Source organism: Streptomyces sp. NK08204, from assembly GCF_020400585.1.
Taxonomy (GTDB): domain Bacteria; phylum Actinomycetota; class Actinomycetes; order Streptomycetales; family Streptomycetaceae; genus Streptomyces.
Genome location: NZ_JAINVF010000004.1, coordinates 170,623 through 284,924 on the forward strand (window position 1 = coordinate 170,623; position 114,302 = coordinate 284,924).

Here is a 114,302-nt window from a genome sequence, read left to right on the forward strand (position 1 = left end):
CAGTGTCCGTAGCCCGTCGCGAGCGCCTCCAGGGCGGCCAGGACCTCGGTGTCGGAGTGCTCCGCCAGTCCCAGCATGGACAGAGCCGAGCTGTCGATCTCCGGATTGGAGTCCGTGAGCAGCACCTCGACAGTGGGCACGAACTCGCTCCGCACCTCGGGTACAGCGGCGTCCTGGGTATCGCTCACGCCGATCGGTGCCGGCGTCCAGTCCCACTCGGCCGCGCAGCCGTGACCGACGGCGAAGGTAGGGGCGTGGCGGTGCAGGAGTCGACTGGTCGCGACCTCGGGGTCATGGGCGTCAGCCGGGGCCGGACGTTCGACGAACGCGGTGGAGCCGTCGGCCGCTCGGACGGTGAGACCGCACTGGAACAGGGAGAACGCGTCCTGCAGTTCGTGTTCGTCGACCTGGTGGGTGTTGACCAGGGTGACCGTGACCGTGACCGTCCCCGTGGTCGGGGCGCGGTGACGGACGTTGACGCGCAGCGCGACACCGGGTCCGAGGTCGACCTTCATGTCCGGGGCGGGCGTGGTCACGTCGATCGTGGTGTCCGCAAGTGCGAGTTCCTTGCGCCGCCACCGCTCCCGCTGGTCAGAGGTGGTGCGGGCCTCGGCGCGGCGGGCCGGGATCAGGTTGCCCTCCGCGTCGGTGGGCTCGTAGACGGCGGCACGTGCCGAGACGACGATCGCCTTGCCGCCCGGGGCGACGGCGAAGGTGAGACCCATCGAGGAGGGACGTCGGGACCCCGCGGCGCCCACCTCCTGAGCGGTGCCGGATTCCTCGACGTTGTCGCGGGTACGCTGCGGGGCGTCGTCCAGACCCTCGTGCTCGGCGGCGTCGTCGCGAAGCCGTTGCTCGGCGGCCGTGTTCTTCGGCCGTGGGTAGAGGACGCCGGTCAGGTAGCGGTCGATCGGTGCGTCCTGGGTGAGGACCTCGTCCCGGTCCTCCGGCGCTGCTCCCGGAGCGGGGCCGAGCAGCTCGCGGCGGAGTCCCGCCAGGAGTTCCTCGTCCCGGACCCGATAGTGCTCGGAGTGTCGGCCTGCCACCCGCGTCATGCGCGCTGCTCCTCGTCGTTGTCAGCCCGTCGATATCTTCCGATGCCGGTGATCCTCGGGACGATCCACACCCCGCGGTCGCCGAGGCCGGCGTTGGCCCCGGCGGCAGTGCTGCCCGACACGGTCTCCAGGGTGTCGATCCGTAGGCCGTGGATCTCGTCGGGCCACCAGGGCTCCCACGTCCGGTTCACCTTCTGCACCTGGAACAGCTCTTCGCGGAACCGCTCCGACGCCTCGCCGATCACCCGCCCGTCGTGCACGAGCTCGTACGGAGGGCTCCCGTGTTCGCTCATCGGCACGCCGTGCCGCCTGCGCAGCACCACCTCATGGCCGGGACGCACCCGCTCCAGGAGGTACGTCTGGGCCGCCAGGGCGTCGGTCTCGTGGCACGGCGGGTTGTCGCGGCACACGTCGCCCGCCTCGGCGACGACACCGAACCGGTCGTACGACCGCCATCCGCCGACATACCTGCGACCGCTCCTCCTGACTCCCGCTCTCTTGAGGATCGGCAGGTCGGGCGAGGGCACGTGGTAGAGGTCCTGCCGGGCGCGGGTCATCGCCACGTACAGGGCGCGGGCTTCCGCGGGCAGGTCCAGCTCCTCCTTGTACTGCTTGTGCAGTTCGGCGGCGGACGGCGGAGTCAGGACGATCACCCGGTCGAACTCCAGGCCCTTGGCCCGGTGCACGGTGGAGACGACGATCCGGGCGGTCTCCGGGTCGGCGGCCTCGTCGGGAAACCTGCCTTCGGCGACGGAGCGCCGCAGGCGTTCGACATCGAGCACGTTGCGCGCGGCGCCGCGCGCGGTCCGGCGCAGCGCCGTCCACAGGGCCGTCGTGTTCGGCTCGTACGACAGAGGGATCTCCGCGAGCAGGGAGCGGAAGCGGTCCTCCGTGAGGCCGGTGGCCTCGGTCCGGCGCAACAGTTCGGCGACCCAGTAAGGGACCGGGCGCTCTTCGAGGGGGCGCTTGAGCCGGTGCTCGACGCCGTGCTCGTGGAGCAGGCCGGAGACCACCAGGGCCTGCCGGTTGTCCCGGGTGAGGATCGCGCAGGTGTCGGAGAGCGTCCGCAGCCCGTCCAGGGAGAGCTGATCGGTGAGGTCGCCCAGGCCGTTCGCCGGGTCGAGGAGCAGGTCGCGCAGCTCCTCGTAGAGCGCCCCGGCATCGTCCGCGCCGGTGGTTCGCTGGAGCCGGGGACCGTGCGCCAGCGCGATCCGGGCCTCGGGCGTGGCCGCCCGGAAATTCTGAGTGAGGTGCAGTTCCACCAGGTCGTCCGGGTAGGAACAGCGCAACCAGTCGAAGAACCGGCCGGTCTCGTCGGCGCGTTCGGTCGGGTCCTCGATCTGGAACCCGTAGACGGACTGAGCGGCGTCGCCGACGACGGTGAAGCCACAGGTGTCCTGATACCGGTCGAGCAGCGTCTCCACCAGCTCACGGCGGGCGCCCAGCAGGTCCTGGACCTCGTCGATCACGACATGAGCGGGCGGGACGGCGTCGCCCGCCTCCAGCGCGCCCTTCTCGATCGCCCCGGCGGCGGCGGTGATCCGTTCGTCGAAGCAGGCCGCGCTCCACTCGCCGTCCGGGTCGGCCTGACGGAGCACCCCGTACGCCCAGGCGTCGAAGGTCTGGGCGCGCACTCGGCGGGCCCGGTCGCCGTGCCGGGCGATCCGCTCACGCAGTTCCCGGGCCGCGGCCCGGGAAAAGGTGAGGACCAGGATCTCGGCGGCCTCCAGGGCTTCGTCGGGGTCCTCGTGACCGCACAGGGCGTCGAGCCGGCGCACCAAGGTGTGCGTCTTCCCCGCCCCGGCGCCCGCGGTGACCAGCACGCGGGCGTCCCAGGGCTGCTCGACCACGGCCCGCTGCTCGTCGGTGAGCGGCGGACTGTCCAGGTAGGCGTCGGTCACTTACGGCTCCAGAGGTGCTCGAACTGGGTGAAGGCGAGCTGGGTGTCGAAGTTGGCGATGTTGTCGCTGACGTTGAGGATCAGGCAGGTGTCCTTGCCGCCGTTCTTGGGTCCGCGCAGGCCACGACCGATCATCTGCTGGTAGACGTTGGTGCTGTAGACCGGACGCGCAACCACCACGACGCGGGTCGCGGGTGCGTCGAACCCCTGAGTCAGAACACCGTAGTTGGTGAGGACCCGAATCCGCTCCGCACGGAAGTCCTCGATCCGCCGGCGCCGATCCTGGGCGCTGGTGGTGGAGTCCACGGCGGCGGACGGGATCCCGCGGTCGTTCAGCATGGCCGCCAGGTACTTGGCGTGATCGACGGAGGTGGCGAAGAGCAGGGTCGGCCAATCCTCCGGCAGAGCGGCCACCTCGTCGACGATACGGCGACTGCGCGCGTGGTCGTCGGCGAGGCGCTGTTCGGCGGCGCGAGAGAGCATCGCCATCCGGTCGGCCTGCGCCTTCTCCTCGCGGGTCAGCTCGATCCGGCCGCCTTCCAGCGTGCGGTGCTGGACCTGTGCGAGCATCCCCCACTCCTGGAGATCGCGGTAGGGGTCACCGGAAGGGAAGACGCCTTCGTCGAGCCGCCGGTTGCCGAAGCGGTTGACCAGCCGACGGGTCTCCTCCTCGTTGGTGTTGCGGAACGGGGTGGCGGTCAGACCCAGCAGGTGTCGCCTGGTCTCGTACTGGGTCAGACCCAGCTGTCCCAGGATCTCGGTGTAGCGCTTGGAGACGGCGGTGTGCGCCTCGTCCACGATCACCAGGGACGCCTGCCGCAGCCAGCTGTAGCCGTCGGCGTCCAGGCAGTGTTCCAGCTTGGCGTCCGTCGCGACGACCAGATGCGGGTGGTCCACCACGTCACCCACCTCGTTGCTGCCCCACAGCCGGCTGATGGTCAGCGGTCGCTCCGCACCCACCTTGCTCCACACGAACTTCCAGCTCTGCACGGCCTGCTCGCACAGCTCCTCGGTCTGCGCGATCCACAGCAGAGGACCTTCCAGGTGGCCCGCCTGCTTGACCCAGCGGATCACGGCTTCCGCGGTGACGCGGGTCTTGCCCGCGCCGGTGGGCAAGGACAGCATGGCTCGTTGAGGCGCGAACCGATCGAGCATGCCGGTGATGTTCCGGACCAGATCCTCCTGGTAGTCGTGGAGCCGCGGGAAGTCGCGCGGGCCGTCCACGGTCTCGAAGGCGGGCGGGGAGGGCGTCCTGGAGCCGGCGAAGGCCACGGGGAGCCTCAGATCCGACACGAAGGCGACGGCGGCCGAGGAACCTCCGTAGCCGACCGGCGCGTTGGGGAACCTGGCCTGGATGTCCCGAGCGTGCTGCTGGAGAACGCCGTCACCGTGCGCGTTGAAGGCCATCTGCGCGATCCTGTGCCCGGACGGCTCCGCGCCGTCGGTCTCCTGCAGTTCGGCGTCCATCAGTCCTTCGGGCAGCCCGGACCGCAGCGCTTCGGCGCCGATCAACAGCTCGATCTTGGTGACGACGTCCTCGGCGTCGCGCACGGCCCGGAGTGCCGCCCTGGTCGCGCTGTCGCGAGCCATGCGTTCCTGCTGCTCCAGCACCGCCCGGCAGCCGGCCGCGCCGAGCTTGAGCTCCAACTCCCGGTCGATCAGCCGCAGCATCGCCTCCGGATCCAGAGGCACGCGCACCTTGACCGTCCCGCCCTGGCGCACGGCGTCCAGGGGGCGCGGCTTCGTGCCGTTCGGGGTGCGGGTCACCTCTTCGAGCTCGGTGCACCGCTGCACCGTGTTGTTCCGGTTGCCGCTGTTCAGCCGCTGGCGCAGCGCGGGGTACAGCTCGACCAGGGGCACCGGGTCGCCGTCCGGGACCTCGCGGGTCTCCCGGCTGATGACGTCGGCGTAGCGCAGCATGCCCCACTTCTCGACCATCAGCTCGGCGTCCGCCGGGGTCGCCACCAACAGGGCGGGAAGCTGTTCCGCGCGCAAGGCCCGATACTCGGCGGAACCCACCGCGATGGTGATCTCGTCGTCGGGACGGGCGCCCCAGACGTCACCGATCCGGCAACGGGTCAGGGAGTCCTCGGGGAAGTCCGCACCGAACCGGGTCAGCATCACGTAGGTGGCGCCCACGAACGCGTCGTCCTCACTCCGTGACACCTCGGCCAGCAGGGCGTCCCAACGGTCCGCAGGCACCTCGTCGACCGTGGTGGGCAGCCGCAGCTTCCGGGCCTTCTCGGGCGAGATGTCGGCGACCGGCAGCACGTCGCGGTACGCCGCCAGCTGTGGTCCGACGGCTTCCCTCAACGGCTTGATCCCCTGGGAGGTGGCGACGGTCCCGTACTTTCTGAGCATCCAGCGGATCGGCGAGATCACGGCCTGCCGGGTGCTGGACTGCGCGCCGATCTGACGGGTCCAGTTGTCCACCACGGCGTCGTCGGGAAGCGCCTTCAGAAAGGCGGCGCGGGACTCCTCCGACAGGGAGCGGAACAGGTGCAGGGGGCCGCCGATCGCGGAGCCCTCCACCTTCATCCGGTTGAGGGAGGGGGGGTTGTGTGCACCGCGCTCGGCCAGCGCACGCAGATAGGCGGCGTGAACGGCCTCCCGGTACTCCTCGAACCAGGCCTCGCCCTCCGGCCGCACCGACGACGAGGGCCGCTCGCGCAGGCCGATCTCGGGGAAGAAGGAGAGGTCGTCGGAGTGGAACTTCTTGTCGACGGCGATGCTCGGGTCACGGTCGGCGTCGACCACCGCCCCGGGCAGCATGCAGTCACGTACGGGACGGAACCTCCCGTCGGCCGTGCGGACACGCAGCGTCTCGCCCGGACTGGGCACGCGCTCGAGCACCTTGTGTGCCAGTCGACGCCCGCCGGCCTGGCGGAACAGTTCCCAGAACCGCTCCCACTCGGCGTTGCCATAGCTGTCGAAGCCCTGGTCGAGGACGCTGATGAACCGGCCCTCCGCGTCCGCCTCCCGGATACCGAGGACGTTGAGAGCGTGCGCCAAGGACGAGTCGCGGGCGAGGTCGCCGGCCACGTACACCAGGGATTCGCGCAGCCCTCCCTCGTCGGCGCGGCGGAACACCCGACCGGGCACGGGGGCGACAAGACCGTGTTCCTCGGTGAGCACGATCCGGGCCCGGCGGGCCTCCTCGGCGTACGGGGAGTGGATCTCCACCATGTCCGCGAGGATGCGGATCGCCGTCGCGGAGGCCTCGGCTGTGCCGCACGCGACGAGTGCCTCCAGCCACTCGCGGACACCGGTCCGCTCGTGCCCGGCCGCCGCGAGGATGTGCTCGACCTTGCCGGACCGCAGGGAGTCGGCCTCGACGCCGGGGTGCAGCCAGTCGGTGGGGCGCCCGGGGCACTCGTGCCACATGCGCAGCCAGCCGGCGAGGCGTTTCTGGTCCTTGTCGAACCGAGGGTGCACCCGCAGTTCAGTCGGCACGCGCAGCACCCCTTCCTGGTCAGGGAGCGACGGACGGACCGCGGCCCGCGCCCAGATCTCACGGGTCAGGAACTCGTCCGCCCAGCTGATCGCCTCCTTCACACGGCCGGGCAGCAGAGGGAGGTAGGCGGCGGGGTCCTCGGTGGGGGCGAGGTCGGGAAGAGAGTCGACCACGAGGGCTGCCGACGCCCTGATCATCTCCTGGTTGAACGGCGAGGAGTCGAGCAGGTTCTGCCGGTCCTCATTGGTCTTCCAGGCCCCGTTGAGGATGCCGCTCAGCGACATCTCGTACTTGGTAGGGAAGAAGGACCAGAACGTGCCGCGGCCACGGGTCCGCCGATTGACGTACAGGCCGCTCTCCGGGTCCTTCTCCAGGGCGGGAACACCCCAGGAGAGGTCGAGCGCGACCCGGTCGTGGAGTTCGCCGGCGTCGGCCCGGGCCGCCGGACCGGGGGTGTGGTCGGTGGTGAACACGCGCCAGTGGATGGTGGCGGTGGCCTTCCCTGTCCTTTCCTCGGTCACGGTGTGCAGGTCGCCGACCTGACGTGTGGTCAGGAGTCGGCGAGCCACGGGGCGGGGACGACGGTCCTCCAGGACGACCTTCGCGACATGCGGCGAGAAGAGCTGGAAGCCCACGGGGAACTCGTCGCGGGGCTCGCCGTGGTCCTTGGCGCGACTTCCGTGCATGTCCCGGCCCAGCCGGTCGTCCGCCTTCGGGAGCAGGGGGAGGCGTACGACGGTGGTCGCCCAGGTCAGCAGCTCGTTCAGGACGGGATCGGCGGCACGCTCGGCCTGCATGTCGAGTGGGCGGGCCATGCGCAGCACAGGGGCGTCGAACTGCGGGCCGTATCGCTCGACCACACCGGGCACGGACTTGATCTGGTCGTACGACCAGTCACGGTCGAACCCGAAACTCCCGGTGCGACTGAAGAACTCGGGGGTGTCTGTCACCACCAGGACCGATTTCACACCGACACCGAACCTCCCGATCTGACCACCGCGCTTCTTCGACATACTCATTCGAAGAATCGTCTCCGCGCCCTCCGGGGTGACCGGGTTTCCTTCGTTGGCGCAGTACAGATGAGTTTCCGTGAGTATGGCGTGAATTTTTCCGCCCGGCTCGTCGGCGATTTCGTCGGCCGCGTTCTGGACGAGCTCGAAAAGTTGGCGATCACCATATCCACCCTGGGTGATACGGCGTTCTCCGTTGGCGTGTTCGGCCACGAGACCAGGGTCCACCGCGTAAGTCTGCAGAACCCGGGAAGACTGCTCGAGGACGGTTTCGATGACCGGCGAGGGGGAAGTCGACACTGCTCCTGCATTCCTGGGATGTCGAGGGCGGGACGAGAGTGAGTGACGGGCCGGCTGCCGGCTTCGTGTAGCCGGCCCGTGTGTGTGAACGGTGCACTCTGGGTGTGCGTGCATGCTCCGACGGCCCGGGTGGCACATGGGCATCAGCCCTGCTCCGGGGAGGCCTCGAACCCTCGGTGGGCTGAGGTCGGGCCGTCAAGGGGTGCCGTCGGGCAGCTCCTGAGCTTTCTTGGCGAAATCAGGGAAATCGTGGACGAAATTGGCTTCGGAGAGGCCGAACCACCGAATGATCTCCAGTGTCTCAGCTCTGCTCTTGGCTATCCGAATATGCGTCTCAAACGCGCTTAAATCTCGCTCCGAGACCAAGTGGTCGCTGTAGTCCTCTTCGCCCATCGAGTAGTCCCACCCCGCAATGTAGATTTATCGAGTCGCACGGGGCGGTTTTGGGTGTACGTCCCCCCGCGATCAGGCAGCTTTCTCTGTGAGACGCTTTCCCGTTGATACGCTAGCGGGTCGAAGTCCCGAGCTGCCAGGGTTTTGCTGATTGTTTCTGGATTTGCGTGTGGGTGTTTCTCACCCTGATGCCGAGTGACGGACGCACTTCTGCCCCGGCCGCCGACCTTCCCGATTTCGGGTCCTGTGAGCGAGGCGGCACTTCCGCCACCGTGGACGCTATCGACTGCCCCGCAGGCGTGCAACCCCGAACTCCCTTTCGTAGCCGGTGAGTTGACCATCCCCGCTGTAGGGCCCGGCGTAATCGGCGCCAACGAGTGCAACTCGGGCATTTGGGCGACTGAGTTGATCAGGCTCAGGTGATCAGATGTGGTCAACTCTTGTTTGACAGTGCTCGGTTCGTCAAATTAGCCTCTTGGTCTGCCGCGTGCGCCCGGCGCGGGGCTCCGAGGGGAAGAGCAGGTGGCGTGTGGAGACAGGTGAGGAGTTCGGGCCCTGGCTGGCCCGACAGCTCAAGCTCGCGGGGAAGACGCAGGCCGAGCTGGCCGATGAGCTGAATTTGACGCGAGCGGCCGTCTCCGCGTGGATCACCGGAAGGTCGACCCCCCGTCCGACCGTGATGGCGGACATCGCCAAGGCGCTCGGCACGGACGTCGGCACAGTGCACACCCGCACCACCGACACGCAGGCCGGCCTGCCGATCACCTGGTACCACCGCCCCGGCTACCCCGACGGCGGTCGTGAGCTGGGCAATGCCGCGGCTTTCGCCTTCGACGCGGACGTGCAGGTGCTCGCTAGGGAGACCTGCCAGAACAGTCTCGACGAACGACTCACGGAGAACGGACGGCCTGTCAGGGTCCGCTACACCCTGCACGAGCTGACCGGGGAGACGCTCGACGCCTTCCGTGAAGCGATCCTCTGGAACGACCTCTTCCCCCACTACTCAGCCGTCTCGGAGGGTGCAGGAAACCAAAAGGTCGGTCGCGTCGTGGACGCCGGTGTGCGCGACATGTACGAGAAGGGCCGTCTGGTCCTGCTGCGGGTCGACGACTACAACGCATCCGGCCTCATCGGCGACGACTATGCGGACGGGAAGTTCGCTGCTGTCGTCAGGCGCCAACTGGAGAGTCTCAAGTCGACTCATGGCGCCGGCGGCTCCTACGGCTTGGGCAAGGCGACCCTGTGGGCCACGAGCGCCCTGGGGCTCGTGCTCATCAACTCCACTCTGTCCGTGCCTCATGAGGGGCGGACAGAGCGACGGCTCATCGGCCGGCTCGAGCTGCCCTGGCGGGAGGTGGACGGCCGACAGTACGCGGGTCCCGCCTGGTTCGGGCGCCCCGACCCGGACTCGCCCGGTGCCCAGGTCGCTCGCTCCTGGTGGGCGGACGAGGAGACCGTGGCCCGTCTGCACCTGACCCGGGAGAACGACGAGCCCGGCACCTCCTTCCTCGTTGTCGGGGCGCACGACGTCGCCAGCCTCGACGAGAAGAGGTCGGACGTCGATGAGGAGGCGATCGACGAGGACGGCGACGAGGACACACGCGACATCAGCCGGATGCACCGCCGTCTGGTCCAGGCACTGGGACGTGACTTCTGGGCCGCGATGATCGGTGGCGGCGGCAGGCCACCCCTGTTGGAGGTGTCCGTCCGTTCCCTGCGAAACGGCGACGTGGTCGTTCCGGAGGAGCAGGTGGACCCGTCCGACATGCAACCGTCCCGAAGCCGTGCCCTGCGTGCACACTTCGAGGGTGCCACCGTCGATCGGCTCACCGAGGCCGGGCAGGTGGCGGCGCGCAGCGTTCCATTGAAACTGCCGCTGTCCGGAGGCACTCGGGGCACCCTGGGCACGCACCAAGCGGTCCTGTTGATCACCGATGCCGAGGACAAGGACGGTGCCAAGAACCAGGTGCACTCGCTGCGTGGCAACCGGATGACGATCAAGAACACGACTGTGCCGAACCTGCCGCTCGGGACCAATCCCTTCCAGGCCGTCCTCCTGGCGGGTGAGGCTGCCGGGGAGTCGGCCCCCTTCGCGACGGAAGCGGAGGAATTCCTGCGTGCGGCGGAGCCGCCCGAGCACGACCGCTGGGGGCAGACGGAGGAGCTGACCCTGCGGTGGTCACCCTCCGCCTACCGGCGGATCAACTCGTTGACGAGCGAGGTGAACAAGGCGGTCAAGGAGCTCGTCGCACGACCGAAGCGCAGCGAGCGCGCGGGCGGGGAGGCGCTGCGCAAGGCGCTCACCGTCAAGACGAAGCCCAAGGCCAAGGCGCCCTCCGGACCGGTGGTTCCCGTGCTGGACGGGCTCGACGCAACTGTCGGTGAGGGCGGGGAGTGGCGGATTGTTGCCGAAGTGAGCATTCCGCGCGGGGACGAGATCACCCCGATGACGCCGGTTGCCCAGCTGGACGTGCGATCGGGAGGCCGTCCGCGGCTCGACTGGGCAGAGCTCGTGGCTGTCGAAGGCTGTGAAGTGGAGGACGGCGTGCTGCGGTTCACGCCCGGTGCCCGCCGGGCGAAGTTCCGCGGATCGACCGATGCCACCAGCCACCCGGTCAGGACCACGCTCACCCGCCTGGTCGTCGAACTCCGCGCGGGCAAGGGGGAGTGACGCGTGAAGATCTACCCGTACAAGCGGCTCAACCGGCCGGTCACGCTCAGGGTGACCGCGGTCTCGCTCAGGCTTTCCGACGGCACCCGCGACCAGTTGGAGACCTCCGCGTACTCGACTCAGCAGCAGGCCGTCGCGCTCGGCACCGCGGGCCACGCCGATTGGGTGACCGCCACCGTCGGACTGTCCGCGACCCTGCCGCCCGGCGCGAACGCACCGGACGCGGCCTGGTCCGATCTAGAGGTTCTGGCCGTGCTGACGGACGGTGAGACGAACATCCGCACCTCGGTGCGGCTCGGACAGGACAAGGAGGACGGCCGGGACTGGTCCGGCTCCCTGGAGGTGCACCGGGACGATCACTTGGGGCGCGCCGCTCTTGCCGTGTGCGCCGTCGCGACCGTGGACGGGGTACGAGGCCGGGCCATCGCGGAGACCGATCGGAGCTGGGTCATCGACACGGTCTCCGAAGAACCGGTTCGCGGCCTGCAACTGGACGTCCAGAAAGCCTCGTTCAGCAGAAGCTCCCGGGAGTGGCTGCACGCGTACGCCGATGCCCCCTGGATCGTGGACACCTCGGCCCGGCTCCCCACCGTGTTCGTGAACACCGATGTCGAGGGGGTCATGGACCTGCTGGACAGCAGTGGATCCGGCGTGGAGAGCAAGGTGCGTGACCTCCTGGTCGCCCAGATGGCCACCGACGTCTGGACCGCGGTGTTCCACGCTGCCATCGGCGATCTGGAGGTTGAACCCGGTGGAGGCCCCGTCTTCCCGACCGACTGGAAGGGTGAGGTGCTGCGGGAGATGCTCCCCGACGTGGTTCCCGGTGTGCATGTCGAGGATGCCTTGCGAGAGGTCCACCGCCGGCGCACCGGCGACTCGGGTTGGGTGGAACTGCAGACCCGCATCCACTACGCGGCAGTCCGCCGTGCGGACGCCATGAAGGCGCTCGCCTACGCCGTCCGCAGCCTGGAACAGATGAACCGTGGGAGTGACGCGTGATCACCAAGCCGAACCACGTACCGGAGCGCTTGGCGCTGCTCACCGCCTCGGCCGTCGACCCGTTCCTCACCGAGGAACTGCTCAAGGGTGAACAGGTGCACGGTGGCATCGACCTCGCCAAGGTCGCCGAGCCGCTCCCCGAGGACGACGCCCGGTGGTCGGTCGAGCCGATCCGGGATCTGGTGGAAGACGCCATGTTCGAGTTCCGGGAGGACCGTACCCGAGCCGACGCGTGGCTCGCCCCGCGGCTCCATGCCACGCTGCGCCTGACGCGGCGAGAGGCGACCGACAAGCGATTGTGGAACCACCTGGCCCTCGCTGTGGCCCCCGACTACGTCGCATGGCGTCACCTGTCGGAGCCGACGGCGAAGAGGCCGGAGAGGCGCATCGCCCCGGAGCGCTTCCGGGGTGCTGCCGACCGTCAGTGCTTCTCCCGCCTGTGGTGGGCGGCTGAACTCTTCCGGAACGGGCCGGACTATGAACCGGCCGAGGTCGCCTGCGGAAACCAGGACCTCATTCACACCGTTCTCCGCCTGGAGCTGATCGACCACCGACCCACCGCCCAGGCCATGGTTCGCCTGCTGAAGAGCGGCCGGGTCACCACCGGGCGGGAGATCACCGGCCTGAGCGCCGCGATCAACGCGGCCGGCGCGACGCTCCTCTACGACGCCCTCGCACCGGACGAACCCCGAGACCCCGCTCCGCTGCGCGACTGGATCACGGAGGCAGCATCGGCGCCACCGGTCGCGCGGCGTGAACTGCCGAAGGGGCCGGACGAGGCCCCCGTCCCGGAGGAATCCGTGGCCGCGCTCACCGAGTACTTCGCGGAGCTGTTCGAGACTGCGCCGGTCAGGGGCCGTGCCGGCGCGGACCTTACTTGACCGACACCTTCTTGCGCGGGCGCGAGGAGCGTGGAGGCACCTGGTCCTTGGGGTGCGGACATCTGTCAGTGCACGTGTCCGCGGCCCCACAGCCGTGGCTTCGCAGCTTGGCCCGCTGCTCGTCTGTGGCCGCCGGCCATGGCTTGCGCAGCACCTTCGTGTCGGGTACGGGAAGACCGAGCGCGGCGCTCAGCAGATGCATACCGAACGCGGGCGGTACGGCGTTGCCCACCTGCTGGGCCTGTGCCGTGCCGGACCACGGATAGTCCGGCGGGAAGCTCTGCAGCATCCCCGCCTCGTTCATGCTGAACCGCGCACCCTCGTGGACGATGTTCTCATCGAGGTGTTCGAAGACCACGAAGCGGGAGATGCGCCCCGTGACGGTGGCAGCGGGCTGCTGGTCGGTCCGCACCCCGCGTCGCCCTGGGTTCCCGGAGCTGCCGTAGTTCGAGCGGACCAGGAAGGGAGTGGTCCGTCCGGGATGTGTACCCACGCGGTCGCGGAGCACGTCCCCCATCGATCTCCACGACGGCAGGTCCCGATCCGTCTTTCCCTGGCGTTCTTCGGCCTCCGGTGCGGGCTTCTCGTCCAGGGTCGGCTGATGGACCCGACCCTCGGCCGGGGCATTCCTGCGGTTCCATCCCTTCGGCTCGTAGGCACGGTGGGTCGCCTCAGGAAGTTCGGGCTTACCGAGTCCCCTACGCCGAGCGATCAGCACCGCACGGGATCGCGTCTGCGGCACCCCGTACGTCTCGGTGGCGAGAACATCGACGACGACGTCGTACTTGGTGCGGTCGCGATCGGGCAGCCCCGTCTCCATCAGCACCTTGGCGTAATGGTCCCAGACCGGGGCAACCGTGGGCACCTGCTCCAGGACGATGACGTCGTACGGGCGGTTCGCCCGGTTCGGGCTCCTGGTTGCCTGGATGGCGTAGCGAAGAGGCTCGAGAACCAGGGCGGTGCGCTGGTCGTTGCTGAACTTCTTCAGATCCTCGTCGATCTCCTCGTCGGAGTCGCCCGCGATCAGTCGATCGATGTACCACTCGACCTTCTTCAGGGCCTCACGGCCCGCGCCGTGTCCGGCCACCGAGTAGGTCTGGCACGGAGGCCCACCGGCAAGCACGTTGATCTCCGGTGGCAGCGACTCGAAGGCGTCCCGGCGAACCGCGCTCACATCGGCGTGGAGGGTCTCCAGCCCCGCCGCGTACCGGGTCAGACAGGCGCTCCTGTCCCACTCGATGCCGAGGCTCGGAATGTCGAGCGCGTGCCCGGCGACGTCCAGTCCTCCGGGGCCCGCGAAGAGATCCAGGACAAATGGTCTGTCGACGATGGACTGGTGGGGCGCCGCGCTGGTCATGAGGGTGAAGTCTAGCCGGCCGGGGTGATCGCTCAACCAACGCTGAGCGCTTGGGCGACGGCTCGTCCCAGAGCCTTCCCGACAGGGGGCGGGGTCGCGTGCCCGACCTGGCGGTACCGGGCGGTCTTGAGCCCGGCGATCTGCCAGGTCGCGGGAAAGCCTTGCAGCAGCGCCGCCTGCTCGACCGTGAGCTTCACCATATTGTCCCTGCCGAGCTCCGGATCCCAGACGAAGTCCGGACCGGGGACTCGGTCACCCACGGTGTGCGCGTTCACGCCCATCGTGGCCCACTTCTTCTTGGCTCTGGTGGGGCCCAGGTCGGCGCCGCCCCGGTTCTTCGACCCTCCCACCAGTGTCGGAGCAGGCTGATCGGCTTGGGCGGCCCAGCGGGCGGCGTCCGCCCAACCATGTGCGGCCATGGACGGCCCCAATGCGGCACCGACCGTCATCGGTTCACGTGTCGTCGGTACCGGCGGCCGGAACGCCCCGGCCCACTGTCGCCGGAGAGCCACCAGGACGCCGTGCTTCCGGCTCTGCGGTACGCCGAAGTCGACGGCGTTCATGACGAACCAGCTGAACGCGTACCCCAAGTGATCCAGTTCGGCACGGACGAAGTCACGGAACCGTCGATGGACGTCCGAGTGGACGAGCTCGGGGACGTTCTCGATGAGGACCGCCCGCGGTCTGATCGCGTGCACGAGATAGACGGCCGCTTCCAGCAGCCGTTCTTCCAGACCGGTGTCCACGCGTCGGGCAGTCGCGCTCGACCTCACTCGCGGCAGGCCCGCCGCGAGGAGGTCCACGTCGTGACTCACGGGGTGCTCGGCCGGATCGAAGTCCAGCAGGTCGGTGTGCAGCACGTTCCACTGCGGTCGGTTGGTCCGTAGGGTCGTGACGGCGAGCTCGTCGTCATCCAGCAGCAGGCGGGGCTCGAATCCCGCTTGCTCCAGTCCGAGGGCGAGGCCGCCCGCTCCGGAGCACACATCGACGAAGGTCAGATCCCCCACTGCTTCCCCCTCCGCGTGCGTTCCGCCAGACGCTGCTCCACAGCGGCTCTGACCCGTACAGTCACTTCCTCGGGGGCCTCATGCTCCCAGAACCGCAACACCGTCCACCCCTGCGCGGTCAGGTGCTCAGTCGTCTCCCGATCGCGGGCCATGTTCCGGGCGAGCTTCTGGCGCCACCACTCGGCGTTGGCTTTCGGCTGCGTGGCGTGTTCGGGGCACCCGTGCCAGAAGCACCCGTCGATCAGGACGGCGACCTTGGCCCGGGTGAACGCCACGTCGATTCTTCGTCGCGCCATGCCCGGCACCGGGTACTCCACGCGATAGCGCAGGCCGGCCGCGTGCAGCATGCGTCGTACGGCCAGCTCGGCGTTCGTGTCCTTGCTGGCCTGACGGGACATGCGCGCTGAGACGCCGGGCGAGGAGGGCCTCACGTTGTCCAATGGTGTCGCGCCTTCAGGATTCTGCGTGGTCGCGGTCGATGACGATCGCATCCTGCCGGCCCGAGTCGATCGCCCGGAACCGGACCAGCGGGCGACCGGTTCCCACGGACGACTCCGGTGCGACGAAGGAGAAGGCCATGACGACGTCACCCGGGGCCACCGTCCCGTCGGGGGCGAGGGCGGGCTCGGACTCGACCACCGGGTAGAGCAGCAGTGCCCCTCGGCGCGGGTGCGCGAGATGCTCCACCGACGCGTTCCCGGCCGTCTCGACTGCGCCCGCGATGCGCAGGACGGCGGCGCGGTGCTTGGGTTCACTGAGTGCGCCGAAGAGCGAGCCGCGTCGACGGGTACGGCGGGCCAGGGTGAGGGGGCCGTTCCCCAGGATGCGGGCTTCCACGCGCTTGGCCGAGGTCTGCATCGGCGTGATCACGATCCAGTCGTCGATCGTTGCCGGCTGCCGCCCCGCTTCCAGCAGGAACTCCAAGTGCGGCGAGAACTGGCTCGGAATCGACCACCGCAGGTCGCACAGCACGCCGGTCAGCGTCTCGTGCGAGACCGTGCCCACGCGCGCCTCGTACATGGGGCCGTCCCCGACCGACAGGCCCACAGGGTCCTGACCCAGCGCCGCGAGCACCGGCTCCCAGCACTCGGTGTTGTGAGCCAGCCAGTCCGGGTCGTCCGGGTAGGCCGTCGGCTCCACCCATGTGCCGGGCGACCTCACCTCCACCAACTCCGCGTTGAACATCTTGTTCCGAGCCGACGGCTTCACCCACGGCAGATGTTGGGCCACCAACGGCGGGATCTGGGCCGGGGTCACCTGGGGGTGGCCGTCCACCAAGGGGGCGTAGCGGGCCAGTTCGGCCCGGAACAGTTCCTCGTCGCGGCAGATGGCTTCGAAGGCCTCGTACAGATCGACTGTCTTCGCGGCCCGTCCCTTGCCGAGCTGCTCCTCGCGGCCGATGTACAGCCGCACCAGGTCCCGGTACCCGGGGCGGAAGCCGAACCAGCGGCCCATCTGCATCAGGGTGTCGGCCTGCTGCGTCGTACGGCGGTAGTACGAGATCGTCAGCCCCTCCACGGTGAACCCGCGGGACAGCTTGGTGCCGCCCACGAGGATCTTCCAGACGTTCGGGGTGCGGTCGAAGTCCAGGTCGGGCTGGGCGTAGTCGCGCTCGCTCTCGCCGTTGACGACCATGACGGGACTGCCGCCCTGATTGATCAGTCGGCGGGCCATGGAGACGTACGGCTTGAGGTCCGCGTAGGTCGCGGGAGTCGCCAGGAAGCCGTCCGAGTGAGGGTGGAAGTCCTTGTCGAAGAGCGCTGCCAGGCGCGTGTGGCCTTCCGGGCCCGTGTATGCGGCGTTGCGCCACATGGTCTCGATGCGCTCGGCGAGGGCCGCATGTTCGGCCATGCGGACCGATTCGTGCACGAGCATCGTGTGGTGCCGGAACGGGCCGGAAGGTACTCCGTGCTCGGCGCGGTAGAGCTTCAGCGCGCCCGTGAGGACGAAGGCGTCCAGGGCCTCCTGGAGACGGTTGCCCGTGGAGTCGTAGATGCCTCGGACATGCTTCTTCTCGGCCTCGCCTTCGGTGCCGTCGACGGTGTCCAGGTCATGGAAGTCCTGAACGCCCATGTAGCCGATGGGACGGGGGAGGGAGATCAGGAAGTCGCGCGGGAAGAGATCCTCTTCGTCACCCGGGTCGATGAACACGTTGGCGAACGGAGTCGCGGTGTAGCCGACGTACTGCGCGCGGGGGAGCAGTTTGAGGAGGGCGCTGATCTGGCCGTTGATCGCGGTGCGGGTCACCGTGCCGGCCTCCCACTTCTTCGGGTCCGTGGTGTTCACCGAGGCCTGGTCCGACTCGTCGTCGATGATCAGGGCCGGTATCTCGCCGAGGATCGGGCCGATCTTCTTGAGGTCCTTGACCAGCTTCTCCAGCACCGACTTGTTCTTCTTCACGACCATGACGCGGGCGCGAGCGGCATGCAGGTTCGCCGGGTCGTGCAGGGGCCGGGTGCGGTCCGGTTTCTCGAACTCCAGGGCGCTGATGCCGCGCTCCAGTGCCATGTAGTCACGGTCGCGGGAGGTCAGACGCTCGATGTCGAAGGCTCCGAGCAGGGAGGGCCGGGCACCGAACGAGACGAACTTCGCGGGCCAGTCCTCGTCGTCCTGGTAGTCGATGCCGACCAGGGCGTCCGGGTCGTTCGGGTCGGCCGCGCCCAGGATGTTCTCCTGGCCGATCAACTCCATGTCGAGCCGACGCTGGGTCTGGCCGCGCAGCAGGTTGAGGGTGCCGCCCAGAACGATGACCAGGCGGTAGCCCGCGTCGATGGCCTTGGCGGTGACGCCGGTGAAGTTGGCGGTCTTGCCGGACTGCACGTAGCCGACGACGAGACCGCGTGCGCCGTAGGGGTCGTCACGGGTGGGGTCGGCAAGCCGCTCCACGACCGCGTGGGCGGCCTCATCCAGACTGGAGACCGCCGCGTCGCTCCAGCCCTTGCGGCGCAGCAACCGCTCGTACGAAGTCCAGTAGAAGGAGCGGTTCGCCGCCTGCTCACGGGTGTACCAGGGCTGGAACTCGCGGCTGATCGTGACGGGCCCGGCTTCCTCGTGGACCGGGACGGCCGCGTCGAGCGCCTTGCGCAGGTCCGGACCGAAGGCGAGCTTGTCGTAGACCTCGGCGCGGCGCTCGGGGGTGCGCGGCGCGGTGGCCGACCAGGTGGGCGACTGTTCGAAGTCCCACGCCGTGAGCTTGCGGCGCCAGAGGGCGAGCAACTCGTCGCCGGGGTGCGCCGCCAGGATCCGCCCATGGAAGTGGGTCAGGTCCGTGTCCGCCGGTTCGTCTGCGTCGGAGAGCATGGAGGCGAGCTTCGCGAAGTGCTTGGGGCCACGCCGGCTCATCGCGTCGAGGACCTCGCCGTGAAGGGCGGGGAGGTGATCCGGAGTAGGTGAGTTCTCGGCGGTCACGGCGGCTGGGTGGCCTCTCTGGGGGTCGGGAAGAAATGTCGAAAGGAGGGGACTAACCATCGGAACGGGCGAGTTCGGCTCGTACCGCGGTGACGAGCACGCTGTTCCACAAGGCGACCTTGTCGGTCTGGTTCGCCCAGACACGCTCCTTCTGGAAGATCTCGTTGAGCATCAGATAAAGAAGGCTCTTCAGGACAGGGGCGTCGTTGGAGCCCCCGCGCCGGCCGCCGTTGAAGGCATGTCGGTAGTCCTTGTTGAGGACGACCAGACGTTCCTTGTGGTCGATCGTGAACAGCAGATCGGCGGAGTCGACGCCAGCCGGGACGTCGAGCCTGGCCCAGGTGAAGGTGATGGGGTCATCGCCCTCCAGCTGTGGCAGTTCGTCCCGTAGCGTCCGCTTCAGCTTCGGGTCGATGCCCTTGCCGGGCGGGATGACGGCCATGCGCTTGACCTCGGTACGCCGCTTGGCGGCTTCACGGTAGGTCGCCTCGGCCTCGCGGACGTACTCGGTGAACGTGTGGCCGTCGGCGGGGGCTGCCGCCTTCTCCAGTCCTCGGGCGAACGCGGGCGTGACCTGGACGCCGTCCTTCTTGACGGTCAGGGCGAACACGTCGTTGGGCGCGGTCGGCAGGTCCACGGCGATCCGGGCGAGGGCGAGGTGGCCCTCGGGGCTGCGGGTGTCGTTCCACCCGCCCGCCTGGACGAGCCGATCGTTGCGGTAGATGTAGAAGCCCTGCCGGTCGGCGAGCGGGCCGATGCCTCTGAAGGCGACCAGTGGAGATTTGGGCGGCCATATGTGTGCGGTGAGCATGACGTCGCCGACGCCCTCAACAGGCGCGGCATAGGTACGGGGATAACCGGGGCGGCCAGGGACCCGATAGCCGAACGGGTCGATGTGCTCCACGCCCCGGTGATCCAGTTCTTCTCGGGTGTGGACGTCCTCGACGACGATGTCGACATGGAAGTCGCCGCGGGCGAGGAAGCGGTGTAGGTAGAGACCGAGGTGGGTCTCCAGCCGCTCGATCGCGTCGTCGAGGTAGCGATCGGTCTGGCCGGCGGTGATGGTCTCGAACGCGCGGACCTGGTCCCAGCGCACGATCGTTCCGTGCCAGCCGATGATCCCGTCGTAGCGGTCGACCAGACTCTGGCAGTACGTCGCGTCGACGATGTCGCAGGTGAAGTCGGCCTGCGCGCGGGCGGTGAGCCAGCGGCGGCCGGCCGACGGGCTGCGCTTGGTCCGGCTGATCACTGTGAGCGAGTCGGCGTGCGAGAGGGAGGCGGCCTTGAGTCCGGCGCCGAAGTGCCCGAGGGCGCCGTCGGCGTACTCCTCACGTCCGCCGACGGTCATCGCGGTGTCCAGGCCCGCCTCGTCCATGCCCTGGCCGTCGTCGATGACGAGCAGGCCGACGAGGCGGTCCTGTCCACCGTGCTCACCGGTGTCCCGCAAGAAGCTCACCACGACGTTGCGAGCCCCTGCGTCGATCGAGTTGTCGATCAGGTCGGCGATGGCCGCCTCGAAGCCGTAGCCCTGGTGGGCGAGGGATTCGAACGACCTGGCCGCCGGGGGCAGCCGCTTGCTTCCGCTGGTGGGCACGTCGAACTGCCAGTCCGAGGACTGCTGGTGGAGCGGCATACAGGTATTCCCTCGCAGGCCGGGACATGTCCGGGCTGCGTGGGCGGGCATGCCAGTTGAGCGCTGATCAGGTGTGACGTTAGCGCGAGTGGAATGTGAAGGAGTAGTGGGAGCGGAACAAATGGGCTCGGTCTTCCCGGACGCGTTCCAGGGGCGTGGGCAGCATGGCGCCGTCGGACTCAAGCTCGCGGCAGCCCATGGCACTCCTGGTACTGCCGGTCCGACCCGCACCAGCACCCCGCCCCCCGCTGCGGCGGCCAGGCCACCGCCCGTCCGCGCGCCGCCAGTGTCGTCGCGTACTGCGGCAGCAGGGCCAGGTCTTCCGGGGACGTGCTCTCCGAGGCGGCGAAGGCCTCGTACGACGGGACCGTGCCCGTGACGATTCCGAGGTTCGTGGTGCCGGAGGAGGCCAGTTCGCGGAGGGAGGACTCTATGGCCGACAGGTGCTCGGTGTGGGAGGGGTACTCCGAGGCGAGGGCCGGGTACGCCGCCAGGAGTTCGGTGAGTTCGGGGGCCGGCCAGTGGAGGACGGCCACCGGGAAGGGGCGGGAGAGGGCCTCTCGGTAGGCGCCCAGTTCGGCGCGGAGGCGGGAGATCTCCGCCTGGAGTTCCGCCGGGTTGTCCGAGCCCAGGGACCACACGCGTTTGGGGTCGTGGAGTTCGTCCAGGGACACCGAAGACGTGTGGAGGGTGTCCGCCAGCGTGTCCCAGTCGTCGTGCGGCAGGCCCAGCATGCGGCGGACGCGGTGGCGGCCGTAGAGGACGGGGTGGGTGGAGGAGGGGGGTTCCGTGGGGTCAGACAGCAGCAGGGTTGCCGCCTGGGTGAAGGTTTCCGCCGCCGCTTCCAGTTCGTCGTGGGACTCCAGCGCCTCCGCGATGATCACCCAGGGGGCCGGGTCACGGGGCGCCGATGTGCGCAGGCCCTCGATGATCGCCCTCGCCTCCGCCTCGTGGTCGTACTCCCAGAGGTTCGAGGCCTTCAGGGCCCGTACGAGAGAGGGGTTCTCCAGGGTGTCCGGGGTGGACAGCAGGCGGTCGTAGAGCGCGGTCGCTGCGGGGCGGTCGCCGGAGAGTTCCAGGTGGGCCGCGGCGCGCAGGAGCAGGGCCTCGGCGTCCTCCGGATACAGGGCGGCGGTTCGCTCCAGGCGTGCTGCTTCGGCGGTGTGGTCGACGTTCTCGGCAGGCGTGTCGGGGCGCATGGGGGACACCGTACTGCCGAGGGGTGCCGGGGGGAGGGGCGTGTCCCCCTGTTGTGGGTGTTCAGGGGGATGTGCGTTCACGCCGTTACGCCGTCCGGCACCGGTGAGTTGGCGGGGTCGGGTCTGTCGTGCGCGGCGGCTTCGGTGGAGGTGCGGGGGCGGCCGGATGCGGGCTCCGGCGGGCGTGCCGGTGGTCCGGCACCGGGGCCGGCGTCGGCGTGCCCGGTGCGGGCGGGTGCTGGTCGGCGGGGGTGAGGTGTCCGTCGCCGTCGGGGTCGTCCGCCCTGGCCGTCTGCACGCCGGAGTTCACCTCCCGGGGCCGGAGGGTGGGGGTGGGGGTGGGGTTGGGGGAAGTTAGTCTCGGTGTGTTCCGGTGAGCGGGCAGCACGAGGAGGTGCGGACGTGGCCGACGAGCCCTTCGACGCGACCGGCGACGACGACCTGGGCGAACCGCCCTGGACCGTCGCCGTCTGCCCGGTCACGCCCGAACTCGCCGCGCAGCTCGCCGACATGGTGCAGGTGGACTGGACGGACCCCGACGCCGGCGAGCGGGCGATGGCCGCCGCCGGGTGGGAGTCCACCGGTGAGTATCTCGGCGACCTCGACCAGAAGGCCCATACGCCCGCAGGGCACCTGGTGTACGGCGACGACTGTCTCGCCATGCCGTTCGCGTACGAGTACTACGTGCATCCGGACGGGGCCGTCGCGGAGGACTTCTGGAGCGTGCTGCCCGGCTGGCACGGGATCGTCGATCCGCCCGCCGGGTCGTTCGGGGGCCAAGTCGACGCCGTGGTGGAGACGTTCACCGCGCTGCTCGGTCCGCCCGATCACGACGTGACCCATGCGCGGCGGCCGGAGCTGGACCACGAGTGGCGGTACCGGGCCTGGCGGCGGGGTGACAACGTCCTGGTCGTCGCGCCGGGGCTCGACGGGTTCTCGTACTCCCAGTTCGAGCACGCCTTCGTGCAGATCCGGTCGCTGCCGGCGACCACGCAGTTTCCCGCGCCCGAGGAGCTGCCCGACTTCTTCTGGTGAGTGGCGGTCCCACCGGTACCCCCCGGGTCCGCCGGTTCAGCCCCGCTCCCGCAGCACCAGCACACTGACCGCCGCCACGGCCGCCAGCCCCGCCGACACCACCATGGCGATGTCCGAGCCCCTCGCCAGGCCTCCGCCCGTCGACGTGGCGATGGCGATCGTCAGGGCCACCCCGGCGCACGAGCCGATGTAACGGAAGGTCTGCTGCGCTCCCGAGCCCATGGCCGCACGTTCCGCCGGTACCGACTCCACGGCGAGCAGCGGCAGGGCGGCGTTGAGCAGGCCGCTGCCGGTCCCGGCGACCACCAGGCCCGGCAGCAGCCGTGGCCAGGAGCCGGAGTCCGGGGCGCCGAGCATGGTGAGGACGCCGGCCGCGTGCAGCAGGAAGCCGAGGGCCAGTTGGCGGCGCGGCGGCACCCGGCCCGCCAGGCGCTTGGCCTGGAGGGCGACCGTGAAGGACACGCCCGACCAGAGCAGGAACAGCCAGGCCGTGTCCATCGCCGACAGTCCGAGGGTCTGCTGGAGCAGCGCGGGCAGGAAGCTGAAGAGGCCGATCACCGCCAGGCCCGTGAACAGGCCGCCCGCCGACGAGGCCAGGAAGCGGGGGTGGCGGAGCAGGGCCAGGTCGATCATCGGAACGCGGGTGTGGTGCTCCACCGCGGCGAACACGCCCACCAGGATCACCGCCGCCAGCAGCAACAGCCCCACCGGTGCCCGCAGCCAGCCGTCCCGGCCCAGGGTCAGGGCCGCGACCAGGGACACCAGTGCCAGGCCGAACGTCACGGCGCCTGCCAGGTCGGGACGGCCGCCGCGCGGTGCGCGGGATTCCGCCAGGGGCCGTACGGCCAGGGCCGTCAGCAGCAGCGCCGCCGCACCCAGGATGCCGTAGGCCAGCCGCCAGTTCGGCAGCGCCCCGGACACCAGCGGGCCGACCGCGATGCCGCCGCTCACGAACGCGCCCCAGACGCCGGTCGCGTGCAGCCGGCCGCGCGGGGTCGGGAACGCCGTCACCAGCAGGCCCAGGCTGCTCGCCAGGATCGCCGCGCTCGCCGCGCCCTGTGCGATGCGGGCCAAGGTGAACTGCCAGGTGGACGTGGTGAGGGCGCCGAGTCCCGTCGTCAGGCCGAGGGCCAGCGTCCCGGCGAGGAAGACGCGGCGGCGGCCATAGTCGTCGGCGAGGCTGCCGGCCACCAGGAGGAGGGCGGCCAGGCCGAGCGGCGAGCCGTTCAGGAGCCAGGCCTGGGCGGAGAGCGGGGTGTGCAGGGCAGCCGCCGTGGCCGGGAGTGTGACCATCGGGGCGGTGTACGTCATGAGGGCTACGGCGGTTGCCGCGCTGGTCAGGGCCAGGGTCAGGGCCGGGGTGGCCCGGGGGTGCGGGGGTGTGGCTCCGGGGGGTGCGGTCACGGCCGGACCGTCGATGGTTCTTTCATTGAACCTAGGCATGCGCCGCACCGTAACACCTTCAGTTCGGTCAATGAACCAACGACCGGAAAATGGCTACAGTGGACCGCATGGCACTGGGCAAGGACTACGTGACGCAGGAGTGCTCGATCGCCCGCGCGCTGGAGGTGGTCGGTGAGCGCTGGACGCTCCTCGTCGTGCGCGACGCGATCTACGGCGTCCGGCGCTACAACGACTTCCTCGTTCACCTCGGCATCCCGCGCGCCGTGCTCTCGGCCCGCCTGCGCACCCTCACCGAGACGGGGATCCTCCACAAGCGCCGCTACCAACAGGCGCCGCCCCGCGACGAGTACGTCGTCACCGAGCGCGGTGTCGCGCTGTGGCCCGCGCTGCGCGCCCTCGGCCTGTGGGGGCGCGAGCAGTTGGGGGGTGCCCCGCTGCGGTCCTTCCGGCACGCCGACTGCGGCACCGAGATCGGGGCGTACGGCGAGTGTCCCGCCTGCGGAACCGTCGTACCCGTCCGGGACGTGGTCATGGTGCCGGGGCCGGGGCTCGATCCCGCGCCGGCGGATCCGGTCAGCCGTGCGCTGCTGAGGCCCAAGCGGCTGCTGGAGCCGCTGGAGCCGCTGGAGCCGCCGGAGCTGCCGGAGCTGCCGGAGCTGCCGGAGCCGCCGGAACCGCTGGAGACCGCGTCCGCCCAGCCCGCGTAGCACCCAGCGCGCGGAGCGCCTCGCCTGTCGAATCGCGCCTCGACCGGGCGTGGTTACGGTCCAGTACATGAACACGGTCTTGCGGAGTGGACAGCAGGACTGGAGGATCGTCCAGTCCTGCGATGGCCGCACCCATCGGTCGGGCGCCCGCGATCGAGGGAGATGGTGACCATGAAGCTGCTGCGAGTCGGTACGGCGGGCGCGGAGCGGCCCGCGCTGCTCGATGCCGAGGGAATCCTGCGCGACCTGTCGGGCGTCGTGGACGACATCGACGGCACGCTGCTCGCCGACGACGTCACGCTCGCCCGGATCCGCGCGGCGGCCGAGTCCGGCCGGCTGCCCGCGCTGGACGCCACCGGGCTGCGCATCGGGCCGCCGCTCGGGCGGATCGGCAAGATCGTGTGCATCGGGCTCAACTACCACGACCACGCCCGCGAGATCGGGGCGGAGCCGCCCGCCGAACCGGTCGTCTTCCTCAAGGCACCGGACACGGTCGTCGGGCCGAACGACACCGTGCTGGTGCCGCGCGGGTCCGCCAAGACCGACTGGGAGGTCGAGCTGGCCGTCGTCATCGGGCGTACGGCCCGCTACCTGGAGTCGGCCGAGGAGGCACTCGCGCACATCGCGGGGTACGCCCTCGCGCACGACGTGTCCGAGCGGGAGTTCCAGATCGAGCGGGGCGGGACCTGGGACAAAGGGAAGAACTGCGAGACGTTCAACCCGCTGGGGCCGTGGCTGGTCACCAAGGACGAGGTGGCCGACCCGCAGAAGCTGCCGATGAAGCTGTGGGTCAACGGCGAGCTGAAGCAGGACGGCAGCACGGCGGAGCAGATCTTCCCGGTGGCGGACGTCGTGCGGTACGTCAGCCGGTTCATGACGCTGTACCCCGGCGACGTCATCAACACGGGGACGCCGGCGGGGGTGGCGATGGGGCAGCCCGAGCCGAAGCCGTACCTGAAGGCCGGCGATGTCGTCGAGCTGGAGATCGACGGGCTCGGACGTCAGCGGCAGGAGTTGAAGAGCGCCTAGGCCAAGGCCTCCGCCAGCCTGCGCCACGTCTGCCGCGGCAGGTGCTCACGCGGGCCGCCGTGCACCACCTGGATCGCCACGTGGTCCGCGCCCGCCTCGTGGAACTCGGTGATCCGGTCCCGGATGCGGTCCTCCTCGCCCCAGGCGTACATCGTGTCGATCAGGCGGTCGCTGCCACCGTCGGCCAGGTCGGCCTCGGTGAAGCCGAGCCGCTGGAAGCTGTTGGTGTAGTTGGGGAGCTGGAGGTAGATCGCGAAGTGCTCGCGGGCCAGGGCGCGGGCGCGCGACGGGTCGGTCTCCGCCACGACGGCGAACTCCGGTGCCAGCAGCGGTCCTTCGCCCAGGATCTTGCGGGCCTCGGCCGTGTGCTCCGGGGTGACGAGATAGGGGATCGTGCCTGCCGCCCGGTCCCGCGACAGCTCCAGGTTCTTCGGGCCGAGGGCCGCGAGGACCCGGCGCCCGGCCGGGACACCGGCCGCGTCCAGCGCGTCCAGGTAGGCGACCAGCGCGGAGTACGGGCGGCGGTACTGGTCCGCGAGCTTGGCGTGGCTCACACCGAGGCCGAGGACGAAGCGGCCGGGGTGGGCCGACTCCAGCTCGGCGTACGCAGCCGCGCTCGCGTCGGCCTCGTGCTGCCAGATGCTCTGGATGCTCGTGCCGACGGCGAGCCGGGACGTGGCCTCCAGGAGCGGGGCGGCATGCCAGGGGGCGGGGCTGCTGCCCAGCCAGGCGGCCCCGTAGCCGAGTTCTTCCAGTTCCGCGGCGGCCTCGGCGATGGCACCGCGCCGGTCCGGGGCCTCCGAGCGGAGCCCCACGCTCCACACGCCGTACCGGCCGAGCCGGTCCTTGAGGTCCTCGACGTCCTTGACGGTGCGCGCGCTGTCCGTGTCCAGGGGCTCGGTCATCAGGTTCTTCCCTCCGGGTGGGCGTTCGTGCCGTGATCGTCGGGCACATCCGTCCCCAACCGGAGGGAGCCCCACGGTAATCCCGAATTGCTGGATCTCGGCACCCAGTTGGGTCAGCCGAGCTGATCGCCGAGGAACTGTTCCAGTGCCTCCACCACGAAGCGGTGGTCCTGGAGCTGGGGGAGGCCCGACACCGTCACCGCTCCGATGACGCCGACGTTCTCGACGTTGATCGGGAACGAGCCGCCGTGGGCCGCGTACACGTCGGGGTCGAGGCGGGAGGAGTCCTCGAACGTGGTGCCCTTGGCGCGGAAGCGGGCGCCGACCAGGTAGGAGGAGGCGCCGTAGCGTTCCGTTACCCGGCGTTTGCGGTCGATCCACGCGTCGTTGTCGGGGGTCGAGCCGGGCAGGGCCGCGTGGAAGAGCTGCTGGCCGGCGCGGTGGATGTCGACGGCGAGCGGGGCCTGGCGCTCCCGGGCCATGTCCACCAACAGCGAGCCGAGGGCCCACGCGTCGTCACAGGTGAACCGGCGGAAGACCAGGCGGCGTTCCTGGGACTCCAGTTCTTCGATTCTGGGGGTGAGTTCGGGGGCGGTCCGGGGAGTGATCTGCGGGTGGTGCATCAGAGGGTCACCGTCACCTTGTCGCGGGCGGACCGGCGGGCCGCCTCCAGTACGTCGAGGGCCGAGGCGGCCTCCAGCGCGGTCACCGGGTTGGGGCCGGCGCCGGTGAGGGCCTTCGCCACGGCTGTGTAGTAGGCGGGGTAGTCGCCCGGCACGGTCGGTACGGGGGTGCCGCCGCCGGTCAGCGGGGACTCGCCGGCGCCCAGCCGGCCCCACAGGGTCTCGGGCTCGGCGCCCCAGGCCGGGCCCGGCCGCAGTCCTTCCCGCAGCGCCGCTTCCTGTGGGTCCAGGCCGTACTTCACGTAGCCCGCCCGTGAGCCCAGCACCCGGAAACGCGGGCCGAGTTGGGGAGCCGTCGCGGAGACGTAGAGGTGGGAGCGGACGCCGCCGGCGTGGGTGAGCGCGATGAAGGTGTCGTCGTCCGTCTCGGCGCCGGGACGGCGCAGGTCGGTCTCGGCGTAGACCTCGGTGGCCGGGCCGAACAGGACCAGGGCCTGGTCGACGAGGTGGCTGCCGAGGTCGTAGAGCAGGCCTCCGACCTCCGCCGGGTCGCCGGACTCGCGCCAGCCGCCCTTGGGCTGGGGGCGCCAGCGCTCGAAGCGGGACTCGAAGCGCCGGACGTCGCCCAGGGCGCCGTCCGCCAGCAGCTTGCGCAGGGTCAGGAAGTCGTTGTCCCAACGGCGGTTCTGGAAGACCGACAGGAGCAGGCCGCGCTCGTCGGCGAGGGCGGCCAGTTCCCGCGCCTCGGCCGCCGTACCCGCCACCGGCTTGTCCACGACCACCGGCAGACCCGCCTTGAGGGCGGCGGTGGCGAGCGGTACGTGTGTCCTGTTCGGGGAGGCGATGACGATCAGGTCCAGCTCGTCGGCACGGTCGAACAGCTCGTCGGGGGTGCCGGTGAGGCGGACGTCCGGGAACTCCGCGCCGGCCTGTTCCTGCCGCCCGGGGTTCGAGGTGACCACCGTGTCCAGGGCGAGGCCCTCGGTGGCGGCGATCAGCGGGGCGTGGAACACCGAGCCTGCGAGGCCGTAGCCGATCAGCCCGACGCGGAGGGGAGGGACCGGGGGAGTAGCAGTCATGGCTCCCACTTTGGCAACGCTGTTGCCAAAGTGCAAGCGGGGCGGAGAATGGGTGGGGTGAGCGGCGTGAGCGGAGTGAACAGGACGAAGGGCGGCGGCGGGCCCGTGGGCGCGAAGCCGGTGGGGGCGAAGCCCGTGGGGGCGAATCTGCTCGCGGTGCGCAGTCACAACACCGCGCTGGTGCTGGACCTGCTGCGGTCGGCCGGAGCGGAGGGCATCAGCCGGCTGGAGCTGGCCGATCGGACCGGGCTGACCCCGCAGGCCGTCAGCAAGATCACCGCGCGGCTGCGGGAGGAGGGTTTCGCGGCGGAGGCCGGGCGCCGGGCGTCCACCGGGGGCAAGCCGCGCACCGTACTGCGGCTCGTACCGGAGGCGGGGCATGCGGTGGGGACCCATCTGGACCGGGACGAGCTGCGGGCCGTGCTGGTGGATCTCGACGGGACCGTGGTGGACGAGCGGCGCCGGGCGGTGGACCTGGGGGCCGGGGCGGAGGCCGTGCTGGGGGTTGTCGTGACGGAGGTGGCCGGGCTGGTGGGGGACGTGCTCGCAGGCGTCGCGCCGGAGGGCGGCCCCGGGCTCGCGGGCGTGGCGTCGGAGGACGGCCCCGGGCTCGCGGGCGTGGCGCCGGGCGGTGGCCCGGGGCCCGGGAAGGCCGGGTCACTGCTCGGAGTCGGGGTGGCCCTGCCGGGCCCGCTCGATCACACCCGCGGTGTGCTGCACCGGGTGACCGGGTTCCCGGACTGGGAGGGGTTCCCGATGCGGGACGCGCTGGCGGAGCGGTTGGGGGTGCCGGTCGTGGTCGACAAGGACACGAACGCGGCGGCGCTCGGGCTGTCCGTGGCGGGCGAGGGGGCCGGGGGCGGGTCGTTCGCGTACCTGCACCTCGGTACGGGGCTGGGGGCCGGGCTCGTCATCGGCGGCAGCGTGCACCGGGGGGCGCGGACCGGGGCGGGAGAGTTCGGCCACCAGGTGATCCAGCTGGACGGTCCCCTGTGCGAGTGCGGGGACCAGGGGTGTGTGGAGGTGCTGTGCCTGGAGGCCGTACGACGCGGGGACATGGGTGAGGCGGCCCGGGTGCTGGGAGTGGCGGCCGGGAATCTTGCGGGGCTGCTGGACATCGATGCGGTGTTGCTCGGGGGGCGGACGGTGGGGGCGGCGCCGGAGGTGTTCGTCTCGGGGGTGGCAGAGGTGCTTGCCGCGCGGGCACGCAGGGAGGGGGCCCTGGGAGAGGCGGTGCCGGTGAGGGTGGTGCCGAGGGGGGAGCGGGTGGTCGCCGAGGGGGCCGCGCAGTTGCTCCTGGCGCCGCTGTTCGGGCGGGCCGGTGGCTGAGCACAGGGGGTGAGGAGGCAAGGGCGTACGGCCCCGGCGATCCTCGAGGACCCGGACCACCCCGGTGCCGCGGAGGTCCATGCCCGCATCGCCGGACTCCGGGGCGGCCGGTAGGCGCCGGGCGGGTCCGCTGATCGGGCGGACTTCTCCCAGCCCGCCGGAGTGGCGGCCCCGGGCCCCGGCGCCCTCCCGGCATGGTTATGTGTTCATGCGACTGTCCACACCTCTGTGCCTGTGCTCCCTGTGCCTCGTCACAGCCGCCGTCCTCGTGTCCGTCCCGGCACGGGCCGCCGCTCGCGCGGGCGCCGCGGCCCCCTCCTGCGCCCATGCCGGTGACCACGCCTTTCCGCTGGCCACACGGATCCGCGGCGGGCCCGACTCCTATACGGCGGGCGGCGGCTACGGCACCTGGTACATCGACCTCACCAACACCACCGACCGGACCTGCACCGACATCCACCCGGTCGTCGTCCTCACCGACGCCAGACGGGTCCTGCGGCCGGGGCAGCCCCGGCTGGACTTCTACGACGGCTCCCGTCCCCGGCCGGTGACGTTCGCCGGCACGGACGAGCAGGAACTGGTCGGGGTGCTCGGCGGGGACGGGTTCCGCGGGTTCATCGTGCCGCCCGGCAAGACCATCAGCGTCAAGGTCAGGCTCGCCCTCACCGCGGACGCCGTGGCGGACAAGGTGACCGCCAACGCCGCCGTCGTACAGCGCCGGGGCCAGGACGGGGACTGGGTCGGGGAGTCCAACGACTACCGGTTCGACGTCGGGCCGCGGCAGACCGACCAGCAGGGCCGGCAGGACCAGCAGAACCAACAGGGTCAAGCGGACCAGCAGAACCAGCAGGGTCGACCGGACCAGCAGAGCCAGCAAGGTCGGAAGAACCAGCAGGGTCAAGCGGACCAGCAGAGCCAGCGGGACCAGCAGAACCAGCAGGGTCAACCGGACCAGCAGAGCCAGCAAGGTCGGAAGAACCAGCAGGGCCAGCAGAACCAGGACCAGCAGAGCCAGCAGAAGCAGAACCAGGAGACCCAACCGGGCCGGCAGAACCAACAGGACCAGCAGGACCAGCAGGACCAGGGCGGCCAGGACGGGGGCGGCCAGGACGGGGGCGGTGGCGACGCCTCCGGTGAACCCAGGTCCCCAGACGGAACTGTCGGCCCCGATGCCACTCCACCCTTCGCCGAGGAGGCCGAGGAACGGGCACGGGAGCTGGCGAGCACCGGGCTCCAGCGGGCGCACTGGCTGCTCGCGGCCGGCACCGCCCTGCTCGCCGCGGGTGGCGGCGCGTTCCTGTTCACCCGGCGACGCCGCTGAGGCACCATCGCCGCGGATACGGCCGGCGCCGCGGATACGGCCGGCGCCGCGGATACGGCCGGCATTGCGGGTACGGCCGGCATTGCGGGTACGGCCGGCGGCAACCGGTATCAAGGGGTGATCGACGGGGGTACGGATCACCCAGGTCTGACTAGGCTGGGCGCGTCGGTACGCCGTGGTTCCGGCGCCCCCAGCTTTCTCGACCGTACGTACGCAGGAGACGCAAAGACATGGCAGAGCGCAAGCCCATCGAGTCGTGGCTCACCGACATGGACGGCGTTTTGATCCACGAGGGGGTTCCGATCCCGGGCGCCGACGCCTTCCTCAAGAAGCTGCGCGAGTCGGGGCGGCCGTTCCTGGTGCTCACCAACAACTCCATGTACACCGCCCGTGACCTGCACGCCCGGCTGCGGCGGATGGGCCTGGAGGTGCCGGTGGAGAACATCTGGACCTCGGCCCTCGCCACCGCCCAGTTCATGAACGACCAGCGGCCCGGCGGAACCGCGTACGTCATCGGCGAGGCGGGTCTGACCACCGCCCTGCACGACATCGGCTACATACTCACCGACCAGGACCCCGACTTCGTGATCCTCGGCGAGACCCGCACCTACTCCTTCGAGGCCATGACGAAGGCCGTGCGTCTGATCAACGGCGGCGCCCGGTTCATCGCCACCAACCCCGACAACGTCGGCCCCTCGACCGAGGGCGCCCTGCCGGCCACCGGTTCCGTCGCCGCCCTGATCACCGCCGCGACCGGCAAGAAGCCGTACTTCGTCGGCAAGCCCAACCCGCTGATGATGCGCGCCGGGCTCAACGCGATCGGCGCCCACTCGGAGACCTCCGCGATGATCGGCGACCGTATGGACACCGACGTACTCGCGGGCCTGGAGGCCGGCATGCGGACCTTCCTGGTGCTCAGTGGCGTCACCCAGCCCGACGAGGTCGACCTGTACCCCTTCCGCCCCTCGAAGATCGTGGACTCCATCGCGGATCTGGTCGAGCTGGTCTGAGCAGGTCTTTCAAACCCTTTCCCACCCGTACGGAGCAATTGCGCGCCTCCTTGGGATGCGGAGGCGCGCCGTCCGGGGGAACCTCCCACTGTCTGGAGGTTCACGATGGGCTCACTACGCCTCACTTTCTGCACAGGACTCCTGGCCGCCACCGTCCTCTCCCCGGCGGCGTACGCCGCCGACGACGACGGCCACGGACTCTCCGTGACCCCGAAGTCCCCGTTCCCCGGCTCCGACGTGTCCCTTCGGGTGCGCGGCTGCACGGGGCCACAGGGCACCGCCGTCTCGGGCGCGTTCGTCTCCGACGCGCGGCTGAGCGGCAGACAGGGCACCCTGTCCGGGGAGACCCGCGTCCGCTCCTCGATCAGGCCCGGGTCCTACGACGTGAAGGTCGACTGCGTCGACTACACGGTCACCCGCAGGATCACCGTGGTGGACAGGGACCCCGGGCCCTCCGGTCACTCGGACCACGCCGACCACCGTGAGACCACCTGGGACAGCTCCGGGTACGCGGGCCGGTCCGATCAGCCGGGCCGACCCGATCAGGCCGACCCCTTCGGCCGGTCCGACCAGCCGGGCCGACCCGATCAGCCGGGCCGGTCCGATCAGCCGGGCCGACCCGATCAGGCCGACCCCTTCGGCCGCTCCGACCAGTCCGGCGGGCCCGCCACGCCCGTCGCCCCGGTCGACGCGGGCGGTGGCGGCACCGCGGCCTCCGCCTCCGCGGACAACCGGGACGCCCGCGCCGCGGGGCCCGGCACCGTGCAGACGGTGACCGGCCTGGTGCTCGCCGGGATCGCAGCGGTCGCCGTCGGGCTGCGCGCCCGCCGCAGCCGGGGCCCGCGCTGAGGACGGGCGCCATGTCCGACGACGCCGCCCGCTCCTCCGGCACCGGGCGCATGATCACCGGCCTGGCCTGGGCGGTACTGCTGCTCGGGCTGTGGCTGTGGGGCCGCGGCCTCACCGACGTACGGCCGGGCCCGGGCAGCCCCACCACCGGTGACATCGCCGCGGTGGGCCGCCCGGACGGGCCCGACACGCTCCCGCCCGCCGCCAAGCCGCTGGCGGGAGCGGTGCCGCAGCGCGTCGACATCCCCGAGCTGGGTCTACAGGCCCCGGTGGTCGCCCGCGGCCTCGACGCCCTCGGGGGCGTCGACCCGCCGCCCTTCGACCAGCCGGGCGTCGTCGGCTGGTACCGCGGCGGCACCCAGCCCGGCGCGCCGGGCACCGCGCTGCTGGTCGGGCACGTCGACACCCAGACCCGGCCCGCCGTCTTCTACAAGCTCAGCACCCTCAAGCCCGGCGAGACGGTCCGGGTGTTCCGCGCGGACGGCAAGGTCGCCGCGTTCACCATCGACGACGTCAGCGTCCTGGCCCGCGACCGCTTCGACGCCCAGCGCGCCTACGGCCCCCGCAAGCAGGGCCGCGCCGAACTCCGCCTGATCACCTGCGGCGGCGCCTTCGACCGCGCCCGCCACAGCTACACCGCGAACGTGGTGGTCTCGGCGTACCTCACCGGCACCGGCCCCTGACCGCCCCGAGCCGGGCGCGGACATGGCCGAAGTGGTCCCTTATGGCCGTCTCCGCCCGCAGGGAGTCGCCGGAGCGGACCGCGTCCAGGATCTCCCGGTGCTGCCGGCAGGTGATCCGCGGGTCCTGCGGCATGTCGACGAGGTCCCGCTGGACCCGGTGGAACGCGTCCCAGAACGCCTCCAGCACCTCGCTCAGCAGGACGTTGTCCAGACCCCGGTAGAGGGCGGCGTGGAAGGCGCGGTCGGTCTCGGCCAGGTCCGCGCCCTCGGCGGCCTGCCGCTCCATGCGGCCGACCAGAGCCTCCAGCTCGTCGAGGTCGTCCTCCGGCAGCCGCCCGGCCAGCCGTGACACCAGCCCGGTCTCGACGGCCTCGCGCAGCTCCAGCAACTGCAGCAGGGAGTCCTCGCCGCGGTAGTGGCCGGCGACGGTCCGGAAGGCCAGCCCCTCGATCATCGGCGCGAACGACATCGAGCCCACGTACGTGCCGAAGCCGTGCCGGATCTCCACGATCCCCATCGCCTGGAGCGCCTTCAGCGCCTCGCGCACCGAGTTCCGGCTCGCCCCGAGGAACTCCATCAGCTCCGGCTCGGTCGGCAGCGGGGCACCCGAGGGCAGCCGCCGATCGACGATCAGCTTCTTGATCCGCTCCTGAAGGTCCCGGGCCGCCATGGCGAGAGGTTACCGGCCGTCCGGCACGGGGACCCCGGCCGTCCGGCAGAGGGTTCTTTCCGGGAGAGGGTTCTTTCGGACATGCGGAAGGCCCCCCGCGTGTGCGAGGGGCCTTCCGGTCGGTGCGCCGCCAGGGACTCGAACCCCGGACCCGCTGATTAAGAGTCAGCTGCTCTAACCAACTGAGCTAGCGGCGCCTGCTGACAAGAGAACTCTACCCGACCTCGAGGGGTGCTCCTGACCACCTGTGGGTGGCGCGGGCGTCGCCGGGGGGTGCCGTCCATCGTTCGGACGGTCAACATGCGCGCCCGGAAGACAGTTGGGAAACTGATCAACGTGCACACTCGTGGACAGAATCACCCCGAATGTGAGGCAGATCGCATGGCCGCTCCGGTGTTCGAGGAGGTCGACCCCGCGAGCGACTGCGACTGCCCCGGCTGTGTCCGGTGGCGGCGGATCGGCCCCCGCCTCCTGACCGGCCGTTTCGGCGGGCATCACCCGGCGGCCCGCGGGGTGCTGGCCGTGGCCGCCGTCGCGTCCGCCGCCCTCGGCGTGGCTGCCCCGGCCGCCGCCCTCACCGCCCCGCACCCTCCGCCCGCGCCGCACCGTCCCGGCGTCCCCCCGGACGACGGCGAGCCCGGCACCCCGCAGGGGACCAAGGCCCCGCTGCACGGCCCGGCGGGCCGCCCGGCGAAGCCCGCCACTGTCCGGTTCCCGGCCACCACCAGGGCCGACATCATCAAGCGGGCCAAGGTCTGGGTGGCCGCGCGGGTGCCGTACAGCGCGGACGCCTACTGGTCCGACGGCTACCGGCAGGACTGCTCGGGCTTCGTCTCCATGGCGTGGGGACTGCCGGGCAACGAATGGACGGGCACGCTCGGGCAATTCGGGGACCGGATCGCCAAGGGGGATCTCCGGCCCGGCGACATCCTCCTCCGTCACAACCCGGACGACCCCCGGCACGGCTCCCACGTGGTGGTCTTCGGCGGCTGGACGGACCACACGCACACCTCCTACACGGCCTACGAGCAGACACCCCCGCGCACCCGCCGCCAGGCCACCCCGTACCCGTACTGGAGCCACGCCGACACGTACGTCCCCTACCGGTACAAGGGTGTGATCCCCGCCGCCGCCGGCGCGCAGCCGGCCGGGCAGAGGACGGACCCGGCGCCCTTCCCGGGGGCCGGGCACTTCGGCCCGGGAGCGGACAACACGTACGTCACCCTGCTCGGGCAGATGCTGGTGGCCCGGGGCGGCGGCTCCTACTACCGCAAGGGCCCGGGTTCGCGCTGGGGCGAGGCGGACCGGCGGGCCACCCAGGCCTTCCAGCTGGCCCAGGGCTGGAGCGGCGCGAGCGCCGACGGGCTGCCCGGCCCGCGCACCTGGATCCTGCTCGCCACCGGGAAGGGCAGGGACATCGCGTCCGGCGCGGCCGGGCCGCCGAGGCCCCCCGCCTCGCACGGTGTGCCCGGTTATCCGGGCCGGAACCGGTTCCGGCCGGGTGCGGAGAACCCGTATGTCACCCAGCTGGGGAAGCGGCTGGTGCAGAAAGGATTCGGCAGGTTCTACGACACCCGGCCGGGCCCCCGCTGGAGCGAGGCCGACCGGCGTGCCGTGGAGGCCTTCCAGCGCAGCCAGGGCTGGCGGGGCGGCGCCGCGGACGGCTACCCGGGCCCGGAGACCTGGCGGCGCCTGTTCGCCTGATCCGCCCGCCGGTTTCCGGCTCCCCGACTCTCCCGTCCGTGACGCATCCGGCGCGGAGGCTGGAGGCACGCATGAGTACGACCACGCCACCCACACCCGAGTCCGGGGGACGTCCGGAGGGCGGGGCGGGCGCCGCCACCCGTCCGGCCCGGCTGATCCGGAACGAGTCGACCACCGAGATCCCGGTGCACCTGCTCTTCCGCGACGACCCCCAGCCGGTGCCGCTGGAGCCCGCCGTGGTGGGCCGCCGTCGGGGCACCGGCGAGCAGCCGCGGCTGCGGCGCCCGCAGGCGGCGCGCGGCCGGGTGCTGCCGCAGGTGGACCCGGAACTGGCCGAGCGCCCGGCGCGGGTGCTGCCGGGGGCGGCCGGGATGGCCGCCGGGGTGTGCGGCCTGACCGGCTGCCTGGCCACCTCGTGGTGGGCGGGGCTGCTGCCGCCGTTCGCGGTGGAGGCGCTGCGCCTGCCGGCGCACACGGGTACGGGGCTCGGCCCGGTGCAGTGGGCGGCGTACGCTGGGACCGGGGCGCTCGGCGTTCTCGGCTTCGGCGGGCTGGCCCGGGGAGTGACGGGGCGGGCCTGGGTGCTCAACCTGTTCGGCCGCTACCGGGGGACGGTCCGGCGCACCGGGCTGCTCTGGGTGAATCCGCTGCTGCTGCGCCGCCGGGTCGATGTGCGGCTGCGGCACTGGCGCAGTGGGGTGATGCCGACGGCGGACGGCAACGGGGTGGCGCTGCGGGTGGTCGTCCTGGTGGTGTGGCGGGTGCGGGACACCGCGCGGGCGGTGCTCGGTATCGAGGACCACGAGATGTTTCTGCGCGAGTGTGTGGAGGCGGCGCTGGCCCGGGTGCCGGTGGAGCCGCCGGGCGGGGCGCGCGGCGGTGCGGAGGCGGCCGGCGAGGCGCTGACCCGGCTGGTGGCGGCGGAGACCGCGCCGGTGGGCCTGGAGGTGTTCTCGGTGCAGCCGGTCCAGGTGGAGTACGCGCCGGAGGTCGCGGCGGCGATGCACCGGCGCCGGATCGCCGCGCTGGACGCCCAGCAGCGGGCCAGCACGCTCAGCTCGGTGGTGGACTCCGTGGAGGACACGGTGACCCGGCTGACCATGCGTGGTCTGGTCGAACTGGACGACCACGAGCGCAAGGTGCTGGTGCGGGACCTGACGGTGGCGTTCTGCTCGGGGCGCGGGGAGACGGGGTGACGCGGACGCGGACCGGGGCCCGTCGCTGCCGCGCGCTCGTGCCTCCGTTCTCGTGAATGATCCGCGCCCTGCCGCCTGTGACGATTACGCAGAGCTATCTTTCAGGCGCGGAAGGTATCCGCGCTCGGGAGAGGGAGTCACATGCGTTCTTCCCGTCAGACCAGGCGGCGCACGGTCGCGGCGGTCGTCGCCACCGCGGGTGCGCTTGTCGCGATGGCCGCTGTGCCGGCGGCAGCCGCATCGCGAGCAGGCAACGTCGCCGTCCAGACCTTCGCCGGCAAGTGTCTGGACGTCGACGGTGCCAGTCCGTCCAACGACACACCCATCATCCAGTACCGGTGCAACGGCCGTTCCAACCAGCGGTTCACCTTCCAGAGCATCGGCGACGGAGAGGTGCAGATCGAGACCTTCGCCGACAAGTGCCTGGACGTCAGGTCCGGGAGCCACGAGGACGGGGCGGGCGTCATCCAGTACGCGTGCAACGGCCAGGCCAACCAGCGCTTCATCGTCCAGCCCCTCGGTGATGGCGAGGTGCTGTTCCTGACCTCCGCGGGCAAGTGCCTCGACGTGGCCGGAGAGAGCCCCGCCGACGGCGCGCGCATCATCCAGAACACGTGCACCGGGCTGTTCAGTCAGCGGTTCTCCATCGGCTGACCGCTGTCGGGAAGCCGTGGCCCGCGCAGGGGCGGGCCACCTCCGCGCCGCCTCGCGGTCCGTCGGGCGGCGCGGGTGGCCCTCGCCTGCGTGATTGGTATGGACATGCTCAACTCGCGCCCATAGTCTGACACTTGGTCTAGACCTACTCTCTGCACAGCTCACTGAACTCCCCACGTTCTCCAGGAGCGGCAGCATGCGCACAAAGACCAAGTTGTCCGCAGCCGTGTTGGGTGTGGTGACCGCCGGAGCCTTCGCGCTCTCCACCGGCGGCGCCAGCGGGCACGGCTACACTGACCTTCCCGTCAGCAGGCAGAAGCTCTGCCAGAACGGCACCGTGACCGACTGCGGCGACATCCAGTGGGAGCCGCAGAGCGTCGAGGGCCCCAAGGGCTTCCCGGCCGCCGGACCCGCCGACGGCCAGATATGCAACGGCGGCGTGAGCAGGTTCTCCCAGCTCAGCTCGCCCACCACCCCCTCCGGCGCGCCCTGGCCCACCACCAAGGTGACCGGCGGTCAGTCGTACACGTTCCGCTGGCAGTTCACCGCCATGCACGCCACGACCGACTTCACGTACTACGTCACCGAGCAGGGCTGGGACCAGGACCACGCCCTGTCTCGCTCGGACCTCGACCTCACCCCGTTCCTGACGGTGCCGTACAACGGCCAGCGCCCGCCACAGACGCTCAGCCACAGCGGCACACTGCCGACCGGCCTGAGCGGTCACCACGTCATCCTGGCGGTGTGGACGGTCGCCGACACGGGCAACGCGTTCTACGCCTGCTCCGACGTCACCTTCTGATCCCGGCCGTCGCCTTCCGGCACCGGCTCGGATAGGGTCCGCGTGCGCCGGTACGGCTGCTTCCGCCCGATCGTCCGGCGCACGTGAGTCCTGACACCGACGTACGGGGGGTACGTGCACCATGGGCGCCTGGTTCGACATCACCATGCTGCTGATGCTGGTCATCATCGTCGTGGCCGCCGTGGGCCTGGTGCGCCGCACGCGGCAGCGGCGAGCGGCCTGGGAGAGCGGACTGACCGCCCAGGCCCGCGTGGTCCGGGCCTGGGCCACCACCCAGATGGTCAACAACGTGGCCCGGCGGGTGCAGTGGCACGAGTACGACTACACCACCGCGGACGGCCGCGCCGTCCGCTTCAAGGAGAGCGGCGGTCCGCGCGACCGGGGCGAGGGCGATCTCGCCCTCGTCTACTACGCCCCGAACGAGCCGGACAGGGCCACCGCCGCCGCACCGCAGCCCGGCAAGGACATGGCGAGCACCGTGGTCTGGCTGGTGGTCCTCGCGGCGGCCGCGGTCATCGTCCTCTACGAGTGGGCCACGCTCCCGCGGTTCTGAGCTTCGCTTGAGGCCACCTGGCCGGCCGCCGGGATACGTTCCCGCCACGCCGGTCGAAACGGCCCGGCGTACCGACTCGGGGGAACTCATGGAACTGCTCATCGACATCGTGCCGGTCGTCATGACCGGCTTCCTCGCCTTCGCCGCGTACCGGCTGATCCAGCGCGCCCGCCGGATCAGCCGGACCTGGACGCACGGCCTGACCGCCGAGGGCCGTTGCCTGCGGTCATACACGACGACGAGCGGGGGCGGCGGGGACACCTCCGTGCACACCACCTTGCACCACGTCTACGAGTTCAGGACCCGCGAGGGCCGCACGGTCCGCTTCGACGAGGAGAACGGCCGCTCCACCGTCGTGGAGGGCGACCACGTCACCGTGCGCTATCTGCCGGAGTGCCCCGAGCTGGCCACCGCGCTTGCCCCCTCGCGCGGCAGGCTCGCCTTCGGCACGGGCTTCGGGCTGGCTGTCATCGGCCTGGCCGGCGCCGTCTGCGTCGCCTTCATCGCCGTGACGCACACGATGTTCACGGCGGCGGACAGCATGATGCCGTAGCCCGCGCGGCACTCCGCGTCCCACCTGCCGGTGACGGCCACGAGCAGGATCCGCCGGGCCCTGCTGCGACAGGAGGGCTTCCGGTGCCCGGCCGGCCTGGGGGCGGTGCCCACCGGGGGAGTCCGCCTCCCGGCCGGTGACCGGCGAAGACGCCGAAGGGCCCTCGCCGCCCGCACCGCGCGCGGCGCAGCCGCGCCATAACAGAGATGGCGAGCCAGATCCGCGTTTCCGCGGACATGGCTCGCCATCCTCCGTTGTGCGCCGCCAGGGACTCGAACCCCGGACCCGCTGATTAAGAGTCAGCTGCTCTAACCAACTGAGCTAGCGGCGCATGACTCCCGCCCTCCGCGGTTTTTCGTTTCCGCGGCTGGCGACGAAGAAAATACTACCTGGTCCGGGAGGGTGCTCGTGACCACCTTCTGGTGCGGCTAGATCGTCAGCGACAGGAGCACCGGTGCCGCGCTGCGGTTGAGGGTGTCCGCGGCGTGTTTCAGCCGGTGCACGTGCTCCACCGGGAGGGACAGCGCCAGGCAGCCGGCCGACGCGCCCGCCGTGATCGGTACGGCCGCGCAGACCGTGCCGATCGCGTACTCCTGGAGGTCGAGGACGGGCACCGTCGGCGGCTGGGACTCCAGGCGGGACAGCAGCAGCTTGTCGCTGGTGATGGTGTGCGAGGTGAGCCGGGCCATCTTGTGCCGGGACAGGTGGTCGCGGCGGCCGTTGTGGTCCAGCTGGCCCAGCAGGCTCTTGCCCAGCGCGGTGGCGTGCGCGCAGCAGCGGAAGTCGACCCATTCGTTGACCGCCGGGGTGGTGGGCCCGGCGGCGTACTGGGTGACCCGCACCTCACCGTCCACGTACCGGCTGATGTAGACGGCCGCGCCGACCGAGTCGCGCAGCCGGTCCAGGGTGTGCTGGAGCTTGTCGCGCAGGGCCTGCCGGCGGTCGTGTGCCGAGGTGAGGCGGCGCAGGGTGTCTCCGGTGACGTACGCCCCGTCGGCGATCTGCTCGACGTAGCCCTCGCGGCGCAGCATGCGCAGCACCGCGGTCAGCCGCCCGGGTTCCAGGCCGGTCCGGTGGGCCAGCTCGGTCTCGGTGACCCCGTCGGCGTGGCGGGCCACCGTCTCCAGCACGCGCAGGGCGTCCTGGGCCGAGTGGTACGGGGCGGTCGGCTCGATCCTCACGACGGTCCCCCTCGCATCCGGTCGGCGGATCCCTACCACGATAGCGGGCAACGCCTCCCAGGGGAGAGGGCATTGGCGAGATTGCGCCCTGCCGCTGCCCGCTCCCAACTGCGGCTCAGCTCCGCTGGCATATGCCAAGGGCATGCCCCGAGGGTTGGGCCTCGGCACTCGTGGCGTTCGCAGTCCGTGATCACGGGACCGCGCTGGGGAATGTCCGCGTGCGCCCGAGATCAGTGACCGGGGACGTATCCGCGCTTCTTGTCGACCACGTTCAGCAGTGTTCTGCCCGCCGCCCACCGCTCGTACAGCGCCACGAACTGCGCGCCCAGCTCGTCGCGCCAGCCGACCGTGTCGCCGCTCATGTGCGGGGAGACGATCAGTCCCGGCAGCCCCCACAGCGGGCTGTCCTCGGGGAGGGGCTCGGTGGCGAACACGTCCAGGGCGGCGCCCGCGATCCAGCGACGGTTCAGCGCCCGGGCGAGGGCGTCCTCGTCGACCAGGGCACCCCGGCCGACGTTCACGAAGAACGCCGAGGGCTGCATCACGCCGAAGCGGTGGGCGTCGAACATGCCGTACGTCTGCTCGGTGAGCGGAGCCGCCGCGATCACCCAGTCCGCGCGGGAGACCAGCCGGTCCAGGTCGGCCGGGCCGTGGATGCCGGTGCGCGGGACCCGTCCGACCAGTGCCGTCGTCACGCCCAGGGCCTTCAGCACGCGGACGATCGCCCGGCCGATCGGGCCCGAGCCCACCACACAGGCGCGCGTGCCCGCCACCCGCCGGGTCTCGCGGTGCCGCCAGACCCGCTCGCGCTGGTACTCCAGGGTGCGCGGCAGATCCTTGGCGGCGGCCAGCACCAGCGCGGCCACGTACTCGGCGATCGGCTGGTCGAAGATCCCGCGGGCGTTGGTCACCACGGTGTCGGACGCGGCCAGCTCCGGGCACATCAGATGGTCCACGCCCGCGCTCGCGGTGTGCACCCAGCGCGGGCGCGGCCCCTCGCCCGGCCATGCCTCGCGCACCGCGTGCGAGGTGAAGTCCCAGACCAGCAGGACGTCCGCCGCGGGCAGCCGCTCGGCGAGACGGGCCGCGTCCGTGTGCACGATCCGGGCCCGCCCGGTGAGCCGGCCGAGCCGGGGCGGCGGATCGGCGTCGAGCACGAGGAGGGTGGGGCGGTCCGGTGGGGTCGGCGGCATCCGTGGCGGCTCCGAACGGTCGCAGGCAACGTCTGACATGCGCGGATTGACCACGCTCGCACCCGAACCCACCGTCGTCAACAAAGGCGCCGCCGTGCGGCGTTGCCCCTCGCGTCCCTGCGTGAGACGGGTGCCTGCCATGGACGTCGCCTTCATCGGAGGCCCTCGCCTCCAGCGCCGTGCGGGTGTCGTGGTGCCCTCCGCTTCGCCCTCGACCCCGCGGGAGAGCGCCCTGGGCGAGGCGGTGAACCGAACGTCGTCCCGCGCCAGGAGGGGCGAGGGGCGCATCCGGGCCGTGTCGGCCGACCAGGTGACCGATGTGGGCGGCGCTGCGCCGGCTGGGTACCCGAACGCAGGAACAGCACAACAGCAGGGACAGTGGGAAGGGCCAGGGCTGACATGACCGCACTCGGAATCCTCTATCCGGGCCACTCCGCCGAGGACGACTATCCGCGCATCGAGCAGCTCCTCGGCAGCGACATCCGGGTGGACCTGGTCCACACCGACGTCGGTGAGGACGTGCAGCGGGTGGACGCGCTGCGCGAGACGGGTTCTGCCGAACGGCTCGCCCAGGGCATGGAGGCCCTGCGGCTGACCGGCGCGGAGACGGTGGTGTGGGCGTGCACCAGCGGCAGCTTCGTCCACGGCTGGGAGGGGGCCCAGGAGCAGGTGCGGGGGCTGGCCAGGGTGGCCGGGATGCCGGCGTCGTCGACGTCCTTCGCCTTCGTGAACGCGGCCCGGGAGATCGGGGTACGGCGGGTGGCGGTCGGCGCGACCTACCCGGAGGACGTGGCCGCGCTGTTCGTGGAGTTCCTGCGGGCCGGCGGGCTGGAGGTGACCGGGGTCCGCTCGTACGGGGTCGTCGCGGCGGCGGAGGTGGGGACCTGGGGCGAGGAGGAGGTGCTGACGCTGGCGCGGGCGGCGGACGCGGCGGCCTCCGGCGCGGAGGCCGTGCTGCTGCCGGACACCGCGTTGCACACGGCCGCGCACCTGGGGCTGCTGGAGAAGGCGCTGTCCAAGCCGGTGCTCACGGGGAACCAGGTGTCGGTGTGGGAGGGGCTGCGGCTGGCTGACCGCCGGGTGAACGCGCCTGTGCTGGGGGCGCTGTTCACGAGGGAACCGATCGTCCACCTGTAGAGGCCGGAATAAGCGGAGAGCGTCCCCTGTTAGTCCCCGGCAGGACAGCCACGCCGAGAACAGGAGGCCCACACCGTGCCGGCAGACGAGATCCGGGGTGTGACGCGCGGGAGCGCCCCCGTCCCCCTCTCCGTACTGGACCTGGTGACCGTCGGCGCGGGCGGTACCGCCGCCGACGCGCTGCGTACCAGCGTCGCGCTGTCCCGCCTCGCGGAGGCCCGCGGCTTCCACCGGTACTGGGTCGCCGAGCACCACTCCATGCCCGGGGTCGCCTCCTCCTCGCCGGCCGTGATCCTCGCCCACCTCGCCGCCCACACCGACCGCATCCGGCTCGGCTCGGGCGGCGTCATGCTGCCCAACCACGCCCCCCTGGTGATCGCCGAGCAGTTCGGCACGCTGGAGGCGATGGCGCCGGGGCGGATCGACCTGGGTCTCGGCCGGGCGCCGGGCACGGACGGGGCCACGGCCGCCGCCCTGCGCCGCACCGACACCCTGAACGAGGGCGCCGACGACTTCCCCGAGCAGCTCGCCGAGCTCACCCGCTTCCTGGACGACGACTTCCCGGACGGGCACCCGTACCGGCGCATTCACGCCATCCCCGGGCCGGTGCAGGGCAGCGTCCCCGGCGGCGTCCAGTCCCCGCACCGGCCGCCGGTCTGGCTGCTCGGCTCCTCCGGCTTCAGCGCCCGCCTGGCCGGCCTGCTCGGCCTGCCGTTCGCCTTCGCGCACCATTTCTCCGCGCAGAACACCATTCCGGCCCTCGACCTGTACCGGCAGACCTTCCGCCCCTCCGCGGTGCTCGACGAGCCCTACGCCCTGATCGGCGTCTCCGCCCTCGCCACGGACGACGAGCGGGAGGCCCGGCGGCAGGTGCGGGCGATGGCGCTCAGCATGGTCCGGCTCAGGACCGGGCGTCCCGGTCTCTTCCCGGACCCGGAGGAGGCCGCGAGGTACGAGTTCAGCCCCATGGAGGAGGAGTTCGCCGCCTCCTGGGCCGGGAACGTCGTGCACGGCACCGCCGACGAGGTCCGCTCCGGCCTGGACGACCTCCACAAGCGCACCGGCGCCGACGAGTTGATGCTCACCTCGCACGCCCACCGGGGCGCGCTGCGCCTGCGCTCCTACGAACTGGTCGCCGACGCCTACGGCTTGCCCGCCGCGTAGGCCCGCTCTCCGAGCAGCTCGGAGATGCGGTCCGGCGGCACCGGACGGGAGTACAGCCAGCCCTGTCCGGTGTCGCAGCCGATGCGGCGCAGCCGGGTCGCCTGTGCGGAGGTCTCCACGCACTCCGCGGTGACCGTGAGACCGAGGCGGTGCGCCAGCTGGATCATCGCCTCCACGACGACCTCGTCGGCCGGGTTGGGGGTGATCGCCGGGGTCTTGTCGCCCTCGTACTGGAAGCCGCGGACGAAGGAGCCGTCCAGCTTCAGCGCCGAGACCGGCAGCCGGCTCAGGTAGGCCAGGTTCGAGTAGCCGGTGCCGAAGTCGTCGATGGCGATGCGCACCCCCATGTCGCTGAGCGCCTGCAGCGCCTGCAGGGGGCGGCCCGCCGAGCCCATCACCGCGGACTCGGTCAGCTCCAGCTGGAGCAGATGCGGGGCGAGTCCTGTCTCGGCGAGGGTCTCGGCCACGTCCGCGACGAGGTCGGAGTCCCACACCTGGCGCACGGCCACGTTCACGCTGACGAAGATGGGCGGTCCGGCGGGGTGTTCGAGCTGCCAGCGGCGGGTCTGGCGGCAGGCGGTGGCCAGCACCCAGCGGCCGAGCTGGACGATCGAGCCGTCCTCCTCGGCCAGTGTGATGAACCGATTCGGCGTCAGCGTGCCGAACTGCGGGTGGTGCCAGCGGACCAACGCCTCCACCCCGCTCAGCCGTCCGTCCTCCAGGCCGACCAGCGGCTGGTACTCGAGCGCGAACTCGCCGCGTTCGATGGCGGGGCGCAGGGTGGAGGACAGGGCCTGACGGGTCATCCGGTGCGCGTTGCGCTCCGGGTCGAACAGCGTCCAGCGGGCCTTGCCGTCGGCCTTCGCCCAGTACAGCGTCGTGTCCGCCGCCTGCATCAGACCGGTGGCGGTGGTCCCGGCCGCCTGCCGCTCCACGACGCCGATGGACGCCGTCAGCGACAGCCGCTGACCGGCCAGGTCGAACGGGCACTCCAGGGCTCTGAGCGCCGACTCGGCGAGGTCGGCGAGCTGTTCGGTCCCGGTGGAGTCCTCGACGAGCAGCGCGAACTCGTCGCCGCCGAGCCGGGCCACCAGGGGTGCGCCGGCGCGGGCGTACCCGGCCTCCTCGGCGACCCGGGTCAGGCGTTCGGCGACGGCGGCGAGCAGCCGGTCCCCGACCCGGTGGCCGAGGGTGTCGTTGACGGCCTTGAAGCCGTCGAGGTCCAGATAGCACAGGCCGATCCGGCCGGTGCCGCCCATCTCGTACGATTCCGGCTCCAGGGCCGCCGTCAGGCGCTCGAAGAACAGGGTCCGGTTGGGCAGCCGGGTCACCGGGTCGTGCATCTGCAAGTGCCGCAGCCGTGCCTGGAGTTCGCGGCGGGCGCTGATATCGGCCACCGACAGCAGCACGCCCGGCCCGCTGTCGCTCAGCGGGACGACGGTGACCTGCACCCAGACCGAGTGGCCCGTGGGACGCTTCATCCGGCGTGTGCAGCGCAGCCGGGCCTGCCGGCCGCTCAGCACCTCACGGTAGGCGTGCCAGGTGCGGGCGTCCGAGGAGAGGTCCACCAGGTCGGCGGCGATCCGCCCGGTGAGCGCTTCGGGTTCGGTGCCGAGCAGCTCGCCGAAGGCCGCGTTGGCGCTGCCGACGAGTCCCTCGCGGTCCACGACGGCCATGGCGAGCGGGGCTGCCGCGAAGACACGGTGATAGATGGTGTGATCACTGTCTGTGACGGCTGACCGGTCGAGGTCTGCCGTGGGCGTCGGCCCTTCGGACGTTCCGCTCACCGCTCGCTCCCGCAGTGCACTCGATCTCTGTCCGTGCCGGAAAGTGTGCCGATCATAGAGGCTGGCCCCGGGCCCTTCCAGTCGCTCTCCAGTGTCGCGGACCGCCCGGCCGTTCTGACAGATCGTTTCTGCCCGTGCCTGGACGGGTTCTTCAAGCCACCTACCCATTGTGACGTTCCGTGAGTGATCCGGGGTGTCACCCGTGGGGGCGCGTTCGAGTGCGTCGGGGGCGCTCTCACCCTTCCGGTGCAGACAAACAGGGCATAGCGCCTGAAACACCTACAGGCTGGGGGCGGTGTCCCGTGAACCCTCCGGAGGTCCCCGCCGTGCCCAAGCTGCGCAGCACCGCCGCCGTGTGCACCACGATGTCGGCGCTCGCCGCGACCTCGATCTTCACCGGCCCGTCGGTCGTGGAGCCCTTCTCGCCGGCATCGTGCGCCCTGCACCGCACCGACGCGCACCACTCGGAGGGCGTGGACACCTGGAACACCGACTACACCCGCCCGGTCAGGCCCCTCGACGCCGTGCTGGTCTTCCTGTCCTTCCCGGACGCGACACCGCGCACCACCCCCGCACAGCTGACGGCCGACCACTTCCCGGCCACCAGCCGCTTCTACGAACAGGCCTCCTACGGCAGGTTCACCGTCCGCCCGCACCCGCTCGGACACTGGCTGCGCATGCCACGGTCGTCCGCGTCGTACGCCATAAAGCGGGACTGGAGCACCGCCGACCGGGCCGCCTACCTGCGCGACGCGTTCGCCGTGGCCGACAGGGAGGTCGACTTCTCGCGCTACGGCATCGTGTACTTCGTCGCCGACCCGGACGCGCCCGGCGTGGACTCGGACGCCACGAAGGTCGTCAATCTCGACACCCCCGTGCACGTGGACGGCACCGACGTCCGCCGGGTCGTCACCGTGTTCGAGAGGCATCCGCCGGACCGGCTGGTCCTGGCCCATGAGACCGGCCATGTCTTCGATCTGCCCGATCTCTACCACCGCCCGGACGAGGGCAAGGGCGACTGGGACACCTACGTCGGCGACTGGGACCTGATGGGCAGCCAGTTCGGTGCGTCCCCGGACCTGTTCGCCTGGCACAAGTGGAAACTGGGCTGGCTGGAACCGCGCCAGGTGGTGTGCGTACGGAGTAGGGGTTCGACCCTGCTGACGCTCGAACCGCTGGCCGCCGGCCCCGGCGTCCCGGTGCAGGGCACGGCAGGCGCCCCCGCCTTCGGCCTCGGCCACGGCGTCAAGCTGGCCATCGTGCGCACCGGCCCCGACAGTGCCCTCGCCTTCGAGGCCCGCGGCAGCGCCGGCAACGACCGGGCGGCCTGCCGGGAGGGTGTCCTGGTGTACCGGGTGCACGGCGGCGCGGCCTCGGGCGGCGGCCCGATCGAGGTGGTGGACGCCCACCCGCACACCGAGGCGTGCTGGGAGAGCTCGGTCTACGCACCCCTGGCCGACGCCCCGGTCTCCCTCGGGGAGACCTTCACCGTTCCCGAGGACGGCGTACGGGTGGAGGTGGAGGGGCGGACCCCGTCCGGGGCGTGGACGGTGAAGATCACTCCAGAAGAGTCATGACCATGCGGTCTGCCCCTGGCCGGCCGACTGGCTGGTCAGGGGCATGCGAAAAGCCCCTCGCTTATGCGAGGGGCTTCCCATTGTCGTGCGCCGCCAGGGACTCGAACCCCGGACCCGCTGATTAAGAGTCAGCTGCTCTAACCAACTGAGCTAGCGGCGCCTGCTGACGTCGTAGACATTAGCACCCTGGTCGGCAGGAGGAAAAATCGATATCCGCACTGCTGCGCGGGCCGCCCGTACCGCCGCCCAATGGACGACCTCCGGGCCCGGCAGCCAGGGGTGCCGGGTGTCCGGAGCGGCCAGCCAGCGGGAGGTGCCGCAGGCGTCGGCTCCGGTGAGTGCCGGCACGGTCACCGCGTCGCCGGTGCCGTGGCACAGCAGCGGCGGAACGGCCTCCGTACGGCGCCCGTGCGCCCCTCCCCACTGCTCCCAGCTCAGCAGCGAGGGCAGCCGCTGGGCCGTGCCCGGGGCGGCGAACAGCAGCATGCGGCCCCGGAACAGCGCGACCGGGCCGGAGCCGGGTCCCTCTTCCCGCAGCCGGTCCAGCATCCGCCGCCCGAAGACCGCCGGGGCGCTCACCACGTCGAAGACGGTGCCGCAGGGCAGGACGACCGGGGCGTCCGGGTGCTCCTGCCAGAGGATGAGCGTGCTGCGCGGGTGCGTTCCCGCCGAGGCGAGCCAGGCGGTGCCGTCGGCGGTGGCGGAGGTGGCCCTCGGTGCGCTGCTCATGCCGTCTACAGGTACCGGTAGTGAGCGCGTGGTTCCGCTGGGTTGTGGAAAAACGGGACAGAAACGGGTGTGGAGGAGTAGGGTGCCCGCTCACCTGGCATATGCCGGGCGGGTCGTGCGCGGGTCAGACCGGGTCGGCGGGGGTGCAGCCCTCGCTCGCGGCACCCCGCATCAGGTCCCGCCCGAACTCGACCATCCGCTTGGCGTAGTCCTCGGTCCACTCGGCCTGTCCGGCGATGTCCGCCGGAGTCAGTCGGTCGAAGCGGCGCGGGTCGGCGAGCTGGGCTGCGGCCATGGCCTGGTACTCCACGGCCCGGTCGGCGGCGGCGCGGAACGCCTGGGCCAGCTCCGTCGCGCGCGTCAGCAGCGCCCGCGGGTCCTCGATGGCCTCCAGGTCGAAAAAGTGCTCGGGGTCGGCGGCGGCCTCCGCGGGCTCGAAGATCAAGGGCGCGGGGCGTAGCCGCGGCTCGTTCCGACGCGGCGTGGGCTCCGCCATGTCTTGTCCTCCTCGTACGGACTCATGCGCTTCACAGCACCCACCTTCCAGGTGGGCCACCCCCCATTGTCCCGCGCCCGCGCAAGAGGCCCCCAAGAGCGCGAGTGCAGGGGCCGGGGGCCGGGGCGCCGGATGCCCGTCCCGCCGGCCGCGCCCTCACGGTCTCCAGGGCACGCGGTGCTCCGCCAGGTGGGCCAGGACCGCGTGGTTCGCCTCCCAGCCGTCCGGGAACTTCATCAGTGTGCCCAGCTGGACCGGCTCCGTGGACGGGTAGTCGTCCAGCAGGTCGTCCACGCCCGCCCGGCAGACCACGATGCAGGCGTGCCGGTGCCGGGAGGCGAGGACGCACAGGCGGCCGGTCTCCAGGTGGAAGGCGGTGGCGTCGGGGCGGCCGGAGAGCGGGTGGAGGACGACCGTGACGTCGTACTCACGGCCCTGCAGCCGGTTCGCCGTATCCACGGTGACGTCCGCCACGCCGAGGTCGGCCAGCGCCGCGCGCACCGCCGCCGCCTGGTCGCGGTGGGCCGTGCCCACGGCGACGCGGTCGCCGGTGAGGGGCACCGGGGACGGGGAGCCCTCGGAGACCGCCGCGCCGCCCCTGTCCAGCAGGCGGCGGACGACCGTCGCCACCGCCCGCACCGCCTCGGGGTCCGTGCGCGGGGTGTGCCGGGCGGGCAGCTCCAGCAGGCCCCACCCGGACTCCGCCGCCTCGTCGATCACCCGGTCGGGGCCGGAGCCGTCGCAAGGGACGGCGAAGGTGAGGCGGCGGTCGCCGTGGCCGGTGCCGCTGCGGAACGGGGTGTAGGGGTAGAAGGCGTCCGAGACCAGGGGGGCCGCGGAGGCGGGCAGCCGCCAGGAGACCGGCAGGCGGTGCTGCGGGAGGTCTGGGTTGTGCGCCAGCAGCGTCGTCACCGCGGACGCCGACGGGTCGTACGACAGCCCAGCCCACTGCTCGCTGCCCACGATCGCGAACGGGTCCAGCTGGCCCGGGTCGCCCACGAACAGAGCCCGCTCGAACAGGCCCGCCACGGCCAGCAGGGAGTCCGAGCGCATCTGGTACGCCTCGTCCACGATCGCGTGCCGCCAGGGCTCGTCCGCCTTGACGTGCGCCCACTTCGCCGCGGTGGAGAGCACGACCGGGAGGCCGTTCAGGTCGGCCGCCTTCGCCGACGTACGGACGTTCGACAGGTCGTCGAGCGCCTTGTCGTAGGGGTTCGTGTCGCTGCTGTGCAGGCGGCCCACCGGCAGCTCCGGGTTCTTCTGGGCGAGCCGCAGGACCAGGTCGTCCACCTGCGCGTTGGTCTGCGCGACCACCATCAGCGGGCGCCCCGCCGCGGCCAGTTCCAGGGCCGCGCGGACCACCAGCGTGGACTTCCCGGCGCCCGGCGGGGAGTCCACCACCACGCCCCGTCCGGTGCCGTACAGGGTGTCGTGGAGGATCGCCTCGGTGGCGCGGGCGGCAGCGGCCCCGGGGTCGAAGTCGGCCGTGGTCACAGGACGTCCTCCTCGGTCACGCGGTCGGGGGCTTCCGGTACGGCCTCGCCGGGCGGGCCGCCGTGGGTCCAGGGAGTGTCCTGCGGGTCGGGCAGCTTCGCGCCGCCGCGCTGCTCGTGCTCGAAGAGGGTGAAGCACACCGTGTCGCCCTTCTCCGGCACCGAACCGGGCTCCGGCTCCTTGCCGCGGCCCATCTTGTCGACGACGCGCAGGACGACGAGGAGGCCGCCACCGGCCTCGTCAGCGTCCTCGTGGCCGACGAACTCCGCCGCCTGCGGCCTGCCGCCCAGCGAGCGGTACGCCTTCGCCCCCTCGGCCAGGTGCGGCCGGTCGTCCGTGCGGACGGTCACCAGCGGGCGCGGGCTCGGCCGCCTGCCCTCGCTGTACGCCATCACGACATCGACGACCTCGCCCGCGAACGCCTCCCCGGCCAGCCGCCGCCCCGCCATCACCAGCGGATCGTCCAGCGCCTCCTGCGCCTCCAGGCGGGCCTGCTCACGCTCGCGCGTGGCCAGCTTGTTCGCCGCCGTCACCGCGTCGTCGCGGCGCGGCTGCGGGGGCTCGCCGGCCAGGACCCGGTCGCGGTGGCCGGTGAAGGACCAGCGGTCCCGGGTCCAGCGCTCCTCGACGTGCGCGCCCGCCGGCAGCTCCCGCAGCAGGTCCAGGCCCCGCCACACCGCGTCCCAGGTGGGCCGGGTGACACTCGCCACCAGGTCGCGGATCTCCCGCTCGGCCGCGGCGAGCGCGGCCAGCCGGTCGTCCGCCTCCAGGGCGTCCTCGGCTCCGGCGAGGGCGCCGCGGGCGCGGTCGTAGCGCGCGACGGCGGGCGCCAGCAGCTTGTTGTCGAACGCCGGGTCGGTGGCCGGACCGGCGGGCGGGCACAGCAGCTGTCCACCGGCGTCCCGGGCGAGCCCGGCGCGGACGGCGGCCTCGGCGCCGGTGCAGTCCTCGGGAGGCTCGATCCAGGCGAGCAGCGCGCCCAGGTGCTGGTCCTCCAGGCTGGACTGGCCGGTCGCCCAGTGCCGCGCCAGCACGTCGGTCAGGGCGAGCAGCAGGGAGGAGCCGGGCACCCGGGCCCGCTCCCCGAAATGGGTCAGCCAGCGGCCCAGCAGCGGCACCCGGGGCGGGGCCGGGTAGGGCTCCTGCGGATCCTGCTCGGCGGTACGCCTGAAGCGCATCGAGCGGCCCAGCAGCCGAACGAGGTCCAGGCCCGCCCGGCTCGGCACGATCAGCTGGGGCGCGTCCGCGCACAGCTCGACCTCGGTCTTGACCCGCTTCCCGGTCTCCGGGTCGGTCTCGGTGCGCTCGGCCGCCTCCACCGCCTGCGTGTACGAGTCGACGTACGGCAGCACCACGTCGGCGAGTTCCGCGAGGAACGCGAAACGCAGGTCGCGGTCGCGGGGCTGCGGTACGACCAGCAGCCGGGGCGCGTCCCGGTCGGTGCCGACCAGCGCGCCGAGCGGGGCACCCGCCTCGCCCGCGGTGGTGAGCGGCACGAACACCAGCGGGCGCGCGGACAGGTGCCGGTGGCGGACGGTCGCGGCGGGCTGGGCCCGGCCGCTGCTGACCGCCTCCAGCCGGGCGAGCGTAGTGATCAGCGACAAGGGGACACCTCCTGGCGGGTGGCACCGAGCGCCTCCGCGCGCAGGGCCGCGGCCCGGCGCAGGGCCGCCACCGCCGGGTCGTCCGGGTCACCGTGCTCACCCCGAGCCGCGGCCAGGACGTCCTCGACCGTGCTCAGGCCGCCCAGTTCGGCGCGCACGGGACGGCCGAGGCGGGTCACCGCGCCCGCAGCGCGGGAGCGCTCCCGGCAGTGGAAGGCCAGTTCGCATGCGGACAGGCACTCGGGCGCGTACGCCGCCGGGACCGCCTCGACGGCCGCCGCCAGTTCCTCGGCCGGCCGGTCGGGGGCGAAGCAGGTGCCCTCCGGCAGAGAGTCGGCGATCTCCTCGACGAGGGTGAGCCGGGCCAGCTGGCGGGCGGTGACCGCACGCTGCTTGCGGACGTCGACGGCGGAGGCGGTGGCCAGGTTGGAGAAGTCCTTCGGGCACACCAGCAGCACCCGGTGCCGTACCCGGGGGGCGGCCTCGCCCTCCTGGGCGAGACGGGCCGCGACCTCCTCCAGGGCCAGCACGTAGACCGCAGCCTGCCGGGCGGCGGCGCCGACCTTCGCCGAGTCGGCCGAGCCGTCCAGCATCGGGAACGACTTGATCTCCACCACCGTCCAGCGGCCGTCCGGGTGCACCACCACCGCGTCCGGCTCCAGGAACGCGAGCGAGCCCGCCACGTCCAGCGCCAGCATCGGGTGGTCCAGCAGCGTCCAGCCGCCCGTGCGCGTGGCCTCGCGCAGCGCCAGCGCCGTACGGGCCGTACGCCCCTCGGGGCCCTGCGCGGACAGGTCGGGGACGGCGGCCCCCGCGGGCGGCTCGGCACCCGCGTCCAGCCGGGAGTGCACCAGCCGCAGCAGCTCCGCGCCGCCGTCGGCCTTGACCCGCGCCTCGAACGCGTTGCCCCGGGTCAGCGCGAACTGCGACTGCCCGAACCCCGACGGCGCGCCCAGCGCGCTCGCCAGCGCCACCTTGTCCACCCCGGCGCCGTCCAGGATCGCCCGCCTGCGGCACCCGGGGTTCGCGGCGAGCGCCGCGAGGGCACGCGCGTCCAGAGCCCTGGCCGGTACGTCGGGGCCGCGCAGCTCAGCGAGCCTTCCCCAAATTCTCGGCTTCGCTCGAACAGGGGATACCCCAACCTGGAGCCGCTTCGCCCGAGTCGGAGGCGGGAGTGTCCGGGTCGGCCCCGGCGTCGAGCCGAGACTCGCGCTGCCGTGGAATTCGCTCACCCGCGGAAGTCTGGCATCCGGCACTGACAATCGGGGAACCGCCGCCCCCGGAGCCCGCCACGACCGCCGGACGGCGCGGGCGCAGGCGCGCCCGGAGCAGATCCACGACGCGCATCACACCCGGCGCGAGCAGCAGGCCGATGCCCATCACGGTGACGCCCGCGACCGCGTCCAGGAAGTAGTGGTTGGCCGTGCCCATGACCACCAGGGCGGTCAGCAGCGGGTAGGCGACGCCGAGCACCTTCGTCAGACGCGAACCGCCGTACCGCCACAGCATGATCCCGCACCACAGCGCCCAGCCCACGTGCAGGCTCGGCATCGCCGCGTACTGGTTGGTCATGCTGCCCATGCCGCGCGGGGCGCTGGCCTCGCCGCCCCACCAGCCGTACGAGCTGTACTGGGCCATCGTGTCGACGAACCCGTGGATCCCGGGGAGCAGGCGGGGCGGACAGGTGGGCAGCAGCGTGAAGCCGATCAGCCCGATGAACGTGGACGTCATCAGCCAGGTGCGGGCCGCCCGGTAGCGCTCGGTGCGGGCCCGGAACAGCCAGACGAGGACGGCCGGCGTCACCACGTAGTGCAGCGACGCGTACCAGAAGTCGGCTGGCACCCCGAGCCACGCCTGGTGGGTGAACAGCCGGTTGAGCGGGTGCTCGGCGTCGATGTGCAGGGCCTTCTCGAAGCGCAGGATCGACAGGCCGTGGCCGACGGCGGAGGCCACGTCCCCGCGCGCGAGCAGGCGGCCCGCCGAGTAGCAGCCGTACACCAGGAGGATCAGTGGCAGCTCGGTCCACCACCGCAGCCGGGTACGCAGGGTCACCTCGGTGCCCGGTGTCTCGGTCAGCGGCATCCGATCGCCCTCCCCCTTCTGGTGTGCGGCGCCCGGCCGGGCGACCGTGCCACTTTACGGTGTCCGCAGATCGCCCATGCGGGGCGCTCCGGCCCTCAAAGACGCCGGAACCGGTCACCGGGTTGCCCGCCGGCCGGGTGAGCGATGATGGGGAGGCCCTGCTCGTCTCACGTTTCTCTCCCGGAAGGCCCCTCATGGCACCGCGCATCCTGCTGGCCCGGCACGGACAGACCGAGTGGTCGCTGTCCGGAAAGCACACCGGCAGGACCGACGTCCCTCTCCTGGAGGAGGGCCGCCGCGGGGCCAAGCTGCTCGGCGAGCGGCTGCACCGCGCTCCGCTGGACGGGCTGCCGGGTGTCGAGGTGCGCACCAGTCCGCTGACACGCGCGCGTGAGACGTGCGAGCTGGCCGGGTTCGGCGAGCGTGCCGCAACCTGGGACGCGCTCATGGAGTGGGACTACGGCGCCTACGAAGGCATGACGCCGGCCGAGATCGACGCCGTACGGCCGGGCTGGCTGATCTGGCGGGACGGGGTCCCCGAGGGCGAGAGCCTGGCCGACGTGACCGCACGCGCGGACGAGGTCGTCGCATGGGCACGGTCGGCCGACCGGGACGTGCTGGTCTTCGCCCACGGGCACATCCTGCGGTCCATCGGGGCACGGTGGCTGGGGCTGCCGCTGGACTTCGCGGCGCGGATACGCCTGAATCCGACGTCGCTCTCGGTACTGGGCTGGGCCTACGGGGAGCCGGCGATCGAGAGCTGGAACGACTTGGGGCACCTGGCGGGATGACCCTCCGGGGGCGGGGCCGCCCGCCCGCGGCCACGGCGCCCCGGTGGCCGACGGCGCCATGACGTGCCAGGGCGCGGGGAACCGCACGACCGGCCCCCGCTCACCCGCGGGCGGAGAACCGTCCGCGGCGCCTTACGCCCGCCTCGCCCGCGGCAACGACGCATACCGGTCGAGGAACTCCGACACCCCGGACGTCCGCCGGTGCGGCAGCAGCACCCGGGCCGTTCCCGCCAGCATCGTCTGGATGCGGGAGGACTGGACCTGCTCCAGCAGGGACAGGACCCGCAGTGCCGCGCTCGCCGCCTCGTCGGGACGGCCCTCGCGGGCGAGGTCGTCGGCGAGTTCCGCGGTGTACAGGGCGATGTTGCGGGTGAAGTGCGGGTCCTGCAGGGACGCCGCGCGGTGGGCCTGCCGGGAGGCCCTGCGCCAGTCGCCCAGCGTGGACCAGCACTGCGCCTCCAGCCCCGCCAGCTCGGCCTCCCCGTAGAAGCTCATCCACTCGGGGTCGGCGTCCGAGTGGCCCCGCTCGTAGAGGGCCTTGGCGCGCACCAGCGCCTGCTCGCAGCCCGTGCGGTCGGCGAGACCGGCCCAGCCGCCGGCCTCGCGCAGCGAGAGCAGGGACAGCAGGCGCGGGGAGCCGAGGGGGCGGGCGACGCGTTGCGCGGCCTGGGCCGCCCGTACCGCCTCCCGGGGACGGCCGGCGTCGCGGGCGAGGAAGGACGTGTTGCAGAAGGCGTGCGCCTCGAGGGCCGCGTCGCCGTTCATCCGGGCGGTGGCGAGCGCTTCCGCGTAGTGCGAGCGGGCGTCGTCGAAGCGGCCGGAGTCGTGGGCCAGCCAGCCCACGGAGATGGCCAGTTCGCCGGCGCCCGAGTGCAGTCGGTCCGCGGTGGTCTGCCGGGTCGTGCCGGCGTCCAGCAGCGCGAAGGCGGCGCGCAGCGGGGCCGCCGCGCGCCGGTACAGGCCGTCCGCGCCGTGCCGGTCGTCGAGGAGCCGGATGCGGCGGACGGCTTCCTCCAGCGCGACCGCTTCCGGGACGCCGGCACGGAGCAGCGGGCGGCCGGCCGCCGCGGCGTCGGTGGTGAGCCCCAGCGGGCCCAGCGAGGCGGCGGCCACGGTGGCGCCTCCGCCGGTCATGAATGCGCGACGCAGCACGTCGCTCTCCTCGTGGTTCAGGGGGTCTTTCGCGTACCGCTCCTGCGGGTCGTACCGCTGGTGCGGGTCGTACGGCTGATCCGGGTTGTACCGCTCGTGCGGGTCGTACCGCTCGTGCGGGTCGTACGGACCCTGGGCGTCATACGGGTCGTGAGCGCACTGCGTGTCATACAGGTCCCGCGGTTCATACGGCTCGAGAGGGCCTTGTGGTTCACCGGAGGGGAACGCTCCGGGCCCGGCCGCGGCCGACCGCGCCGCGCGTCCGCGGACGGACGAGCGGGGCGCGAAGCCGAGGTCGGTGAGGGTGCGGCCGGGGAACATGTGCAGGAACACCCGCTCGTACGCGTAGTTCGGGCACCGGATCTCACCCGCTTCCACCCGGCCGACGTAACGCGCGTCACAGCTCACCCGCTCGCCGATCTCGTGCGCCGCCCGCCGGACCAGCGCCGCGAACTCGGCCGGTGAGCGATGGCCGCGCAACTGCCGGAACGCGAGGTTCGGCCGGGTCGGCCGTTCGGGCAGGGACGCGGTCTCCGTTGACGACGCCATGGCCGGGTCCTCTCGTGCGAACCGTCGAACCATGCCGGATCCGAAGCGGTTTCGGGCTGCGTGGCCCGTGTGACACCCTGGTTCCGGCGGGCAAGAACGTACCTGTTGTGCCCGTCCCGCCACGCGGTGTTTGGCCACAAACCGGATATGTCATCCACGATCTGCCATGAAGTGCCACCCTTTGCGGCGCACTTGCGCCGTAGCCGTTGACGAACTCGCGCGTTGGAGTCGATGGACTGGCAGGGGCAGCGTGGTGGAGGTCGGCATGAAGACCAGCCAGAGCAACGATCCTTGTACAACGCCGTCGTCGCAGTCGCCGTCGGCGGCGTGTGACGCGGTGTGCGACCTCGTGACGGTACCGGCCCGGCAGGGGCTGGAGGCGGTCGACATCCTGCGTCGCGGAGCGGGAGAGGCGGTGGGACCGGTACTGCACCGGGACGACGGCGGCTGCGGCACCGGCACCCTCGGCTTCCTGGTGCCGGCCGGTACGGCCGCCTGCTGGGACGTGCCGGGCAGCACCTGCACGAAGACCGACGGCCGGGGGCTGCGGCTGGATCCCGAGCAGCCGTCCCCCGTGCCGCCCGTCGAGGGCTCCGACTGGCTGCTGCCGCCCGGCGAGGCCGACCTCGCCACCGACCCGGTGGTGCTGCGCCGGGCCCTCGGGGAGGCGGCCCGGCTGATCGCGGCCGCGGACAGCTGCCGCTGACACCCCTGCCCCGGGGACCTGCGACAATGGACCGATGGGCAGGGCCAGGAACACGCGGCGCAGATCGGGCGCCGCCGAAGTCGTCGAGGAGCCGGTCGACGGCGGGCTCGCGCAGCTCGTCCCCGACCCGGACCGCGGCCGGGCCTGGACGCTGCTGATCGACGGGGCGCCCCAGTCGCACGTCGACCTGGACGACCCGGCGTACCTCTCCTTCGAGTACCAGCGCCGCCTCGGCCATGTCGTCGACCTCGTCGCCCCGCTCGGCAAGCCCGTGCACGCCGTGCACCTCGGCGGCGGCGCGCTCACTCTCGCCCGGTACGTCGCCGCCACCCGTCCCCGCTCCACCCAGCAGGTCGTCGAGCGGGACGCGGCCCTCGTCCAACTGGTCCGGCACCGGCTGCCGCTGGACCCGAACGCGCGGATCCGGGTGCGCTCGGCGGATGCCCGCGAAGGGCTCGCCAAGGTGCCGGACGGGTGGGCCGATCTGGTCGTCGCCGATGTCTTCAGCGAGGCCAGGACCCCCGCCCACCTCACCTCCACCGAGTTCCTGGACGACGTCCGCCGGGCCCTGAAGCCCTCCGGTGTCTACGCCGCCAACCTCGCCGACGGCCCGCCGCTCGCGCACCTGCGCGGCCAGATCGCCACCGCTGCCGCCCGGTTCGGCGAACTCGCGCTGATCGCGGACGCGGCCGTGCTGCGCGGCAAGCGCTTCGGCAACGCGATCCTGGTCGCCTCCGACGCCCCGCTCCCACTCGCCGAACTCACCCGCCGGGCCGCCTCCGACCAGCACCCCGGCCGTGTCGAACACGGCAGGCAGCTCACCGACTTCACCGGCGGCGCGGCACCCGTGACGGACGAGGCGGCGGTGTCCTCCCCGGCCCCACCGCCCTCGGTGTTCCACTAGTTCCCCGACCGCGCCGGTGCGGACTCAGGCGCGGCCAGGGTCTGGCAACTGCGTACCGAGCACGACGACGTCTGCGCACCGAGCACGACGAGTTCTGCTCGCCGAGTACGACGAGTTCTGCGTACCGAGCGCGGCGAGTTCTGCGTACCGAGCGCGGCGAGTTCTGCTCGCCGGGCATGGCGAGTTCGGCGCGCCGGTGCGGCGAGTCTCATGCCGACTCGACGTGATCATGCCTATATAGTTCCGGCCCGGGTCGATCTTCGGCCCCGTTTCATCTGCCATCAACCCGGGCTCTTCAGGCCCCGGGTCGCATCACTTCGGGGGAATCATGCCGTCCGTTCGCCATGCCCTGGTCACCGCCGTGCTGGGCTGTGCCGCGCTCACTCTGACCGCCTGCCAGCCCGACGACGACGGCGCCGCCGACGGCGTCACCCCGCCCGCCGCCACCGCGAGCCGCACCGCCGGCGCTCCCGCCGCCTCCGCGAGCCCGAGCACCAAGAGCGCCTGCCCGACCCTGGCCCCGGGCCACAAGTACGTCCTGGTCGAGAGCGTCTCCGGCGCCATGAACACCCTCACCACCAAGGACGCCAAGCAGAACTGCAACCCCGACGAGGGCGCCTTCTACGACGCGGACAAGGGGAAGGAGCACGAGTACCTCGTCGAGTCCGACGACACGCCCATCACGGTCCTGCACCTGAAGGAGAAGGGGCCGGCGAAGATGACCGCCCGCAACGGCGGTCTGGAGCACATCCGCATCTGCGTCAACGGCTATGCGCAGGAGACCGCCACGAAGAAGGCGGACACCAGTGACTGCTACGGCGAGAACTTCTTCGACGTCGCCGTGGGCAGCGACGGCAAGATCACCGAGATGACCGAGCTGTACGGCTCCTGACGAAGAGGGCGCGGTCCGCCCCACCGCGGACCGCGCCCCACGCCCGGCTAGGCGGCGAAGTCCACCGCCGGCAGCGCCCCCGTGCGCGCCGCCTCGCCGTACCAGCGGGCGCTCGACTTCGGCGTCCGCGCCTGCGTCGCGTAGTCGACGTACACTGCCCCGAACCGCTTGCCGTAGCCGTACGCCCACTCGAAGTTGTCCATCAGGGACCACAGGTAGTAGCCGCGCACATCGGCGCCGTCCGCGATGGCCCGGCGGACCTCCGACAGATGGCCGTGCAGGTAGGCGATGCGCTCGGGGTCGTGCACCCGGCCCTCCGGGTCGGGCTTGTCGTCGTAGGCCGCGCCGTTCTCGGTGATGTACAGAGGCAGGCCGGGGGCCTCCCGTGTGTACCGCATGATCAGCTCGTGCAGGCCGGTCGGGTCGATCGTCCAGCCCATCTCCGTTCGCTCGCCCGGCGTCTGGTGGAACAGCACGTCGTCGGCGCCCGGCCAGGGCGAGTGCTCGCTCGACCCGTGCCCGTCCGCCCGCGGGCCCCGGACCGGGCTGGACGCGGCCGACACCAACGCGGGCGTGTAGTAGTTCAGACCCAGCGCGTCCAGCGGCGCGCGCATCGTGCGCAGGTCGCCGTCGAGGACGTACGACCAGTCGGTGAGCGAGGCCGTCGAGCGCAGCAGTGTCTCCGGGTACGCACCGTGCAGCAGCGGGCCGTGGAAGATCCCGTTGGCCAGATCGTCGATCCGTCGGGCCGCGGCCAGGTCGGCCGGGTCCTGCGAAAGCGGCCGTACGGCCGAGGAATTGAGGCTGATCGCGATCTGCGCGCGTGCCGGCAGCACCGCACGCAGGGCCGAGACCGCCAGCCCGTGCCCGAGGTTGAGATGGTGGGCGGCGCGCAGGGCGGCCACCGGGTGGGTGCGGCCTGGCGCGTGCACACCGGAGCCGTAGCCGAGGAAGGCGCTGCACCAGGGCTCGTTGAGGGTGATCCAGTGCTCCACCCGGTCACCCAGCGCCTCGCCGACGAGCTGCGCGTACTCCGCGAACCGCGAGGCGGTCTCCCGCTCCGGCCAGCCGCCGGCGTCCTCCAGCTCCTGCGGCAGGTCCCAGTGGTAGAGGGTGACGGCCGGCTTGATGCCGTGGGTGAGGAGTTCGTCCACCAGCCGCCGGTAGAAGTCCAGGCCCACCTGGACCGCCGGTCCGCGGCCCGTCGGCTGCACCCGCGGCCAGGAGACCGAGAAGCGGTACGCGTTCAGACCCAGCTCCGCCATGAGCGCCACGTCGTCGCGGTACCGGTGGTAGTGGTCGACAGCGATGTCACCGGTCTCCCCGCCGGCCGTCCGGCCCGGCGTATGGCTGAAGGTGTCCCAGATGGACGGGGTACGGCCGTCCTCCCTTACCGCCCCCTCGATCTGGTACGCGGAGGTGGCCGCGCCCCAGAGGAAAGCGGGCGGAAACGTGACGGAGGAAACGGAGTCAGGCATGGAAGCGCTCCCAAAGGGGTCGTAGAAGACCGACGAGGTGAGTGGTTGAGGTTTCAGCCCTTGATCGCGCCCTGCATGATCCCGCCCACGATCTGCTTGCCGAACAGCAGGAAGGCGATCAGCAGCGGCAGCGTGCCGAGCAGGGCACCCGCCATGATGACCGCCTGGTCCGGGACGTAGCCGGTGCCGAGCGAGTTCAGGGCCACCTGCACGGTCGGGTTCTGCTGGTTCAGGGCGATGATCGGCCACAGGAAGTCGTTCCAGGCGAACACGAAGGTCAGCAGCCCGAGCACGGCCATCGCGGGCCGGGCGGCGGGGAAGACGACGTGCCAGACGACCCGGAGGCTGTTCGCCCCGTCCACCCGGGCCGCCTCGATCAGCTCCGACGGCAGCGCCTGCAGCAGGTACTGCCGCATGAAGAACGTGCCGAAGGCGGTGACGAGGCTCGGCAGGATCACCGTCTGCAACTGGTTCGACCAGCCGAGGTCCGACATCCACAGGTACAGCGGCACGACGGCCAGCTGCGGCGGGATCATCATGGTGCCGACGGTCAGCAGCAGCAGCAGTCCGGAGAAGCGGAACCGCAGCTTGGCGAAGGCGAACCCGGCCAGCGTGGAGAACAGCACCGTGGTCACCGTGATCGTGCCCGCGACGATGACCGAGTTGAACATCGCCGTGCCGAGTCCCGCCTGGTCCCAGGCGGTCTGGAGGTTCTTGAACAGGTTTCCGCCGAACCACAGCGGTGGCGGGCTCTGGGCGAGCCGCCGGTCGGTGCGCGAGGCCGCGATCGCCGTCCACACCAGCGGGGCCAGCGAGACCAGCGCGAAGACGGTCAGCACGGCGTAGGTCACCGGGCCCGCGTGCAGCTGCTTGCCCGCGCTCGTCACGCGCCGCCGGCGCTCCTTGCGTGCGGCGTGGGACGGTGTCAGTTCAGTGGTGGTCATGGGGACTTCCTCAGCCGTCGGGTGACCAGCAGGTTGACCGCGGCGATGATCAGGAGGATCAGGAACATCGACCAGGCGATCGCGGACGCCTTGCCGAGGTTGCCGATGATCCAGCCCTGGTCGTACATGTACAGGCCGAGCGTCTGGAACTGGTGCTCCGAGCCGCCCTTGGACCCGCTGACCCCGCCGAACAGCAGGGGTTCACCGAAGAGCTGGGTGGCGCCGATGGTGGAGACCACCACCGTGAACAGGATCGTCGGCCGCAGCTGCGGGACGGTCACATGCCGGAACTGCTGCCAGCGGTTGGCGCCGTCGAGCGCCGCCGACTCGTACAGATCGGCCGGGATCGCCTGCATCGCCGCCAGATAGATCAGCGCGTTGTACCCGGTCCACCGCCAGATCACGATGGACGACACGGCGAACTGCGAACCCCAGTCCGACTCGCGCCAGTTGACCGGATCCACGCCGAAGAAGTGCAGGATCCAGTTGATCAGGCCGCCGTCCCACGAGTACAGCAGCGTGAACACCAGGGTGGCCGCCGCGACCGAGGTGGCGTACGGGGTGAGCATCACGACCCGCCACACGGTCGAGCCGCGCAGCCGGTAGTTCAGCAGATGCGCGAGCCCGATCGCCGCGAGCAGCTGCGGGACGGTGGAGATCAGGCCGATGGTGAACGTGTTCTCCAGGGCGTTCCAGAAGAACTCCGAGGACCACAGGTTCTTGTAGTTCTCCAGACCTGCCCAGCTCTGGTGGTCCAGGGCCGACAGCTGCACGTGGTGCAGCGAGTACCAGGCCGTGTACAGCAGCGGGACCAGTGTGAAGGCCCCGAACAGGAGGAAGAAGGGGGAGACGAACGCGTACGGCGACGCCTTTGTGTCCCAGCGGTACAGCCGGCTGCGCCAGGAGTCGCCGCCCGCCGGTGTACCGCGACCGTGAGCGCCCCGGGCCGCGCCCGGCGGGGTGCCGGGCGCGGCATCGGCGCTCCCCGCGGGGTGCGCGAGAGCCTGCTCGGAGCTGGTCACTGGCCGAGCACGTCCTTGATCTCGTTCTTGGCCGCGTTCCAGCCCTGCTCGGGCGACTTGCCCTTCTGCTCGACCTGGAGGATGCCGACATCGCTGATCGCGTTGTCGATCGGCTTGTCCTTGGGGCCGAGGGGCTGCGCCGGGATGGTCTTCGCCGAGTCGGAGAAGATCTGGGTGAGCGGCGCGCCGGAGAAGTACGCGGTGGTGTCGGCCTGCGGCGTCAGGGTCGGGTACACCGAGGGGGTCGACGGGAAGCTGGCCTGCTTGGCGAAGACCTTCGCCTGCTGCTCCGGGGCGGTCAGCCACTTGGCCAGTGCGACGGCCTCCTTCTGGTGCCTGCCCGCGGTCGGCACACCGAGGAAGGAGCCGCCCCAGTTGGAGGCCGCCGGTGCCGCCGCCACGTCCCACTTGCCCTTGCCGGAGTCACCGGACTTCTGCTCGATGTAGCCGATCATCCAGGCGGGGCAGGCCACCGTCGCGAAGGTGCCCTTGGCGAAGCCCTGGTCCCACGTCGGGTCGAACTGCTTGAGCTTCGCGGACATGTCGCTGGTGGCCACGTCCATCGCGACGTCCCAGGCCTTCTTCACGCCCTGGGACCTGTCCCAGACGACGTTGCCGTCCTTGTCGTAGTACCGCTCGCTCGCGCCGCCCACCGCCGCGTTGTACACGGAGGCGGCGGAGTCGACGTACTTCGTCCCCTTGGGGGCCTTCTTCATGTACTGCTTGCCGAGGTCGACGTACTTGCCCCAGTCGCCCTTCCACTGCTCGGCGAGCTTGGTGCGGTCGGTGGGCAGCCCGGCCTTGGCGAACAGGTCCTTGCGGTAGCAGATCGCCATGGGGCCGATGTCGGTCCCCAGCCCAATCGTCTTTCCGTCCTTGGTGGTGGCCTGCGCGAGCTTCCAGTCCAGCCACTGCGACGTGTCGACCTCCTTGCCGAGGTCCACGAACTTGTCGGCCTGGGTCTGCACGGCCTCGGTGATGTTGCCGATCTCGATGGCCTCGATGTCGTCGGTGCCGGAACCGGCCTGGAGGCGGGTGAGCACCTTGGGCCAGTACACGTCGGTCCGTGTGGTGACGTTCTCCTTGATGGCGATGTCCGGGTGGAGCTTCATGTACTCGTCGTAGAGGCCGGCCTGCTGGTAGCCGAAGACGCCGAAGGTCCCGATGGTCAGCGTGATCTTGCCCTTGCCGCCGCCTCCGCCGCCGCCCGAGTTGTCCGGCGAGCTGTCGTCCGAGTCGTTGGCGCAGCCGGCCAGCAGCCCCGTGGTCAGTGCGGCGACGGCCGCGAGGGCTGTCAGCCGCTGGGACCGGCGGATGCTCGTGCGCATGTGCGTCCTCCTGTTGCCTGACGTGCCGACCCCCCGGCCATCTGCATGCATGCGGGCCCGTTCGTACGCGTGGCGGCTCGGGCGGGGAACGTGCGGGTTGTGTAGGTGTCAGGTACCGTGGGAGCGCTCCCATCGGTGATGTGTTGAAGAGTCGTGGGTTCTGAGCGGGGTGTCAAGGGAGCGGACGGCGGCAACCGCGTTCGGTTACTGGGTCGTTGGCGGGCCGGACCCGGTGGATGAGGAGGGCGGTCCCCGGCGGCACTGTTAGATTCCAGGCCAGCACCAGGACACGGCGAGAGGGGCGGAGCCCATGGCAAGCCACGGAGCGCGGGGCCGCGGTGGTGGCCGGCCCACGCTCGAGGAGGTCGCCGCCCGGGCCGGTGTCGGCCGGGGCACGGTCTCGCGGGTGATCAACGGCTCGCCCCGGGTCAGCGAGGCGACCCGTGCCGCGGTCGAGGCCGCCGTGGCGGAGCTGGGCTACGTCCCCAACACCGCGGCCCGCGCCCTCGCGGCCAACCGCACCGACGCCATCGCGCTCGTCGTCCCCGAGCCGGAGACCCGCTTCTTCGCGGAGCCGTACTTCTCGGACATGTTGCGCGGCGTCGGGGCCGAACTGTCCGAGACCGAGATGCAGTTGGTGCTGATATTCGCGGGCAGCGACCAGAAGCGGCAGCGGCTCGCCCAGTACCTGGCGGCCCATCGTGTCGACGGCGTCCTGCTGGTCTCGGTGCACGCCGACGACCCGCTCCCGGACCTGCTGGCCCAGCTGGAGATCCCGGCGGTGATCAGCGGCCCCCGCTCGGCCACGGAGCCCCTCACCTCTGTGGACTCGGACAACTACGGCGGCGCCCGTTCGGCCGTGGAGCACCTGCTGGCCCGGGGCCGCCGCAGGGTCGCCCACATCACCGGGCGCCTGGACGTCTACGGCGCCCAGCGCCGCGTCGACGGTTACCGTGACGCCCTGCGCGACGCGGGCCAGGAGGTGGACGAACTCCTCATCGAACCGGGCGACTTCACGGAGGAGGGCGGTCGGCGGGCGATGACGGCCCTGCTCGCCCGCCGGCCCGACCTGGACGCGGTCTTCGCCGGGTCCGATGTGACGGCGGCCGGTGCCCGGCAGGGGCTGCGCGAGGCGGGCCGCCGCATCCCGGACGACGTGGCCCTCGTCGGCTACGACGACTCGGCGATCGCCCGTCACATGGACCCGCCGCTGACCAGCGTCCGCCAGCCCATCGAGGAGATGGGCCGCACGATGATCGACCTCCTGCTCACCGAGATCGCCGACCGTCGTCCGGCGGTCTCCAGGGGCCTGGAACGCCGGCAGGCGGTGCTGCCGACGCAACTGGTGGCGCGGGCGTCGTCGTAGGTCCCGGAGTCCCGGCCCGGACACCGGGGAACGCGTAGCCCGCCGGTGGCTGGCGGGACGTGCCGCTCACCGCCGGGCGTCGGTCACGAGGGCGTTGACGCGGTTCTCCCGCTCGCGGCGGGTCCTGCGCTGTGCCGGGACCGCCGGGGTGCCTGGGTGCCGGCGAGGGGCCGGCGGTGGACCGCGGGCGGGATGCCGACGCGCAGGGTGGAGCCCTGCCCGCGTCGTACGGGCACGTCGCGGTCGCGTACGACGCGCCCGGCGGGCCCAGGTCGGTGGTGCGGAGGAAGTCCGCGGCCTTGGCCAACACGGAGCCCCGACACGGCTGAACAAAACGGCTGGGAGTGCCGGGGCCTCGTAGGCGGTGCCGGGAGGCCGCGTACCGGGCGGTGTGCCGGAGATCACTCGGCGGTGGTGGCCCGTCGGCTGCCGCGAGCGGCCTTGCGGGAAACGCGAACAGCCGGTGACCCGTCTTTCGACGGAGTCACCGGCTGATCATTCAGGGTGAGTGACGGGACTCGAACCCGCGACATCCTGGACCACAACCAGGTGCTCTACCAGCTGAGCTACACCCACCACGACCGGCGGTTGAACTTGTCGTTTCCCCGACCGGCCGAGAAGAAGTCTACAGGGTCCGAAGGGGTGCTCGCGCACGGGTTTTCGTGTGGTGCATCCGGACGGACCTGCGGACCTTACGGAGCGGGCAGGACGTGCTTGGCGGCGATCGCCTTCGCGGTGTCGGAGTCGGGGCCCGGCTGGGGGACGAAGACGGCTTCCCGGTAGTAGCGCAGTTCGGCGATGGACTCGCGGATGTCGGCGAGGGCGCGGTGGTTGCCGTTCTTCTCCGGGCTGTTGAAGTACGCCCTCGGGTACCAGCGGCGGGCCAGCTCCTTGATGGAGGAGACGTCCACGATCCGGTAGTGCAGGTAGTCCTCGAGGGTCGGCATGTCGCGCAGCAGGAAGCCGCGGTCGGTGCCGACGGAGTTGCCGCACAGCGGGGCCTTGCCGGGCTCCTTGACGTGCTCCCGGACATAGGCGAGGACCTGCTCCTCGGCGTCGGCCAGTGTGGTGCCGCCGGCCAGCTCGTCCAGCAGCCCGGACGTGGTGTGCATCTGCCGTACCACCTCCGGCATCGTCTCCAGCGCCGAGTCCGGCGGGCGGATGACGATGTCCACCCCCTCACCCAGCACGTTCAGCTCGGAGTCGGTGACGAGGGCGGCCACCTCGATGAGAGCGTCGTCGGACAGCGAGAGGCCGGTCATCTCGCAGTCGATCCACACCATGCGATCGTTCATGCGACCACCCTAAAGCTGACGTCGGCTTTTGGGATGCCCCCGGTCCTGCTGACCGGCACCGCAAACGCCGAGGGGGCGGGTGTGGGCCCGCCCCCTCGGATCGCCGGTCCGCCGGTTCAGCCGCCGTGCCTCGGGCCCGGCAGCAGGCTCACCGCGCCCGCGGGCGTCCGGCGGCTCTGCATCGGCACCCCGTTCTCCGGGTGCAGAACGGAGTGCGCGTGGCCCACCGGTCCCGGACCGGACAGCCCGACCGGGGCGCCGGACGGGCCGGACAGGTGCATGGGCGGCTCCGGGTCACCCGGCTTGTCGCCCTGCGGCCGGCGGGCCCGGTAGGCGGCCCGATAGGCGGCGGGGGAGGAGCCGAGCTGGCGGCGGAAGTGCCCGCGCAGCGCGACCGGCGAGCGGAATCCGCACCGGCCGGCGACCTCGTCCACGGAGTAGTCCGACGTCTCCAGCAGCCGCTGCGCCTGCAGCACCCGCTGGGTGATCAGCCACTGCAGCGGCGCACTGCCGGTCAGCGAGCGGAACCGGCGGTCGAACGTACGGCGGCTCATGTAGGCGCGTGCCGCCAGCGTCTCCACGTCGAACTGCTCGTGGAGGTGCTCCAGAGCCCAGGCGACGACCTCGGCGAGCGGGTCGGCGCCGATCTCCTCGGGTAAAGACCTGTCGAGGTAGCGCTCCTGCCCGCCGCTGCGGCGCGGGGGGACCACCAGGCGCCGGGCGAGCGCGCCGGCCGCCTCGCTGCCGTGGTCCGTCCGCACGATGTGCAGACACAGGTCGATCCCGGCGGCCGTACCGGCCGACGTGAGCACGTCGCCGTCGTCGACGAACAGCTCGCGCGGATCCACGTGCACCGACGGGTAGCGCTTGGCCAGCGTCGGTGCGTACATCCAGTGGGTCGTCGCCGGGCGGCCGTCCAGCAGTCCGGCCGCCGCGAGTACGAAGGCGCCGGTGCACAGCCCGACGATGCGGGCGCCCTCCTCGTGGGCTCGGCGCAGTGCGTCGAGCGCCTCCTCCGGTGGCGGCGAGGTGATCGAGCGCCAGGCCGGTACGACGACCGTCCCGGCCCGTGAGATCGCCTCCAGGCCATGTGGCGCGGTGAGTTCCAGCCCGCCCGTGGTGCGCAGCGCGCCTTCTTCGCCCGCGCACACCAGCAGTCGGTAGCGCGGTACGCCTGCGTCCTGGCGGTCGATCCCGAACACCGACAGCGGTATGGAACTCTCGAAGATGGGGCCGCCGCTGAACAGCATCACCGCGACGATCTCCTTGCGGCGTCGCCCGGAAAGCTTCCGGGCCGCTGCTTCCGGCGCGGCAGTGGAGTCGTGGCTCATCAGTGCTAAGCCCCCCTCGGTGGTCGCGGCTCCTCGGTTGTGTCGCTCCTGCACGTTTCCCCTCGGTCCTGCACCAGTCCCCCGCCGTAAAGAAAGTCAAGATCGAATCTACTGGTTCCCGCGCTTTTGCGGTGACCAGTTCCACACGCGGTGCATTGTCGACATGACAACTTGGCGTGAAGCATTCGATCACGAAGGGTTGCACTCGTGGGGCGTGCAGGGAAGTGCGCCTCGTCGCAGTGGCCAATCCGCGTAGGGTGGACAGGGTCGCCCGGACCCTTACCGTGCAGGTGGAACGGGGGTTGGGGGGCGGTTGGACCCCCTCTCAGGGGGCATCCAGAAGTTGGCCGAAAACGAGCGTTCAGGAGCGCAAAAACCGGTCAGTCGACCGGTATCAGCCCTTTGGTGTGACGTCCGCCTCTTTGCGTCGCGCAACCCTCGGAACGCCGGAGCGGGATCCGGTCGACGGCGGCGACGGCCGGGAGGCCGGGCGCCGCGCCCACGCCGCCGGCCGGTGAGGTGCCGTACGGGACGAGGATCACGGGGACGGGTGTGCAGATGGAGGCCGCCCGGCCGATCACTTCGCTCCCGGGGCCGGGTGCGGGGAGGGGCTCGTCGGGGGGTCGCGCTACGGGTGTCCGGCACTCCCTGTGGGGATGGCTCACCGGGTTCAACGCGCGTTCGATCACTCGGTCACCGGCCGCGCACCTGTGAATTCCGTGCAAACCGCCTGTACGGGGCAGCAACCATTGCGTTACGGGCGCCGCTCGTGCATGCTCCGGTGGACCCCTACGGGATTCCGGGGGGCCGCTCACGGAGCGTGCGCGGAATCTGGGCTACGGAGGCGTGCCGCCGTACCCTTGGGGTATGGGCTTGGGAAGATGTTTCCCGGACACAGCTCCGCACCCTGTCGTCCCGAACCCGATCAAGGATCACAACGCCGAGACAGCCATGGCCGGTCACGAATTCTTCGACCCCGCGGACCGCAAGCGGCCGGTCGCCGATCCCACGGCGGCGCAGCCCCTGTCGGCGGAAGAGTCACGCCCTCCCTGCGATCCCGCCTTCCGGCACGGTGTCGTCGTCGGCTTCGACGGGTCCACCTCCAGTGAACGCGCCCTCGCCTACGCCATCGGCATGGCCCACCGCTCCGGCTCGGGCCTGATCATCGTCCATGTGGCCAACCGGCTGCCCACCACCGTGTGGGCGGGCTGTGAGCCGCCCGTGTTCGTGGACGTCCCGGACCACCGCACCGAGGTGCTCGGCCTCGAGCTCGCCTGCGCGGACTACCTCGCCGAGGTGCCCTGGATCCTGGTCGAGCGCGGCGGCGACATCTGCCACGAGCTGGAAGAGGTCGGCAAGGAGTACGAGGCCGACGCGATCGTCGTCGGGTCCACGCACGGGGTCGTCGGACGCATCTTCGGCTCCGTCGCCGGGCGGCTCGCCAAGCGGGCGCAGCGGCCCGTGATCGTCATTCCCTGATCACCGGGCTTCCTGACTGCCCGACCCCCAACTCCCTTTGTACAGCGTGAAACTACTCGCGCGTAGAGGTGTTTGTGCCTTTGTGAAGGGCATATACCGGTCACCCCGCAACAGCACCTGCATGAAGGGAGCCCGCCGTGGACAACGAAGTCTTCGCGGGAAGCGGAAACACCACCGTGGTCGGCCGACTCGCCCTGGGGATAACCCTGTTGGCGTTCGGGCTCGGCACCACCGGTGTGATCGACGGCGTGGCGGCGTCCGATGCCACGTCACTGGCGCACTACGTGGGCGGAGTCGCCCTGTTCCTGGTCGGCCTGCTGGCCTTCCGTGGCGGTGACGGCGCCTCGGGCACGGCCTTCGCGGCTCTCGGCGCCCTGTGGTTCACCTGGGCCGTCGCGGCCCACTCCTCGGCCCACGCCGCCGGGCTCTTCCTGTTGCTGTTCGCCCTCGTGGCGCTCACGTTGACCCTCGCGGGCGGGGACAGCCTGGGGCAGCTGATGCACGGGCTGCTGTGCCTGGCGATGCTGGTCCTGGGCGTCGCCGCCTTCGCCGACAGCTCCGCGCTGACCAAGGCCGGGGGCTGGGCGGCCGTCGCCTCCGGGGCGGTGGCCTGGTACGCGGCGACGGCCGCGCTGGCCCACTGGCCGACGGTTCTGCCGAGGCGTGCCGCCGGCCGGGGGGTGACGGCCACCGGCTGATATGCGGCGGCACCGAAGGACCCCCGCGTGCTGGGTGGCACACGCGGGGGTCCTCTTCTCACGTCTGAGGTTTTCTCACTCCACCGTCACGGACTTGGCGAGGTTCCTCGGCTTGTCGATGTCCCTGCCCAGGGCCTTCGCCGTGTGGTACGCCAGGAGCTGGAGGGGGATGCCCATCAGGATCGGGTCCAGTTCGTCCTCGTTCTTGGGAACGACGATCGTCTGGTCGGCCTTCTCCTGGTGCTGGTGGGCCACCGCGAGGATCTTGCCGCTGCGGGCCTTGATCTCCTCCAGGGCGGCGCGGTTCTTCTCCAGCAGGTCGTCGTCGGGGACGATCGCCACCGTCGGCAGGGCGGGCTCGATGAGGGCCAGCGGGCCGTGCTTCAGCTCGGAGGCGGGGTAGGCCTCGGCATGGATGTAGGAGACCTCCTTGAGCTTGAGGGAGGCCTCGCGGGCCACCGGGTAGCCCCGGACGCGGCCGATGAACAGCATCGAGCGGGCGTCGGCGTAGCTCTCGGCCAGCTCCCGGACCGCTTCCTCCTGCTTGAGGATCTCGGTGATCTGCTCCGGCAGCCTGCGCAGGCCCTCGATGATCCGCTTCCCGTCGCGCACGGAGAGGTCGCGGGTGCGGCCGAGGTGCAGCGCGAGGAGGGCGAAGGCGACCGTGGTGTTGGTGAAGCACTTGGTGGAGACCACGCAGACCTCGGGACCGGCGTGCACGTAGATGCCGCCGTCCGCCTCGCGGGCGATCGCCGAGCCCACCACGTTGACCACGCCGAGGACGCGGGCGCCCTTGCGCTTGAGCTCCTGCACGGCGGCGAGGACGTCGTACGTCTCACCGGACTGGGAGACGGCGACATACAGCGTGTCGGGGTCCACGACCGCGTTGCGGTAGCGGAACTCGGAGGCCGGCTCCGCGTCGGCGGGGATGCGGGCCAGCTCCTCGATCATCTGGGCGCCGATCATGCCCGCGTGGTACGAGGTGCCGCAGCCGAGGATCTTCACCCGGCGGATCCGGCGCGCCTCGCGGGCGTCCAGGTTGAGGCCGCCGAGGCGCACGGTGGAGAAGCGCTCGTCGATGCGCCCGCGCAGCACGCGGTCCACGGCGTCCGCCTGCTCGTGGATCTCCTTGTGCATGTAGGTGTCGTGGCCGCCCATGTCGTACGACTCCGCCTCCCACTCCACGGTGGTGGGCTCGGCGGTGGTGCGGGTGCCCTCGGTGGTGTAGGTGCGGAAGTCGTCGGCCTTCAGCGTCGCCATCTCGCCGTCGTCCAGCGTCACTATCTGGCGCGTGTGGGCGACCAGCGCGGCCACGTCGGAGGCGACGAACATCTCCTTCTCGCCGATGCCCAGGACCACCGGGGAGCCGTTGCGGGCCACCACGATCCGGTCGGGGAAGTCGGCGTGCATGACCGCGATGCCGTACGTGCCCTCCACCACGCGCAGCGTCTCGCGGACCTTGTCCTCGAGCTTCTCGGCCTGCGAGTGGGCGATCAGGTGGGTGAGGACCTCGGTGTCGGTCTCGGAGAGGAACTCGACGCCGTCCGCCTCCAGCTTGCGGCGCAGGTCGGAGGCGTTGTCGATGATGCCGTTGTGCACGACGGCGACCTTGTTGTCGGCCGACATGTGCGGGTGGGCGTTGACGTCGGAGGGGGCGCCGTGGGTGGCCCAGCGGGTGTGCGCGATGCCGGTGGTGCCCTTGAAGCGGGCGGGGACCTTGGCCTCCAGGTCACGCACCCGGCCCTTGGCCTTGACCATCTTCAGGCCGGTCGTCTTCGGCGAGGTGACGACGATGCCCGCGGAGTCGTAGCCGCGGTACTCCAGGCGCTGCAGACCCTCCAGGAGCAGCGGCGCCACGTCACGCTTCCCGATGTATCCGACAATTCCGCACATATATGGATATTCCTCAGCCGTAGACCATGCGGCGCAGCTGCCTGAGCGTCAGCTCCGGCGGTGCGACCGCCCGGTGTTTCAGATCCGCCTCGATCCGTTCGAAGATCTCCGCGTTCTGCAGGCCCTGGGCCTGCAGTTCGCGGTGGCGGCGACGGACGAACTCCTGGATCGTCTCGTCGAAGTACGCGAGCACGTCCTGGATCACCCGCAGAGCCTCGCCCCGGCTAAGGGGCGTGGACTGCGCCAGATGATCAACAAGTTCGTCGTGCACCCGGTAGATCCTGGGCTACGGGAGCGAGTTTCGCAAGAATCCTGCCCGATTCCGGGCAGCCGCCCGTGCGGCCTTGCCCGGGAGTCCATGCCGATCCGGCCCAACAGGGCCTCCCCGTCTGCCGGATGAGGTCCTCGGGCATGGATTGTTTCCCTGTGCTGCGGGAGAGTGGTCTCTACCACATCTGAAGGGAGCGCATGTGAGGCGGAACCACGGCACGACTCCCCGAACGCCCCGCATCCTCGGATCACTGCTGTTCCTCGCGGCGACCGGCGTGTTCACCCTCGCCGCCGGAGCCGCCCCGCGCCCCGCCTCCGCGACCCCTCTGGACCAGGTGATCCCGGCGCCCGCCTCGGTCACCCCCGGCGGACCTGCGTACCGCATCACCAGGACCACCGGCGTCCACGTCGACGACTCCCCGGAGGTGCGCGCGATCGGCGAATACCTCACCGGCATCCTGCGGCCCTCCACCGGCTACCCGCTGCCCCTCACCGGCCAGGGCGCGAGCGGCATCCAACTCCACCTCACCCACGGCGGCTACGGCGCCGAGGGCTACCGGATGCTCAGCACGGCCACGGGTGTCAGGCTCACCGCCGGCACGCCGGCCGGCCTCTTCCGCGGTGTCCAGACCCTGCGCCAGCTGCTCCCGGCCCGCGTCGAGAGGAAGACCGTCCAGAGCGGCCCCTGGCGCGTCGCGGGCGGCATCATCGTCGACCGCCCCCGCTACGCCTACCGGGGTGCCATGCTCGACGTCTCCCGGCACTTCTTCACGGTCGCCCAGGTCAAGCGCTACATCGACCAGTTGGCCCTCTACAAGATCAACAAGCTGCACCTGCACCTCAGCGACGACCAGGGCTGGCGCATCGCGATCGACTCTTGGCCGCGCCTGGCCACCTACGGCGGCTCCACCGAGGTCGGCGGCGGCCCGGGCGGCCACTACACCAAGGCCGACTACCAGGAGATCGTCCGCTACGCCGCCTCCCGCTATCTGGAGGTCGTCCCCGAGCTGGACATGCCCGGCCACACCGAAGCGGCGCTCGCCTCCTACGCGGACCTGAACTGCGACGGCGTCGCGCCCCCTCTCTACACCGGCACCCGGGTCGGCTTCAGCTCGCTGTGCGTGCCCAAGCAGGTCACGTACGACTTCGTGGACGACGTGGTCAGGGAGCTGGCCGCGATCACCCCCGGACGCTATCTGCACATCGGCGGCGACGAGGCGCACTCCACCAGCCACACCGACTACGTGACGTTCATGGACCGGGTGCAGCCGATCGTCGCCAGGTACGGCAAGACGGTGATCGGCTGGCACCAGCTGACCGGCGCCCGCCCGGCCGAGGGCGCCCTCGCCCAGTACTGGGGCCTGGACAGCACCGCGGCGGCGGAGAAGGCCCAGGTGGCCAGGGCCGCCCAGAACGGCACCGGGCTGATCCTGTCCCCGGCCGACCGGATCTACCTGGACATGAAGTACACCAGCAGCACCGGGCTGGGCCTGGACTGGGCCGGCCTGGTCGAGGTGGAACGGTCCTACGACTGGAACCCCGGCGCCTATCTGCCGGGCGCGCCGGCGTCCGCCGTCAGGGGCGTCGAGGCGCCGCTGTGGTCCGAGACCGTCACCACGTCCGCCGACATCGAGTACATGGCCTTCCCGCGGCTGCCCGGAGCCGCCGAGCTGGGCTGGTCCCCGGCGGCCACGCACGACTGGAACACCTACAAGGTGCGCCTCGCCGGCCAGGGCCCGCGCTGGGACGCGCTCGGGATCACGTACTACCACTCGCCGCAGGTGCCGTGGCCGTCGCACTGACGCAGGACCGAAGCGCTGACCCCCCGTCGGTCATCCCGCCTCGCGGAGCTCCTCCTCCGTCATCCCCTGCCGCCAGTAGCCGGCGAAGGTGACCCGCCGGCGGTCGACCCCGCACTCGCCGACGAAGTACCGGCGCAACGCCTTGACCCGCCCGGACTCGCCCGCGATCCACACGTACGGCCGCTCGCCCGCGGGCGGTTCGGCCGCTCGCACGGCGTCGACGGCCGTGGGAGCGCCGTCGTGCCGTACGAGCCAGGTGATCTCCGCGTCCGCCTCGGTGGCCACGTCCTGGATGTCACGGGCGTGCGGCACCTCCAGCCACGCGCGGACGCGCAGGCCGGCCGGGAGGGACTCCAGGATCGCGCCGGCGGCGGGGACGGCGGTCTCGTCGCCCCACAGCACTACGAGGCCGGCGTCCCCGGGCGGGCGGAAGCGGATGGCGCGGTTGTCGGCGACGGCCGGGCCGAGCAGCAGCACGTGGTCGCCGGGGGTGGCCCGGGAGGCCCACCGGGAGGCGGGTCCGGCGGGGACACGGGCACCGGGCCCGACGCCGTGCAGGACGAAGTCGATGTCGATCTCGTCGGGGGCGCGGCGCAGGGCGCGCAGCGTGTACGAACGCATCACCGCCCGGACATCGTCCGGGAGTTCACGCCAGCCCTGCCACCAGCCGTCGCCCAGCTCGAGCGGCACGACGGGTTCGGTCTGCCCCGGGTGCGGCAGGAAGAGCGAGAGGGACTGGTCACGTCCGTCCGAGCGGAGGGCGTGCAGGCCGGCACCGGTGAAAGTGATGCGGACCAGAGACGGGCCGAGCCGGCTCGTCCGTACGACCTGAAGGGAGAAGAAACGGAACGGGGCGGCCACGGCCGTCGTCATGTGCGCTCCTGATGAGGGTGCGGCGCGGGAATCCGAGGGAGGGTCAGCTGACCTTCCTGGCCTTCTCGATGGCCTCGGCCAGGCTGGTCAGCAGCGGTACGCACTTGTCGTACGACAGGATCGGCTCGGGGGAGCGGGCGATGACCTGGCCCGCCCTGACCGCGGGGAGTTTCTTCCAGGTGGCCCTGGTGATGTCGGCGGGCTGGAGGGTCGAGGAGCGGTCGTCCATCATGATGATGTCGGCCGGGTATCTGTCGGCGTTCTCCCAGCTCAGCGACTCGTACCAGCCGCCGTTCGGCCTCTTGGCGCTCTCCGGGGGCTCCACGAAGGTCACGCCGAGGGCCTTGAAGTACTCCAGGTCGACGGAGAGGTGGGTGCCGGAGACGTAGAAGAGCTGGTCGCTCGCGGAGCCGGCCATGACCTTGATGCCGGGATTGGCCCTGGCGGCGGCACGCAGCCGGGCCGCCGCGTCCTCGAACCGCTTCTTCGCGTCCGTCACCCTGGCGGCCTTCATGTCGGCGCCGAGCGACCGGGCCAGCTCCCACATGCGCTGCAGCGGCCGGGTGAGCTGACGGTCGTAGACGGAGATGCCGACGCCGGGCGCGAGGCGGCCGATCTGCTTCTTCGACTCCTCGGGGACGTACCAGAGGCTGCCGGCGTGGTCGAACATCGTCGTGATGAGCACGTCGGGCGCGAGGGCCGCGTACTTCTCGATGTTGAACTGGCCCCAGGCGTTGCCGAGGACCGTCACCTTGCTGACGTCCATGTCACCGGCCTGGACGTCGGGTCTGCCGCCGGTGGTCGTGGTCGGGCCGAAGACGCCCTTGACCTGGATGCCGTAGTCGTAGAGCGCGGCGCCGACACCGGTGAAGGCGACGATGTTCGCCGGGACCCTGTCCGTCTTCACGGTCGTACCGCGGTCGTCCGTGAAGGACCAGGGCCCACGCCTCCCCGGCGCCGTCCTCCCGCCCCCGCCGGAGCTTTCGTCCTCCGCCCTGCCGTCGCCGCAGGCGGTGAGCGCGGCACCGAGTCCGAGGACGCCGCCCGCGGCGAGCAGTCCGCGGCGAGTGAGGTGGGTGGCACGGGCATGGGGCATGGGTGCGACTGCTTTCAAACGGGGCGAAACGACCGCCGAACCAACTTCAACATAGGTTAGCCTAACCTAACTTGGACGGGGGCTGGGTGTGCGAGTGATGGCCGTAATTGCCCTTTGCTCAGCGGGTTTCGGCCTGCTCAATGGTCTGCACGCGGCAGACAGGTCGCGTGTATACGGGGGGTGCCTGTGTCAACAGACGGGTCCTTGGGGCCGATACCGCCTCGGCCGCCGCAGCCGCCGCCGCAGTCGCCGCCGCCGCAGTCGCCGCAGAAGTCGCCGCAGAAGTCGGGCGTCATGCTCTCGGTCGGCAAGCGGCTGCTGTGGGTGGGGGAGGCCGCCTATCCGCTGCACAACGTCACACGCGTGCATACGTTCGTCCTCAGACCCAGGCGCGCGGAGGCCGTCCTCGACTTCCTGAAATGGGGAGGGATCGCGGTCGTGGCGTTCGCCGCCCTGCGCGGCATGGGGAACGACTCCACGAGTGGCCTCGAGATCGTCCCGTTCGCGGTGGTGGTCGTGTTCTTCGCACGGATGATGCAGGTCCTGACCGCGTCGGACGAGCACGTCCTCGCCGTCGAGACCGCCAGTGCCTCCACGGCCGTGGTGACGCTGGCCGACGCGGGCCGGCTGCGGCAGCTGGTCGACGACATCGTCCACGCCATCGAGCATCCGGACGCCGAGTTGCAGGTCCTTGTGCAGTCGGTCCACGTGAACCCGAAGAACTACCACTTCGGCGACGAGGTGAACATGTACGGCGGGCTCGGCAACCTGGGGCTGGTGAAGAAGTGACCGCAGGAGACTCGTACCACTACGGCGACCAGGTGAACGTCCATGGTTCGCACAACATCGGCATGATCAAGTACCAGTCGGCCGATGCCCATCAGCAGATCGGGCAACTGGTCGATCTGGTCACGCGGTTGCGCGGGCAGGTGCCGGAGGCGGCCGTGCAGGTCATCGACGAGAACCTGCCCCTGCTCGCCGACGGCACGCGCACCCCGCAGGACCGCTACCGTGCCCTGATCGCCCTGTCCACCATCGCCCAGACGGTCGGCGAGGTGGGGCGCCCGGTCACGGAAGCGGTCCGCAGGGTGCTGCAACTGCTGGGGTTCGGCTAGCCCGCCAGCCCCAGCTCCCGGGCGATCAGCATCCGCTGGACCTCGCTCGTGCCCTCGCCGATCTCCAGGATCTTGGAGTCGCGCCACATACGGGCCACCGGGTACTCGTTCATGAAGCCGTAGCCGCCGTGGACCTGCGTGGCCTCGCGGGCGTTGTCGACGGCGACCGTGGAGGAGTACAGCTTGGCCATGGCCGCCTCCTTCTTGAAGGGCTCGCCCGCCACCAGGCGGTAGGCCGCGTCGCGCCAGGCCAGGCGGGCCGTGTGGGCCTTCATCTCCATGTCGGCGATCTTGAACTGGATGGCCTGGTTGGAGCCGATCGGACGGCCGAAGGCGTGACGTTCCTTCGCGTACTTGACCGACTCGTCCACGCAGCCCTGGGCCAGGCCGGTGGCCAGCGCCGCGATCGCGATGCGGCCCTCGTCCAGGATGCGCAGGAACTGGGCGTAGCCCCGGCCCTCCTCGCCCAGGAGGTTGGCGGCGGGGACGCGGACGTCCTGGAAGGAGAGCTCACGGGTGTCCGAGGCGTTCCAGCCGACCTTCGAGTAGGGCGCGGCGACCGTGAAGCCGGGCGTGCCCGACGGGACGATGATCGCCGAGATCTGCGGCCTGCCGTCCGGCTTGCGGCCCGTGACCGCCGTGACCGTCACCAGGCCCGTGATGTCCGTGCCCGAGTTGGTGATGAAGCACTTGGAGCCGTTGATCACCCACTCGTCGGTGTCCGGGTCCAGGCGGGCCGTGGTGCGGGTCGCCCCGGCGTCGCTGCCGCCCTCCGGCTCCGTCAGGCCGAAGGCGCCGAGGATTTCGCCGGAGCACAGGCGGGGGAGCCACTCGCGCTTCTGCTCGTCGGTGCCGAAGAGGTGGATCGGCATCGCGCCCAGCGACACGCCCGCCTCCAGCGTGATCGCCACGGACGAGTCGACCCGGGCCAGTTCCTCCAGCGCGATACCGAGGGCCAGGTAGTCGCCGCCCATGCCGCCGTACTCCTCCGGGAAGGGCAGCCCGAACAAGCCCATGCGGCCCATCTCGCGGACGATCTCGTACGGGAACTCGTGCCGCTCGTAGAAGTCGCCGATCTTCGGCGCCACCACGTCGTGCGCGAACTCCTCCACCGTGCGGCGGAGTTCCTCCAGCTCGGGGCTGAGGCGATGGTCCATGCTGATCACTGGTCCTTGTGGGAAAGAGCGCGGACGGTACGGGACGGGCTGGGGCGGCCCAGCTTTTCGGCCATCCAGACGCTGGTCGCGGTCAGGCGGCCGAGGTCGACCCCTGTCTCGATGCCGAGGCCGTGCAGCATCCATACGAGGTCTTCGGTGGCGAGATTGCCGGTGGCGGACTTGGCGTACGGGCAGCCGCCGAGGCCTCCGGCGGAGGAGTCGACGGTCGTCACACCGTGCTCCAGAGCCGCGTAGGTGTTCGCGAGCGCCTGGCCGTAGGTGTCGTGGAAGTGCACGCCGATGGTGTCGGTGGCGATGCCCTCCTCGTTGAGCAGGCGGAGCAGTGCGCGCACGTGGCCCGGGGTGCCGACGCCGATGGTGTCGCCCAGGCCCAGCTCGTCGCAGCCCATCTCCCGCAGCGCCTTGCAGACACGGGTCACCTGGTGGAGGGGAACCGCCCCCTCCCAGGGGTCGCCGAAGCACATCGACACATAGCTGCGCACGTGCACGCCGGCGTCCTTCGCCCGCCGCACCACCGGTTCGAACGCCGACAGCGACTCGTCCAGCGAGCGGTTGAGATTCGCCTTCGCGAAGGATTCCGTGGCGCTGGCGAACACGACGATGCTGCGCACGCCGAGCGCGAGCGCCCGGTCCAGGCCGTGCTGGTTGGGCACCAGCACCGGAAGTTCCACGTCGAGGTCGCGCACCAGGGGGAACAGCTCCTCGGCGTCGGCGAGCTGCGGAACCCACTTGGGGTGCACGAGGCTCGTCGCCTCGATCGTGGTCAGCCCCGCCTCGGCCAGCCGGCGGATGAACTCCGCCTTCACCGCCGTCGGCACGGGCGACTTCTCGTTCTGCAGCCCGTCGCGCGCGCCCACCTCCTGGATGCGCACCCGTGCGGGCAGATTCGTGGCCGGTACGGCCATGGGCAGTGCGTCGGCGCTCATGGTGACGCCACCTTTTCCTTGTCGTGCGGCGCGATGACGGCCAGCACCTGGTCCATGGCGACCGTGGTGCCCGGTGTCACGTCCAGCTCGGCCACCGTGCCGGCGTGCGGGGCGGAGATCACGTGCTCCATCTTCATCGCCTCCACCACCAACAGGCTCTGTCCAGCGGTCACTTCGTCACCGACGGCCACCTTGACGACGGTCACCGTGCCGGGCATGGGCGCGGTGAGCGAGTCGGCGCCCGCGTGGGCCGAGCGGCTGAGCGAGGCGGCCACCGGGTCGTGGTCGCGCACGTGCCAGGCGTCGCCGTCGCGGCCGAGCCAGTCGGCGGCGCGGTGGAAGGTGTGCCGGACGCCGTCCAGGGTCACGCAGACCCGGTCGGCGGTCACGGTGTGGGTGCCGCGCGGGGTGTACGTCACCGGGTCCTGCAGCCGCAGGTGGAAGGCCGGCGCCTTCGGGGTGCCGCCCAGCCGCCAGCCGCTCGGTACCGAGAACGGGTCCGTCCAGCCCTGCGGGGCGGGCTTCAGCGCCTCCAGGCGTACGGCCGCCGCCGCCTCGTAGACCTCTTCCGGCACCTGGGTGTCGACCAGTTCGTCGACCACGCGCTCCACCAGGCCGGTGTCCAGCTCTCCCGCCACCACGGCCGGGTGGGCCAGCAGCCGGCGCAGGAAGCCCGCGTTGGTGGGCACGCCGAGGGTGACGGTCTCCGCGAGCGCCGCCCGGAGCTTGCGCAGCGCCGTCGCCCGGTCGGGGCCGTAGGCGATCACCTTGGACAGCATCGGGTCGTAGAGGCTGCCCACCTCGGTGCCCTCGTGGAGCCCGGAGTCGGTGCGGACGCCGTCGCCCTCGGGTTCGTGCAGCCGCAGCACCGTGCCGCCGGACGGCAGGAAGCCGCGCGTGGGGTCCTCGGCGCAGATCCGGGCCTCGACGGCGTGCCCGGTCAGCGTCACGTCCTCCTGGGCGAAGCCCAGCGGTTCCCCGGCGGCGACCCGCAGCTGCCACTCCACCAGGTCGAGCCCGGTGACGAGTTCGGTGACGGGGTGCTCCACCTGCAGGCGGGTGTTCATCTCCATGAAGTAGTACTGGGACGGGTCGCCGCCCGGCACGATGAATTCCACCGTGCCCGCGCCCCGGTACCCGCACGAGCGGGCCGCCTGCACGGCCGCCTCGCCCATCGCCGCGCGCGTCGCCTCGTCGAGGAGCACGCTCGGCGCCTCCTCGATGATCTTCTGGTGCCGCCGTTGCAGCGAGCACTCGCGTTCGCCGAGGTGGACGACGTTTCCGTGGCCGTCGGCCAGCACCTGGATCTCGATGTGCCGGGGGCGGTCGATCCACCGCTCCACCAGGAGCGTGTCGTCACCGAAGGAGGCGCGGGCCTCGCGGCGGGCGGCGGCGATCTCCTCGCCCAGCTTCTCCACGTCCCGCACCAGGCGCATGCCCTTGCCGCCGCCACCGGCGGACGGCTTGAGCAGCACGGGCGTCCCGATCTCCCGGGCGGCCTCGGCGAGCTGGGCGTCGGACAGCCCGCTGCCGCTCGACCCCGGCACGACCGGCACCCCGGCCGCCTTCACGGTCTCCTTGGCGCGGATCTTGTCGCCCATGAGCGCGATCGCGTCCGCCGGCGGGCCGATGAAGACCAGCCCCGCCTCCTCGCACGCACGCGCGAAGCCCGCGTTCTCGGCGAGGAAGCCGTAACCGGGATGGACAGCCTGGGCGCCGGTGCGGGCGGCGGCCTCCAGCAGCCGCTCCACCGACAGATAGCTCTCGGCGGCCGGCGCCGGGCCGATCCGTACGGCCGTGTCGGCCTCCCGGACGTGCCGCGCGTCGGCGTCGGCGTCGGAGAAGACCGCCACCGAGCGCACGCCCAGCGAGCGGAGCGTACGGATGACGCGTACGGCGATCTCGCCACGGTTGGCCACGAGCACTGTGTCGAACACGGTTCCCCTCCTCACATCCGGAAGACGCCGAACTGGGGGTCTCCCAGTGGCGCGTTGGCGCAGGCCGTCAGGGCGAGTCCCAGCACCTGACGGGTGTCCTGCGGGTCGATGACGCCGTCGTCCCAGAGGCGGGCGGTGGCGTAGTAGGCGTTGCCCTGGCGCTCGTACTGGGCGCGGATCGGCGCCTTGAAGGCATCCTCGTCCTCGACGGGCCAGGATTCTCCCCGGGCCTCCATCTGGTCGCGCTTGACCGTGGCGAGGACGCTGGCGGCCTGCTCGCCGCCCATGACGGAGATCTTGGCGTTGGGCCACATCCACAGGAAGCGCGGGGAGTAGGCCCGGCCGCACATGGAGTAGTTGCCCGCGCCGTAGGACCCGCCGACCACGACGGTCAGCTTGGGCACCCGGGTGCAGGCCACGGCGGTGACCATCTTGGCGCCGTGCTTGGCGATACCGCCCGCCTCGTAGTCGCGGCCCACCATGAACCCGGAGATGTTCTGCAGGAACACCAGCGGGATGCCGCGCTGGTCGCACAGCTCGATGAAGTGGGCGCCCTTCTGGGCGGACTCGGAGAACAGGATGCCGTTGTTGGCGACGATGCCGACGGGGTGGCCGTGGATCCGGGCGAAGCCGGTGACCAGGGTCTGTCCGAACTCGCTCTTGAACTCGGCGAAGCGCGAGCCGTCGACCACGCGGGCGATGATCTCGCGGACGTCGTAGGGGGTGCGGGAGTCGACGGGCACGGCGCCGTACAGCCCGAGGGGGTCCACCTTCGGCTCGACGGCCGGCTGGACCTCCCAGGGCAGGGAACGGCGCGCGGGCAGCGTGGCGACGATGTTCCGCACGATCTGCAGGGCGTGCGCGTCGTCCTCGGCGAGGTGGTCGGTGACCCCGGAGACGCGGGAGTGCACCTCGCCGCCGCCCAGCTCCTCGGCGGTGACGACCTCACCGGTGGCCGCCTTCACCAGCGGCGGTCCGCCGAGGAAGATCGTCCCCTGGTTGCGGACGATCACGGCCTCGTCGCTCATGGCCGGGACGTAGGCGCCGCCGGCCGTGCACGAGCCGAGGACCGCGGCGATCTGCGGGATGCCGGCCCCGGACATCCGGGCCTGGTTGTAGAAGATCCGCCCGAAGTGCTCGCGGTCCGGGAACACCTCGTCCTGCATCGGCAGGAAGGCGCCGCCGGAGTCGACCAGGTAGAGACAGGGGAGCCGGTTCTCCAGGGCGACTTCCTGCGCCCGCAGGTGCTTCTTCACCGTCATCGGGTAGTACGTGCCGCCCTTGACGGTGGCGTCGTTGGCGACGATCACGCACTCGCGCCCGCTGACCCGGCCGATCCCGGCGATCACCCCGGCGGCCGGCGCCTGGCCGTCGTACAGGCCGTCGGCGGCGAGCGGGGCCAGCTCCAGGAAGGGCGAGCCCGGATCGAGCAGCGTGTCCACCCGGTCCCGCGGCAGCAGCTTGCCGCGCGCGGTGTGCCGCGCCCTCGCCTTCTCGCCGCCGCCGAGAGCGGCTGCGGCCAGCTTGGCGCGCAGCTCCTCGACGAGTGCGAGGTGGGCTTGTTCATTGGCCCGCCAGGCCTCCGACGCGGGATCAGCCGCGCTCGTCAGCACCGGTGCCTCGTGCATCGTGCGGTCCCCTCACCAGTGTTCCAACCGGTTAATGAGCGTTAACCATTTCCTTCAGGTTAACGACCGCTAACGCCGCTGTCTAGAATTACCGCATGGTCACCAGAACCGACGCCTCCACCCGTCGCGAGCAGATCCTGAAGGAGGCCGCCCGGCTGTTCGCCGAGCGCGGCTTCCACGGCGTCGGTGTCGACGAGATAGGAGCCGCGGTCGGCATCAGCGGCCCCGGCCTGTACCGCCACTTCCCCGGCAAGGACGCGATGCTCGCCGAGCTGCTGGTGGGCATCAGCGGCCAGCTGCTGACGGGGGCCAAGCGCCGCCTGGCCGAGGCCGGCGGGGACAGCGGCCCCTCGACGGTCCTCGACTCGCTCATCGAGGGCCACATCGACTTCGCCCTCGACGACCGCCCCCTGATCACCCTGCACGACCGCGAGCTGGACCGCCTGCGCGACAGCGACCGCAAGCTGGTGCGCCAGCTCCAGCGGCAGTACGTCGAGCTGTGGGTGGAGGTGGTCCGCGAGGTCTACCCGGCGCTCACCGAGCCCGCGGCCCGCTCGGCGGTCCACTCGGTCTTCGGTCTCCTCAACTCCACGCCGCACCTGGGCCGCGCGGGCACCCTGCCGGGACGCGGCACGACGGCGACCCTGCTGCACCGGATGGCCAGGGGCGCGTTCGCGGCGGCGGGGGCGGCGGAGAGCTGAGCCGGGCGGCCCGGCGCACCCACGGCGGGCGGGCCGTGGCGTGATGAGCGTTACCCTCCGCGAACCCTGGACCCCATGCCTACTCGCCGGTATGTTCAAGTTCTGAGCAAGCGCTTAGACATGTACGTGGAGGTGGGCGGCGTGCGCCGTACGGTGTTCAACGAGGATCACGAGGCGTTCCGGGAGACCCTGCGCGCCTTCATCGAGGCCGAGGTCGTACCGGTCTACGACGAGTGGCTCGCCGCCGGCCAGGCCCCGCGCGAGTTCTACTACAAGCTGGGCGAGCTGGGCGTCTTCGGCATCAACGTCCCGGAGGAGTTCGGCGGCGCCGGTCTGGACACCCACAAGTTCGAGGCCGTCTCGTACGAGGAACTCTCCCGCGCCGGCGTCACCTTCGGCGGCTCCAACGTGCACGTCCTGCTCGCGCTCCCCTACATCAAGCTGCTCGCCACCGACGAGCAGAAGAAGCGCTACCTGCCGAAGTTCGTCTCCGGCGAGGAGATGTGGGCCATCGCGATGACCGAGCCGGGCACCGGCTCCGACCTCGCGGGCATGAAGACCACCGCCAAGCTCTCGGAGGACGGCACGCACTACGTCCTCAACGGTGCCAAGACCTTCATCACCGGTGGCGTGCACGCCGACCGCATGATCGTCTGCGCCCGCACCTCCGCGCCGCGCGAGGACGACCGCCGCTTCGGCATCTCCCTCTTCGTCGTCGACACCAAGGCCGAGGGCTACTCCATCGGCCGCAAGCTCGACAAGCTCGGCCTGCGCACCTCCGACACCGCCGAGCTGGCGTTCGTCGACGTCAAGGTGCCGGTCGAGGACCTGCTCGGCGAGGAGAACAAGGGCTTCTCCTACCTCGGCCACAACCTCGCCTCCGAGCGCTGGGGCATCGCCTGCGGCGCGTACGCGCAGGCCAAGGCCGCCGTCCGGTTCGCCAAGGAGTACGTCCAGCAGCGCACCGTCTTCGGCAAGCCCGTCGCGGCCTTCCAGAACACCAAGTTCGAGCTGGCCGCCTGCCAGGCCGAGGTGGACGCCGCCGAGGCCGTCATCGACCGTGCGACCGAGGCCCTCGACGCCGGCGAGCTGACCCCCGCCGAGGCCGCCTCCGCCAAGCTGTTCTGCACCGAGGTCGCGCACCGCGTGATCGACCGCTGCCTCCAGCTGCACGGCGGCTACGGCTTCATGAACGAGTACCCGATCGCCCGCCTGTACGCGGACAACCGCGTCAACCGCATCTACGGCGGCACCAGCGAGATCATGAAGACGATCATCGCCAAGGACATGGGTCTGTAAGGGCGGCCGGCCCCTACGACCACCCGCCATGACCCAGGCACTCCAGGAACTCCTCGATCTGCTCGACCTGGAGCAGATCGAGGAGAACATCTTCCGCGGCCAGTCCCGCGCCACCATCGTCCCGCGCGTCTTCGGCGGGCAGGTCGCGGCGCAGGCGCTGGTCGCCGCCGGGCGGACGGCCCCCGCGGACCGGCCCGCCCACTCTCTGCACGCCTACTTCCTGCGCCCCGGCGATCCGGGCGTGCCCATCGTCTACACCGTCGACCGCATCCGGGACGGACGCTCCTTCACCACCCGTCGCGTGGTCGCCGTCCAGCACGGCAAGCCGATCTTCCACCTCTCGGCGTCCTTCCAGGCGCACGAGGAGGGGCTGGATCACCAGGCGCCGATGCCGGCCGCCCCCGACCCGGCGAGCCTGCCCACCTCCCAGGAGCGGATGCGCGGCTACGCCCATCTCCCCCCCGAGATCGTGGAGAGGGTCCTGGAGAGCCGCCAGGCGATCGACCTGCGGTACGTGGACGAGCCGCCGTACGGGCAGTTCGGGGAGCCGCGCGAGCCGCACTCCCAGGTGTGGTTCCGCACCGACGGCAAGCTCGACGACGACCCCCTCCAGCACGTCGTCCTCGCCACCTACGTCTCGGACATGACCCTCCTCGACTCCGTGCTGCTCGCGCACGGGCGCGGCGGATGGACCGTGGGGGACGTGGTCGGGGCGTCCCTGGACCACGCGATGTGGTTCCACCGCCCGTTCCGCGCCGACGAATGGCTCCTCTACGACCAGGAGTCGCCGTCCGCGCACGGCGGCCGGGGCCTGGGCCAGGCCCGCATCTACACCCAGGACGGGCAGCTCGCCATCACGGTCATCCAGGAGGGCGTGGTCCGCGTCCCCCGGTGATCCGCCGTCCGAGGTGGCCGACTGGCATCCGGGGGACTAGGCTCGTTGAGTGAAGGCCGCAGCGCACGGAAAGCCCGGCCGACGAGGCTCCCGGACTCCGGGCCCTCAGCCCCAGCCCCCGGTCGCAACCGCGTTCGGGAGGACTGAAGGCGTCGGCGGAACACTGTGCCATCTACAGGCTGCGGTGACACCTGAAGACCGCGCCGCTCCTTCCCCGTCTCCATTTGGAAGGCGGCGTCGGCCATCCACCTCGTGACCTTCCTCCGGAAGGCGCGAGAGACGATGGAAAGGGCATTTCATATGCGATCACAGCGCATCAGGCGCCTCGTCGCGATGTCCGCTGCCGGTCTTGTGATGGCCGGTGGAGCCGCGATCGGCACGGCGGGCACCGCGTCGGCGGCCCCGGCGAACCACCCCAGCAACTACAGCTACTGCTACGACCACGGTCGGCACGGCTGGCGTTGGTGGTGGGACGACGACGACTGCGACTACTACGGCGGCCATCACCACCGGTACTACGGCGGGTACTACGACCACGGCTACGGCGGGTATTACGACCACGGCTACGGCGGGTACTACGACCACGGCTACGGCGGCTACAACTACTACGGCGGCGGGTACGGAGGTGACCACGGCGGTTACGGCGGCTACGGCGGTGACCATGGCGGTTACGGCGGTGGCGGCTACGGCGGTTACGGAGGCAGGTGAGGTCGACTGAGCCGACCGCAACCTGAACCGAATCACGATGTGCGGCCCCTGCCGGGCCGCACATCGCATTGCGGGGCGCGTCAGGGGTGATTCAGGCCAGGCCCGCCTCCGCCAGCAGGTACGCCGTCATCGGGTCGTAGTAGCGGGGGCTGATCACATGGTCGTCGAGCGGCACCACCACCTGCACGGTCCCCTCCGACTCGGCGAGGAACAGCGCCGGGTCGTTGCAGTCGGCGTACCCCACCGAGTCCAGGCCGTGCTGCCCCGCGTACCCGGCCCAGCCGTGGTCGGCGACCACCAGGTCCGGCAGGGGACGCCCCTCGTGCTCGAGTCCCGTGAGGATGGCCCGCATCGGCTCGCCCGAGTGGGTGTGCCACAGCGTCGCCCCGTGCTCGAGGACGGCCACGTCCGCGAACTGCATGACGTATCCCTCGCTCGTCTGCAGCCCGTCCGGGATGACGACGATCTCGCAGCCGGCGGCGCGCAGCGCGGCGGCCGTGGCCCGGTGCACGTCCAGCAGCCCGCCCGGGTGGCCGGTGGCGAACAGCACCCGCTGCCGTCCGGCAGCCGCCTTGCGCAGCCGGGCCGCCATCCGGTCCAGCGCGTCCACGGTCAGCTCGGGATCGATGGTGTCCTGCCCGTACCGGTACTCCGGATCGTCGTTGACGCCCACCCGCTCGGCCATGACCGCGAGCACGTCCTGCTCGTCCGCCCAGCGGTCGCCCAGCTCCAGACCGAACCAGTAGTTGCGGTCGCCGTTGGCCAGCCTGCGGTAGTGGGAGAGGTTGTTCTCGCGGGGCGTGGCGACGTCCCCCGCGATACGGGTCCTCACCAGGTGGTCGACGAGCTGGGCGCGGCTGGGTGTCCCGGGTATCGGCATGCCTCCCATTGTGGGGCAGCGGCCGTTGCGCGTCCCTCGCATATCGCAGCCTGGGACGCGGCTCACGCCCCCGTACGTCACCGCTGACGCAGCGCGAACCACAGCTCCATGCGTACGTCCATGTCGTCCAAGTCGGCGTCCAGCAGCGCCGCGCAGCGGGCGATCCGCTGTCGCACGGTGTTGCGGTGTACGCCCAGCGCCACCGCCGTACGGTCCCAACTGCCGTGCAGCGAGAGCCAGGTGCGCAGGGTCTCGGCCAGCTCGGGCCGGCCGAGCAGCGGCCCGAGCAGCGCACGGGCGTGCGCCTCGGCCTCCTGACACGGCACCAACTCCGCGAGCCCGCGCCGGTGGTCGTGGCGTACCAGGGGCGTGCGGGTGGCACGGGCGCGGGCCAGGGCCCGTGCCGCCTGGGTGTCGGCGGCAGGCCACTCACGCGGGTCGGTGGCGGCGCTGACCCCGAGGGTCCAGCCGGGCTGCGGGGCGGGTTCCCGCCCGGCAGGCACCAGTACCCGTACGACGTCGTGCCCCAGGTCGACCAGCGCAGAGCCGAGCGCGGCGCCCAGCGCCGAGGCGGCGACGGCGTCCGGCGGCTGGGCCTCGCGCCGCGCGTGCACGACGAGCCACCGGCCCTCGCCGAGCAGCGGCGCGACCGACTCCGGCGCCGCGCCCAGCAACAGCCGCACCAGCGCGGAGGACCGCGCCGCGCCGGTGCCGCTGTGCTGCTCGCCGGTGAGCAGGGTGAGCAGCACGGCGGCGACGGAGGCGATGGTGTGGTCCCCCGGCTCCCGGCGTCCGGCGGCGACCCCGAGCACGAAGCCCTCGCCGGCGCCCAGGGCGTAGGCGGCGAGGTGGGTCTCGCCGAGGGTGTCGGTGGCGGAGGCAGGGGCGGGGCGGGGGGCCCCGGCACCGGTGCTGCCGTGCTGCGGGCCGCTCGGGCCGGGACGGTGGCCGTCCTGCGGGGTGCGGCCCGTCGCCGGTGCCGGCCGGTCCGGTCGCACCACGTCCGCCAGGGCCGCCAGGGCCTCGCCGGCCCCCTGCGCGGGCTCTCGTCCCGCTGCCGCGATCTCGGTGCCGTCGGGGCCGTAGAGCACGGCCCGGCCGCTCAGCCGCTGGGCCAGCCGGCGCAGTACGGAGGGGACCGGATCCGGTTGGGCGGCGGCGGAGGCGAGGCTCTGCTGGGCCTGCGTGACCCGGCGCAGCTCGGCCGTGCGGGCCTGGGCCATCAGCTGCCAGACGGCGCGGGCCACCCCGGAGAAGGTGGTCCGGGGCGGGACCTCCAGCAGCGGCAGTCCGTGCGCCTCGCAGGCGTCGACCAGGGCGCGGGGGACCGTGTCGTACACGGGCGCGACGCCGAAGCCGAGGGCCGCGCCACCGGCCGCGACGATCCGCGAGACGTAGTCGTCGAAGTAGCCGGGGCAGGCGCCCGAGACCGCGTCCTCGGGGATGTGGACCCCGGCCGTGAGCAGCAGCTCGCCGCCCAGCAGATACGGGTACGGGTCGGCCATCTCCGAGGCGTGCGCCCAGTGGACGGCGATGTCCGGGTCGGTGGGGCCCGCGAGCCGGCGCAGGGCGAGATCCTCGCGGGCAAGCAGCGCCGAGAGCGGGACCGGTGGGGTCGGTGGGACAGCTGGGGTGATCGTTTCCGGCATGGTGTGCGTTCCCTCCATCCCGTACCTCCCGAATGGATGAAACGTACACTTCGCGGTCGTGTCGCGGCCACTTAGTGTCGAGAGTGGTCACCCGCGTGAGAAGGAAGGTTTTCGCACCATGAACGGCAACGAGACGCCCCGCGGCCCCGTCGACTCCTCCCGCGTCCCGCGGTACGCCGGCCCCGCGACCTTTGCCCGGCTGCCCCGCCTGGACGAGGTCGGCACCGCCGACGTCGCCGTGATCGGCGTGCCGTTCGACTCCGGTGTCTCGTACCGGCCGGGCGCCCGCTTCGGCGGCAACGCCATCCGCGAGGCGTCCCGGCTGCTGCGCCCCTACAACCCGGCGCAGGACGCCTCCCCCTTCGCGCTCGCGCAGGTGGCCGACGGCGGCGACATCGCCGTGAACCCCTTCAACATCAACGAGGCGGTCGAGACCGTCGAGGCCGCCGCCGACGACCTCCTCGGCACCGGCGCCCGCCTGATGACCCTGGGCGGCGACCACACCATCGCCCTGCCGCTGCTGCGCTCGGTGGCGAAGAAGCACGGCCCGGTGGCCCTGCTCCACTTCGACGCCCACCTGGACACCTGGGACACGTACTTCGGCGCCGAGTACACCCACGGCACCCCGTTCCGCCGCGCGGTCGAGGAGGGCATCCTCGACACCTCTGCGCTGTCCCACGTCGGCACCCGCGGCCCGCTGTACGGCAAGCAGGACCTGACGGACGACGAGAAGATGGGCTTCGGCATCGTCACCTCCGCCGACATCTACCGCCGCGGCGCCGACGAGGTCGCCGACCAGCTCCGCCAGCGCATCGGCGACCGCCCGCTCTACATCTCCATCGACATCGACTGCCTCGACCCGGCCCACGCGCCCGGCACCGGCACGCCCGAGGCGGGCGGCATGACCTCCCGCGAGCTGCTGGAGATCCTGCGCGGCCTGGCGTCGTGCAACCTGGTCTCCGCGGACGTCGTGGAGGTGGCCCCGGCCTACGACCACGCCGAGATCACCTCGGTCGCGGCTTCCCACACGGCATACGAACTGACCACCATCATGAGCCGCCAGATCGCGGCGGCCCGCACCGCCTGACGCTCCCGAGGACAGGCCGAGCAGTGACGCACGACCACGACCAGGTGCTCCGTCCGACGCCCGCGCGGACGCAGGCCGCGCTCGGCCCTGCGCGGACCGGTGCGGACCTGGTCGTGGAGACCCTGGCCGGACTGGGTGCCACGACGGTCTTCGGTCTGCCCGGCCAGCATGCGCTGGGCATGTTCGACGTCCTGCACCGCTCGTCACTGCGTTACGTCGGCCTCCGGGTGGAGAACAACGCGGGCTTCGCGGCGGACGCGTACGGCCGCATCACGGGCGAGGCGGCGCCGCTGCTGCTGTCGACGGGCCCGGGGGCGCTGACGTCCCTGGCCGCGCTCCAGGAGGCGGCAGCCGCCTCGGCCCCCGTCCTGGCGATCAGCAGCCAGATCCCGACGGCGGGCCTGGACGGTGGCCGGCACGGCTATCTCCACGAACTCCCGGACCAGGCGGCCTCGTTCCGCCGGGTGGTCAAGTCGGTCCGCACGGTCCGCGCCCAGTCCCAGATCCCCTCGGCGATCGCGGAGGCCTGGAAGTCGGCGCTGACGGCTCCGCACGGACCGGTATGGGTGGAGATCCCGCAGGACGTGTTGCTCGCCGAGACGGGCCTGCCGGTGGTGACGGCACCGGACGCGACCCCCGACGACCTGCTTCCGCGCCCCGAACTGACGGCCCTGGCGGCGCGCCTGCTGTCGGACGCCGCCCGCCCGGCGGTGATCGCGGGCGGCGGAGTCGTCCGCTCGGACGCGTCGGGAAAGCTCCGGCAACTGGCCGAGAAGCTGAACGCGCCGGTGGTGACGACCTTCGGCGGCAAGGGTGCGTTCCCCTGGGAACACCCCCTCTCCCTCCAGTCCTGGCTGGAGGACCGCCACACCACTGACTTCCTGGAGGACGCGGACGTACTCCTGGTGGTGGGCTCGGGACTGGGTGAACTCTCCTCCAACTACCACACGTTCAAGCCGCGCGGCCGACTGGTCCAGATCGAGGCGGACCTCGGCAAACTGGAGTCCAACCACCCGGCCCTGGGCATCCACGCGGACGCCCGCCCGGCCCTCCAGGCCCTGCTGGAGGCAGTGGAACCGAGGCAGGACGACCGGGCCCCCGAGCGGGTGCGGGACCTGCTGTCGAAGGTGTCGGCGCGCATAGCCTCCCAGGAACTGACCCTCGAACAGGACCTGTTGGCCTCGATCCGCCGAGCCCTCCCGTCCGCCTCTCCCTCCTTCTGGGACATGACGATCCTGGCGTACTGGGCCTGGTCGGCCTTCGACGCGCAGGGCCCCAACACCATGCACTCGGCGCAGGGCGCGGGCGGTCTCGGTTACGCCTTCCCGGCGGCACTCGGCGCGGCGGTCGCGGACCCGGCCCGCCCGGTCCTCGCCGTCTCCGGCGACGGCGGAGCCCTCTACTCCATCGCCGAACTGGCGACGGCGAGGCAGCACGACCTGAACGTCACCTGGCTGATCGTCGACGACGGCGGCTACGGCATCCTCCGCGAGTACATGACGGACGCCTTCGGCCGGACCATGGCAGCAGCAACAGAACTGACCGGCCCCGACTACGTGGCCCTGGCCCGGTCCTTCGGCGTCCCCGGCGTCCGTACGACCCCCGAGTCCCTGGAGGCGGACCTGACGAGGGCACTGTCGACCCCGGGCCCCTCGGTGGTCGTACTCCCGGCGGTCCTGCGGATGTTCGCGCCCACGCACCTGGACCGAGGCTGACTCACCCGGCAGCGGTGGTGAGGCTCGCCATCGTGTGGCCGGTGGTGTCCGTGACGGTGATGCTGTGGACGAAGTTGTGCTTGCCGTTGTTGTTCTTCGGTCCGCTGGGCAGCGGGCTGGTGGCGTACCAGGCGCCCCAGCCGGGCTGCCCGGCCAGCCGGACGATGTGTCCGGTCACCGTGCCCTTGTCGGTGACGACCTTCACGCCGGCCGCGTCGCCCTTGCCGTGGCAGATCCCGGACAGGAAGTAGCGTCCCTGGACGGGTTCGGCCTGCAGGCTCACGTCGGGATGGCTCATGTCCAGGTTGCCGTCGGCGGTGCTGCGGAACTGGTCGGCCTGGGTGGGCGTGGACCAGTGCTTGCCGTCCTCGGTCAGCCACAGCTGGACCTGCGGCATGACCTGCACGCGTTCGCCGGGCGCCACCACCCGCACCGGCGCAGCCGGCTTGGCAGCGCGGGCCGAGGTGGGTGCCCCGGCCTTGGCTGCGGTGGCGGCCGCGGTCCTGGCCGGGGTGAAGGCCTGCGCCATCGTGGGCACCCCCACCACCGCCGCCGCGACCGCGGCGGCCGCCACATACTTCTTGATCCGTGTCATGGACGAAACTCCTTGCGGATTGGGTCGGACAAGGGGGAGGGCGCCTCTCCGCCCTCCTGAACCCCCTCCGCCGCGAACCCGGATGACACAGACCGCAGAATTTCTTCCCGGCCGCCGACCTGCGCACTCGAAGCAGCGTGCAACCATCGGCCGGCGTGGCGAGTCAAGGGAGGCGGCTGCGCGCCTTGTGCAGCCGTGTCGTCTCACCAGGGACGGGGAAACTCCATGACTCGCCACACGTCCCGGCGGGCCCGGGTGCTCGGTGCCGGGCTTGCCGCCGCGGTCTTCGTACCGTCCGTGGCCGCCGCCACCCCGGCCGCCGCGGCCACGCCGACCGTCAGTTGTACGTCCGCCAAGGCGGGCCTCGCCGCCAAGTTGCAGAAGGACATCACCGCCGCACTCGCCAACCGCAGGGGCACCGTAGCCGTCGGTGTCTACGACCGGGTCACGAAGACCACGTGCACCCTGCGGTCCACCTACTCCTACGACTCCGCCAGCGTCGTCAAGGTCACCGTCCTCGCCACGCTGCTGTGGGACGCGAAGAAGCACAACCGGTACCTGACCGACCGTGAGGTCACCCTCACCCGCGCCATGATCACACAGTCGGACAACAGCGCGACCACCACGCTGTGGAAGCAGCTCGGGCTGACGAAGATCAAGGGCTTCCTGGCCGCCGCCGGGATGACGCGGACCGTGCCGGGCGCGAACGGCTACTGGGGTCTGACCCAGATCAACGTCACCGACGAGCAGAAGCTGCTCAAGCTGATCACCGCCAGGAACACCGTCCTGAGCGACAACTCCCGCGCGTACACCCTGAAGCTGATGAGCCAGGTCATCTCCTCGCAGCGCTGGGGCACGCCCGCGGGGGCGCCGTCCACCGTGACCGTGCACGTCAAGAACGGCTGGCTGCCGCGCGCCACGCACGGCTGGCGGGTGCACAGCGTCGGCACCTTCAACGGCAACGGCCACGACTACATGATGACCGTGCTCACCTGGGACAACAGCACCATGGACTACGGCGTCAACACCATCCAGGCCGTGGCGAAGGTCATCCACAAGGACCTCGTCCCGACCACGTCCACCGCCACCGCCCTGCGCTACACGCCGACGCTCACGCCGACCGAGGCGATCCCCCCGGTGCCCAGGGGCGGCTGACCACCTTTCACGAAGACGGCCCCTGGCCGTCACCGGTCCGCACTACGGTGACGGCCATGCGCCTGAGAACCCAACTCGCCCTCCTCACCGCCGGCCTGGCGGCGGTCACCAGTCTCGCTGCCGCCGGGCCCGCCACAGCCGATGCCGGCGCGGACCGTTCCAGCGCCGGCCAGGCCTGTTCGCCCACCGTCGCCATCGACCGCTTCTCCGACGCGCTCGACAAGACGACGTACGACGGCACCTTCGTCGGCAACTTCTCCGCGCTCGCGGTGGACCGGGACGGCTCGCTCGCCGCGCTGGAGGACCGGTCGTCCCTCTTCAGCCTGGACCCGGCGACCCTGCAGCCGAAGTCGGCCCTCCACCTCGCCGACGAGCAGGGCGCCGACCTCGACTCGGAGGGACTGGTCGTCGACCGCGACGGCACCTGGCTGATCAGCTCCGAGACCGAGCCGTCCGTGCGGCGTTACTCGCGGGACGGAAGGATCCTCGACCGGCTCCCGGTGCCCTCCTCCCTGCTCGTCGCCCCGGCCGGCCGCGCCCTCGGCAACAAGACCTTCGAGGGCCTGACCCTGCTGCCCGGCGGGCACACCCTGCTGGCGTCCATGGAGTACTCGATCGCGGGGGACAGCGCGGGCATCGTCCGCTTCCAGACCTGGGAGCGCACCGAGGACAACCACTTCCGGCTCTCCGCCCAGTACGCCTACCGCACCGACACCCCCTTCCTCGGCGTCCCGGAGGTCCAGGCCACCCCCGACGGCCGCCTCCTCGTCCTGGAGCGCGGATTCACCCAGGGCGTCGGCAACACCGTCCGCCTCTACCTGGCCGACCTCCGCCACGCCACGGACACCAGCGGCATCGAGAACCTGACCGGGCAGCCGGACGTCCAGCTGATCCGCAAGACCCGCCTCGCCGACATCGCCGACTGCCCCAGCCTGGGAGCGACCGCCCGGCAGCCCCAGCCCAACCCGCTGCTGGACAACATCGAGGGCATGACGATCACGGGCCGTGACCACACCGGTCGCCTGCGGGTCCTGCTGGTGAGCGACGACAACCAGAACCAGGCGCAGACGACCCGGTTCTACTACCTCCGGGTGCGCGTCTGACCGTGCGGTCGTTTGTTGCAGAGGGATGAAATCCGGTCCCCTGGGCGTTGGTGCCTTCCGGCAGAGCAGGACCGACGGAAGGCACCAGCGTGGCAGCGCAACGGGGATGGGCACGGAGACTGGCGGGATACGCCTGGCGATATCCGAAGGACGTCGTCCTCGCTCTCGGCTCCTCCCTCGGCGGCATGGCCGTCATGGCCGTCGTACCGCTGATCACCAAGGTGATCATCGACGATGTGATCGGCCACCACAGCCGCGCGATGGGCCCCTGGGCCGGCGCCCTGATCGCCGCCGCCGTCCTCGTGTACGCGTTCACCTACATCCGCCGCTACTACGGCGGCCGTCTCGCCCTCGACGTCCAGCACGACCTGCGGACCGAGATGTACGGCACGATCACCCGGCTCGACGGCCGCCGCCAGGACGAGCTGTCCACCGGCCAGGTCGTCGGCCGGGCCACCAGCGACCTCCAGCTGATCCAGGGTCTGCTGTTCATGCTCCCGATGACCATCGGGAACGTCCTGCTCTTCCTCATCTCCCTGGCGATCATGGCGTGGCTGTCGGTGCCGCTCACCCTGGTCGCCCTCGCCGTCGCCCCCGCTCTCGGCTGGATAGCCAGGCGCAGCCGCAGCAAACTGCACCCCGCCACCTGGTACGCGCAGGCCCAGGCCGCCGCCGTGGCCGGTGTGGTCGACGGCGCCGTGAGCGGCGTCCGCGTGGTGAAGGGGTTCGGGCAGGAGGACCAGGAGACCGGCAAGCTCCGGGCGGTCAGCCGGCGGCTCTTCGCCGGGCGGCTGCGCACCATACGCCTGAACAGCACCTACACCCCGGCCCTGCAGGCCGTCCCCGCGCTCGGCCAGGTGGCCATGCTGGCGCTCGGCGGCTGGCTGGCGGTGCGCGGGCACATCACGCTCGGCACCTTCGTCGCCTTCTCCACTTATCTCGCCCAGCTGGTCGGTCCGGTCCGCATGCTGGCGATGGTCCTCACGGTCGGCCAGCAGGCCCGCGCCGGCACCGAGCGTGTCCTGGAGCTGATCGACACGGAGCCGACCATGAAGGACGGCACCAGGACGCTGCCCGCCGACGCCCCCGCCACCGTCGAGTTCGACGACGTGTCCTTCGGCTACGACCACGAGCGGCCCGTGCTGGAGGGGCTCAGCTTCCGGATCCGGCCCGGTGAGACCCTCGCCGTCGTCGGTTCCTCCGGCTCCGGCAAGTCCACGCTCTCCCTGCTCCTGCCGCGCTTCTACGACGTCACGCACGGCGCGGTCCTGGTCGGCGGGCACGACGTGCGCGAGCTGACCCTGGACTCGCTCAGGGCCGCGATCGGACTCGTCCCGGAGGACTCCTTCCTCTTCTCCGACACCGTCCGCGCCAACATCGCCTACGGCCGCCCGGACGCCACCCAGGAGGAGATCGAGGCCGCCGCCCGCGCCGCCCAGGCGGACCGGTTCATCACCGAGCTGCCCGAGGGCTACGACACCAAGGTCGGCGAGCACGGCCTGACCCTCTCCGGCGGCCAGCGCCAGCGCATGGCGCTCGCCCGCGCCCTGCTCACCGACCCGCGCCTGCTGGTCCTGGACGACGCCACCTCCGCCGTGGACGCCCGCGTGGAGCACGAGATCCACGAGGCCCTCAAGCACGTCATGGCGGGCCGCACCACCCTCCTGATCGCCCACCGCCGTTCCACCCTGAACCTGGCCGACCGCATCGCCGTCCTCGACGGGGGACGGCTCGCCGACCTCGGCACCCACGAGGAACTCCAGGAGCGCTCCGCCCTCTACCGCCGGCTGCTCACCGACCCCGACGAGCTGGGCGGCGTCTCCCCGGGCCACGCCCTGCCGCCCGCGCCGCAGGAGGACACCAGCGTCCGCGAGGAGCTGGACGCCGAGTTCGACGCCGAGCGCGGTCTCACCCCGCGGCTGTGGACCGGTGACCGCGAGGCCAAGAACGCCGAGGACCCGGCCCTTTCCGGCTCCCCGGCCACCCCGGAGCTGCTCGCCCAGGTCGCGGCGCTGCCCCCCGCCACCGACACCCCGGACATAGACGAGGCCGGCGCGGTCCGCCCCGAGGAGTCGTACGGCCTGCGGCGCCTGCTGGCCGGCTTCGGCCTGCCCCTTCTGCTCAGCCTGCTGCTGGTGGCGTTGGACGCGGGCGCCGGTCTGCTGCTGCCGGTGCTGATCCGGCACGGCATCGACCAGGGCGTCACCAGGATGGCGCTGGGTGCCGTGTGGGTGGCGTCCCTGCTGGGCCTGCTCACCGTGCTGGTGCAGTGGGCGGCCCAGATCGGCGAGACCCGGATGACCGGCCGTACCGGCGAACGCGTGCTGTACGCGCTGCGGCTGAAGATCTTCGCCCAGCTGCAGCGGCTCGGCCTCGACTACTACGAGCGCGAGCTGACCGGCCGGATCATGACCCGGATGACGACCGACGTGGACGCCCTGTCCACCTTCTTGCAGACCGGCCTGGTCACGGCGTTCGTCTCGGTCGTCACGTTCTTCGGCATCATGGTCGTGCTGCTGGTGATCGACGTACAGCTCGCCCTCGTCGTGTTCACCACCCTGCCGCCGCTGATCATTGCCACGGTCTTCTTCCGCCGGGCGAGCGTGAAGGCGTACGAACTCGCCCGTGAACGCGTGTCGTCGGTCAACGCCGATCTCCAGGAGTCGGTGGCCGGGCTCAGGATCGTGCAGGCCTTCCGGCGGGAACGGGACGGCGGGCTGCGGTTCGCCGAGCGCAGCGACAGCTACCGGCGCGCCCGCATCCGCGGCCAGTGGCTGATATCCGTCTACTTCCCGTTCGTGCAGCTGCTGTCCTCGGTGGCCGCGGCGTCCGTGCTGATCGTGGGCGCGCACCGGGTGCAGGCGGCCACGCTGACCACGGGTGCGCTGGTGGCTTACCTGCTCTACATCGATCTGTTCTTCGCGCCCGTCCAGCAGCTCTCCCAGGTCTTCGACGGCTACCAGCAGGCGACCGTCTCGCTGGGCCGCATACAGGAGCTGCTGCGCGAGCCGACGTCCACGAAGTCCGCCGAGGAGCCGCTGGACGTGCCGTCCCTGCGGGGCGACGTAGCCTTCGAGGGCGTGCGCTTCGCGTACGGCGCCGGCGACGAGGGCGAGGCGGCCCTGGGCGGCATAGACCTGCGGATCCCGGCCGGGCAGACGGTCGCCTTCGTCGGTGAGACCGGCGCCGGCAAGTCGACCCTGGTGAAGCTGGTGGCCCGGTTCTACGACCCCACCGCGGGACGGGTCACCGTCGACGGCAGGGACCTGCGCACCCTGGACCTGACCGCCTACCGCCACCGCCTCGGCGTCGTCCCGCAGGAGGCATACCTCTTCCCGGGCACGATCCGCGACGCGATCGCCTACGGCCGCCCCGAGGCCACCGACGCCGAGGTCGAGGCGGCGGCGCGGGCGGTGGGCGCGCACGAGATGATCGCCAGGCTCGACGGCGGCTATCTGCACGAGGTCGCCGAGCGCGGCCGTAACCTCTCGGCCGGCCAGCGACAGCTGATCGCCCTCGCCCGCGCCGAACTCGTGAACCCGGACATCCTGCTGCTGGACGAGGCGACGGCCGCCCTGGACCTGGCCACCGAGGCCCAGGTCAACCAGGCCACCGACCGTCTCGCGGGCCGCCGCACGACGCTGGTGGTCGCCCACCGGCTCACCACCGCGGCCCGCGCCGACCGGGTGGTGGTGATGGACCACGGCCGGATCGCCGAGGACGGCAGCCATGCGGAACTCCTGGCCCGGGGCGGCCGGTACGCCGAGCTGTGGCGGACGTTCATCGGCCAGTCGGAACCGGAGGAGACGGTCGGCGCCGTCCGCTGACCGTCTCTCGCCGCCCTGTGACGGTCGTGCAACCATGCGGCACACCCGTGCGTCCGTACATCAGTACGTGAGTACGGGACGACGAGCATTGGCCGTGTGACGGGGAGGACTCAGTGGACAGTGGTGCGATACGCCGGCGCCTGGCGCTCGGCGCGGCCGTGCTGGCCGCGTCCGGCGCGCTCGCCCTCGCGGTGCCGGGAAGCGCTCAGGCGGCGGACAGTTCCTGCACCGGACGCCAGGTGCGGACCCTGCCGTTCAGGACGGGTGTCGTGCACGTCTACAAGCATGACGGCTACGTCTGTGCCATGACCGTCACCGACAAGCCGGGCGTGACCCGCTGGATGATGGTCAGCGTGCAGGCCCGCGGCAACCGGGCGGTCGTGGACAAGGGGTACTTCAAGTACCACGCCGGCCCGGTCACCGTGCACGCCGGACACCGCTGCGTATGGATCAAGGGCGCGGTGGGGAGCGACTCGGTCAACTCCGACTGGATCCTGTGCTGACGCCGGAGCCTGTGCCGCCGTACGTCAGCCCGTGCCCGATCGGGTACAGCACCCGTGTCGGATCGTCCGCCCGCTGCACCGGAACCGGCAGCCGGCCGCTCGGCGCCACCTGCCCGGCGATCACGCGTGCCGCGGCACGCAGCTCCGTGTCGGTCCAGGAGTAGGTCGCCAGGTAGCCCTTGACCGCGGTGAGCTGGGCCACGTCGTAGGGATTGCGGACGGCGACCGCCACGACCGGGCGGCCGGTGGCGAGCAGGCGCTCCACGAGGGTCTTCTGGGTGCTGCTCGCCGTCACGTTGTACGTCCCGACGACCACCGCATCCGCGTTCTGCGCCGCCGCCACCGCCTTGTCGATGGTGGCGGCGGAGGGCGCGGTGCCGGTGGACAGCGCGGTGGCGGTGAAGCCCAGCTCGGTGAGGGCGGCGGCGAGCACGCCGGTGGGCGGGCCGGTGGTGCCGGACGGGGAGGCCGGGTCGGCGCCGACCACGAGGATCCGGCGCTCGATGCGCCGGTCGAGCGGGAGGATGCCGCCCTCGTTGACGATGAGGGTCGTCGTCCGCTCGGCGATGCGGTCGGCGGTGTCCAGATGCTCCTGGGTGCCCACCATGCGGTCGACGCCGGCCGCGGTGACGTACGGACGCTCGAACAGCCCGCGCCGGGCCTTCAGCCGCAGGATCCGCAGGACCGATTCATCGAGCCGTGCCTCGGTCAGCTCACCCTGCTGGACCGCCTTGAGGACCGCGTGCCAGGCCACGTCGATCGACGGCGGGTTGAGCAGCTGGTCCGCCCCCGCCTTGAGCGCGAGCACCGGCACCCGGTCGTCGCCGTACTTCGTGCGCACGCCCTCCATGCCGAGGGAGTCGGTCACCACGACCCCGTCGTAACCGAGTTCGCCCCGCAGGATGCCCGTCAGGATCGGGTGGGAGAGGGTGGCCGGGTCGCCGGAGGCGTCGAGCGCCGGGAACTGGATGTGCGCCGTCATGATCGCGTCGATGCCCGCCGCGATCGCGGCCCGGAACGGCACCGCGTCCAGCTGTTCCCACAGCGCCCTGCTGTGCGTGATGACCGGGAAGCCGGTGTGACTGTCCACGGCGGTGTCGCCGTGCCCGGGGAAGTGCTTGGCGGTCGCCGCGACCCCGGCGGCCTGATACCCCTTCACCTCGGCCGCGACCAGCCGGGCCACCGCGTTCGGGTCCGCCCCGAACGACCGTACGCCGATGACCGGGTTGGCCGGGTTGACGTTCACGTCGGCGTCGGGGGAGTAGTCCTGGTTGATGCCCATCGCGCGCAGCTCGGCGCCGGAGATCCGGCCCAGGGTGCGCGCGTCCGCCCGGGAGCCGCCGGCACCGATCGCCATCGCGCCCGGGAACAGCGTGGCCGGCTTGCCCACCCGGCACACTATGCCGTGCTCCTGGTCGGTGGTGATCAGCACCGGCAGGCCGCGGGGCTGCTGCAGGGAGGCCCGCTGGATCCCGTTCGACAGGTCCGCGATCTGGTGGGGGTCGCGGGTGTTGTGCGCCCAGGTGAAGTAGATGATCCCGCCGACCCGGTACTTCGCGACCAGCTCGGCGGCCGTGCGGACGCCGATCTCCTTGAGGTTGGCGTCGATGTCGGCCTGGTCGGGGGCGGTGGCGGAGTCGCCGTAGACCCGCATCACGAAGAGCTGGCCGACCTTTTCCTCCAGCGTCATACCGGAGATGAGGGCACGCAGCCCGCTGTCGTCCGCGGGGTCGGCGGCGCGGGCGGCCGTCGGTACGGTCAGGGCGGCGGTCAGACCCGCGGTCGCGGCGAGGACGGCCCGTCTGGAGGGCCGGGGGGTGTGGGTGGTGCTTCCCGTGCTGTTTCCCGTGCTTTCCGTGCTGCTGTCGTGCACGTGCGCTCCTTCCGGAGGAGAACCGCTGAAGGAAACTTGCGAAGTGTCACCAATATCCGGGAAGTTTCTTTCCGTCAAGGGCGGGCGCGCCGGTGGTGACCGTCCAGCCCCTGGACAGCCGTGCCCGGTCCGCGGGCGAGCGGGGATCATGGGGCCATGCCCGCAGTCGAGATCCCCGGTTCCAAGTCGATCACCGCTCGCGCGCTCTTCCTCGCGGCAGCCGCCGACGGTGTCAGCACCCTCGTACGGCCCCTGTCCTCCGACGACACGGAGGGCTTCGCCGAGGGCCTGGTCCGGCTCGGCTACCGGGTGGGCCGTACCCCGGACGCCTGGCAGGTGGACGGCCGCCCGCAGGGCCCGGCGGCCGGCGAGGCCGACGTCTACTGCCGCGACGGCGCCACCACCGCCCGCTTCCTGCCCACCCTGGCCGCCGCCGGCCACGGCACCTACCGCTTCGACGCCTCCCCGCAGATGCGCCGCCGCCCCCTCGGCCCCCTCACCCGGGCCCTGCGCGACCTGGGCGTGGACCTGCGGCACGAGGAGGCCGAGGGCCACCACCCGCTGACCGTGCGCGCGGCCGGCGTCGAGGGCGGCGAGGTCGTGCTGGACGCCGGCCAGTCCTCCCAGTACCTGACCGCGCTGCTGCTGCTCGGCCCGCTGACCCGCACGGGCCTGCGGATACGGGTGACCGACCTGGTGTCGGTGCCGTACGTGGAGATCACTCTCGCGATGATGCGGGCGTTCGGCGTGGACGTCGTCCGCGACGGCGATGTCTTCGAGGTGCCGCCGGGTGGCTACCGGGCCACCACCTACGCGGTGGAGCCGGACGCCTCGACCGCGAGTTACTTCTTCGCAGCCGCCGCCGTCACGCCGGGCCGCGAGGTGACCGTGCCCGGCCTCGGGGCGGGGGCGCTCCAGGGCGACCTGGGGTTCGTCGAGGTGCTGCGGCGGATGGGCGCCGAGGTGGAGACCGCCGAGGACCGGACCACCGTGCGCGGCACGGGAGTCCTGCGCGGCCTCACCGTCAACATGCGGGACATCTCCGACACCATGCCGACGCTCGCCGCGATGGCGCCGTTCGCCTCCGGGCCCGTCCGTATCGAGGACGTGGCCAACACGCGGGTGAAGGAGTGCGACCGGCTGGAGGCCTGCGCGGAGAACCTCCGGCGGCTCGGCGTGGACGTGGCGACCGGCCCGGACTGGATCGAGATCCGGCCCGGCGCGCCGGTGCCGGGAGCCGGCATCAAGACGTACGGCGACCACCGCATCGTGATGTCCTTCGCGGTCACCGGGCTGCGGGTGCCGGGGCTGTCCTTCGACGATCCCGGGTGCGTACGCAAGACGTTCCCCGGCTTCCACGAGGCGTTCGGGGCGGCCTTCCGGGAGCCGGGCGCGGCCGGCTGACCGGGTCGCCCCTCACCCCGCGTCCGCAGCCGCGGCCCCTTCCCGCAGCTGCGGCGTCGATCCGGCCACCGCCGCCACCGCCAGCACGCACAGCAGACCGCCCGTGATCAGGGAGGTCGTGCCGGAGGTCCAGCGGGCGACGAGGCCGCCGCGCACGTTGCCGACGCTGGGTCCGGCGCGGGCGACGATCGCCTCGGCGGCCGAGACCCGGCCGAGCAGTGCGTCGGGGGTGTGGGTCTGCACGATCGTGGCGCGGGAGACGACCGAGACGGCGTCCGCCGCCCCGGCGACCACGAGCAGGCCGAGCCCGGCCCACGGGCTGCGGACCAGCCCGAACAGGACCAGGGCCGCGCCCCAGGTGGCGGACGTGCACAGCATCACCGGGCCTGGCCGGCCGAGCCGGGTCAGTGACCCGGACAGGGTGGACGCCAGCACGCCGCCCACCGCCATCGCCGACAGGAACAGGCCGAGCGTGCGCGGGGAGTCCCCGAAACGCTCGGCGTTGACCAGCGGGAAGACGCTGACCGGGAACGACAGCACGGTGGCGGCGAGGTCGGTGACCAGCGCGCCCCGCACCACCCGGTGCCCGGCCAGGAACCGCAGCCCGTCCAGCACCCCCTGCAGACCCGCCCGCGACGACTCGCCCTCCGGCGGCAGCGCGGGCAGCCCGAAGGCGCCGTAGAAGGCGAAACCGAAACTGAGGGCGTCCAGCAGGTAGACGGTGCCGATGCCGAGCCAGCCCAGCAGCACACCGGCCAGGGCGGGGCCGAGCAGCATCATCGACTGCCCGGTGGCCTGTTGCAGGGCCAGCCCGGCGGCCACCTGCCCCTTGGGCAGCAGCCGCGGGACGAAGACCCCGGCGGCCGGGTGGCCCAGCGCGCCGAAGGCCGACTGCACGGCGACGAGGGCGAGGACCCCCACCACCGGGACGTGCCCGGTGAAGCCCTGCACGGCGAGCAGCGCGGAGCAGACCGCCTGGCCGACGGTGGCCACGAGGAAGACCTGCCGCCGGTCGGCCCGGTCCACCCACACCCCGGCGAAGAGCCCGAACATCGCGAGCGGCACCGCGTCCGCCAGCCCGACGGCGCCGGTCCAGACGGTGCTGTGGGTCATGTCCCACACCTGGTACATGACCGTCACGAAGGTCATGAACCCGCCGAGCAGGGACACGGTCCGGCCGATCAGCAGCCGCCGGAAGACGGGCGAGGTGCGCAGCGGCCGTACGTCGATGAGGGAGCGGGTCAGGCTCATGAGCGGGGGCGGGCGGCGCGGAGCGCGGGCGGCGTGATCACCGGGGGAGGCTAACGGGGGGACGGCGGCCCGGCCACCGAATTACGACGGCACCGCCCCGTGAACTCCTTCCCGAGCGGCTGCTCCAGCCACTGCCCTGGCTCGGCTCCGGGCTGCCTATGCCGCCTCCCCCAGCAGCCGGACGAGATGGTCCCGGCCCGCGTCCAGCAGGCCGGGGAGCGGGGCGGCGGACTCGTACCAGCGCTTCTCGTACTCCCAGCACAGCCAGCCGTCCCAGCCGTGCCGGCACAGGACGTCCACGCACTCGGTGAGCGGGAGGACGCCCGCGCCGAGCGGCAGCGGAGTGGTGTCCTCGGCCGAGGAGATGTCCTTGACCTGCACGTATCCCAGATGCGGTGCGAGGGCCGCATAGGTCTCGGCGGGCTGCTCGCCGCCCAGCCAGGTGTGCATGACGTCCCACAGCGCGCCGGCGTTGTGGTGGCCGACCGGGCCCAGGACACGGATCGCGTCGGCGCCGGTGCGGTGCGAGTCGTGAGTCTCCAGCAGGATGCGGACGCCGAGCGCGGCGGCGTCCTCGGCGGCGGTGCCCAGGCGCCGGGCGGCGACGCCGTCGGACTCCGCGCGGGGCCGGTCGGGGTCGGCGCCGGGGAAGACCCGGACGAAGGGAGCGCCCAGGTCGTGGGCCAGTCGCAGGAGCCGGCGGATCTCCTCCAGAACGGCCCCGTCCTCACCCGGCGCGGCGATGCGCGCGTACCCGGCGAGGGCCAGCACCTCGACCCCGGCCGCCCGGAACGCGTCGGCGGTCTCCGCCCGCTCGCCGGGGGAGAGGCCGGGGTGCACCGGCTCCTCCGGATGGGCGCGCAGCTCCACACCGTGGTAGTGGTGCGCGGTGGCGAGCGCCAGGACGTCCGGGACGGGCAGGCCGGGGACACCGAGGGTGGAGAACGCCAGCTTCATACTCCGGACCATACGCCCACACCTGCTCGCCGACCGCCTGACGACATCGGCCGCCGCGGGTCCCGGGGCAGGGCACGACGCCCCCGCGCACGTCCCGGGGCCCGGGTGCTGTGCCCAGGCCGGGCCTGCTCTACGGCCGCGGCACCCCGGTGGATCCCCGGACCATCAGCTCCCCGCGCACCGTGGCGATGTCCCCCGGCGGCGGCTCCTCGCGCCCCATCGCGATGCGGCCCGCCCGCGCTCCCGCCTCCGCCAACGGCAGTCGCACCGTCGTGAGGGACGGCACCGCGTCGACGCTGAACGGCAGGTCGTCGAAGCCCGCCACCGACACGTCCTCCGGGATGCGCAGTCCCGACTCGCGCAGCGCGGCGCACACGCCGAGGGCGACGGAGTCGTTCGCGGCCAGCACCGCCGTCAGGGACGGGTCCCGGCGCAGCAGTTCCAGCGTGGCCTCGTACCCGCACCGGCGCTCGTAGCGGCCGTGCACGGTCCGGCGGGGGTCGTCCTCGATACCGGCCGCGGCCAGTGCCGCGCGGTGGCCCTCCAGGCGGTGCCGGGTGGTCGTACGCTCCTCCGGCCCCGCGATGTAGCCGAGCCGCCGGTGGCCGAGGCCGATCAGGTGCTCGGTCAGCTCACGGGCGCCGCCGCGGTGGTCGAAGGTCAGCGCGACCGACCGGGTGTCCGGCGCCGGCGGACGCCCGCACAGCACCACCCGGGTCCCGGCGTCCGTCAGCTTGCGCAGCTTCGCCGCCACGGCCTCCGCGTGCGACGCGTCCTCCAAGGCCCCGCCGGTCAGGACCACGGCCGCGGCGCGCTGCCGCTGCAGGAGGGTGAGGTACGTCAGCTCGCGTTCCGGCGACCCGCCGGTGTTGCAGACCACCGCCAGGCGTTCGCCGCCGGCCCGGCCGCCCGGGCCCCCTATCTCCCCCTGGACCGCGCTCGCCATGATTCCGAAGAAGGGGTCGGCGATGTCGTCGACGAGGATGCCGACCAGGTCGGAGGTGGCCGCCGCGAGCGAGCTCGCCGGGCCGTTGAGGACGTAGTCCAGCTCGTCGACCGCGCGCAGCACCCGCTCGCGCGTGGCGGCGGCCACCGGGTAGTTGCCGTTCAGCACGCGCGACACCGTCGCGGGGGAGACCTGGGCGCGGGCCGCCACATCCGCAAGGGTCACCGTCATCTCGTTCGTCCTCCGGTCGTGCTTCTTCGTCCTCATAACGCGTACGTCCTGGTAGACAGGCCGGACGCGGCCACGGTTCCGTGAGGTGGCGAGCAGACCATAAGGCCAACCGCCCCGGCTGTCGCGCCCTCGGAGAAGTTGATGTGGAACGGTCACCTCCCGCGGGTGCGTGCGCTGCTCTGGCCGCCACTTCTTCGGGCAGCCGACCCGCTTCTGCAGACGGGCGTGGTCTTCCTGGCCTGGCCGGCGGGCCACCCGTCACACTTCACGATGACCGGCGGGCTGCAGTCGGCCCGCTCCCTTCCGCACCTCGCCCGTGCCTACGAACGGATGAGGAACCTACTGTCGCTGTACGGGGTGAACCAATGAGTACGTCCGCAGACCTGTCCCGCTTCTCCATCAACCAGATGACGGTGAAACAGCTCTCGCTCCCCGAACTGGTGGAGACCTGCGTGCAGCTGGGAGTCCCCGGCGTCGGCCTGTGGCGGCAGCCCGTGCAGCGGTACGGCGTCGAGGCAGCCGCCCAGCTCGTACGCGACGCGGGCCTTACGGTGACGACGCTGTGCCGGGGAGGCTTCCTCACGGCGACGGACCCCGTCGAGCGGATGGAGGCGCTCGGCGACAACCACGCGGCGATCGAGGAGGCCGCCACGCTCGGCGCGGACACACTGGTCCTGGTCTGCGGCGGACTCCCTTTCGACAGCAGGGACCTGCACGGCGCCCGCGAGCGCGTCGCGGACGCGCTGTCCGTCCTCGCCCCGTACGCCGCCGAGTGGGGCGTACGCCTGGCCATCGAGGCCCTGCACCCCGTGTACGCGGCCGACCGTTCCGTGGTCTCCACCCTCGCCCAGGCCCTCGACCTCGCGGAACGCTTCCCCGCGGAGCAGGTCGGGGTCACCGTCGACACGTACCACGTCTGGTGGGACGACCAGGCCCCGGCCCAGATCGCCCGCGCGGGCGCGTCGGGCCGCCTCCATGCCGTCCAACTGGCCGACTGGACCACTGCGTTGCCGGAGGGCGTCCGCAACGGGCGCGGTCAGCTGGGGGACGGCGTGATCGACATGCGGGAGTGGCGGGGGTGCGTGGAAGCCGCCGGCTACACCGGTCTGATCGAAGTCGAGGTGTCCAACGAGGAGTTGTGGGCCCGTGATGGCCGCGAGGTGCTGGCGCAGACCGCTGAGCGCTTCATCGCACATGTGATCAAATGAGTGTATGACCGACACGATCACCTCGTTGGGCCCGCTGGAGCGGACCGACGGCCGCTGGGTGCTGGGGGACGTCCGGCGGACGGACGGCTTCTGGGCGGAGTTCCGCGAGGACGGGTTGCACCAGCACGAGCCGGGCACCGACGGGCAGCTGATTCCCTGGTCCAGGATCATGCTGGGCGTGCGCCTCACCCTGGGGACGAAGTACCCGTACCAGGGACACGGGTTCGGGTTGTCCGACATCCTGCCGGGTCCCCGGAAGGGGCGCGACAGCGGCTATCTGCACATGACCCTCCGCCACCCGTACGAGGACCGGATCCTCCGTTTCAGCTGCCACCCCCAGTCGTACCGTGCCACCGACGTACTGCTGCTCGAGGCGCTGCTGACGCAGGCCGTGCAGGAGCAGGAGGTGCACCGGCTCGCCGACGCGGACCGGGTGGGCCGCATGGTCGCCCACCTGGCTCCGCTGAGGGCCCGGACGACCGGGGCCGTCAGGAGGGCGGTGACCGAGGCGTGGCAGGCGGCGGCCTGAGCGTCAGCGCCCGAGGCGGCCCTCTTCGACGGCGGCCACGAACGACGCCCAGCCGACCACCGAGAAGACCTGCCACCGCCGACCCCATTCTGTGAGTGATTCGCCACAGAACGCAGTCACCGCAGGTGAGAAGGCAGGCTGACGCAGGCTGACGTGACAGATCTCCTCTCCCCGCCCGACGGGCTCCGTGTCCGACGGAGGTGATCGCGGGAAAACGCCTGCTGCCCTGGGCCGGTACGGAGGGCAAGCCCTGCTTTCTCGTGGGCGACGGCACGGGCTACGTCTCCCGTGTCGCGGAGCGGATCGAGAGCGTCCAGCTCGGGATGGCGGACGACCTTCTCCAGCACGCCGCCGAACTCCTCACGGAGCACCGCCTGACCGGCGAAGAGCTGCGCTGTCTCGTACAGCGGCTCACTGAGTCCCTGCGGGACGTCAAGCGGGTCGGGGAGAGCAGAGGTGCCCGGCTGCCGCGAGCGTGAAGGGCGCCCGTCCTCCTCGCGGAGCCGGCGCCCGCTCCTACCGGAAGGCGGCCAGGTTGCGGGCGACCCACGCACCGAACGACCTCGCCGGACGGCCGAGGACGCTCTCCATGTCGGGGCTGACCGCCTGCTCGGCCCGGAGCGGGACGCCGAGGATGTCCAGGGTCCCGCCGATGACCTCCTCGGGCATGAACTCCGCCATGTGGGCGTGGGCCTGCTCGCGCGACAGTTCCACGAAGGCGACGTCCTCGCCCAGGGCCTGGGAGATCACCGCCGCCTGCCGGCGGGGGCTGACGGCCTCGGGTCCGGTCAGGTCGTACGTACGGCCCGCATGCCCGTCCCCGCGCAGCGCGGCGGCAGCCGCGGCGGCGATGTCGGCCGGGTCGACGACGGGCAGGGCCACGTCACCGAACGGGGCGAAGACCGTGCGCCGGGTGCGGACGGACTCGGACCAGGCGAGGGCGTTGGAGGCGAACCCGCCGGGGCGCAGGATCGTGAAGCCCGCTCCGGACGCGCGCACGGCGGCCTCGTACTCGCGCAGGCGTGCGTGTGAAAAGGCCTGTGGCCGAGTGGAGTTGATCTGGGAGGAGAGCAGGACGATCCGCTTGACCCCGGCGTCCGTGGCGGCGTCGATCAGGGCGCCCGGACGTTCGCCGCGGCCGCTGAGTTCGCCGCCCAGCAGGATGAAGAAGGCGTCGGCACGCTCCAGGACCGGTCGCATGCCCGCGCTTTCCCCGACATCGGCCCGGGCGTGCCGGACCCCGGCCGGGAGCCCTTCGGGCCGCGGACGCCGCGAGACGGCCACGACGTCCTCGCCCGCCTCGGCCAGCAGCGGCACCAGGGTCCGCCCGATGTTGCCGGTAGCGCCTGTCACCACGATCACGATGTGCCCCCAAGTGAGTTAGTTGACTGACTTACTCGTTGCCCGGAACCGTAGCACGCCCCGTCCGGGCGCTGTCTATAGTGAGTCGGGTGACTGACTCAGCGAAGCCGCGGGCGCGGTCGACCGACAAGCGCCGACGGCTCACGGCCGCGGCGGCCAGGGTCCTGCACGAGCAGGGCGTCGAGCGCACCACCCTCGCCGACATCGCCCGCGAGGCCGATGTTCCCGTCGGAAACGTCTACTACTACTTCAAGACCAAGGACGAACTGGTCCTGGCGGCGCTCTCCGAGCACAGCGCCCACCTGGACGAATTCACCGGCCGGCTGGAGGAGTTGCCCGACCCCCGCGCCCGTCTCAAGGCCCTGGTCGAAGCCTGGGTCGACCAGCGTGAGGTCGCCGCCCGGCACGGCTGCCCCACCGGCACCCTGGCCGTCGAGCTCGACAAGCGCGCCGACGGCACCCTCGACACGGAGGCCGGCACGGTGATCCGGCGCCTGCTGGACTGGGCCGCACACCAGTTCCGCGCCCTCGGCCTGCCCGACCCGGACGACCTCGCCCTCACCCTGGTCTCCGGCTACCAGGGCATGTCACTCCTGGCCAACGCCCTGCGCGACCCGGACATCATGACCCGCGAGGGAGCCCGCCTCCTGCGCTGGCTCGATTCGCTGCGGGCCCCCGGCGAGCGGGCCTGACGGGAGCGGAACGGGACGGACGCCGGATCGCCATCCGACGGAGGCCGGCTGTCGGTCCGGACTGTCAGTCGGCCCCGGTACCGTCGGATCATGGCGCAACAGGCGGGGAACCCCACGGGCGAGCGGCGACTGGCCGTCCTCGAAGGCGTGCTCGAGCGGATCACGTACGCCAACGAGGAGAACGGCTACACGGTGGCCCGCGTCGACACCGGCAGAGGCGGCGGGGACCTCCTCACGGTGGTCGGCGCGCTGCTCGGCGCCCAGGTGGGGGAGTCGCTGCGCATGGAGGGGCGCTGGGGGTCGCATCCGCAGTACGGCAAGCAGTTCCACGTCGAGAACTACACGACCGTGCTGCCCGCCACCGTGCAGGGCATCCGGCGCTACCTGGGCTCGGGTCTGGTCAAGGGGATCGGGCCCGTCTTCGCCGACCGGATCACCCAGCACTTCGGGCTGGACACGCTCAGGATCATCGAGGAGGAGCCCAAGCGGCTCGTCGAGGTGCCGGGGCTGGGGCCCAAGCGGACCAAGAAGATCGCCGACGCCTGGGAGGAGCAGAAGGCGATCAAGGAAGTCATGCTCTTCCTTCAGACCGTCGAGGTGTCGACGTCCATCGCCGTCCGCATCTACAAGAAGTACGGTGACGCCTCGATCTCCGTCGTCAAAGACCACCCCTATCGCCTCGCCGCCGACGTCTGGGGCATCGGCTTCCTCACCGCCGACAAGATCGCGCAGTCGGTCGGCATCCCCCACGACAGCCCGGAGCGCGTGAAGGCCGGTCTGCAGTACGCGCTGTCCCAGTCCGCCGACCAGGGGCACTGCTACCTGCCCGAGGAGCGGCTCATCGCCGATGCGGTCAAGCTCCTCCAGGTCGACACCGGGCTGGTCATCGAGTGTCTCGCCGAGCTGGCCGAGCCGGGCGAGGACGGCGGGGAACCGGGTGTCGTACGGGAGAAGGTGCCGGGCCCGGAGGGCGGGGACGCGCAGGCCGTCACCGCCGTGTACCTGGTCCCCTTCCACCGTGCCGAGCTGTCCCTCTCCGCCCAGCTGCTGCGCCTGCTGCGCACCGGAGAAGAGCGGATGCCGGCCTTCCGGGACGTGGACTGGGGCAAGGCGTTCGGCTGGCTGCGCTCCCGTACCGGCGCCGACCTCGCCCCCGAGCAGGAGGCCGCCGTGAAGCTCGCGCTGACCGAGAAGGTCGCCGTGCTCACCGGCGGACCCGGCTGCGGCAAGTCCTTCACGGTCCGCTCGATCGTGGAGCTGGCCCGCGCGAAGCAGGCCACCGTGCTGCTCGCCGCGCCCACCGGCCGTGCCGCCAAGCGGCTGGCCGAGCTGACCGGCGCCGAGGCGTCCACCGTGCACCGGCTGCTGGAGCTGAAACCGGGGGGCGACGCCGCCTATGACCGGGACCGTCCGCTCGACGCCGACCTGGTGGTGGTGGACGAGGCCTCCATGCTCGACCTGCTGCTCGCCAACAAGCTGGTCAAGGCCGTGCCGCCGGGGGCCCACCTGCTGTTCGTCGGGGACGTGGACCAGCTGCCCAGCGTCGGAGCGGGCGAGGTGCTGCGGGACCTGCTCGCCGACGGCAGTCCGATCCCGTCGGTCCGGCTCACCCGGATCTTCCGGCAGGCCCAGCAGTCAGGTGTCGTCACCAACGCGCACCGCATCAACGCCGGGCAGCATCCGCTCACCGAAGGCATGAAGGACTTCTTCCTCTTCGTGGAGGACGACGCCGAGGCCGCCGGGCGGCTCACCGTGGACGTGGCCGCCCGGCGCATTCCGGCCAAGTTCGGGCTCGATCCGCGGCGGGACGTCCAGGTGCTCGCGCCCATGCACCGCGGCCCGGCCGGCGCCGGCACCCTCAACGGTCTGCTGCAGCAGGCCATCACGCCGGGGCGGCCCGACCTCCCGGAGAAGCGGTTCGGCGGCCGGGTCTTCCGTGTCGGCGACAAGGTGACGCAAATTCGCAACAATTACGACAAGGGGAACAACGGGGTCTTCAACGGCACCGTGGGCGTCGTCACCTCGCTCGATCCGGTCGACCAGCGTCTGACGGTGCTGACGGACGAAGACGAGGAGGTTCCGTATGAATTCGACGAACTGGACGAACTGGCGCACGCCTACGCGGTGACCATCCACCGTTCACAGGGAAGTGAATATCCCGCCGTGGTGATCCCCGTCACCACCGGGGCATGGATGATGCTCCAGCGGAACCTGCTGTACACGGCGGTCACCCGGGCCAAGCGGCTGGTCGTCCTCGTCGGTTCACGCAGAGCGATCGGTCAGGCGGTGCGCACGGTGTCGGCCGGACGCCGCGGTACGGCGCTGGACTTCAGACTCATCACGAAAAATGATCGATCAAATGAGTCGTAAAGGTCACAGAGGCCTTCCAGACGGGGAGACGACGGGGCAGGATGGGCAGGCTGGCGGCACTGAGTGCCGTCAATAGGCCCAATGGTCGACCCCGAGTGCACTCTCCTGAGCCAAATGGGGGATGGTAGAGACAGTCAGGGCACCTCGAAGATGAGGCACTACGTCGGTGAGGGAAGACGTGAGCGACAACTCTGTAGTACTGCGGTACGGCGACGGCGAGTACACCTACCCGGTGGTTGACAGCACCGTCGGCGACAAGGGCTTCGACATCGGGAAGCTCCGCGCGCAGACCGGTCTGGTGACCCTGGACAGTGGGTACGGCAACACCGCCGCCTATAAATCCGCGATCACCTACCTCGACGGTGAGGCGGGCATTCTCCGCTACCGCGGCTACCCCATCGAGCAGCTGGCCGAGCGTTCCACCTTCCTCGAGGTGGCCTACCTGCTGATCAACGGAGAGCTGCCGACCGTCGACGAGCTGACGACGTTCAAGAACGACATCACGCGGCACACCCTGCTGCACGAGGACGTCAAGAACTTCTACAAGGGCTTCCCCCGCGACGCCCACCCGATGGCCATGCTGTCCTCGGTCGTCTCGGCGCTGTCCACGTTCTACCAGGACAGCCACAACCCGTTCGACGAGAAGCAGCGCAACCTCTCCACGATCCGTCTGCTCGCCAAGCTGCCGACGATCGCGGCGTACGCGTACAAGAAGTCGATCGGCCACCCGTTCGTCTACCCGAAGAACGACCTCGGCTACGTCGAGAACTTCCTGCGCATGACCTTCTCGGTCCCGGCGGACGAGTATGAGCTGGACCCGGTCGTCGTCTCCGCGCTCGACAAGCTGCTGATCCTGCACGCGGACCACGAGCAGAACTGCTCGACTTCCACCGTCCGCCTGGTGGGCTCCTCCCAGGCCAACATGTTCGCGTCGATCTCGGCCGGCATCAGCGCCCTGTGGGGCCCGCTGCATGGTGGCGCCAACCAGTCGGTGCTGGAGATGCTGGAGGGCATCCAGGCCGACGGCGGCAACGTCGACTCCTTCATCAGCAAGGTGAAGAACAAGGAGGACGGCGTCCGCCTGATGGGCTTCGGCCACCGGGTCTACAAGAGCTTCGACCCCCGCGCCAAGATCATCAAGGCTGCCGCGCACGACGTCCTCTCCGCGCTCGGCAAGTCCGACGAGCTGCTGGACATCGCGCTGAAGCTGGAGGAGCACGCGCTCTCCGACGACTACTTCGTCTCGCGCAACCTCTACCCGAACGTCGACTTCTACACCGGCCTGATCTACCGCGCGATGGGCTTCCCGACCGAGATGTTCACGGTCCTCTTCGCCCTCGGCCGGCTGCCGGGCTGGATCGCCCAGTGGACCGAGATGATCAAGGAGCCGGGCTCCCGCATCGGCCGCCCGCGCCAGATCTACACCGGTGTCGTCGAGCGCGACTTCGTGCCGGTCGAGGAGCGCTGACGTCTGCTGAGCGCTTGGGCCTGCCGGACCGGCAGGCCATGAGCCGTCAGTGGCGGGCGAAGAAGTGACAAGCGAAGAGCAGAAGGCGCCCTGAGACGCCGGTCCCCCCACGGGCCGACGGCCAGGGCGCCTCCCCATGTCCCGGTGCGGATTCCCCCCACGGGATCCGGCCGGGCGCTCGAGAGGACAGCGCCTGAATCGCTGTCTGAGCACAACGAGCTGACCCGCTGGGCTCCAATGATGCGGTGCGATCTGCCGGGACAGCGCACGCTGGGAGGGCCGCTCAAAGCTTCCCGGTGTACGTGCCCCGGCAACGCATCTCCGAGGAAGTCCCCCAAGACATCCCCAGATGCCGGTGGGCGCCCCCCAAGACGCCGAACCGACATTGCCAACTTAGACCGTCGAACCCCTTCGATGGTTACGTTCGCATCACTGTGACGTGGGTCTCTTGCATGTGTCCCTTAAGTGCGCAAGAGCCCCGGTATGGCGATCGGGGTCCAAGCGTAGAGACAGTGCGCGAGCCTTGTGAAGAGCTTATGTGAGCCCTGCGCGGGACTCCAGGGGGGCTCCTCCTTCAGCGGAAGCGGCGCAGCCGCAGGCTGTTGGTCACCACGAACACCGAGGAGAAGGCCATCGCCGCGCCCGCGATCATCGGGTTCAGCAGCCCCGCGGCGGCCAGCGGCAGCGCGGCCACGTTGTAGCCGAAGGCCCACACCAGGTTGCCCTTGATCGTCGCGAGGGTGCGCCGGGAGAGCCGGATGGCGTCGCCGGCCACCCGCAGGTCGCCGCGCACGAGGGTCAGGTCGCCCGCCTCGATCGCCGCGTCCGTGCCGGTGCCCATCGCGAGCCCCAGATCGGCGGTGGCGAGGGCCGCCGCGTCGTTGACGCCGTCGCCGACCATGGCCACGGTCCGTCCCTCGCGCTGCAGCCGCCGTACGACGTCCACCTTGTCCTCGGGCAGCACCTCGGCTATCACCTCGTCGATGCCGACCGCCTGGGCGACCGCCTCGGCGACCGTCCGGTTGTCCCCGGTGAGCAGCACCGGCGTGAGCCCGAGACCGCGCAGCTCGCGCACCGCCTCGGCGCTGGTCTCCTTGATCGCGTCGGCGACGGCCAGCACCCCGCGGGCCCGTCCGTCCCAGCCCACCACGACGGCCGTACGACCGCCGCTCTCGGCCTTCTCCCGGGCCCGGGACAGGTCTTCCGGCAGGCGCTCGAAGAGGCGGCCCACGGCCACCTCGACGCCTTCCACGTACCCGCGTACGCCCCGCCCGGGCACGTTCTCGAAGTGCTCGACCGGCGGCAGCGCGCCGACCCGCTCCTCGGCGCCGGCGGCGACCGCGCGGGCGACGGGGTGTTCGGAGGCGTGTTCCAGTGCGCCCCCGAGCCGCAGCACCCGCTCGACGTCCTCGCCCTCGGCGGCG

The 114,302-nt window shown here is 71.5% G+C and carries 95 protein-coding genes, 4 tRNA genes and 1 pseudogene (2 of these 100 only partly in view); 48 read left to right on the forward strand and 52 right to left on the reverse strand.

Going from position 1 to position 114,302, the window contains the following annotated elements; genetic code table 11:
- From K7G59_RS08575 to K7G59_RS08590, 4 genes are all read right to left on the reverse strand, one after another.
- Nucleotides 1-1,055, reverse strand: the 5' portion of a protein-coding gene (locus K7G59_RS08575; protein ID WP_225831815.1) for a helicase-related protein. The gene continues 2,194 nt to the left of window position 1, outside the view; the window shows 1,055 of its 3,249 coding nt (coding positions 1-1,055); it begins with the start codon at nt 1,053-1,055; its stop codon lies beyond the left edge, outside the window.
- A complete protein-coding gene (locus K7G59_RS08580; RefSeq protein WP_225831816.1) occupies nt 1,052-2,956 on the reverse strand; it encodes an ATP-dependent helicase in 1,905 nt (634 codons plus the stop codon). The genes K7G59_RS08575 and K7G59_RS08580 overlap by 4 nt, the downstream gene beginning before the upstream one ends.
- Nucleotides 2,953-7,719 carry a DEAD/DEAH box helicase gene (locus K7G59_RS08585; RefSeq protein ID WP_374114200.1) on the reverse strand — a complete coding sequence of 1,589 codons (4,767 nt, stop codon included), beginning with the start codon at nt 7,717-7,719 and terminating at the stop codon, nt 2,953-2,955. Before K7G59_RS08585 ends, K7G59_RS08580 begins: the two co-directional genes overlap by 4 nt.
- A gap of 195 nt (nt 7,720-7,914) precedes the next feature.
- Nucleotides 7,915-8,112: a hypothetical protein gene (locus K7G59_RS08590; RefSeq protein WP_225831818.1), complete on the reverse strand. Its 198-nt coding sequence runs from the start codon at nt 8,110-8,112 to the stop codon at nt 7,915-7,917.
- 529 nt (nt 8,113-8,641) lie between these two features.
- On the opposite strand from K7G59_RS08590, the gene K7G59_RS08595 reads away from it, so the two are divergent.
- From K7G59_RS08595 to K7G59_RS08605, 3 genes are read left to right on the forward strand one after another with little or no spacing between them, the layout of a single operon-like run.
- The gene (locus K7G59_RS08595; protein WP_225831820.1) at nt 8,642-10,783 is read left to right on the forward strand and encodes a helix-turn-helix transcriptional regulator; all 2,142 of its coding nucleotides are present in this window, start codon (nt 8,642-8,644) and stop codon (nt 10,781-10,783) included.
- 3 nt (nt 10,784-10,786) lie between these two features.
- The gene (locus K7G59_RS08600) at nt 10,787-11,782 is read left to right on the forward strand and encodes a hypothetical protein (protein ID WP_225831822.1); all 996 of its coding nucleotides are present in this window, start codon (nt 10,787-10,789) and stop codon (nt 11,780-11,782) included.
- The gene (locus K7G59_RS08605) at nt 11,779-12,663 is read left to right on the forward strand and encodes a DUF6339 family protein (RefSeq protein ID WP_225831824.1); all 885 of its coding nucleotides are present in this window, start codon (nt 11,779-11,781) and stop codon (nt 12,661-12,663) included. Before K7G59_RS08600 ends, K7G59_RS08605 begins: the two co-directional genes overlap by 4 nt.
- On the opposite strand, the gene K7G59_RS08610 is transcribed toward K7G59_RS08605, so the two are convergent.
- The 6 genes from K7G59_RS08610 to K7G59_RS08635 form a co-directional block, all read right to left on the reverse strand.
- Nucleotides 12,656-14,020 carry a DNA cytosine methyltransferase gene (locus tag K7G59_RS08610; RefSeq protein WP_225831835.1) on the reverse strand — a complete coding sequence of 455 codons (1,365 nt, stop codon included), beginning with the start codon at nt 14,018-14,020 and terminating at the stop codon, nt 12,656-12,658. The two genes, K7G59_RS08605 and K7G59_RS08610, sit on opposite strands and share 8 nt — an antisense overlap.
- Nucleotides 14,021-14,052: 32 nt before the next feature.
- Nucleotides 14,053-15,027 carry a DNA cytosine methyltransferase gene (locus K7G59_RS08615; RefSeq protein WP_225831837.1) on the reverse strand — a complete coding sequence of 325 codons (975 nt, stop codon included), beginning with the start codon at nt 15,025-15,027 and terminating at the stop codon, nt 14,053-14,055.
- On the reverse strand, nt 15,015-15,425 hold the full coding sequence (locus K7G59_RS08620; RefSeq protein WP_225831839.1) for a very short patch repair endonuclease: 411 nt from the start codon (nt 15,423-15,425) through the stop codon (nt 15,015-15,017). Before K7G59_RS08620 ends, K7G59_RS08615 begins: the two co-directional genes overlap by 13 nt.
- A gap of 55 nt (nt 15,426-15,480) precedes the next feature.
- A complete protein-coding gene (locus K7G59_RS08625; protein ID WP_225832254.1) occupies nt 15,481-18,369 on the reverse strand; it encodes a Z1 domain-containing protein in 2,889 nt (962 codons plus the stop codon).
- A gap of 118 nt (nt 18,370-18,487) precedes the next feature.
- Nucleotides 18,488-20,068, reverse strand: a complete 1,581-nt coding sequence (locus K7G59_RS08630) for an ATP-binding protein (RefSeq protein ID WP_225831842.1) — start codon at nt 20,066-20,068, stop codon at nt 18,488-18,490.
- Nucleotides 20,069-20,247: 179 nt separating this feature from the next.
- A complete protein-coding gene (locus K7G59_RS08635; protein WP_225831844.1) occupies nt 20,248-21,267 on the reverse strand; it encodes an SEC-C domain-containing protein in 1,020 nt (339 codons plus the stop codon).
- 402 nt (nt 21,268-21,669) lie between these two features.
- Between K7G59_RS08635 and K7G59_RS08640 the strand changes: the two genes are divergently transcribed.
- The gene (locus tag K7G59_RS08640) at nt 21,670-22,302 is read left to right on the forward strand and encodes a hypothetical protein (RefSeq protein ID WP_225831846.1); all 633 of its coding nucleotides are present in this window, start codon (nt 21,670-21,672) and stop codon (nt 22,300-22,302) included.
- 36 nt (nt 22,303-22,338) lie between these two features.
- On the opposite strand, the gene K7G59_RS08645 is transcribed toward K7G59_RS08640, so the two are convergent.
- Nucleotides 22,339-23,745 carry an MFS transporter gene (locus tag K7G59_RS08645; protein WP_225831848.1) on the reverse strand — a complete coding sequence of 469 codons (1,407 nt, stop codon included), beginning with the start codon at nt 23,743-23,745 and terminating at the stop codon, nt 22,339-22,341.
- Between the two features lie 59 nt (nt 23,746-23,804).
- Here K7G59_RS08645 and K7G59_RS08650 point away from each other — a divergent pair, with 59 nt between their 5' ends.
- Together K7G59_RS08650 and K7G59_RS08655 are read left to right on the forward strand one after the other, a co-directional pair.
- Nucleotides 23,805-24,413 carry a helix-turn-helix domain-containing protein gene (locus K7G59_RS08650; RefSeq protein ID WP_225832256.1) on the forward strand — a complete coding sequence of 203 codons (609 nt, stop codon included), beginning with the start codon at nt 23,805-23,807 and terminating at the stop codon, nt 24,411-24,413.
- Nucleotides 24,414-24,584: 171 nt separating this feature from the next.
- The gene (locus K7G59_RS08655; protein ID WP_225831850.1) at nt 24,585-25,442 is read left to right on the forward strand and encodes a fumarylacetoacetate hydrolase family protein; all 858 of its coding nucleotides are present in this window, start codon (nt 24,585-24,587) and stop codon (nt 25,440-25,442) included.
- Here K7G59_RS08655 and K7G59_RS08660 read toward each other — a convergent pair.
- The 3 genes from K7G59_RS08660 to K7G59_RS08670 all read right to left on the reverse strand — a co-directional run bounded on the left by K7G59_RS08660 (nt 25,439) and on the right by K7G59_RS08670 (nt 28,049).
- Nucleotides 25,439-26,347: an LLM class F420-dependent oxidoreductase gene (locus K7G59_RS08660; protein ID WP_225831852.1), complete on the reverse strand. Its 909-nt coding sequence runs from the start codon at nt 26,345-26,347 to the stop codon at nt 25,439-25,441. The genes K7G59_RS08655 and K7G59_RS08660 overlap by 4 nt on opposite strands.
- A 113-nt stretch (nt 26,348-26,460) precedes the next feature.
- Nucleotides 26,461-26,970, reverse strand: a complete 510-nt coding sequence (locus K7G59_RS08665) for a heme-degrading domain-containing protein (protein ID WP_225831855.1) — start codon at nt 26,968-26,970, stop codon at nt 26,461-26,463.
- Nucleotides 26,970-28,049: a Gfo/Idh/MocA family oxidoreductase gene (locus K7G59_RS08670; RefSeq protein WP_225831857.1), complete on the reverse strand. Its 1,080-nt coding sequence runs from the start codon at nt 28,047-28,049 to the stop codon at nt 26,970-26,972. Before K7G59_RS08670 ends, K7G59_RS08665 begins: the two co-directional genes overlap by 1 nt.
- Nucleotides 28,050-28,097: 48 nt before the next feature.
- On the opposite strand from K7G59_RS08670, the gene K7G59_RS08675 reads away from it, so the two are divergent.
- From K7G59_RS08675 to K7G59_RS08695, 5 genes are all read left to right on the forward strand, one after another.
- On the forward strand, nt 28,098-29,378 hold the full coding sequence (locus tag K7G59_RS08675) for an ROK family protein (RefSeq protein ID WP_374114201.1): 1,281 nt from the start codon (nt 28,098-28,100) through the stop codon (nt 29,376-29,378).
- A 208-nt stretch (nt 29,379-29,586) separates the two neighbouring features.
- Nucleotides 29,587-30,699 carry an LPXTG cell wall anchor domain-containing protein gene (locus K7G59_RS34960; RefSeq protein WP_308295005.1) on the forward strand — a complete coding sequence of 371 codons (1,113 nt, stop codon included), beginning with the start codon at nt 29,587-29,589 and terminating at the stop codon, nt 30,697-30,699.
- A gap of 230 nt (nt 30,700-30,929) precedes the next feature.
- Nucleotides 30,930-31,709 (forward strand): HAD-IIA family hydrolase, encoded by a 780-nt coding sequence (locus K7G59_RS08685; protein ID WP_225831859.1) that lies wholly within the window; start codon nt 30,930-30,932, stop codon nt 31,707-31,709.
- A 105-nt stretch (nt 31,710-31,814) separates the two neighbouring features.
- A complete protein-coding gene (locus K7G59_RS08690; protein WP_225831861.1) occupies nt 31,815-32,558 on the forward strand; it encodes a hypothetical protein in 744 nt (247 codons plus the stop codon).
- A gap of 11 nt (nt 32,559-32,569) precedes the next feature.
- Nucleotides 32,570-33,241: a class F sortase gene (locus tag K7G59_RS08695; protein ID WP_225831863.1), complete on the forward strand. Its 672-nt coding sequence runs from the start codon at nt 32,570-32,572 to the stop codon at nt 33,239-33,241.
- Here the strand turns inward: K7G59_RS08695 and K7G59_RS08700 are convergent.
- Nucleotides 33,222-33,911 carry a FadR/GntR family transcriptional regulator gene (locus K7G59_RS08700; RefSeq protein WP_225831865.1) on the reverse strand — a complete coding sequence of 230 codons (690 nt, stop codon included), beginning with the start codon at nt 33,909-33,911 and terminating at the stop codon, nt 33,222-33,224. The two genes, K7G59_RS08695 and K7G59_RS08700, sit on opposite strands and share 20 nt — an antisense overlap.
- Nucleotides 33,912-34,034: 123 nt before the next feature.
- Nucleotides 34,035-34,108: transfer RNA gene (locus K7G59_RS08705), tRNA-Lys, on the reverse strand.
- Between the two features lie 184 nt (nt 34,109-34,292).
- Here K7G59_RS08705 and K7G59_RS08710 point away from each other — a divergent pair.
- From K7G59_RS08710 to K7G59_RS08735, 6 genes are all read left to right on the forward strand, one after another.
- Nucleotides 34,293-35,615: a peptidoglycan-binding protein gene (locus tag K7G59_RS08710; RefSeq protein WP_225831868.1), complete on the forward strand. Its 1,323-nt coding sequence runs from the start codon at nt 34,293-34,295 to the stop codon at nt 35,613-35,615.
- Between the two features lie 71 nt (nt 35,616-35,686).
- Complete coding sequence (locus K7G59_RS08715; protein ID WP_225831872.1) at nt 35,687-36,811, forward strand: SPFH domain-containing protein; 1,125 nt, start codon at nt 35,687-35,689, stop codon at nt 36,809-36,811.
- A 141-nt stretch (nt 36,812-36,952) separates the two neighbouring features.
- Nucleotides 36,953-37,465 (forward strand): RICIN domain-containing protein, encoded by a 513-nt coding sequence (locus tag K7G59_RS08720; RefSeq protein ID WP_225831874.1) that lies wholly within the window; start codon nt 36,953-36,955, stop codon nt 37,463-37,465.
- 196 nt (nt 37,466-37,661) lie between these two features.
- On the forward strand, nt 37,662-38,267 hold the full coding sequence (locus tag K7G59_RS08725) for a lytic polysaccharide monooxygenase (protein ID WP_225831876.1): 606 nt from the start codon (nt 37,662-37,664) through the stop codon (nt 38,265-38,267).
- Nucleotides 38,268-38,388: 121 nt separating this feature from the next.
- On the forward strand, nt 38,389-38,820 hold the full coding sequence (locus tag K7G59_RS08730; RefSeq protein WP_225831879.1) for a DUF3592 domain-containing protein: 432 nt from the start codon (nt 38,389-38,391) through the stop codon (nt 38,818-38,820).
- Nucleotides 38,821-38,908: 88 nt separating this feature from the next.
- Nucleotides 38,909-39,373 (forward strand): DUF3592 domain-containing protein, encoded by a 465-nt coding sequence (locus tag K7G59_RS08735; protein ID WP_225831882.1) that lies wholly within the window; start codon nt 38,909-38,911, stop codon nt 39,371-39,373.
- Nucleotides 39,374-39,630: 257 nt separating this feature from the next.
- Here K7G59_RS08735 and K7G59_RS08740 read toward each other — a convergent pair.
- From K7G59_RS08740 to K7G59_RS08750, 3 genes are all read right to left on the reverse strand, one after another.
- Nucleotides 39,631-39,704, reverse strand: a tRNA-Lys gene (locus K7G59_RS08740).
- 97 nt (nt 39,705-39,801) lie between these two features.
- Nucleotides 39,802-40,554 carry an IclR family transcriptional regulator gene (locus K7G59_RS08745; protein ID WP_225831885.1) on the reverse strand — a complete coding sequence of 251 codons (753 nt, stop codon included), beginning with the start codon at nt 40,552-40,554 and terminating at the stop codon, nt 39,802-39,804.
- A gap of 230 nt (nt 40,555-40,784) precedes the next feature.
- The gene (locus K7G59_RS08750; protein ID WP_225832260.1) at nt 40,785-41,747 is read right to left on the reverse strand and encodes a D-2-hydroxyacid dehydrogenase; all 963 of its coding nucleotides are present in this window, start codon (nt 41,745-41,747) and stop codon (nt 40,785-40,787) included.
- A gap of 399 nt (nt 41,748-42,146) precedes the next feature.
- Here K7G59_RS08750 and K7G59_RS08755 point away from each other — a divergent pair, with 399 nt between their 5' ends.
- Both K7G59_RS08755 and K7G59_RS08760 read left to right on the forward strand, forming a co-directional pair.
- Nucleotides 42,147-42,884 (forward strand): decarboxylase, encoded by a 738-nt coding sequence (locus K7G59_RS08755; protein WP_225831887.1) that lies wholly within the window; start codon nt 42,147-42,149, stop codon nt 42,882-42,884.
- A 75-nt stretch (nt 42,885-42,959) separates the two neighbouring features.
- Nucleotides 42,960-44,048 (forward strand): LLM class flavin-dependent oxidoreductase, encoded by a 1,089-nt coding sequence (locus tag K7G59_RS08760; RefSeq protein ID WP_225831890.1) that lies wholly within the window; start codon nt 42,960-42,962, stop codon nt 44,046-44,048.
- On the opposite strand, the gene K7G59_RS08765 is transcribed toward K7G59_RS08760, so the two are convergent.
- Nucleotides 44,027-45,835: an EAL domain-containing protein gene (locus K7G59_RS08765; RefSeq protein WP_225831893.1), complete on the reverse strand. Its 1,809-nt coding sequence runs from the start codon at nt 45,833-45,835 to the stop codon at nt 44,027-44,029. The two genes, K7G59_RS08760 and K7G59_RS08765, sit on opposite strands and share 22 nt — an antisense overlap.
- A gap of 365 nt (nt 45,836-46,200) precedes the next feature.
- Between K7G59_RS08765 and K7G59_RS08770 the strand changes: the two genes are divergently transcribed.
- Nucleotides 46,201-47,412, forward strand: coding sequence for a M6 family metalloprotease domain-containing protein (locus K7G59_RS08770; protein WP_225832262.1), 1,212 nt, complete (start codon nt 46,201-46,203; stop codon nt 47,410-47,412).
- An 86-nt stretch (nt 47,413-47,498) separates the two neighbouring features.
- Here K7G59_RS08770 and K7G59_RS08775 read toward each other — a convergent pair.
- The 7 genes and pseudogenes from K7G59_RS08775 to K7G59_RS08805 all read right to left on the reverse strand — a co-directional run bounded on the left by K7G59_RS08775 (nt 47,499) and on the right by K7G59_RS08805 (nt 53,817).
- A tRNA-Lys gene (locus K7G59_RS08775) sits at nt 47,499-47,572 on the reverse strand.
- Nucleotides 47,563-48,144, reverse strand: a pseudogene (locus K7G59_RS08780) (bifunctional DNA primase/polymerase); the annotation flags it as partial. The gene K7G59_RS08775 and the pseudogene K7G59_RS08780, both read right to left, overlap by 10 nt.
- A gap of 121 nt (nt 48,145-48,265) precedes the next feature.
- Entirely contained in the window at nt 48,266-48,637 is a 372-nt protein-coding gene (locus tag K7G59_RS08785) for a hypothetical protein (RefSeq protein WP_225831897.1), read from the reverse strand.
- Between the two features lie 156 nt (nt 48,638-48,793).
- Nucleotides 48,794-50,131 (reverse strand): AAA domain-containing protein, encoded by a 1,338-nt coding sequence (locus K7G59_RS08790; protein ID WP_225831900.1) that lies wholly within the window; start codon nt 50,129-50,131, stop codon nt 48,794-48,796.
- Nucleotides 50,128-51,735, reverse strand: a complete 1,608-nt coding sequence (locus K7G59_RS08795) for a hypothetical protein (RefSeq protein ID WP_225831904.1) — start codon at nt 51,733-51,735, stop codon at nt 50,128-50,130. Before K7G59_RS08795 ends, K7G59_RS08790 begins: the two co-directional genes overlap by 4 nt.
- Nucleotides 51,726-52,844 carry a hypothetical protein gene (locus tag K7G59_RS08800; RefSeq protein WP_225832264.1) on the reverse strand — a complete coding sequence of 373 codons (1,119 nt, stop codon included), beginning with the start codon at nt 52,842-52,844 and terminating at the stop codon, nt 51,726-51,728. Before K7G59_RS08800 ends, K7G59_RS08795 begins: the two co-directional genes overlap by 10 nt.
- Entirely contained in the window at nt 52,825-53,817 is a 993-nt protein-coding gene (locus K7G59_RS08805) for a phosphatase PAP2 family protein (RefSeq protein WP_225831906.1), read from the reverse strand. The genes K7G59_RS08800 and K7G59_RS08805 overlap by 20 nt, the downstream gene beginning before the upstream one ends.
- Nucleotides 53,818-54,011: 194 nt before the next feature.
- Between K7G59_RS08805 and K7G59_RS08810 the strand changes: the two genes are divergently transcribed.
- A complete protein-coding gene (locus tag K7G59_RS08810; RefSeq protein WP_225831908.1) occupies nt 54,012-54,608 on the forward strand; it encodes a histidine phosphatase family protein in 597 nt (198 codons plus the stop codon).
- Nucleotides 54,609-54,740: 132 nt separating this feature from the next.
- On the opposite strand, the gene K7G59_RS08815 is transcribed toward K7G59_RS08810, so the two are convergent.
- Nucleotides 54,741-56,309, reverse strand: a complete 1,569-nt coding sequence (locus tag K7G59_RS08815) for a hypothetical protein (protein WP_225831910.1) — start codon at nt 56,307-56,309, stop codon at nt 54,741-54,743.
- 265 nt (nt 56,310-56,574) lie between these two features.
- On the opposite strand from K7G59_RS08815, the gene K7G59_RS08820 reads away from it, so the two are divergent.
- The 3 genes from K7G59_RS08820 (at nt 56,575) to K7G59_RS08830 (ending at nt 58,811) form a co-directional block, all read left to right on the forward strand.
- Nucleotides 56,575-57,015, forward strand: a complete 441-nt coding sequence (locus K7G59_RS08820; protein ID WP_225831911.1) for a hypothetical protein — start codon at nt 56,575-56,577, stop codon at nt 57,013-57,015.
- Nucleotides 57,016-57,049: 34 nt separating this feature from the next.
- Nucleotides 57,050-57,919, forward strand: a complete 870-nt coding sequence (locus K7G59_RS08825; protein ID WP_225831913.1) for a spermidine synthase — start codon at nt 57,050-57,052, stop codon at nt 57,917-57,919.
- 328 nt (nt 57,920-58,247) lie between these two features.
- Entirely contained in the window at nt 58,248-58,811 is a 564-nt protein-coding gene (locus tag K7G59_RS08830) for a hypothetical protein (RefSeq protein ID WP_225831914.1), read from the forward strand.
- 47 nt (nt 58,812-58,858) lie between these two features.
- Here K7G59_RS08830 and K7G59_RS08835 read toward each other — a convergent pair whose 3' ends face one another.
- From K7G59_RS08835 to K7G59_RS08850, 4 genes are read right to left on the reverse strand one after another with little or no spacing between them, the layout of a single operon-like run.
- Complete coding sequence (locus K7G59_RS08835) at nt 58,859-60,289, reverse strand: GH1 family beta-glucosidase (RefSeq protein ID WP_225831917.1); 1,431 nt, start codon at nt 60,287-60,289, stop codon at nt 58,859-58,861.
- Nucleotides 60,290-60,342: 53 nt separating this feature from the next.
- A complete protein-coding gene (locus K7G59_RS08840) occupies nt 60,343-61,233 on the reverse strand; it encodes a carbohydrate ABC transporter permease (protein WP_225831919.1) in 891 nt (296 codons plus the stop codon).
- Entirely contained in the window at nt 61,230-62,255 is a 1,026-nt protein-coding gene (locus tag K7G59_RS08845; protein WP_225831920.1) for a carbohydrate ABC transporter permease, read from the reverse strand. Before K7G59_RS08845 ends, K7G59_RS08840 begins: the two co-directional genes overlap by 4 nt.
- Nucleotides 62,252-63,583 (reverse strand): ABC transporter substrate-binding protein, encoded by a 1,332-nt coding sequence (locus K7G59_RS08850; RefSeq protein ID WP_225831922.1) that lies wholly within the window; start codon nt 63,581-63,583, stop codon nt 62,252-62,254. Before K7G59_RS08850 ends, K7G59_RS08845 begins: the two co-directional genes overlap by 4 nt.
- A 310-nt stretch (nt 63,584-63,893) precedes the next feature.
- Between K7G59_RS08850 and K7G59_RS08855 the strand changes: the two genes are divergently transcribed.
- Nucleotides 63,894-64,949, forward strand: a complete 1,056-nt coding sequence (locus K7G59_RS08855) for a LacI family DNA-binding transcriptional regulator (RefSeq protein ID WP_225831924.1) — start codon at nt 63,894-63,896, stop codon at nt 64,947-64,949.
- A gap of 503 nt (nt 64,950-65,452) precedes the next feature.
- On the opposite strand, the gene K7G59_RS08860 is transcribed toward K7G59_RS08855, so the two are convergent.
- The 3 genes from K7G59_RS08860 to K7G59_RS08870 all read right to left on the reverse strand — a co-directional run bounded on the left by K7G59_RS08860 (nt 65,453) and on the right by K7G59_RS08870 (nt 67,575).
- Nucleotides 65,453-65,525 (reverse strand) — tRNA-His (locus K7G59_RS08860).
- Between the two features lie 116 nt (nt 65,526-65,641).
- The gene (orn, locus tag K7G59_RS08865; RefSeq protein WP_225831925.1) at nt 65,642-66,244 is read right to left on the reverse strand and encodes an oligoribonuclease; all 603 of its coding nucleotides are present in this window, start codon (nt 66,242-66,244) and stop codon (nt 65,642-65,644) included.
- Nucleotides 66,245-66,360: 116 nt separating this feature from the next.
- Entirely contained in the window at nt 66,361-67,575 is a 1,215-nt protein-coding gene (locus K7G59_RS08870; RefSeq protein WP_225831927.1) for a helix-turn-helix domain-containing protein, read from the reverse strand.
- A 951-nt stretch (nt 67,576-68,526) separates the two neighbouring features.
- Here K7G59_RS08870 and K7G59_RS08875 point away from each other — a divergent pair.
- Together K7G59_RS08875 and K7G59_RS08880 are read left to right on the forward strand one after the other, a co-directional pair.
- Complete coding sequence (locus K7G59_RS08875; protein WP_225832266.1) at nt 68,527-69,054, forward strand: universal stress protein; 528 nt, start codon at nt 68,527-68,529, stop codon at nt 69,052-69,054.
- 137 nt (nt 69,055-69,191) lie between these two features.
- A complete protein-coding gene (locus K7G59_RS08880; protein WP_225831929.1) occupies nt 69,192-69,752 on the forward strand; it encodes a GPR1/FUN34/YaaH family transporter in 561 nt (186 codons plus the stop codon).
- 75 nt (nt 69,753-69,827) lie between these two features.
- On the opposite strand, the gene glmS is transcribed toward K7G59_RS08880, so the two are convergent.
- Complete coding sequence (gene glmS, locus K7G59_RS08885) at nt 69,828-71,645, reverse strand: glutamine--fructose-6-phosphate transaminase (isomerizing) (RefSeq protein ID WP_225831930.1); 1,818 nt, start codon at nt 71,643-71,645, stop codon at nt 69,828-69,830.
- Nucleotides 71,646-71,658: 13 nt separating this feature from the next.
- A complete protein-coding gene (locus K7G59_RS08890) occupies nt 71,659-71,916 on the reverse strand; it encodes a hypothetical protein (RefSeq protein WP_225831932.1) in 258 nt (85 codons plus the stop codon).
- A gap of 199 nt (nt 71,917-72,115) precedes the next feature.
- On the opposite strand from K7G59_RS08890, the gene K7G59_RS08895 reads away from it, so the two are divergent.
- Nucleotides 72,116-73,717: a beta-N-acetylhexosaminidase gene (locus K7G59_RS08895; RefSeq protein WP_225831935.1), complete on the forward strand. Its 1,602-nt coding sequence runs from the start codon at nt 72,116-72,118 to the stop codon at nt 73,715-73,717.
- 30 nt (nt 73,718-73,747) lie between these two features.
- Here the strand turns inward: K7G59_RS08895 and K7G59_RS08900 are convergent, their stop codons facing one another.
- Both K7G59_RS08900 and K7G59_RS08905 read right to left on the reverse strand, forming a co-directional pair.
- Nucleotides 73,748-74,590, reverse strand: a complete 843-nt coding sequence (locus K7G59_RS08900) for a siderophore-interacting protein (RefSeq protein ID WP_225831937.1) — start codon at nt 74,588-74,590, stop codon at nt 73,748-73,750.
- Between the two features lie 43 nt (nt 74,591-74,633).
- Nucleotides 74,634-75,686: an ABC transporter substrate-binding protein gene (locus tag K7G59_RS08905; protein ID WP_225831939.1), complete on the reverse strand. Its 1,053-nt coding sequence runs from the start codon at nt 75,684-75,686 to the stop codon at nt 74,634-74,636.
- A gap of 294 nt (nt 75,687-75,980) precedes the next feature.
- Between K7G59_RS08905 and K7G59_RS08910 the strand changes: the two genes are divergently transcribed.
- Nucleotides 75,981-76,475 (forward strand): DUF6232 family protein, encoded by a 495-nt coding sequence (locus K7G59_RS08910; RefSeq protein ID WP_225831941.1) that lies wholly within the window; start codon nt 75,981-75,983, stop codon nt 76,473-76,475.
- A complete protein-coding gene (locus K7G59_RS08915) occupies nt 76,472-76,801 on the forward strand; it encodes a hypothetical protein (RefSeq protein ID WP_225831944.1) in 330 nt (109 codons plus the stop codon). The genes K7G59_RS08910 and K7G59_RS08915 overlap by 4 nt, the downstream gene beginning before the upstream one ends.
- On the opposite strand, the gene K7G59_RS08920 is transcribed toward K7G59_RS08915, so the two are convergent.
- Genes K7G59_RS08920 through K7G59_RS08935 form a run of 4 tightly spaced genes read right to left on the reverse strand, consistent with a single transcriptional unit; the run spans nt 76,798 to nt 82,470 of the window.
- Nucleotides 76,798-77,958, reverse strand: coding sequence for an acyl-CoA dehydrogenase family protein (locus K7G59_RS08920; RefSeq protein ID WP_225831946.1), 1,161 nt, complete (start codon nt 77,956-77,958; stop codon nt 76,798-76,800). The genes K7G59_RS08915 and K7G59_RS08920 overlap by 4 nt on opposite strands.
- Before the next feature lie 5 nt (nt 77,959-77,963).
- Nucleotides 77,964-78,905 carry a hydroxymethylglutaryl-CoA lyase gene (locus K7G59_RS08925; RefSeq protein ID WP_225831948.1) on the reverse strand — a complete coding sequence of 314 codons (942 nt, stop codon included), beginning with the start codon at nt 78,903-78,905 and terminating at the stop codon, nt 77,964-77,966.
- Nucleotides 78,902-80,842: an acetyl/propionyl/methylcrotonyl-CoA carboxylase subunit alpha gene (locus tag K7G59_RS08930; RefSeq protein ID WP_225831950.1), complete on the reverse strand. Its 1,941-nt coding sequence runs from the start codon at nt 80,840-80,842 to the stop codon at nt 78,902-78,904. The genes K7G59_RS08925 and K7G59_RS08930 overlap by 4 nt, the downstream gene beginning before the upstream one ends.
- A gap of 11 nt (nt 80,843-80,853) precedes the next feature.
- Complete coding sequence (locus K7G59_RS08935) at nt 80,854-82,470, reverse strand: carboxyl transferase domain-containing protein (protein WP_225831952.1); 1,617 nt, start codon at nt 82,468-82,470, stop codon at nt 80,854-80,856.
- A 95-nt stretch (nt 82,471-82,565) separates the two neighbouring features.
- On the opposite strand from K7G59_RS08935, the gene K7G59_RS08940 reads away from it, so the two are divergent.
- The 4 genes from K7G59_RS08940 (at nt 82,566) to K7G59_RS08955 (ending at nt 86,073) form a co-directional block, all read left to right on the forward strand.
- The gene (locus tag K7G59_RS08940; RefSeq protein ID WP_225831954.1) at nt 82,566-83,171 is read left to right on the forward strand and encodes a TetR/AcrR family transcriptional regulator; all 606 of its coding nucleotides are present in this window, start codon (nt 82,566-82,568) and stop codon (nt 83,169-83,171) included.
- A 141-nt stretch (nt 83,172-83,312) separates the two neighbouring features.
- A complete protein-coding gene (locus tag K7G59_RS08945) occupies nt 83,313-84,470 on the forward strand; it encodes an acyl-CoA dehydrogenase family protein (RefSeq protein ID WP_225832268.1) in 1,158 nt (385 codons plus the stop codon).
- Between the two features lie 28 nt (nt 84,471-84,498).
- A complete protein-coding gene (locus tag K7G59_RS08950; RefSeq protein WP_225831956.1) occupies nt 84,499-85,365 on the forward strand; it encodes an acyl-CoA thioesterase II in 867 nt (288 codons plus the stop codon).
- Between the two features lie 300 nt (nt 85,366-85,665).
- On the forward strand, nt 85,666-86,073 hold the full coding sequence (locus K7G59_RS08955) for a hypothetical protein (RefSeq protein ID WP_225831958.1): 408 nt from the start codon (nt 85,666-85,668) through the stop codon (nt 86,071-86,073).
- 91 nt (nt 86,074-86,164) lie between these two features.
- On the opposite strand, the gene K7G59_RS08960 is transcribed toward K7G59_RS08955, so the two are convergent.
- Nucleotides 86,165-86,953, reverse strand: a complete 789-nt coding sequence (locus K7G59_RS08960) for a phosphatase (protein ID WP_225831960.1) — start codon at nt 86,951-86,953, stop codon at nt 86,165-86,167.
- A 77-nt stretch (nt 86,954-87,030) separates the two neighbouring features.
- Nucleotides 87,031-88,602 carry a PucR family transcriptional regulator gene (locus K7G59_RS08965; protein WP_225831963.1) on the reverse strand — a complete coding sequence of 524 codons (1,572 nt, stop codon included), beginning with the start codon at nt 88,600-88,602 and terminating at the stop codon, nt 87,031-87,033.
- 118 nt (nt 88,603-88,720) lie between these two features.
- Between K7G59_RS08965 and speB the strand changes: the two genes are divergently transcribed.
- Together speB and K7G59_RS08975 are read left to right on the forward strand one after the other, a co-directional pair.
- On the forward strand, nt 88,721-89,689 hold the full coding sequence (gene speB / locus K7G59_RS08970; RefSeq protein ID WP_225831964.1) for an agmatinase: 969 nt from the start codon (nt 88,721-88,723) through the stop codon (nt 89,687-89,689).
- 23 nt (nt 89,690-89,712) lie between these two features.
- The gene (locus tag K7G59_RS08975) at nt 89,713-91,404 is read left to right on the forward strand and encodes a thiamine pyrophosphate-binding protein (protein ID WP_225831966.1); all 1,692 of its coding nucleotides are present in this window, start codon (nt 89,713-89,715) and stop codon (nt 91,402-91,404) included.
- Nucleotide 91,405: 1 nt separating this feature from the next.
- On the opposite strand, the gene K7G59_RS08980 is transcribed toward K7G59_RS08975, so the two are convergent.
- Entirely contained in the window at nt 91,406-91,999 is a 594-nt protein-coding gene (locus tag K7G59_RS08980; RefSeq protein ID WP_225831968.1) for a hypothetical protein, read from the reverse strand.
- A 225-nt stretch (nt 92,000-92,224) separates the two neighbouring features.
- Between K7G59_RS08980 and K7G59_RS08985 the strand changes: the two genes are divergently transcribed.
- The 4 genes from K7G59_RS08985 to K7G59_RS09000 all read left to right on the forward strand — a co-directional run bounded on the left by K7G59_RS08985 (nt 92,225) and on the right by K7G59_RS09000 (nt 98,587).
- The gene (locus K7G59_RS08985; protein ID WP_225831970.1) at nt 92,225-93,154 is read left to right on the forward strand and encodes a serine hydrolase; all 930 of its coding nucleotides are present in this window, start codon (nt 92,225-92,227) and stop codon (nt 93,152-93,154) included.
- Between the two features lie 56 nt (nt 93,155-93,210).
- On the forward strand, nt 93,211-94,257 hold the full coding sequence (locus tag K7G59_RS08990) for an esterase-like activity of phytase family protein (protein ID WP_225831972.1): 1,047 nt from the start codon (nt 93,211-93,213) through the stop codon (nt 94,255-94,257).
- 89 nt (nt 94,258-94,346) lie between these two features.
- Complete coding sequence (locus tag K7G59_RS08995) at nt 94,347-98,084, forward strand: ABC transporter ATP-binding protein (protein WP_225831974.1); 3,738 nt, start codon at nt 94,347-94,349, stop codon at nt 98,082-98,084.
- A 113-nt stretch (nt 98,085-98,197) separates the two neighbouring features.
- On the forward strand, nt 98,198-98,587 hold the full coding sequence (locus tag K7G59_RS09000; protein WP_225831976.1) for a hypothetical protein: 390 nt from the start codon (nt 98,198-98,200) through the stop codon (nt 98,585-98,587).
- Here K7G59_RS09000 and K7G59_RS09005 read toward each other — a convergent pair.
- Entirely contained in the window at nt 98,562-100,460 is a 1,899-nt protein-coding gene (locus tag K7G59_RS09005) for a glycoside hydrolase family 3 protein (protein ID WP_225831978.1), read from the reverse strand. The genes K7G59_RS09000 and K7G59_RS09005 overlap by 26 nt on opposite strands.
- 156 nt (nt 100,461-100,616) lie before the next feature.
- On the opposite strand from K7G59_RS09005, the gene aroA reads away from it, so the two are divergent.
- On the forward strand, nt 100,617-101,864 hold the full coding sequence (gene aroA, locus K7G59_RS09010; RefSeq protein ID WP_225831980.1) for a 3-phosphoshikimate 1-carboxyvinyltransferase: 1,248 nt from the start codon (nt 100,617-100,619) through the stop codon (nt 101,862-101,864).
- A 12-nt stretch (nt 101,865-101,876) separates the two neighbouring features.
- Here aroA and K7G59_RS09015 read toward each other — a convergent pair whose 3' ends face one another.
- The 3 genes from K7G59_RS09015 to K7G59_RS09025 all read right to left on the reverse strand — a co-directional run bounded on the left by K7G59_RS09015 (nt 101,877) and on the right by K7G59_RS09025 (nt 105,249).
- Nucleotides 101,877-103,115, reverse strand: coding sequence for an MFS transporter (locus K7G59_RS09015; protein ID WP_225831982.1), 1,239 nt, complete (start codon nt 103,113-103,115; stop codon nt 101,877-101,879).
- A 156-nt stretch (nt 103,116-103,271) separates the two neighbouring features.
- A complete protein-coding gene (locus K7G59_RS09020; RefSeq protein ID WP_225831984.1) occupies nt 103,272-104,072 on the reverse strand; it encodes a sugar phosphate isomerase/epimerase in 801 nt (266 codons plus the stop codon).
- A 130-nt stretch (nt 104,073-104,202) separates the two neighbouring features.
- Nucleotides 104,203-105,249, reverse strand: a complete 1,047-nt coding sequence (locus K7G59_RS09025) for a LacI family DNA-binding transcriptional regulator (RefSeq protein ID WP_225831985.1) — start codon at nt 105,247-105,249, stop codon at nt 104,203-104,205.
- 141 nt (nt 105,250-105,390) lie between these two features.
- Here K7G59_RS09025 and K7G59_RS09030 point away from each other — a divergent pair, with 141 nt between their 5' ends.
- From K7G59_RS09030 to K7G59_RS09045, 4 genes are all read left to right on the forward strand, one after another.
- On the forward strand, nt 105,391-105,618 hold the full coding sequence (locus tag K7G59_RS09030; RefSeq protein WP_374114202.1) for a DUF993 family protein: 228 nt from the start codon (nt 105,391-105,393) through the stop codon (nt 105,616-105,618).
- Nucleotides 105,615-106,457, forward strand: coding sequence for a sugar phosphate isomerase/epimerase (locus K7G59_RS09035; RefSeq protein WP_225831987.1), 843 nt, complete (start codon nt 105,615-105,617; stop codon nt 106,455-106,457). The genes K7G59_RS09030 and K7G59_RS09035 overlap by 4 nt, the downstream gene beginning before the upstream one ends.
- 4 nt (nt 106,458-106,461) lie before the next feature.
- The gene (locus K7G59_RS09040) at nt 106,462-106,986 is read left to right on the forward strand and encodes a hypothetical protein (RefSeq protein ID WP_225831989.1); all 525 of its coding nucleotides are present in this window, start codon (nt 106,462-106,464) and stop codon (nt 106,984-106,986) included.
- A gap of 200 nt (nt 106,987-107,186) precedes the next feature.
- Nucleotides 107,187-107,465, forward strand: coding sequence for a hypothetical protein (locus tag K7G59_RS09045; protein WP_225831991.1), 279 nt, complete (start codon nt 107,187-107,189; stop codon nt 107,463-107,465).
- A gap of 37 nt (nt 107,466-107,502) precedes the next feature.
- Here K7G59_RS09045 and K7G59_RS09050 read toward each other — a convergent pair whose 3' ends face one another.
- Nucleotides 107,503-108,348, reverse strand: a complete 846-nt coding sequence (locus K7G59_RS09050; protein ID WP_225831993.1) for an NAD(P)H-binding protein — start codon at nt 108,346-108,348, stop codon at nt 107,503-107,505.
- Between the two features lie 89 nt (nt 108,349-108,437).
- Between K7G59_RS09050 and K7G59_RS09055 the strand changes: the two genes are divergently transcribed.
- From K7G59_RS09055 to K7G59_RS09065, 3 genes are all read left to right on the forward strand, one after another.
- Nucleotides 108,438-109,040, forward strand: coding sequence for a TetR/AcrR family transcriptional regulator (locus tag K7G59_RS09055; protein WP_225831995.1), 603 nt, complete (start codon nt 108,438-108,440; stop codon nt 109,038-109,040).
- Between the two features lie 90 nt (nt 109,041-109,130).
- Nucleotides 109,131-111,410: an ATP-dependent RecD-like DNA helicase gene (locus tag K7G59_RS09060; protein WP_225831997.1), complete on the forward strand. Its 2,280-nt coding sequence runs from the start codon at nt 109,131-109,133 to the stop codon at nt 111,408-111,410.
- Between the two features lie 178 nt (nt 111,411-111,588).
- On the forward strand, nt 111,589-112,878 hold the full coding sequence (locus K7G59_RS09065) for a citrate synthase (RefSeq protein WP_225831999.1): 1,290 nt from the start codon (nt 111,589-111,591) through the stop codon (nt 112,876-112,878).
- A 574-nt stretch (nt 112,879-113,452) separates the two neighbouring features.
- Here K7G59_RS09065 and K7G59_RS09070 read toward each other — a convergent pair.
- A protein-coding gene (locus K7G59_RS09070; protein ID WP_225832001.1) for a cation-translocating P-type ATPase crosses the window boundary here: on the reverse strand, nt 113,453-114,302 show its final stretch. Its footprint extends 1,397 nt past the window's final position; 850 of the gene's 2,247 nt are visible here — the last part of the coding sequence; its start codon lies off the right edge, out of view; the stop codon is at nt 113,453-113,455.

What these genes read in the sequence shown, in the direction of transcription:
- K7G59_RS08820 (WP_225831911.1), top strand. Translation starts at nt 56,575, where the DNA reads ATGAAGACCAGCCAGAGCAACGATCCTTGTACAACGCCGTCGTCGCAG.
- K7G59_RS08840 (WP_225831919.1), bottom strand. Translation starts at nt 61,233, where the DNA reads ATGACCACCACTGAACTGACACCGTCCCACGCCGCACGCAAGGAGCGC.
- K7G59_RS08830 (WP_225831914.1), top strand. Translation starts at nt 58,248, where the DNA reads ATGCCGTCCGTTCGCCATGCCCTGGTCACCGCCGTGCTGGGCTGTGCC.
- K7G59_RS08855 (WP_225831924.1), top strand. Translation starts at nt 63,894, where the DNA reads ATGGCAAGCCACGGAGCGCGGGGCCGCGGTGGTGGCCGGCCCACGCTC.
- K7G59_RS08685 (WP_225831859.1), top strand. Translation starts at nt 30,930, where the DNA reads ATGGCAGAGCGCAAGCCCATCGAGTCGTGGCTCACCGACATGGACGGC.
- K7G59_RS08935 (WP_225831952.1), bottom strand. Translation starts at nt 82,470, where the DNA reads ATGCACGAGGCACCGGTGCTGACGAGCGCGGCTGATCCCGCGTCGGAG.
- K7G59_RS08920 (WP_225831946.1), bottom strand. Translation starts at nt 77,958, where the DNA reads ATGGACCATCGCCTCAGCCCCGAGCTGGAGGAACTCCGCCGCACGGTG.
- K7G59_RS08850 (WP_225831922.1), bottom strand. Translation starts at nt 63,583, where the DNA reads ATGCGCACGAGCATCCGCCGGTCCCAGCGGCTGACAGCCCTCGCGGCC.
- K7G59_RS08720 (WP_225831874.1), top strand. Translation starts at nt 36,953, where the DNA reads ATGCGTTCTTCCCGTCAGACCAGGCGGCGCACGGTCGCGGCGGTCGTC.
- K7G59_RS08665 (WP_225831855.1), bottom strand. Translation starts at nt 26,970, where the DNA reads ATGCACCACCCGCAGATCACTCCCCGGACCGCCCCCGAACTCACCCCC.
- aroA (WP_225831980.1), top strand. Translation starts at nt 100,617, where the DNA reads ATGCCCGCAGTCGAGATCCCCGGTTCCAAGTCGATCACCGCTCGCGCG.
- K7G59_RS08635 (WP_225831844.1), bottom strand. Translation starts at nt 21,267, where the DNA reads ATGCGCCCCGACACGCCTGCCGAGAACGTCGACCACACCGCCGAAGCA.
- K7G59_RS08655 (WP_225831850.1), top strand. Translation starts at nt 24,585, where the DNA reads ATGAAGCTGCTGCGAGTCGGTACGGCGGGCGCGGAGCGGCCCGCGCTG.
- K7G59_RS08990 (WP_225831972.1), top strand. Translation starts at nt 93,211, where the DNA reads ATGCGCCTGAGAACCCAACTCGCCCTCCTCACCGCCGGCCTGGCGGCG.
- K7G59_RS09015 (WP_225831982.1), bottom strand. Translation starts at nt 103,115, where the DNA reads ATGAGCCTGACCCGCTCCCTCATCGACGTACGGCCGCTGCGCACCTCG.
- K7G59_RS09060 (WP_225831997.1), top strand. Translation starts at nt 109,131, where the DNA reads ATGGCGCAACAGGCGGGGAACCCCACGGGCGAGCGGCGACTGGCCGTC.
- K7G59_RS08815 (WP_225831910.1), bottom strand. Translation starts at nt 56,309, where the DNA reads ATGGCGTCGTCAACGGAGACCGCGTCCCTGCCCGAACGGCCGACCCGG.
- K7G59_RS08940 (WP_225831954.1), top strand. Translation starts at nt 82,566, where the DNA reads ATGGTCACCAGAACCGACGCCTCCACCCGTCGCGAGCAGATCCTGAAG.
- K7G59_RS09040 (WP_225831989.1), top strand. Translation starts at nt 106,462, where the DNA reads ATGACCGACACGATCACCTCGTTGGGCCCGCTGGAGCGGACCGACGGC.
- K7G59_RS08735 (WP_225831882.1), top strand. Translation starts at nt 38,909, where the DNA reads ATGGAACTGCTCATCGACATCGTGCCGGTCGTCATGACCGGCTTCCTC.
- K7G59_RS08985 (WP_225831970.1), top strand. Translation starts at nt 92,225, where the DNA reads ATGACTCGCCACACGTCCCGGCGGGCCCGGGTGCTCGGTGCCGGGCTT.
- K7G59_RS34960 (WP_308295005.1), top strand. Translation starts at nt 29,587, where the DNA reads ATGCGACTGTCCACACCTCTGTGCCTGTGCTCCCTGTGCCTCGTCACA.
- K7G59_RS08660 (WP_225831852.1), bottom strand. Translation starts at nt 26,347, where the DNA reads ATGACCGAGCCCCTGGACACGGACAGCGCGCGCACCGTCAAGGACGTC.
- K7G59_RS08875 (WP_225832266.1), top strand. Translation starts at nt 68,527, where the DNA reads ATGGCCGGTCACGAATTCTTCGACCCCGCGGACCGCAAGCGGCCGGTC.
- K7G59_RS08965 (WP_225831963.1), bottom strand. Translation starts at nt 88,602, where the DNA reads ATGCCGGAAACGATCACCCCAGCTGTCCCACCGACCCCACCGGTCCCG.
- K7G59_RS08690 (WP_225831861.1), top strand. Translation starts at nt 31,815, where the DNA reads ATGGGCTCACTACGCCTCACTTTCTGCACAGGACTCCTGGCCGCCACC.
- K7G59_RS08610 (WP_225831835.1), bottom strand. Translation starts at nt 14,020, where the DNA reads ATGACCAGCGCGGCGCCCCACCAGTCCATCGTCGACAGACCATTTGTC.
- K7G59_RS08710 (WP_225831868.1), top strand. Translation starts at nt 34,293, where the DNA reads ATGGCCGCTCCGGTGTTCGAGGAGGTCGACCCCGCGAGCGACTGCGAC.
- K7G59_RS08725 (WP_225831876.1), top strand. Translation starts at nt 37,662, where the DNA reads ATGCGCACAAAGACCAAGTTGTCCGCAGCCGTGTTGGGTGTGGTGACC.
- K7G59_RS08835 (WP_225831917.1), bottom strand. Translation starts at nt 60,289, where the DNA reads ATGCCTGACTCCGTTTCCTCCGTCACGTTTCCGCCCGCTTTCCTCTGG.
- K7G59_RS08715 (WP_225831872.1), top strand. Translation starts at nt 35,687, where the DNA reads ATGAGTACGACCACGCCACCCACACCCGAGTCCGGGGGACGTCCGGAG.
- K7G59_RS08695 (WP_225831863.1), top strand. Translation starts at nt 32,570, where the DNA reads ATGTCCGACGACGCCGCCCGCTCCTCCGGCACCGGGCGCATGATCACC.
- K7G59_RS08645 (WP_225831848.1), bottom strand. Translation starts at nt 23,745, where the DNA reads ATGCCTAGGTTCAATGAAAGAACCATCGACGGTCCGGCCGTGACCGCA.
- K7G59_RS08625 (WP_225832254.1), bottom strand. Translation starts at nt 18,369, where the DNA reads ATGAGCCGGCGTGGCCCCAAGCACTTCGCGAAGCTCGCCTCCATGCTC.
- K7G59_RS08870 (WP_225831927.1), bottom strand. Translation starts at nt 67,575, where the DNA reads ATGAGCCACGACTCCACTGCCGCGCCGGAAGCAGCGGCCCGGAAGCTT.
- K7G59_RS08810 (WP_225831908.1), top strand. Translation starts at nt 54,012, where the DNA reads ATGGCACCGCGCATCCTGCTGGCCCGGCACGGACAGACCGAGTGGTCG.
- K7G59_RS08910 (WP_225831941.1), top strand. Translation starts at nt 75,981, where the DNA reads ATGCTCTCGGTCGGCAAGCGGCTGCTGTGGGTGGGGGAGGCCGCCTAT.
- K7G59_RS08825 (WP_225831913.1), top strand. Translation starts at nt 57,050, where the DNA reads ATGGGCAGGGCCAGGAACACGCGGCGCAGATCGGGCGCCGCCGAAGTC.
- K7G59_RS08670 (WP_225831857.1), bottom strand. Translation starts at nt 28,049, where the DNA reads ATGACTGCTACTCCCCCGGTCCCTCCCCTCCGCGTCGGGCTGATCGGC.
- K7G59_RS09025 (WP_225831985.1), bottom strand. Translation starts at nt 105,249, where the DNA reads ATGACGGTGACCCTTGCGGATGTGGCGGCCCGCGCCCAGGTCTCCCCC.
- orn (WP_225831925.1), bottom strand. Translation starts at nt 66,244, where the DNA reads ATGAACGATCGCATGGTGTGGATCGACTGCGAGATGACCGGCCTCTCG.
- K7G59_RS08700 (WP_225831865.1), bottom strand. Translation starts at nt 33,911, where the DNA reads ATGGCGGCCCGGGACCTTCAGGAGCGGATCAAGAAGCTGATCGTCGAT.
- K7G59_RS09035 (WP_225831987.1), top strand. Translation starts at nt 105,615, where the DNA reads ATGAGTACGTCCGCAGACCTGTCCCGCTTCTCCATCAACCAGATGACG.
- K7G59_RS08675 (WP_374114201.1), top strand. Translation starts at nt 28,098, where the DNA reads ATGGGTGGGGTGAGCGGCGTGAGCGGAGTGAACAGGACGAAGGGCGGC.
- K7G59_RS09030 (WP_374114202.1), top strand. Translation starts at nt 105,391, where the DNA reads ATGTGGAACGGTCACCTCCCGCGGGTGCGTGCGCTGCTCTGGCCGCCA.
- K7G59_RS08980 (WP_225831968.1), bottom strand. Translation starts at nt 91,999, where the DNA reads ATGACACGGATCAAGAAGTATGTGGCGGCCGCCGCGGTCGCGGCGGCG.
- K7G59_RS08950 (WP_225831956.1), top strand. Translation starts at nt 84,499, where the DNA reads ATGACCCAGGCACTCCAGGAACTCCTCGATCTGCTCGACCTGGAGCAG.
- K7G59_RS08620 (WP_225831839.1), bottom strand. Translation starts at nt 15,425, where the DNA reads ATGTCCCGTCAGGCCAGCAAGGACACGAACGCCGAGCTGGCCGTACGA.
- K7G59_RS08590 (WP_225831818.1), bottom strand. Translation starts at nt 8,112, where the DNA reads ATGGGCGAAGAGGACTACAGCGACCACTTGGTCTCGGAGCGAGATTTA.
- K7G59_RS08905 (WP_225831939.1), bottom strand. Translation starts at nt 75,686, where the DNA reads ATGCCCCATGCCCGTGCCACCCACCTCACTCGCCGCGGACTGCTCGCC.
- speB (WP_225831964.1), top strand. Translation starts at nt 88,721, where the DNA reads ATGAACGGCAACGAGACGCCCCGCGGCCCCGTCGACTCCTCCCGCGTC.
- K7G59_RS08770 (WP_225832262.1), top strand. Translation starts at nt 46,201, where the DNA reads ATGTCGGCGCTCGCCGCGACCTCGATCTTCACCGGCCCGTCGGTCGTG.
- K7G59_RS08805 (WP_225831906.1), bottom strand. Translation starts at nt 53,817, where the DNA reads ATGCCGCTGACCGAGACACCGGGCACCGAGGTGACCCTGCGTACCCGG.
- K7G59_RS09020 (WP_225831984.1), bottom strand. Translation starts at nt 104,072, where the DNA reads ATGAAGCTGGCGTTCTCCACCCTCGGTGTCCCCGGCCTGCCCGTCCCG.
- K7G59_RS08900 (WP_225831937.1), bottom strand. Translation starts at nt 74,590, where the DNA reads ATGACGACGGCCGTGGCCGCCCCGTTCCGTTTCTTCTCCCTTCAGGTC.
- K7G59_RS08925 (WP_225831948.1), bottom strand. Translation starts at nt 78,905, where the DNA reads ATGAGCGCCGACGCACTGCCCATGGCCGTACCGGCCACGAATCTGCCC.
- K7G59_RS08630 (WP_225831842.1), bottom strand. Translation starts at nt 20,068, where the DNA reads ATGCCGCTCCACCAGCAGTCCTCGGACTGGCAGTTCGACGTGCCCACC.
- K7G59_RS08960 (WP_225831960.1), bottom strand. Translation starts at nt 86,953, where the DNA reads ATGCCGATACCCGGGACACCCAGCCGCGCCCAGCTCGTCGACCACCTG.
- K7G59_RS08750 (WP_225832260.1), bottom strand. Translation starts at nt 41,747, where the DNA reads ATGCCGCCGACCCCACCGGACCGCCCCACCCTCCTCGTGCTCGACGCC.
- K7G59_RS08730 (WP_225831879.1), top strand. Translation starts at nt 38,389, where the DNA reads ATGGGCGCCTGGTTCGACATCACCATGCTGCTGATGCTGGTCATCATC.
- K7G59_RS08785 (WP_225831897.1), bottom strand. Translation starts at nt 48,637, where the DNA reads ATGGCGGAGCCCACGCCGCGTCGGAACGAGCCGCGGCTACGCCCCGCG.
- K7G59_RS08955 (WP_225831958.1), top strand. Translation starts at nt 85,666, where the DNA reads ATGCGATCACAGCGCATCAGGCGCCTCGTCGCGATGTCCGCTGCCGGT.
- glmS (WP_225831930.1), bottom strand. Translation starts at nt 71,645, where the DNA reads ATGTGCGGAATTGTCGGATACATCGGGAAGCGTGACGTGGCGCCGCTG.
- K7G59_RS08755 (WP_225831887.1), top strand. Translation starts at nt 42,147, where the DNA reads ATGACCGCACTCGGAATCCTCTATCCGGGCCACTCCGCCGAGGACGAC.